This is a genomic window from Halorussus halophilus (assembly GCF_008831545.1).
In the GTDB taxonomy this organism is placed as follows: domain Archaea; phylum Halobacteriota; class Halobacteria; order Halobacteriales; family Haladaptataceae; genus Halorussus; species Halorussus halophilus.
The window spans coordinates 1847629-1961781 of the sequence record NZ_CP044523.1 but is presented as its reverse complement, the minus strand read 5'-3'; the positions used below and the strand labels follow the sequence as shown (position 1 = coordinate 1961781).

The window sequence follows — 114153 nt, the reverse complement described above, 5'->3', positions numbered from 1 at the left end:
CCGGCGACCCCACCGCCGAAGATGCCGCCCCACATCTTCCCGGAGTACAGCAGGGCGTAGTTCGCCGAGGAGTGTCGCTGGCCGTAGTAGTCGCCGACGACGCTCGGGAACAGCGTGTACTGGGGACTCCAGAAGAACGTCGCTATCACGACGGCCGCGAGGAAGCCGAGCGAGGAGTTGGATTCGCCGAACCAGACGACGGCGAACAGCCCGAGACCGCAGAGCGTGAACGCGACGGCCATCGCCCGTTCGCGGTCTACGCGGTCCGAGAGGTCGCCGACGACGAGGCGGCCGACGCCACCCGCAATAGGGAGGACCGTCGCAGACGCGGTGGCCGTCACCGCGTTCAGACCGACGTTCTGGGCGAACGAGACGACTTTCGCGGTCAACATCAGTCCGGCCCCGCTGACGCAGACGAACATCACGTACATCAGCCAGAACTGCCACGTTCGGGCCATCTCCTTCCACGTGTACTGCTTGCCGGAGACGGCAGCTCCGCCGTCGGTGGCTTCGCCCGCGCTTTCGTCGTTTGCTTCGCTTTGGCCCTCCGAATCTGCTTTCTGTGTCCCCGTGCTTCCGCCGGCCCATCCCGCTGGCGGGTCTCGAAGGACGACCGCACCGACGAGGATGCCGACACCGATGAGTAGACCCATGTTCCGAAGGACTTCGGGGTAGCCAGTTGCCGTCGCGTTCGCGCGCACGTACGGAACGAACAACGCACTCCCTGCGGCGAACGCCATGGTGCCGAAGCCGGTTGTCAGTCCTCGTCGGTCGGGGAACCACTTCAGCGCAGTGTTGACCGCGACGGTGTAGACGATGCCGACGCCGACCGCTCCGAGCGAGTAGAGGACGTACAGTTGCCACAGTTCCGTGGCGTACGCGAGGCCGACGTAGCCACCACCCGCCAGTACGCCAGCCAGCAGGGTCAGCCCTCGGGGTCCGTGGCGGTCCCGATACACGCCGACCGGGAACTGCGACCCGGCCTGAAAGATGACGAAGAGCGTGAAGACGAAGCCGAGCGCGGTGGGTTCGAGCGCGAGATTCTCGGCGAGCGGGTTCTCGATGGACGACCAGACGTACTGGTACGGACTGATGAGGCCCATCATCACCGCGGCGGCCGCGACCTGCCACCACCGCGAGAATCCGAGTACGTCCCGCGCCCGTGCGGCGTAGTCGGTCTCCGACTGCGACGACGCTGTCATTACTCGGAAGTCCCGTCGCGGTCCAATCAGCGTTGCGCTTGCGGAAGGCGGCGAGTAGTCGTCCGTAGGTTTATATTTCGAACGTGCCAATATTAGAATATGAGTCCCCGACGCTCCTCCACCGTGGGTCTCGTCCTCGTCGCCGCATCGGCGATAGCGAGCATTCTGGCGTATCCAGAACTGCCCGCTCGGATGGCGACCCACTGGAACGGTGCCGGTGAGCCAGACGGCTACATGGCCAAGAACGTCGCGCTCGCGCTGTTCCCCGCCCTCTCGCTCGGGATGCTCGCGCTGTTGACGAACCTCCCGCGACTCGACCCGCTCCGCGAGAACGTCGCGCAGTTCCGCGAGCAGTACGACCAGTTCGTCGTGTTGCTCGTGGCGTTCCTCGTCTACGTCCACCTACTCGTGCTGGCGTGGAACGTGGGCTATCGCTTCGAGATGTTGCAGGGCCTCGCGCCCGCGCTCGGCGCGCTGTTCTACTTCGTCGGCACACTGCTCGAACACGCTGAGCAGAACTGGTTCATCGGCATCCGAACGCCGTGGACACTCACGAACGAAGAAGTCTGGAACCACACGCACGAACGGGCCGCCCCGCTGTTCAAACTCGCGGGCGTGTTGGCCGTACTGGGCGTGTTCGTGCCCTCGTACGCCTTCCTGCTGGTCATCGGTCCGGTCGTGGCTATCTCGCTGTACACGACGGTCTACTCGTACGTCGAGTATCGGCGTGTCACTGCCTGAATCCTGAAAATCGGCTATCTTCCGAGTACGGAAACTGCGACGCGCCACCCGACGAACGCGACGAGTCCGGTTCCCGCAATGACCAACACGAAGGGCAACGGCGAGTCCCCGTGGAAGAAGGAGGTCGCACGTAGTGCGAGTCCGATAGCGGCAGCCACGAGCCACGTGCCACCTGCTCGAATCGCCGCCGTCTTCGGGCCCTTCGTCGCGCCGGGTGCGTACGCGCCGACCGCCAGCGCGGCGACGACCCAGCCGACGAAGAACGGTGCGATGGTGTCGGCGATTTGCAGAATTCCGGTCGTGTTGTGCCGGAGCGACCCGGCGACGAGGAGACCGACCAGCACCAGCAGGTCGCCGAGTGCGAGTCGGCCGGTTCCCGGCGAACTATCGATGCGAGACCCCAGTACCGAGTCGGCGTTGCTCATACCCGCGCGTTCGGGCCGGTTCGTTACGTGCCTTCCGGTGTTCGTGTGGGCGAACGTGTTCGGGACAATAGAATTGAAACTCGACCGGAAAGCGTTAGGGGATGACCGAGAAGGTACACCTTCCAGACCTCACTTCGACGCCGCACGCCGTAGTTTTCGACGCCGACCCCCGAGTCGTCCGTCTTCGACTCGGCACTGGCGACGAACTCCCCGCCCACCGCCATCCCGACGAGCGCATCGTCTTGCATCTCTTGAAGGGCGCTCTCGAACTTCGACTCGGCGAGACTACGCACTCGTTGACAACCGGTGACGTGATTCGATTCGACGGTGACCAAGACGTCTCACCGCACGCGGTCGAAGACGCCGAAGCACTACTCGTCCTGACCGAACGGGCAACGGCGTAGACCGGCGGCTTATCAGTACTCGCCACCGGTGTGTTCGGCGAGGAACCAGTCGATTATCTTCCCTTCTGCTCGTTGGAGGATGTCGCTGCACGTGGACTTCGAGATGCCCACCGTCGCCGCGACTTCGGTGAGCGTCGCCGTTCGCGGTCTCCCGTAGTACCCCTGTTCGGCGGCGGCGACCAGCACTTCTAGCTGTCTGTCGGTCAGTAGGCGGTCGGACTCGGTCGCATCGACGCTCTGGACGAACTCGATGTCGAAACCGATGCCGAGGTCCGCGAGTCGGTCGCCGAACTCCGACAGACGGTCGGCAGAGGTGGTCGTCTCCCAGGTCGTCTGCCCGTCGCGTATCTCGAAGGGCGTACGTAGCGGGACGCCCGCTTGCCAGACTGGGACGAGCAACAGCGGTTCGTCGGTCTCTATCTGGAGTAGTGCCTCCTCGTCGTGCTTCCAGAGAAGGTCGAGTTCCGTGACGGCCGATTGGCGCTCTACGTCCGCGAGTATCGAGACGGGGTCGTCGGTCACCAGTTCGACCAACGCGACGCCCGACGACTCGCCCATCAACGTGGTGACGACCCGAAACGTGGCGTCGGGATGGCTCGTCGACACGCCGTGAATCCACGTCCGTTCGGGGATTGACACCGTGAGTTTCGCCTTCGGCATGTGCTCTGTAGTCTACCGACGGACCACCGAACTGTAAGGGCGGGGTCGAACATGTTCGCGTTACACCGACTGCTTCGTGTGAACGCCTACCTGACGTGCGGTCTGACCGACGACCACGGAGATTCCACGATGCGAACTCGCACGAACCCGTTCGTCTTGATGGCGGGACTCTACTTGACCGTCGGACTGCTCGCACTGTTCGGAAAACTCGCCGTCGAAGTCGGCGCGATAGAGACGCTCCCCCGACTTCGGTGGTTGCTCGTCCACTTCGTCACCATCGGTGCGATGACCCAGGCGTTGTTCGGCGCGCTCCCGAACCTACTGGCGTCGGTGACCGATACCGAAACAACGTTCCCTTCGCGTGGACGCTGGCTACAGTGGTTGGCACTGAACGCAGGGTTCCCACTGCTCCTCGTCGGGATGGCCACTAGTTCGACGACGACTGCCGTCACCGGTGGAACGGCCATCCTGACCGCGTTGGTCCTCCTCCTCGCGTCTGCGACGAGGACGGTTCTCGGGGAGTCGTCCAGCGGACTCCTCGGCCGATACTACGTAGTCGCACCCTCGTTCCTCGTCGTCGGCATCTTCGCGGCGTTCGGGTTGTTGCTGAACGTCCACGGTCCCGGCGGATACTTCGGGACTATCGAGGCACACGTCCACGCGAACGTTTGGGGGTTCCTCGCGCTAGTCGTGGCGGGGACACTGCTGGCCATCACACCGGAAGTGGCGGGTGTCACGCTTCGGTATCCCCGACTCACGCGCGTCACGTTCTGGGGGTTGGTCGTAGGCGCCGCCGGACTCGTCGCCGGGCCGTGGCTAGCGGTTCACGCGCTCACGTTCACTGGTCTCGCAGTGTACGTCGTCGGCACCGTCGCGTTGCTCGTGAACGTCGTCGCCACCCGCCGTTCGAACGGTTGCGAACCGGACAGCAGATTCGCACACGTGCTCGGGGCGTACCTCTGGTTGGTCTTCCCCGTTCCGTGGGCACCGCTCGTCCTGCTGTTTCCGGACGTAGTTCCTGCGGTTGCCATCGAGACGGCCGCGATAGACGGACTGGTGTTCGGGTGGATGCTCCAGTTGGCGATGGGTTTGCTACCGAGCGTCGCCACAGCTTTCCACGACGACGGACCCGTGGCGATTCCGAAAGCCGTCGCGTCGAGTCCCCACCGACCGTCGTGGACCGGCGTCGTCACCGTGAACGTCGGGATGCTCGCTATCTGGCTCACCGCAGTCCCGACCCTCGCAGATGTCGCCGAACTGCTCACTCTCGGCGGGTTCACACTTGTTGCCGTGGCCTGGATTCGATTCCTTCCGGGCCTCTGGCGCGTCCTCGTGGGCGGTTCAGAGCGCGTTCGCCCCGAGGACGAAGACCCCGCTCGTCGCTCTCGGGAGACGCTTCTCGACTGAGCGCTACTCACTCGGCCTTACTTGACTCCGGCGACGGTGTACTCGTAGCCGTCGGTGCGGTAGCGGGCGTCGAGTCCCGTCGCCCTGACTTTTCGGGTGAGGTCGTCCGGCGCGAAGAACGTCGAGTCGAAACCGAACAGGTGCTCGCTGGCGACGACGAGTTTGCCGACGAGGACGGTCGGGTCGAACTCGCGCACGACGAGGACGCCGCCAGGACGAAGCACGCGGGCCATCTCCGAGACAGCGCCCTCGGGGTCGCCGAAGTGGTGGAGCGCGTCCACGACGAGGACGGCGTCCACGCTCTCGTCGGCGAACGGCAGGTTCGCGCCGTCGGCGCGAACCGCCTCCATGCCTTTCTTTCTCGCCTCGCGGAGCATGCCGGGAGCGGCGTCGGCGACGAGTCGCTCGCTCGCGCCGACGGCGCTCGCTCCGCGGCCGGTACCACCACCTACGTCCAGCACGCGTTCGACATCGCGCTCGGCGAACGCGAGGCCCGCTCGAATCTTCTCGGCCCCCGACTGAGGATTGAACCAGTCGAAGTAGCGCGCGAAGCGGTCGAAGAACGCCACGTCGCCAACGGAGTCGGTCATGGGAACAGGGACGACGCCCAGCGCCAAGAGGTCAGCGGTGGTTTCGTGAGACTGGACTTGTAACCGCGATAGCTAAGGACGTATTCACCATGGGTGGGATTGAAAGGGGCCGCCCGGTCGCGCATCGCGTGGTCGTCTCGGCGACCCCTATCCGCGTCGCGCGGTGTGGGAATGCGCGGATATGTCGGCGAGCGACCGCGACCGGGCAGGGGCTTTCGAAGTGGTCCCCGTTTCGGTGCTTTCAGTAGCTCGTGACGCACCTAGGAGCGAAGGTCAGTTGACCCTCCCACCCGAAACCCACCCATGGAGTACGCGGTACTCGGGTGGCCCGAGGACGAACCCCAGTTGCGCCTCGACTACCGGGAGTTCAGCTACGCCGGGAAGTTCGTGATGAGCAACACCGGGAAAGCAGTCGCGCGCGAGGTGACGGAGGGCAACGACGACGAGTTGGTCGCCGCAGTCGCGTTCAACGAGGACCGCACGGACCCAGCGACCGCGTGGCTTCGCTACGTGACCGTGCGTAAGTCTCGGCGCGGCGAGGGCGTCGGCGCGGAACTGACCAGATTTACCGCCGACCAATTGCTCTCGCGTGGCTACGACCGGGTGAAAATCGCCGTGAACAACCCATTCGCCTATCACGCCCTCTACAAGGCCGGATTCGGCTACACCGGCGACCAGACCGGAATCGCGGAATTGGTGCTGGCGCAGTCGGCAGACACCGAAGAAGGTTCCCGGTCACGCGAGCGCTATCAGTCGGGGTTGGACGTGTACCGAAAGCGTGACCTCTCTGCGGAGGAACGCAACTTTCTGGTCGCGAAAGACGGCGAGCGACCTCCCGAAATCGTCGCCTCCCCGTAGCGTCTCCCACGAAAACGAGCGTCCGCTGTTGTCCCATTCAGTTTTGTCGTTTCCTCGCGTAGCCCAGTCGCTATGGGGGAACAAGGAACCAGATCTGACGGGGACCCGGTCGTCGTCTCGTTCCGCGACGAGGACGCCAGGGACCTCGCGCTCGTCGGGGGAAAGGGGGCGAATATCGCACGACTGTTCGACGCCGGACTGCCGGTTCCCGGCGGGTTCTGCGTGACGACCGCAGCGTACCGAACACTGCTCGACGACGACCTCCGTCGCGCTATCGCGGAGTTGGACGATCTCGACGCGACCGACACCGAGACGCTCTCGGCGAACGCCAGCGAGATACGAGCAGAACTACGAGAGCGCAAGCTTCCGGACGCGGTTAGCGAAGCAGTCGAAGACGCGCTCGGTGCGCTCGACGCGGACGACCAGTCCTTCGCAGTCCGGTCGTCCGCGACTGCCGAGGACCTACCGGACGCCTCCTTCGCTGGGCAACACGAGACGTTCCTCGAAGTCTCTCCCGCCGAGGTCCCCGACCGACTGCTCGACTGCGTGGCGAGTCTGTTCACAGACCGCGCCGTCGCGTACCGGGCGCGCAACGGCATCTCCCACGCCGACGTTTCGATGGCCGTCGTGGTGCAACCGATGGTCGATGCGGTCGCTGCGGGCGTCCTCTTTACTGCCGACCCGGCAACCAACAGTCGGCGAGTGGCGACGGTCGATGCGACGTTCGGACTCGGGCAAGCACTCGTAGCGGGGGAGACGACGCCAGACCACGCTCGCATCGACCGCGAGACGGGCGAGGTGTTGGAGTACACGGTCAACGAGGCGGCCAGAACGCTCTCGGACGAACAACTTCGGACGCTCGTTCGGCTTGGTGACCGGGCCGAAGGGTTGCTGGGCAGTCCCCAAGACGTGGAGTGGGCGCTCGGCGACGATGGCTTCGTCCTCCTGCAGTCGCGGCCCATCACGTCGCTGTTTCCACTGCCGACGCCTGCGCCCGACGACGACCGGCTACACGTCTACGTCAGTCTCGGCCACCTGCAAGCGATTCCAGAGGCGTTTCCACCGCTGGCCTGCGACGTGTGGCGGGAACTCCTCGACAAGTATCCCGAGATGTTCGGCGTCGAATCGTTCTGGTCGAGTCCCGGCGCAGAAGCCGGTGGTCGCGTCTACCTCGACGTCACTGCCTTGCTCGGTCTCGGGGTCGCTCGACGCCACCTCCCGTGGCGATTAGCACTACTGAACGAACCGGCAGCACGCGGCCTGAACGACCTACTCGACCGACGTGGCGACGAATTCCCCGCGTGGCGGGTCAAACTGACCGACCTCCCGAAGGCCGCTAGCGCATCGTGGCGGTTCTCGAAACTCCTGCTCTCGGTGGTTCCGGCGATGCTCTGGAAGGCGATCGGTTCCATTTTCGGACGACCGCAAGACCCCGAGCGCGTCGAGGTATTCTTCGAGCGGTGGGGCGAGCGAACTGCTGCGAATGTCCGCTGCCACGATACGCCGGAAGCACGCGCCCGTGCCGTCTTCGACTCGCTCGACTTCCCGAGAGTCCTCAAGGACATCTATCCCGAAATAGGGCCGCTGGTCGCGGCGTTCGCCATCGGTGGCTGGCTCAAGCGCAGATTCCCGGAGGCTCCAGCGGAGGTCAACGCGGTCGGGCAAGGTTTCGAACGGGAACTCGTCACCCGAATCAATCTCGGACTGGGTGACCTCGCGGACGTCGCTCGGAAACACCCCGAAGTCGCCGACGCGATTCGAGATGGGAAGTCGCTCGCCGAAATCGAGTCGGTCGCGGGCGGCGAAGAGTTCGTCGGCGCGTTCGACGACTACCTCGCGGAGTTCGGCCACCGAGCGACCGGCGAACTCGACGTGAGTCGGCCGCGCTGGCGCGAGGACCCGTCCGGATTGTTGGCGACGATTCGCGCAAATTTGGCTCACGGCGCTCCGGGCGACCACCGCGAGCGACTTCGGCGCGTCACCGCAGACGCCGAGACGGCCGCCGAGCGACTGGAACGCCGCGCCGACGAGGGACTGCTCGGCCCGGTTCGGCGGCGCGTCGTTCGGAAGCTGATTCGGAGTTACCGCGCCCACGTCCAGATGCGCGAGTACCCGAAGCAGGGGTTCGCCCACGCGCTGGCGGCGTGGCACGACGCGCTCGAAGCGGCGGGCGAGGTGCTGGCCGAGAGAGGAACAATCGAAACTCCGGACGACGTGTGGTTCCTGCGCAAAGAAGAACTGTTCGCGGCGCTCGACGGCGAGGAGTCGGCGGTCGATATTCCGGCCCGACGCGCGGAGTTCGAGCGCCACGCGGAGATGGACGCGCCCCCACTCGTGACCAGCGAGGGCGAGATTCCGGAAGGGAAACCGGTCGCGGGGATTCCGGAAGGGACGCTCGTCGGAACCGGCGTCTCGGGTGGCGTCGTGGAAGCCACCGCACGCGTGGTTCGGAATCCCAACGAAGCGACCGTCGAGCGCGGCGAGATTCTGGTCGCGCCCTCCACGGACCCCGGGTGGACGCCCATGTTTCTGAACGCCGCCGGACTCGTCTCGGAGGTGGGTGGCCCGGTGAGCCACGGCGCGCTGGTCGCCCGCGAGTACGGCCTTCCGGCGGTGGTGTCGGTGCCCGAGGCGACTCGGAAAATCCAGACTGGCGACCGGGTTCGCATCGACGGCACGCAAGGGACAGTGGAGATTCTGGACGACGAGGGTGGTGAGGGTGTCGAGGAGGTGGAGACGCGAGAGGAGATGATTTGAGACGTTTCGAATCTTCGCGTTCAGTATCGGCGCGCGCTGGTCGCACCTTCGTGGTGCGACCCGTTCGCACGAGGTCTGCGTGAGCGAAGCGAGCGTAGGCTCGGGAGAGCTTGCTCTTCCGGTGGACGAGGACCGGAACGCGGAAAACGCGTTACTGCGCGTCGTTCGTACTGAGGACCGCAGTCGGTTGGGGAGGGTGTGGCAGTCGCGGTGCTGTGCGGAGCGGTCTTCTCGGTATCGGGAGTAGCCCGCTTCTTCTCAATTTCATTCTCACAGTCACCACAACCGACGTAACTTCCTCGAAAGCGCCCGGCCCCTTTCAGTCCCACCCGATAGTCCGTGTCACCGGCCGTTTTCGGTGGTTAGTGTCACCAGCTTTTTTTCAGTCGCTCGCGTCACCTGCCCTCACCAGATTCCCCTCCACCCGACCCACCTAGAAGCTTTCAAATCCACGTATTCCCAAAACACACGTTAATGGGAAACACCGACATGCGCCAACTCGCCGTCATCGAGGAGGTCCCCTTCGACGAACTCGACGGCGACACCGTGGCCGTGGACGCGCACAACTGGCTCTACAAGTACCTCACGACCACCGTCAAGTGGACGAGTAGCGGGAAGTACACCACCGAGGACGGCACCGAAGTCGCCAACCTCATCGGCGTCGTCCAAGGTCTGCCCAAGTTCTTCGAGAACGACCTAACGCCGGTGTTCGTCTTCGACGGGCCGGTCACGGAACACAAGGCCGCCGAAATCGAGAAGCGCCGCGAGGAGCGCGAGAAGCGCGAGGAGCAGTTGGAGCAAGCTCGCGAGGAGGGCGACGAAGTCGAAATCGCGCGACTCGACGCTCACACACAGCGACTGACCGACACGATTCAGGAGACCACCCGCGAGTTGTTCGACCTGCTGGACGTGCCCTACATCGAAGCGCCCGCCGAAGGCGAAGCGCAGGCCGCGCACATGAACCGCACCGATGCGGTTGACTACTGTGGCACCGAGGACTACGACGCGCTCCTGCTCGGCGCACCGCTGACTTTGCGGCAGTTGACCAGCAAGGGCGACCCGGAGTTGATGGACTTCGACGCCACCTTAGAGAAGCACGACATCACGTGGGAGCAGTTGGTGGACATCGGCATCCTCTGTGGCACGGACTTCAACGAGGGCATCTCCGGCGTCGGTCCCAAAACTGCGCTCAAGGAGGTCAAAGAACACGGCGACATCTGGGCCGTGCTGGAAGCCCGTGGCGAGCACATCGACAAAGACGTGGACATCATCCGCGAGTTGTTCCTCAATCCGAACGTCACCGACGACTACGAGTTCGACATCGAGATGGACCCCGACGTAGAGGCGGCCCGCGAGTACGTCGTCGAAGAGTGGAAGATTCACGAAGAAGAGGTCGAGCGAGGCTTCGAGCGCATCGAGGAGTCGGTCGTGCAGACCGGACTCGACCAGTGGACCTGACCAGTCCGGACCAGTCGGACCGACGTTTCACGACCGGTGGACCTGCGCTACGTTAGTCTTCGAACGTTACTTCTGCGATGCGAGTCGCGTAGGGGTCGCGCTCTTCTGCGCTCGGCGGAATCTCGACCGCCGGGGAGTACTGGCTGACCGTCCAGAAGGTCCCCGAGGAGGGGTCTACGGAGACGCCGTTGTAGTCGCCCCAGCGCATCACGTTGGAGCCTTCGCCGTAGTCGTAGCTCGATTCGCCGTCCTGCGCGACGAGCGAGTCTTCCAGGCTGTTCTGCGGGAAGTCTGCGGTGCGACCTGCCACGTCCATCCGCGGGAAGGTGTCCGGCCCGGAGACGTTGTGGGTGAGAATCGTCCGTCCGTCCTCTGCGCCGACGGTCGGAATGAAGTACGACGCGCCGGGGGCACCGTAGACGCCGCTCTGGGCGAGCGTACCCGTTTCGAGGTTGAGTTCGTACCAGCGAATCGCGGCGACCGGTCTGCCGTCGCCGTTCCAGTCGTAGGCCACCGTGTGGGCTGTCCAGAGCGCCCCGTCGTCGTAGTCGGCGTTCATCAGTCGCGTGCCGAGCGTATCGACGTACGCGTCGGTGTTCGGTTGCCGGGCAGCCGGGGGATAGCTGTACGGCCCGACTTCGACTGTCTGGCAGGAGAGAATCGGGTCGTTCACGGGGTCGGTCAATTCCCAGAGCGTCAACGCGTCCGAGTCGAAGCCAGCGTTGACCAGATAGTACGTTCCGTCACTCCCGCCCGTGAACGGCTGGAGCGCGGGTTGGACGGTGAAGGTGAACGGCGCGTCTGGATTGGGGTCGTTCAGGCCGGTGAAGTGGTTTGCCGTGACGGGTTGGCCCGAGTACATCGCGGCTTTGTCGAGGGTGGCCATCGTCACTTCGAACTGCTCGCCGAAGAAGTTCTGCGTCAGATAGATGGCGTCTCGGTCGAGACCGAGGCCGGGGTAGTCCACCAGACCCTCGTTGTCCAGCGGCGGGACGCGGTAGACGTACCAGTCGCCGTTGGGGTTGTTCGTCGCGGAGACGGCGACCATCCACCAGCCACGCGGCGGGCGACTGAACTCCGTCTCGGCGGCGGAGTCTGCGTCTTCCTCCTCTTCGCCCTCACCGGGTTCCGCGCCTTCCTCTAACTCCTCGCGGCCCACGATTTCGCCGTCGGTCGTGATGCCGGGTTCGTACTGCACGGCGGCGAGGACGAACCGGTCCGCCTCGCGGTCGTAGCGCGCTCGCGGGTCGAAGACGAACGGAATGCCGTACGCGAAGCCGCCTTCGGGTTCGGTGATAACGGGGTCCCAGATGCGTTCGAGCGGGACCTTCTGTTGGAGGGTGCCTCCCTGTTTGCTGTAGATGCCGACCTGCTGGTTGACGGCGTGGATCAGAGTACCGTCTCCGGCGGCGACCTGCGAGTCGGAAGGGACGCCCCCGCGAGTGTCGTCGGCCCCCAAGCCGTCGTACTCGGTGCGGAGGGTTAGCGGGCCGTCCTCGCCGACGTTCGACTCCTGTGCGGCTTTTCGCGGCGGTTGTCTGCCCGTGCCGTCCGTCTGCCCCCTCGGCGTGGCCGCGCCTACGTCGCCGGGGAGTTCGCCGCGTGCCTCTTCGGCGCGAATCTCGCCCATATTGATCGTGCCGCCCTCGTACGTTCGCTCGAACGGGCCGTCGGCGCAGTCGCTCTGGGCCGTTGCGACGCCGCTGCCGAGATTCACCAGTGGAAGGCTACCGAGTCCGACGCCAGCGGTCTGGAGGAGTCGGCGTCGTTCCATCGAGAGGAGGTCGTCGGTGCTTTCGGGACGGCGGTTCGAATCGTCTGGTCGTTCACTCATGAGTATCTCCGGCTCAGAATTAGGCCAATCGGAGTTAGTTAATCGGACGATACAGCGTAATATTGGTGTGAAAGAACGCCCAAACTTAACTAGGAGGACCGGAGGTAGCGGCAAGGTGTGAGAGACGAGGCCGGAAGTTCGGGAGACTGTTCCGCCGTGGCCACAGTTTTGACGGCCGTCGGCGTCGTCGCCCACTATCGTGAGCGACGAACTCCACCCGGACGACCTCGAAGAAGGCCTGCACGTCCGACTCGCGTGGTCCCCGAAAGGGGCGGTCGGAGCGGGCAACAGCGCCGACGGTGAAGTCACCCAGATTTGGCGCGACGACGGGTCGGTTAGGCAGTTCACAGTCGAGGCAGACGACGAGATACTTAACGTCTACACGGAGTACCGCGACCCACCGGTCGAGCGCGTCACCGGGTTCGGCGGCGAAGAGTCGAAAGAGGACGACCCAGAAACGGAGACGGTCGGCCGACTCGACGAGGTTTTGCGCGCCGGAGCGACGTAGTGAACGGAGCGCAAAACGAGCAAGCGAGCGCGACGAGTAGGCGAGCAACCGGCGAACCGAACGAAGCGCCATCCACACGCATTTCACTGCGGACCGTCTACTCCGGGCCATGAACGCAGACGACGTGAAGCGACTCATCGAGGAGAACGTCGAGGACGCAGAAGCGACGGTGACCCATCCACGGGGCGAACACGACGAAGACCACCTCGCGGCGACAGTGGTCTCGCCCGCCTTCGAGGGCGAGACGCTGGTCGCCCAGCACCAACTGGTGTACGACGCGCTCGGCGACCACATGACGACCGACATCCACGCGCTCGAACTGAAGACGTACACACCCGAGGAGTACGAGCAAGCAGAGTAGCCAGAATTAGAGGTTGGGGAGCGACTCTGCGGTCTCCAGTTTGCGGTTGTGGAGTGCTTCGCCCGTCTTGCGGTCGAAGAGGTGAATCGCGTCCTCGGGCATTCGCGCCGCGACGCCTCGGCCGGTTTCGACCATGCGCATGCCCGAAACGGTCGCCACGAACGTCCCGTTCGCTGCCTCCGCATCGAACGCTAAGTGAACCTGGTTCTCGTTGCCCATCGGTTCGACCACGTCCACGGTCGTTCTGAAGTCGTGGTCAGTTTCGGCCTCGGGTGCCAGTTGCACGTCCTCGGGACGGATTCCGAGAACGAGTGCTTCGTGGCCCTCCACGTCGGCGCGGACCTCCTCGGAGAGTGGGTACTCGAAGTACTCGCCGACCAGCGTCTCGTCCGTCAACGCCACCTCGAAGAAGTTCATCGCCGGGTCGCCGACGAACCCCGCGACGAACTGGTTCGCCGGTTCGTGGTAACACTCCAGTGGCGTCGCGACTTGCTGGAGTTCGCCGTCGTTCAAGATGGCGATGCGGTCGCCCATGGTCATCGCCTCGGTCTGGTCGTGGGTGACGTACACCGTCGTCGTTTCGAGGTCCTCCTGCAACCGCTGGAGTTCCGTGCGCATCTGGGAGCGCAGTTTCGCGTCCAAGTTGCTGAGTGGTTCGTCCAGCAGGAAGACCATGGGGTCTCTGACGATGGCCCGGCCGAGCGCGACCCGCTGTTGCTGGCCACCCGAGAGGTCGGCCGGTCGGCGGTCCAGCAGGTTGCCGATGCCCATCATCTCTGCTGTCTCCTCGACGCGCTGTCGAATCTCGCTGTTGGGCATGTCGGTCGATTCTTCGAGGCCGAAGCTCATGTTCTCTCGGACGGTCATGTGGGGGTAGAGCGCGTAGCTCTGGAACACCATCGCGATGTTTCGGTCCATCGCTGGCAGGTCGTTGATGACCTGTCCGTCAAGGCGTATCTCGCCTTCAGATATCGTTTCGAGACCCGCGATCATTCTGAGCGTGGTCGATTTGCCACAGCCAGAGGGACCGACGAGGACGAGAAACTCCCCGTTCTCGATGTCCAGCGAGAGGTCGTCTACCGCGATAACTTCGCCCCCGCCTTTCTCTGCGAATCGCTTCGTTACGTGGTCGAGTTCGGTTCGTGCCATACTACACTCTCACTCCTTCTGCGAACTGGTCGGCGAACAGGACGTAGACGATTAGGGTGGGGAGCGCCGCGAGGAACGCTCCGGCCATCCGGAGCGGGAAGTCGATGCCTTCGAGCGCCGTCCCGAGACCCGACAGAATTAGCGTGACCGAAGCCGCCGGGTCGCTCACGCTCCGGATGATAGTCAGCGAGAAGAGGAACTCGTTCCAGATTTGGGTGAACTGGAAGATGAAGACGACGGCGAACATCGGCTTCGAGAGCGGCAGGACTATTCGCCGGTACACCCGCCAGAGCGACGCGCCGTCGAGACGCGCGGACTCTATCATCTCCCACGACATGGTCTTGTACTGCGCCCGAAACAGGATGGTGCAGATGGGAATGCCGTAGGCAGTGTGCGTGATTATCAGTTCGAGAATCGTCGCGTAGTGCGGTTCCATCAACGGGAGCGCCCACAGAAACGCCAGTCGCTGGTCGAGTTGCACGTAGATGGACCAGAACTCCGACAGTGGGATGATGACCGCCTGGTACGGGATGAAGATGCCCGCGATGAACAGCGAGAGAATTGCCACTTGTCCCCGCCAATCGACTAGCGTCAGGCCGTAGGCCGCCATGCTCCCGAAGATGCCGCAGAGAATCGTCGAAGGAATCGTGAACAGGATGCTGTTGACCAGTCCGTGCGACAGCGCGTCGAAGGCGAAGCGCCACTTTTCGAACGTGAGTTCGCCGAGACTCGGCGGGAGAAACGGCAAGGTGTTGCGCACTGCTTCGCTCGTCTTGACCGAGGTCACGAGTCCCGTCTCGATTGGTGTGAGGTAGAACGCGACGAGTGCGACCAGTGTCGCGTACAGAGCGACTCGGGGGAGTCCCACACCGCCAATCGTCGCGCCGCTCGCCGTTCGTTCGTCCCCGGAGTCGCTCGTAATCGTTTCTTGGCTCATCGTTCAGTCCTCCGCTGTCTCATAGGTTCCCCTGTCTGTGTTGTTGGTAGAGATACGGCGCGATGACCGCAAGCGAGAGCGCGAACAGTAGGATTGCGATTGCCGCGGCGTACGCCCACTCGCCCTTGTTGAACGCCTCCCGGACCATCTTGGTCGAGAGGATGTCCGCGCCGCGTCGCGGCCGATACCCCCAAATCGCGTAGAGGAAGTCGAACGCCTTGAGTGCGAACAGCACGAGGACGACGGAGGCGCTCACCATCGCTGGCTTGAGTTGCGGCACGATGACGCGCCGATACATGCGATAGGTACTCGCTCCGTCTACTCTCGCGGCCTCGTACTGGTCGTCGGGAATCGCCCGGAGCGCCGCGAGATACACTATCATCGTGTAGCCGCTGAACTGCCAGACGAGCGCAAAGACGACAGACCCCAGAACCAACTGAGGGTCGCCGAGCCAACTGTACGGCCCGAGTCCGACGAGACCCACCAACTGGTTCACGATGCCGAAGTTGTAGTTGTACATCCACATCCAGAACTGCGCGGTGACGATGAACGAGAGGCTCATCGGGAGCAGGTAGATGGTCCGGAGCGTGCGCCCGAATCGGACCTCGCGGTCGAGCAAGATGGCGAGGACGAGTCCGACGACGAGACAGACGACGGTGAACGAGACCAGCAGGACGAACGTGTTCCGTGTCGCCGCCCACATGCCGGGGTCGTCGAACATCTGCCAGTAGTTGGCCAAATCGAGCGGCGAGTACTCGATGTCGCCGAACCCCTCGTAGTCGGTCAGCGAAATCACGAAGTTCCAGCCGATGGCCGCGTAGACGAAAAAGCCCATCAGCAGGAACGGCGGGAGCCAGAACGGCGCGGACTGGACGACGTCGTGGTCGAGCAGTCGCCGTAGTGCAGACCGTTCGGTAGCGACCGCTCGTTCCGTTTCGACGCCCTGTTCGCGTCGCCTGTCGGCGCCGGTCTCCAGTTTGTCACTCATGAGTGGTGGATAAACGAGTTGGAAAGTGAGACCGCGCTACACGATTTGCATGAACCGACTCGTGACTGAATCGACGTTGTACGGGTCGGCGAAGTTATTCGCAATCGCGTCCTCCAAGTCAGACTGCACGTCTTGGGTGACGGCCAACCCGTGTGCGATGGTCGGCGGTCGTTGCTCGACGCTGTTGAAGTCCTCGATGGTCTCGGTCAGATACGGGTTGAACTGGTCGGTCGGCACCTCTCTGGTCGGAATCGACCCCTTGTACTGGTTGAACGCCACGTGTGCGGCTTCCGAGCCAGCGAACCGCAGGAACGCCTTCGATTCGGGCGGACTCGGGTTGTCGAGGTCGCCGCCCGGATAGATGAACGAATCGAGGTGGAACCCGTACATGTTCTCGGTACCGGGGAACTGGATGCGTCCCCAATCCTCGTCGTAGGTCAACCCCTCGTTGACGTACGCGCCAGCCACCCAGTTGCCTTGGTGGATGAACGCCGCGTCGCCGGACATGATTCGCTGGTTCGCCTCGGTGAAGTCTATCTCCGGCGCGTCGTCGTTGAGGTACTGCGACAGCACGGTCTGGGCGTTCTGGAACGCCCCCCGAACCGCCGCCTCGTCGCCGTTGCCCTCGATGAAGTTCGTGTACGCGTCGAAGCCCTGCGAGCCGAGCATGTTGACCGCCCAGAACTGCAAGACTGTCCACGTCGAGAGCGAGTTGACGTACGGTTGGGCGTCGGTCTCGCTGGCGACGGCGTCGAGAGCATCGACCCACGCGTCGAAGCTATCGATGCCACTCGGGTCCACGCCCGCAGATTCGAGGACGCTCACGTTGTAGAAGAGGTCGTTCATGCGGTGGGAACCGATGGGCACTGCGGAGAATCCATCTCCGAAGCGGCACGCCTCGACCACTTCCTGTGCGTGAGCCTCCTTCAGTCCGGCTTGGTTCCACACGTCCTGTTCGATGTTGCCAAGCACGCCCTCGTACTGCTGGAGGTTCTTCCCCGGCCATCCGGCGAACGAACTCGGCGGGTCGCCCGCCCGCAGTCGCTGTGCGACTGCTTGGTCTAAGTTGACGTTTCCGGTGCCGCCGATGGCCCGGAAGTTCGTCTCCATGTTCGGTTGGGCCTCGCCGAACGCCGACGCGAGCGCGTCGATTGCCTCTGCGCCGTCCCCGCCGGTCCACCCGTGCATCACTTCCAGCGTATTCGACCACTGCTGGTCTTGCAGATAGCCCGTGAACGGTACTGTACTGGCACCCCCGACGAGCGCCGCGTATTTCATAAACTGACGTCTCTCGATGTCGTCCGCACTACCCCCGGTCATTTGGTTTCCCCCATCGCACACTCACCGAGGTGGTACTTAATGGTTTTCGAGGATAAATCCGGGGCTGACCGTTACCATTTCGACGGCAGTAACGACAGAAAAGTGCTATTCTTCGCCAGCCATCCGCTCGCTGTAGTCCCAGCTGTAGACGACTCGCGGTCGAATCCGGACGTGAATCTCCTCGCGTTCGTCCGCGAGCAACCACTCCGCCAGCGGGGAGTCCGTCGAGTCGAGATACCGCTCGATGAGGTGGCGAAGGACTTCCTTGTCCTCGTCGGGCGAGAGACTCGCGGTGCCGTTGCCTCGGACTCCGCGATACGGCGGGTCGTTGGTCGAAATTTCGAACGCGAGTTCCGAGTCGTTGCGGAGGTACCGCACTACGTCGGCGTTCGTCCACGTCGCACAGTCGAACCCGCCGTCGCGGTAGCGATACCAGAGCGCGACCATCCACAGGGATGCGTCTGGCCTGTGGCAAGCGAGACGAATCGGAATCGTCACGTCCTGTAGGAACGACTCGACTTCGTCGCCGGACCACGTGCCGGTGAATCTGGTCATCCAACGTCGTACACCGGGCAGTGAGAAAAGTGTCCCCCGGCGATAGGCGCTACTGGTCAAGCGCGTCCGCGACTGCCTCCACCGCCGATATCGGCACGCCGTGAGCGTCGGCGATTGCTTCCGCGTCGTGGGGCGAGAGTCGGCCGTTCTCTCGCTCGTTGTCGGTCCTACTCTCGCGCGCGTTCCAGTTCGTCCCTCTCGCGCCGTCGTGTCCGTGCGAGTGAACCGGGTCTAGGGTTTCGTCGTTCACTTCGAGATTGACCGCGTCCCAGCGCGCGTAGTGGCCCATCGCGTCGAAGTACGCCTTGGTCGCCCGACGCTCGTCGCGGTCGAACTCCGCGGTGAGGAGCGTCTCCTCACCGAGTACAGGACCGGCCTTCACGACGCCTGCCGGATTCACCAGCATGCTCCCTCCTGCGCCGAGGTCGTAGCCGAGTTCGTCCTCGTACTCCTCTGGCGGGTCGCCTATGTACGCCGAGCAGGAGACGACGAACGATTGGGTCTCGAAGGCGTACTCGCGCATCGCAGGGTAGATGTCACAGGTGTCGCGGTCTTCCACAGTTTCGGCCCGCGCCTTGTCGCCGGGATGGCCGTTCTGGGTCCAGAACCCCGGCCAGCAAGCAGTGTGAATCTCCTCACCCATGGTCGTCAGCGCGGCCTTCGAGAGAGTCATGTGATTCTCGTAGCAGACGAGACCACCCAGTGTTCCGATGTCCGTCTCGTGGGTCGCCAGACTCGACGGGTCGCCGCGCCCCCAAATCGACCGCTCGCCGTGGGTCGGCATCAGTTTTCGGTGGCGACGAACGAGTTCTCCCTCGCGGTCGAAGTAGAAGATGGAGTTGTAGACGGTCTCGCTTCCCTTCCTCTCGTCCAGTTCGTTCGTCCCCAACGCAACGTGGCAGTCGGCTTCCCGAATCGCGTTACCGAGAACGTCGAGCGCGTCGTCGCCAACCGAGAGGCTGTTCTTCTGCAACTCGACCATCAACTCGGTCCAGCGCGGAATCGACACCTTGCGCCGCCAGTAGGGGTAGCCGGGAAAGTACGTCTCGGGGAAGACGAGCAGGTCTACGTCCTGTTCTCCGGCGCGTTCTATCCACTCGCATGTCTTGTTGAGGGTCGCCTCCTTGTCGTGGAAAACTGGTTCGACCTGTGCGGCCGCGACGGTGAACGATTCGGCGGGCGCGTTGGGGTCGGAGTCGGTGGGCATCGGAACAGTGTGGCACGCGAAAACACATAGCTTGGACGGTCATCCACACGGACTGCCGGAAAACGAGAATGCGGCGAATCGAAGCGACCTCGAACTCAGACGTTCGGCAGTTCCTGTTCGGCGGTCTCCATATTCCGATTCTTGACTGCCTCGCCCGTGTCGGCGTCGAAGATGTGAACTGCGTCCTCGGGGATGTGCGCGACGACGTTCTGGCCCGCCTCGACGTTCCGCATTCCAGAGATAGTCACGGTCAGCGTGTCGTCTGCGGCGGCGTCCGTGCCGCCGAGGCCATCGGTCGCTTCGTCGGCTTGGTCGCCGAAGACGATGTAGACGTTGTTCTCGCTGCCCATCGGCTCGACCACGTCAACGGTCGCTGGGAAACTGTGGGCGTCTTCCGCCGCGACGAGTTCGATGTCCTCCGGGCGGATGCCGAGGGTGAGTCGGTCGTGGCCCGAAACCGCGTCGAGGGCGTCACCCGAAAGCGGGTACTCGATGTCGTCACCGACGAGCGTGTCACCCTGTAATTCCATCGGCAGGAAGTTCATCGACGGGTCGCCGATGAAGCCAGCGACGAACCGGTTCGTCGGTTCGTGGTAGGCTTCCAGCGGCGTGGCGACCTGCTGGAGTTCGCCGTCGTTCAGGATGGCGATGCGGTCGGACATCGTCATCGCTTCCGTCTGGTCGTGGGTGACGTACACCGTCGTCACGCCGAGGTCCTCCTGTAGACGTTGGAGTTCCGTGCGCATCTGGGAGCGCAACTTCGCGTCCAGATTCGCCAGCGGTTCGTCCATCAGGAACACCTCTGGCTCCCGGACGATAGCCCGGCCGAGCGCGACCCGCTGTTGCTGACCGCCCGACAGTTCGCCGGGTTTCCGGTCGAGCAGGTCGGGGATACCGAGCATATCGGCGGTGTCGTCCACCTGCGCCTGAATCTCGCTGTCGGGCATGTCGGTCGATTCTTCGAGGCCGAAGCTCATGTTCTCCCGCACGCTCATGTGGGGGTAGAGCGCGTAGCTCTGGAACACCATCGCGATGTCCCGCGTCGTCGGCGGTTCGTCCGCGATAGAGCGGTTCCCGAGGCGAATGTCGCCCTTCGAAATCGTTTCGAGGCCCGCAATCATTCGCAGGGTCGTGGATTTTCCACACCCCGAGGGGCCGACGAGGACGAGGAACTCCCCGTCTTCGATTTCGACGTGTGCGTCGTCTACCGCGACGATACGGTCGCCGTCGTCGTCGAACCACTTCGTTACGCCGTCGAGGGTCAGTTCTGCCATTGTTGTGTCCTCCGTTGAGACTGCATAGTTATCCTGCGACTCCTTTCGCGAACTGTTCGCCGAACAGCACGTAGACGACGAGCGTCGGCAGTGCCGCGACGAACGCACCCGCCATCTGCGTGTTGAACGAGGTGATGATGCCGCCAGAGAGACTGTTGAGCGCAATCGTGACCGGTGCGGCCGCCCCGCCGCCGGAGGGCAGGATGACCAGCGCGAACAGCAGGTCGTTCCAAATCTGGGTGAACTGGTAGATGAGCGTCACCGCGAACATCGGCTTCGACAGCGGCAACACGACGTTGCGGTAGATGCTGAACACGCTCGCGCCGTCCAGTCGCGCGGCCTCTATCATCTCGCCCGAAAGCGTCTGGTAGTAGCCTCGGAAGAGTAGGAACGTGATGGGAATCCCGTACGCGACGTGGGCCACGATGAGGTTGATAATCGAGGCGTAGTGTTCGTGCATCAGCGGTAGCCCCCACAGGAATCCCAGTAGCTCTTGGGTGTTCACGATAGCGAACAGCCGCGACAGCGGCACCAGAACTGCCTGGTACGGGATGAAGATGCCCGCAACGAACAGCGCGACGATTAGCGTCTGGTACTTCCAGTCGATGGTCGTCACACCGTAGGCCGCGATGCTCCCGAGTCCCGCCGACAGAATCGTCGCCGGAACCGCCAGTAACATGCTGTTGACCAGGCCGTTCCACAGCGTGTCGAAGGCGGTCTGCCACGGGCCGGTGGTGAAGCCGCCGGAAGCGAACGGCCAAATCGCGGGCAAGAACGGACTCGTCGTGTTGAACGCGTTGGTCGTCTTGAACGCGGTCATCAGCCCTGCTTCGAGCGGCGCGAGATAGAAGCCGACGAGCGCGACCAGCACCCCGTACAGCGCCACGCGACTACGGTCGGCGTTTCGGACGGCGTTCTCTACCTGCTCGCGCCGCGATTGGTTCTCCGGTGTCGGACTCGCTGGTGCGGAACTCATAGTTCACCTCGTCGGTACTCGGCGTAGAGATACGGCGCGACGACTGCCAGCGCCATCAGGAACAGCACGATGGCAATGGCGGAGCCGTACGCCCAGTTGTTCGACCCGAACGCCTCGCGGAACATCATCGTCGCCAGAATGTCCGCCGCCGGGCCGGGGTTGTTGCCGAACATGACGTAGAGGAAGTCGAACGCCTTCAGTGCGAACACCATCAGCACGACGGCCGCGCTCATGGTCGATGCTCGCAGTTGGGGGAGGATGACTCGCCAGTACATCTTCAGCGTACTCGCGCCGTCTACGCGGGCCGCCTCGTAGTGTGCGTCGGGAATTGCGCGCAGACCTGCCAGATAGACGACCATCGCGTAGCCGCTGAACTGCCAGATGAGCGCGAAGATGACCGCCGCCAACTTCGTGTCCGGGTTCGAAATCCACTGCATCGCCAGGAAGTCCAACCCGAACTGACGGAGCGTGACGTTTATCATCCCGATCTTGAAGTTGTACATCCACGCCCAGAACTTCGCCGTCACGACGAACGAGAGGCTCATCGGGAGCAGGTAGATGGTTCGGAACGTGTTCTCGAACCGAATCTCTTGGTCTACCAGAATCGCCAGCCCCATCCCGAACACCAGACAGAGGCCGGTGAACGCGACCAGTAGGACGAGCGTGTTTCGGGCCGCCGTCCAGAACGTCGGGTCGTTCAGGGCTTGGCGATACATCTCGAAGTCGAACGCCGAAATCTTGTACTCCGGCAGGAGTAGCCCGCTGAAGTCCGTCAGCGAGATGACGAAGTTCCAGCCGATGGCGCCGTAGACGAAAAAGCCCATCAGCAGGAACGGCGGGAGCCAGAACGGAATCGACTGGAGGAAGTCCCTCGACACGAGCGACTGTCCTCGTTCGGTCTCCGTCTCGCTCACGACGCCGCCGTCGGTTCTGACGGTCGATTGGCCTTCCACCTCGCTCTCTCCCGCTTCTTTGCCGGGGGTTAGCCGTTTCAGTGTATCTCGGATGCGTTGCATGTGAAAAAGAACCGTGTAGTGACTGCGTTCAGTTGAAGGCGCTCTCGATTTGGCTGTACGTCTTCTCGACGTTCCAGTTCGAGATGAAGGTGGACATCGCTTCACCGAAGCTACTGAGCTGTTCCGGCGGGAGCGCGAGTCCGTGCTGGATGGACTGGACCTGCGACTTCGAGTTGGCGAAGTCGTCCATCTGACTGCTGAGGAACGGTCCGAAGGCGTCCTTGGACACGTCGGTGCGCGGCGGAATCGACCCCTTCTTCGGGTTGAACCGCTTTTGGGCGTCCTTGCTGCCGACGTAGCGGAGGAACTTCTTCGCGGCCTCCGGCGACGGGTTGTTCTTCGGCATCGGGAACGAGTCCATGTTCAGCGCGTAGACGCCCTTCGAACCGGGGAACGGGACGTGGCCCCACTGCTTGTCGAACTCGAAGCTGTCGGCACCGCGGTACATGCCCGCGGCCCAGTCGCCTTGGTGGAAGAACGCCGCTTCGCCGTTGATGATCTTCTTGTTCGCTTCGGTCCAGCCGAGCGAACCGGCGTCGTCGTTGAAGTACTGCGTGTACTCCTTGACGATGCTGAGGGAGTTCTTGATGGCCTTCTTGTTCGCGCTGACCTTGCCCTTCGTGAACGCTTCGTACGTGCTCTTGCCGTGTTCGCCGAGCAGGACCTGCGCCCACATTTGGCCGGTGGACCACGCGGACTTCGTCTGGTGGGCCATCCCGACTGCGTCGGTGTTGTTCTCGACCTTCTTCATCGCGGCCGTGAGGTCGCTGGGTTTCTTGATAGACGCAGGGTCTACGCCAGCGTCTTCGACGACCTTCTTGTTGTAGAAGAGGTTGTTGAGTCGGTGGATGTTCAGCGGGACCGTGACGAACGTCCCGTTCGGTTTGGCGGCGTCTTTCGGACCCTGTTTGTAGGCGTCCTTCATGCCGTTCTTGCCCCAGACGGAGCTACTGATGTCTTTCAGCTTGTCCGCTTCGACGTACGGGGTGAGGTTCGCGCCCGGCCACGCCTGCCACGAACTCGGCGGGTTGTTGTTCAGGACGCGCTTCTTGATGACCGTCTTGAGGTTCTGGCCAGCGCCACCCGAGACGGGGTTCTGGTTGACTTTCACGTCCGGGTACTCCTTCTTGAAGCCCTCGAACAGTGCCTCGACTGCCGCCGCACCGTCACCACCAGTCCACCAGTGCTGGACTTCGAGCGTGTTCCCACTGCCGGAGTCGTCGCCAGACGAGGTGTCCTCGCCGTCCGAGGAGGTACCTTCGCCGCCCGACGTCGTCCCTTCGTCACTGCCGCCACTGTCGCCACCCATACAGCCAGCCAGGCCGGTGACGCCGAGTGTACTCGCTCCTGCTACTTTGAGATAGCCGCGTCGCGAAACGTCGGAACCTTCGTTGGCACCTGTCATACTATGAGACCTAGCAGAGACAATCTCGGACCAACCACTTAAGTATTGTTGATATTAACGCAGCTCCGAGTAAATTGTTGTCCATTACCACGGTGCGCCGATTATCGGCCGTACAGGTCCCCAGGTACGAATTTCGAATGCGGGTGGTCTGAGAAAATCTCTTGGACGAAGTGGTTAGTTTTTTGTCCGAACGTCTCCAAATAGGATGGATTCCGGAAACTTGTCAATCAGGCTGTGTCTCTCGCTATCGAACTCCCCGACGACGATTGAGCATGATATTTATCCGCGGGTCTACTCCCTCCACACATGAGCGACGAGGATTACCGAATCGAGGAGGACAGCCTCGGAGAGATGCGCGTCCCGTCCGACGCCTACTGGGGCGCACAGACCCAGCGCGCGCTCCAGAACTTCCCCATCAGTGGCATCACGTTCGGCCGGCGGTTCGTCCGCGCACTCGGCGTCGTCAAGAAGGCCGCCGCACAGGCGAACAAAGACCTCGGCATGATTCCCGGGGACAAGGCAGACGCCATCGTGGAGGCCGCTGACGAGGTCATCGAGGGCGACCACGACGACCAGTTCCCGGTGGACGTGTTCCAGACCGGTTCCGGCACGTCCTCGAACATGAACGCCAACGAGGTCATCTCGAACCGCGCGACCGAGATTTACGGCGGCGAAGTCGGCACGCGCGAGATTCACCCGAACGACCACGTCAACTTCGGCCAGTCTTCCAACGACGTGATACCGACTGCGATGCACGTCGCGTCGCTGGAAGCCGTCGAGAAGGACCTGATTCCGGCACTCGACACGCTCCGGGAGTCGCTGGAAGCCAAAGAGGCAGAGTTCGACGGCGTCGTCAAGACCGGCCGGACCCACTTACAGGACGCCACGCCGATTCGGCTCGGTCAGGAGTTCTCGGGCTACCGCTCGCAGGTCGAGAAAGGTCTCTCGCGCGTGGACCACGTCCGCGACCACCTCTCGGAGTTGGCGCTCGGCGGCACCGCAGTCGGGACGGGACTGAACACGCATCCAGAGTTCCCCGAGAAGGCCGCCGAGTACATCTCCGAAGAGACTGGCGTCGCGTTCCGCGAGGCCGACAACCACTTCGAAGCGCAGGCCGCCCACGACGCCATGTCGGAGGCCCACGGCGCGCTCCGCACCGTCGCTGGCTCGCTGAACAAGATCGCCAACGACCTGCGCCTGCTGGCCTCTGGTCCCCGGAACGGACTCGGCGAACTCGAACAGCCGGAGAACCAGCCCGGCAGTTCCATCATGCCCGGCAAAATCAATCCGGTCGTCGCCGAGGCGGTCAATCAGGTCCACAAACAAGTGGTCGGCAACGACGCCGCAGTCAGTGCTGGCGCGGCGGAGGGTCAAATCGACCTGAACCTCTACAAGCCCGTGCTGGCGCACAACTTCCTCGAATCCTCTGAGATGCTGTCGAACGCCAGCGAAGTGTTCGCTGAGAAGTTCGTCGCCAAACTCGAAGCCAACGAGGAACACTGCGAGGAGCAGGTCGAACAGAGCATGGCGCTCGCGACGGCGCTGAACCCACACATCGGCTACGACAAGGCAAGCAAGGCCGCGAAGACTGCGCTGAAAGAGGGCAAGACAGTCAAGCAAGTCGTCGTCGAGAAGGGCTACCTGAGCGAGGAAGAGGCAGACGAAGTCATCGACCCCGAGAAGATGACCCACCGCGGCATTCTGGGCGACGAATAAGGGCCCGACCGACGAATCGTCCGTTGATTTTTCGACCGTCTGTCCGAACCCAACAGCCATCGATTTCCGAGCGACTCCCGTAATTCTCGTGGCATGACCGACCGAGAGACTGCGACCATCGACGTGTCCAGAAGCGAAGCGAGAGTCCTCATCGCCGCACTGGCCGACGAGGAAGTGACTGCCTCCGGCCAGCGCGAACGCCGCGTCAGGGACCTACAGGAGTACCTCGCACGCGAGTTCGACTTCGACGAACACCGCGGGACGAGAGAGGGAGAGATGGCGGCCGAGGACGACGGAGGCTGGCTAGACAACGACGCCGTCTTCGAGGACGACGACCCGGACGACACCGAGGAGGTCGAACTGTCTCGCTCGGAGGCCGAGGCGGTGACCGACGCGCTCGACGACTTCGAATCGGAGACTGCCAAGGAGGACACGAAAGGGAGAGAAGAGAACGCAGACACTGCCGAAGACGTGCGCGAGCGCTTCGTGGGCGCGTTCGACTACTGATTTCGGTCCTGTTCGAGATAGAGGTGGCCGAGCGCGAGTCCGAACAGGGGGAGCAGTCCGGCCGCGAGTCCGGCGCTGAGGAGTGGGCCGACGAGACCGAGCGAGTACCACACCAGCACGAGCACGAGACAGGCACCCACGTAGCCGACGGTGACGAAGAACAGTTTCGTGACGTTCCCGCCGGAGGCGTTCCACCCCGCGCTCAGACCGGCGAACGGCCCTTTGCCGTCGATGACGATGGCGGGAAACGTGGGGAGAAACCGGTGGAAGAGGTAGATGCCCGGAAGCACGAGGACCACGAGACCGACGATGGAGAGACCCACCGCGACGAGACCCGCGAGGACGAGAGCAGGAATCCGCCGAAGTGCGGCCGAGAGTCGCGCTTTCAGCGGTCGGGGTCGTTCGCTCACCGCGTCGTCGGCAGTGAGGAAGAAGCTCCCGAAGAGGACGCCGACGGTGAGCGCGTACGCGAGATAGAACGGCCCGACCCACGGTGCGACCGACGGGTCGTCGGACGGCGTTGACGCAGGCGTGACCCCGAACAGCGGGACGATACTCAGGAGGCCGACGACGAACGCGAGACCGACTAACTCCCTGTGGTTTCGGACGACGTCCCACGACCAGCGAAGTGTGTCCCCCACTCCCAGTTGCCGGACGTGAACTTTTTCGGTCGGTGTCGCGCCGTCCCGACCGTACTCCCCAGTCATGCGGCGCTCTTCACAGACGCGTGATAAAAACTCTGGGATGCCGGTGTTCGACCGAGCGGGCGACGCGACGGGTGGCTGTGACAGATGGACTTTTCGGGTTCCGGATAGATTGGCTTCGCATGGAGACACTGCACCCACGGGTGCGACTGGTCTGGGGCGTCGGCACGCTCGTCACCGTGACCATCCTCGCCGTCGTGGTGGCCGTCGCCGACCGATTTACGCTCGGCGTCGGCCTCTGGGTCGGCCTCGCCGTCGCACTCCTCGGACTCCTCGTCGGCGTCGTCTACGTCGCGCTGAAGTATCGCGTCTGGCAGTTCGAGGTGCGCGAGGACGAACTCTACCTCGAACGCGGCGTCCTCACGCGGGTCAACACCGTCGTTCCGTTCGTCCGCGTCCAGCACGTCGATACCCAGCGCGGCCCCGTCGAGCGCGCGGTCGGTCTGGCGAGCATCGTCGTCTACACCGCTGGGTCCCGGGGTGCTGACGTGACGATTCCCGGACTCACTCCCGAACGTGCAGACGACCTGCAAGAGCAACTGCGGAGACTCGCAACCGAGAGCGAGGACGAGTACGACGCCGTATGAAACTGCATCCACTCTCCGTGCCCTATCGGATGCTCTCGCGCGGCGCGAGCGTCGGCGTCTCCTTCTTCTTCGTCGGGAGCGCGCTCTCGGGGTCCGGCGTCTTGCCCCCGCCGCTCGCCGGACTGGCGGTCCCGCTGGTGGTCGCCGTCGGCGTCCTCCTCACGGCGCTCTGGCAGGTGGCGTACTACCGACGGTTCGACTACGAACTCACGGACGACGGTCTCGAAATCGCCTCCGGCGTGGTCTCGCGCCGCCAGCGCGAAATTCCGCTCCACCGAGTTCAGAACGTGGACATCTCGCGCAACGTCCTCCAACGACTGCTCGGCATCGCCGCCCTCGACCTCGAAACAGCGGGGGGCGGCGACACGGAAGCGAGTCTGCGCTACGTCGGCTACGAGGAAGCGAAGCGACTCCAGCGGGAAATTCAGCGGCGAAAGCGCCAGCGGGAGGCCGGAGAAGAGACGGAAGCGCCGACCGAACCAATCGAAGAGCGCGAACAGGTCCTCTTCGAACTTGCGGAAGGAGAACTCGCACTACTGAGCGTCCTCTCGTTCGACCTGCGGTACTTCTCGTTGCTCGCGTTCGGTCCCGCCGTGTTGCCCTTCGTTCCCGGCCTCGCGGAACTCGCCGTCTTCGGCGGACTGTTGCTGTACGCCATCATCGGTGTCGGCCTGTGGGTCGTCAGCGCGTCCCTGACGTTCGCGCGCTACTACGGCTTCCGACTGACGCGCGTGGACGACGAACTCCGCTACGAGCGCGGCCTGTTCCAACGATTCGACGGGTCGATTCCGCTGGCGAAAGTCCAAACGGTCACGATGAGCGAGAACGTGCTGATGCGGCGGTTCGGCTACGCTACCCTCGCGGTGGAGACGGCGGGCTACGGTCCCGGTCAGTCGCCCTCCGGCGGGTCGGAAGCCGCGGTCCCGCTCGCGAGTCGAGAGCGCGTCTTCGAACTCGCAAACGAGGTCGAACCGTTCGAGACGCCAACGTTCCAGCGGCCACCGACGCGCGCGAGGACGCGGTACGCGATTCGGTATCTGCTCGGACTCGGTGCTATCGTCGCCCTGCTGTACGCAGTCTGGTCGCTTGCCGGGCGGCCGGTCGTCTGGTACGCGCCGTTCGTCCCGCTCGCGTTCGTCGTCCTCGTTCCGCTCGCGGCCCACCTGACGTGGGTCAATCGCGGCTACGACGCAGGCGAGACCCACGTCGTGACCCAGAACGGCTTCTGGCGGCGGACCACGAAGATAGTGCCGTACTACCGCGTGCAGACGGTCATCCAGAGCCGGACCATCTTCCAGCGGCGGCGACGGTGGCGGTTGGCGGACGTCGTTATCGACACGGCGAGTTCGGCGAGCTTCGGCGGTGGCGTCGCGAAAGCCGCAGATTTAGACGAAGCGGACGCGGCGGAGTTGCGAGAGTTCGTGGGGGAGAAGCTCCAAGAGAGTTTGCGAGCGCGCCGCGAGACGAAGCGTACGGAACCGTCGGACGAGACCCGAAACGCGAACAGTTAGACTTCCTCGACGCCAGCGATTTCGAACCGGGCACCGCCGCTCTGGCTGTGGGTGACTTCGATAGTCCAGCCGTGGGCTTCCACGATGGAGTGGACGATAGCCAGTCCGAAGCCAGTTCCGTCGGGGTCGGTCGTGAATCCGTGTTCGAACACCTTGCCGCGTTCGTCTTCGGGGACGCCGGGACCGTCGTCTGCGACGTAGAACCCGTCCCGGTCGGTCAGCGGGCCGACTCGAACGGAGGACCCTTCGCCCGCGTGTTCGCCAACGTTCGAAAGCAAGTTCTCGAACATCGTTCGGAGTCGTTCGGAGTCGGCCGTTATCGTCGGGAGGTCGTCTTCCACTCCGAGGTCAACGTCGGAGAGGTCGACCGTCGAAGCGGCCGCCGTGACTACGTGTTCGACTTGAACGGGCGTTCGCTCGTCTACGACCTCACCTTCTCTGGAGAGGGCCAACACGTCGTCGATGAGGTCGTCCATCCGGTCGAGTGCGCGCTCGGCCTCGCGGAGATGCTCGTCGTCCGCGTGCTCGGCGCGAGCGAGTTCGGTCCGCGTCTGGGCGATGTCGAGCGGATTCCGCAGGTCGTGGGAGATGACGCTGGCGAACTTCTCCAAGCGGTCGTTCTTCCGTTCGAGTTCGCGTTCTCGCTCTCGAACGTCGGTCACGTCCTCGATGGCGATGACGACTCGCTCCACCTCCGTCTCGCCGTAGATGGGCGCGCCGCTGACCGACAGAATCTTACGGTTCCCGTCGGGCGGCTCGTAGCCGATTCGCTCGCCGAGTATCTTCTCGCCGTCGTCCATCACCCGCGCGAACATCTTCTGGTCGTCCCGGAGCTGGTTGCCGTCGAGGTCGGTGACGGTGAACTCCGAGGAGTCGTAGCGTCGGCCAGTCAGTTCCGAACCGCTCAGTTCGAGCAGTTCTGCCGCCCGTTCGTTCGCTCGGGTGATGCCGCCCTCGGGGTCCATGACGAGGATACCGACGGGACTGGTTTCGAGCATCTGTTCGAGCAGTTCCTTCTCCCGGTCGAGTTCGCGACGGACCTCCCGTTGGTCGGTCACGTCGCGGAAGTAGACCGACAATCCCTCTTCGGAGGGGTACGCGTGGACCTCGAACAGCGTCGAGAGCGGGTCGAAGTACGACTCGAACGAGGTCGCTTCTTGGGTCTCCATCGCCCGGCGGTACTCCCGCTCGAACTTCGAATCGACCGCCTCGGGGAACTCCTCCCACACCGTGTTGCCGATGAGTTCCGATTCCTCGCGCTGTATCAACTGTTCGCCTTTGCCGTTGACGTACGTAAAGCGCCAGTCGGTGTCGAGCGCGAAGAACGCGTCCGTGACCCGCTCGTAGACGGTCTGCATTCGCTTGCGCGACCGTTCCGCTTCGCGTTCTGCGCGGTGTTGGGACACTACGTTCTCGACGCGATTGGCGAGGACTTCGTACTGTTCTGCGCCACCCTTCTTCTGGAGGTAGTCGGTGACGCCCGCCGAGATGGCCTCGCTCGCAATCTCCTCGCTCCCCTTGCCGGTGAAGAGGATGAACGGGAGGTCGGGGTACTCCTCACGCACCAGTTCGAGGAAGTCGAGACCGTTGACCGACCCCATGTCGTAGTCGCTGACGACGCAGTCGATTCGTCGTTCGGCATCGAGTCGCGTCAACCCGCCGTCGGGCTCCGTCTCGCTGAGCACTGTCGCGTCCGGCATCTTCTGTTCGAGGAGCGTCGCGGTGAGTTTCGTCCGCTGGGGGTCGTCGTCTACGTGGAGAACCGTAACCGGTGGTTCCGATTCCAAACTGGCATCCGACGCCGTAGCCATACCTCGACATTTAACCCCATCGCACTAAATTTTTGAGGTTCGTGACAGTCTCACATACTGCAAATTTCGCACGACAAGTCAGGGGTCGAAGAACGCCAGCCGTCACGAGTCACTCGACGCGACCGACGTTCTGGACGGCGTTGCCGAGCAGGTCCGCGAGCGTGAGGTCGTCTGCGAGGTCTGCGAGTTTGAGTTCGCCGAGCGGTTCGTCCAGCGTTCGCACGTTCGGATAGAGGCTGGTTCCGGGATTAATCCGTATTGGCCGAGGAGTCAGACCGAGTTGACGATGTCCGCGCGAGTTCGGGCAATCGTTGCCACGTCTGCGAACCCAGACTGAACGGTTTTTTACCCTTCCGCGTCACACCATCGAGCAATGACCGACCACGATTACGAGGAGTTGGGTCTCGTCGCTGGTCTCGAAATCCACCAGCAACTCGACACCGACACCAAACTGTTCTGTGGCTGTCCGACGGAACTTCGGGAACCCGAGGACGCAGAGCGCGAATTTACGCGCTACTTGCACCCGACCAAGAGCGAACTCGGCGAGATAGACGAAGCGGCCCTCGAAGAGAGTCAAGTCGATAGGGAGTTCGAGTATCTCGCCTACGACTCGACGTGTCTGGTCGAGGAGGACGACGAACCGCCCCACAGACTGGACGAGCAAGCACAGGAGGTCGTCCTCGAAATCGCGCAACTGCTGGACATGGACGTGATAGACCAAGCCCACGTCATGCGGAAACTCGTCGTGGACGGGTCGAACACCTCCGGGTTCCAGCGTTCGACGCTACTCGCTCACGACGGCGAGATTTCGACCAGCGAGGGACCGGTCGGCGTCGAAGACCTAATGCTCGAAGAGGAGAGCGCCCAGCGCGTCGAAGAGCGCGAGGACGGCGTCCTCTACAGTCTCGACCGACTCGGCATCCCGCTGGTCGAAATCGGCACCAAGCCCGACATCCGTTCGCCCGAACAGGCCCGAGAAGCGGCCGAACGAATCGGGATGCTGCTGCGCTCGACGGGCCACGTCAAGCGCGGCCTCGGTACGATTCGCCAGGACGTGAACATCTCCATCGAGGAAGGCGCTCGCGTCGAGATGAAGGGCGTCCAGAGTCTGGACGACATCGACGACCTCGTGCGCAACGAGGTCCATCGACAGGTTCGCCTACTCGAAATCAAAGACGAACTGCACGAGCGAGGCGCGGAAGTCGGCGCAGTGCAGGACGTGACGGACGTGTTCGCGGACACCGATAGTAGCGTCATTCGCGGCGCACTCGATTCGGGGGGTAAAGTCACTGCTGTCGCGCTACACGGCTTCGACGGCATCGTCGGCGCGGAACTTCAGCCAGACCGCCGCCTCGGCACAGAGCTTTCGGACCACGCCAAGCGCCACGGTGCTGGGGGCATCTTCCACACCGACGAACTCCCAGCGTACGGCGTGACCGAGGACGAGGTGGCCGACCTCCGCGAGACGGTGGGCGCAGGCGAGGACGACGCGGTCGCCATCGTCGCCGCCAGCGAGGAAGTCGCAGACGGCGCGATAAAGGCGGCAGTCGAACGCGCCGAAACCGCGCTCGAAGGCGTCCCAGAGGAGACCCGCGGTGCGAACGAGGACGGCACCTCGCGGTATCTCCGACCGCTCCCCGGCGCGGCCCGGATGTACCCCGAGACGGACGTGCCGCCCGTCGAACCGGACCCGAGCGAAGTCGAGACGCCCGAACTCCTCACGGAGAAGGTCGAGCGCTATCAGGACGAGTACGGACTCGACGCGGGTCTCGCCGAGCAGGTTGCGTACGGTCGTCGGATGACGCTGTTCGAGCGCGCCGTCGAGATGGGCGTGGACGCCACGCTCGCGGCCCAGACCGTCGAGAGTACGGTCACGGAACTGCGCCGCGACGACGTCCCGGTCGAGAACCTCGAAGCCGACCACTTCCTCCGGACGTTCGAACTCGTCGAGGACGGCGAAGTCGCGAAGGGGAACGTTGGAGACCTGCTGACTGCGCTCGCAGAGGACCCCGGACTGTCCGCCGAGGAGGCAGTCGAACAGGAGGACCTCGGCAGTGCTGGCGAGGACGAAGTTCGGGAGGCAATCGTGGAAGTCGTCGAGCGCAATTCGGAACAGGTTGAGGAAGAGGGCATGCAGGCGTTCTCCGGCCTAATGGGCGAAGCGATGGGCGCACTCGGCGGCAAGGCCGACGGCGACCAAGTGAGCGAACTGCTTCGCGAAGAGATTCAGAAGCGCGCGTAAACGAGAAACGAAAGAGCGCGTTAAAATCGGGCAGAACGACTTTATTTCTGGTCGGTGACGTATCGAGAGTGCGCAACGCAGGGGACCCAGAGTCATGAGTAGCGATGGCGACGAAGACGTGACACCCTCGGGCGCGTCGCTGTCGTACGGCAACATCCTGGAACGCGAGATGCAGAGCGCGCTCAAGGAGATTCGTCGGCCAAACCGCGGACTCTTCGTGTCGGGACTGGCCGCCGGACTGACTGTCAGTTTCGGCGCGTTGTTCATGGGGATGGCACTCACCTTCTCCGGTGGGTTCGAGTCGAAGTTGACACAGCAAATAGTACTCGCCAGCGTCTCTGCCGTCGGATTCCTCTTCGTCATCCTCGGTCAGACCGAACTGTTCACTGCCCACACGACGATGGCAGTGCTTCCGGTGTTAGACGGCCGGGCGTCCCTCTGGGAGATGCTCGAACTCTGGGGGGTCGTCTACGTCTCGAACCTGGTGGGTTGTGGGGCGTTCGCCGGACTGATAGCTGTCCTCGGCCCGCAGATGAACGTCGCAGAGCCATCTGCGTTCGGCACGCTCGCGGAGGCACTACTCCCGCTCCCGTGGTGGGTCGTACTGCTGAGCGGCGTCGTCGCCGGATGGTTGATGGGGTTGGTGACGTGGCTGGTCGCCGCGAGTCGAGACACGGTGAGTCGCGTCCTGCTCACGCTCGTCGTCACCGCTGGCATCGGGTTCGCGCCGTTTCATCACTCGCTGTTGGGAACGACCGAGGTACTGTCGGCAATGTTTCTGGGACAGGGCGTCACGCTCGCCGACTACGCCCACTTTCTCACGTGGACGACGCTCGGCAACGCCGTCGGCGGGTCGGTGTTCGTCGCGCTACTGAACTACGGCCACGCCGCACTTTCGGGCGAGGTGGAGGACACGGCGGTCGGCGAGGAGTGAAAACTCGGCGCGCGAATCTGTAGTTTTCTGCGCTTTCGCCCCGTTATACGGCCGTCGAACCCCTACGTTCGAGTGGCCATGGTACTCGAAACTGACTCCGCTTCCTCCGGTCGCTACTGGCAGTTCCTCGCGGGCTACGTCGTTTTGAGCGTCGGTGGCGGCTTGGGACTGGTACTGCTCGCCGGTCGCTCCTCGGCGGTGATGGCTGGCATCGAAATCCTCGTGACGCTGGTCGTCCTCGCGTTGGCGAGCGTGGCGACGGTGCCCGCGCTGTATCGGGACGCGAACGCGCTCGACCGCAGGGACGCCGAGTGGAACCCGGACTGGCGGAAGTACGTCGCGTTCGTCCTCGGCGGGCCGGTTCTGGCGTTTCTCGTGGTGAACCACGCCGGCGGGCCGAAAGTCGCGGTGTTCGTCGCGGCGATTTCGCTCGTCGTCGGCACCTTCGAGACGTGTGCGGTGTATCTGTACAATCGACACCGACACGTCGGCCTGCCGTCCTGAATCTACTTCTCCGGCTTTCCAAACGCGAACATGGTCATCGGCGTCTGGTTCGCGGCCCGCGGAGAGAACTGTTCGGTCACGAGGTCATCGTAGAACGTGAACCCGCGACCGCCGAGCGTCCGGTGGGCGTACGTGGCGAGGTACAGTCGCCCGAGTTGAACGCCGCCGAGCAACTGCGCAAGTCGGTAGCCGCGATTGCCGAGTCGGTCTACGAGCGCGTCCACGTCGGCCACGAGATAGACGTTCACCACGGTGTCACCGACGACCGACTGGTCGAGTGCGATATGTCCGGCCGTCTCCCGGTCGCTGTCGCCGAGGCGCTCCAAGGCATTCGATTCGGGGTGGTACTGGTAGGCTCCGCTCGGGATTCCTTCGACGGCGTTGACGAGACAGTAGTAGTCTAGCACGTTCGGAGCGATACCGGAACCAGATGCGCCTGCCGTCACCGGAACACCGCCGAGCGCCCGGTCGAGAATCGTGGCGAACTTCCGGGCGCTGATAGCCTCGTGGCTGAACTCCCGGAGCGACCCGCGTCGCTCGATGGTGTTGTCCACAGGTCTCCCCGAAGCCGTTTCCACGTCCACGGGGTCGAGGTCGATGAGTTTTCCGTCGCCGATTCCGTGCGTTCCGAACGCGTTGTCGCCTGCATTAGCGAGTTTCTCGCGCCACGCTCGCGCGTCGGCGCCGTCGTCCAGCGTACTCTGTCGCCACGCGTCCGGAACGAGGGGATACTCGACGCGACTATCCGAGACGGGGTCCTCTTCGGGGTCGATTGAATCGAGGGAGTCGAGAGACGAGGCGTCCGAAGCCGTGTCGCCACTGCCGACACTGAGGAGTTCCAGCGGTGCCTCGTCTTCGGGGTCGAGACCGAGCAATTTCGTGACGGGACTGTCGGCGAATCCAAGTTCGACCGCGGCCGAGTGGCCGCGTCCGTGGGCGGCGGCGAGCAGGTTGGCGAGAATCGTCCCGGAGTCCCAGAACGCGTGGCGGTAGGTTCGGTCCGCGTACTTCCAGGCATTGCGCCACCACTCGGAGGTCGCGACGAACGTCACGGGTGCGTCGGCGACTCGCTCCGAGTCGCCCGAGGCCTGTGCGAGAACGCCGCGGTAGTCCCCCTCTCGGAGTACGTCGAACGAGTCGGAACTGGGGTCGAAGTGGTAGACGCCCGGTCCGAACCCTCCGAGGTCGCCCGTGACGGCGTAGAGGTCGATGTGGTACAGTTTTCCGGTGCAAGAGGCGGCGCGATACTGCTGGAGTCGGCCTCCTTTCTTCAGTTCCTTCGTGACGCCCGTCGCGTAGTGACAGAGCGTGTGCAAGGTCTCGGCGTCGATTTCGGTGGCCGCGACTCCGAGGTCCGGCTCGGCATTCGACGCGGTGATGGCGGACAGCGCGGGTTCCGCGACCGCTCCGAGAGCGGAAATCGACTCTCGTGGGAGGTCTGCGTAGCGTTTGTACGGCCGCGGCTTGATGTCGGGATTCATTCGATTGCCGTCGCCACCGATGCTTCCCGGAGCGTGTTTCGTCTGCTCGTGGTACTCGCGGGCGTCCACCATCGTTCAGGTGCCCCCACTCCGACCCACGCGCACCTTCGAGGCGTTCTCCGCGAGCCAGCGGGCGTCGGCCAGTTGTCTGTTGAACTTCTGGAGGTGCGTCGAGACGTCGCCGCGGTGGTTCGGTCCGTGAGTCCCCGTCTCTTCGACGATTTCGCTGTAGCTCAGCCCCTGCTCGCGGAGGACGACGATTTCCGCGCGTCTTTCGGGGACTCCGTGGGCTTTCAACTCCATCGCGCGCTCCGCTGGTCGCTGTTCGTGGACCTCGACGGTGTGGGTGGATTCGCCGTCCATTTTCGTTCTGACGTGGACGACGGTGTAGCCTTCCACGAACCACATATCGACGTAGACGCCCGCGTCCGGGTCGTGGCGGTCGTGTTCCGCGCCGTAGTTCTCCATTACTGGCATCTCGAACGCGAGCCAGCCAGCGGGCGTCTCAACGCGTACCGCGTCGGAAGCTATCTCTGCGTCGGGCGGATTCACGTCTATCTCGAACTCCCCGCGGTCGGTGAGCGTGTCGAGTACTTCGGCGGTGTCTGTTGGGGAATCGGATTGAGATTTGGATTCGGAGAGGGAATCTGTCATCGTATGTTGGCGTACTCGGGCCAACACCATAGATGTTGGGCTAGTGTGGCCAACACTGACGAAGGTATCGAAACAGCGACGTAGTACGGAAAACCGCCGGAAAGCCGCGTTGCGTCCGGAAAAATTGTCGCAGTTATCGCTCGACGATGACGCCGCCCGCACCGACTGCGACGTCAGTCTCGCCGAGTGTCACGGAGTTGAGGTTGTCTTCGACGGGCGTCTCGCTCTCGACCCACCCGCGCTTGCCGCCCCGCTCGTAGACGTGCCCGCCTGCGCCGACGGTAGTGACGGTGCCGTCTGCGCCGTCGGTCCCCGCAATCGCGTGGAGCGCGACCTCTCCCGCGCTGACGGGCGTCCAGTTCTTGCAGACGCTGTCGTAGCGGTAGATTCTCCCGCCGCCGCCCGCGATGAGAACCGTCTTCTCGGTCGCGTACACGTCGAAGAAGTTCACCTGCGCGTTCCTGACGCCGATGTCTTTCCAACCCTTCTCTCGCTCCACGAAGGCGTTGCCGCTGGTGTCTACCGCGTAGAAGTTGCCGCCGCCGTAGTCCAGTGCCGGAACAGTCGAACCACTGCCGGGCTTGACGACCTCGCCCCACTGCGGACAGCCGTTTTCGTCGGTGGTGACGGTCAGCACCTCGCCCGACCCGTTGGCGACTCGGAGTTCTTCGGAGCCTCGCTTGCCGGTGACTGCGATGGCTTCCCACGTACTCGTCTTCTCCATGGGCGCGGAGTAGTCGTACTTCTTGCCGACGGTCACGTCGTACGCGCCGAGCGCGCCGCTGGACCCGGCGAACCAGATGCGTTTCCCGTCGTCGGTGACGGCCACGTCGGTCAGCGTGTTCTTGCGCGTGGCCGGACCATCCTGGATTGCGAAGTGCCACGCACCGTCGTTCCGAGTGAGGACGTTCCCGCCGGTTCCGACGGCGTACGGTCCGTTCGCGGTCTGGACGACGCCGAATAGGCTCTTGGTCGTCGGCGACTCCGCGGCCGACCACTCGCTCGTTGTCTGCACTTCACTCTCCGCTTGGTCCTCGCTGGAACTCGCCTCGCTACCGCTCGTCGTACCGTCTTCGGTCGCTTCGGGATCGTTCGTCGCTTCGGGGTCGCTCGTCGGTTCGGCGTCGTCTGTCGCACTGTCCCCGGCTGTCTGTGAGTCGTCGGGTTTTCCGTCTGTCATCCGATCTATCGTCGAAAAAATGTCTTTGAGTACCATCGTTCGAACAGTACCGCCACCGCTTACTCGTCTGCGCTCGTCTCTTCGGTCAAGCAGTCGTCGGCCCACTGTCTGTGTGCGAGCAGTCGCTCGCGGCCTTTGTCGGTCAGATAGTACGCGTTCGTCCGCCCGTCGAGCGGGAGCTTTTCGACGTCACCACTCGCCAGCAGCTCTCGGAGATTCTGGTAGAGTCGCCCTTCGTTGAGTTCTTCGTCGTAGTGTTGCTCCAACGTTCGCTTGACCTCGACGCCGTTCGGGTTCGTGCCTTCGAGCGACGCGATGGCGAGCAGCAGATTCCGCTGAAACCCGGTCATTTCTGTAAGCGGGCGCGCCGAGGCTGGCTGTTCAGTAGTCGATTCCGCGCCGTCGATTGGTTGTTCTCTCACACCCATCTCAAACACCGGCGGCGTCTGCCGCCGAGACCACGCGCGGGGGTCGAACCCGACTTCCGGCCTGTCTACCGGGCGTGGCGGTCGGAACCTGCGGTCAGGCACCGCCGCGCCCGTTCTCTCGCCACGTCTCGAACGCCGGTTGTCCGAACGTCCAGACGGCCGACCCTCCCGCGATGGTGAGGTAGGTCAACCGCATCTCCAGTGGAACTGCCGCGAGGTCGAGGAATCCTGCGCCGCCAGCGACGACGACGATGGCCAGCGAGACGTTCATCGCGAACGCCAGCAGGTCGTTGGTCAGCCAGAACCTGACTCGGGTCGATTGGGTGTCGCTCTCGGTTCCCTCGACCGACTCGTCTGGCCTGTGGTCGGTCTCGGGGTCGATGCACTGCTCGGAGTCTACGTCGGTGGATTCAGTTGCTGTCATGGGACGTTCACTCAGTACCGATGCTTCGTTCACTAGTGACGATTCGTTCAACCGTGACTGTTCTTTCACCGATGACCACCTCGGAATGTGTTCAACGAGGCGGCCGCCTAAAATTACGGGACTGTTTTCGACGGTATGGTCGTCACAACCGCTGCAAAGGTCGGCTCACTGTCGTTTAGGTTCCGGCGTTCGGGTCGATTGCTCGCCTCGTGTCAACGTGCCCACACCAGTGCCCCGTTCTGCGACCCCGCTGAGGGCCGCGAGTCGGCCTTCGTGGCGGAGCAACAGCGTACCGAAGACGCTCATCACGAGGACGTAGCCGACGCCGAACTCCGGAACGATGCGGCCGAGTCGCCCGGTTCCGGCGGTTCGAGCGAGCGCGGCCAGCACCAGCGAGAACTCGCCGCGCGCGACCATGCCGACGCCCACCCGCAACGACCCGCGGGCGTCGAGTCCGTAGAGGTGGCCACCGAGCGTCCCGCTGAGTAGCTTGCTGGCGGTCGTTGCGACGACTGCGACCGCGAGCAGTCCAGCCACGTCGAACACTGCGGAGAGTTCCGTCGTCAACCCGATGGAGAAGAAGAACACCGCGGCGAAGAGGTCGCGAACGGGGTCCAGTCGCTTCTCGACGCGCTCGACGAGGTCGGTACGGCCGACTGTCGCGCCGACGAAGAAGGCAGTCACGCCGACGCTGACGCCGACGAACGTCGCGGCACTGGCGACGAGCGTGGCGACGGCGAGGACGCGCAGGAGGAACTGCTCGTCGTCCGCGGTGTCGAGCAGTCGCTCGACGTAGCTCGAACCGTACCAACCGACGAGCGCGACGACGGCGAGGAACGCGATACCTTTCGACACAGAGGCGAGCGCGCCGACCACGGAGCCGTCGTGGACGACGACCGTCGAGAGGACTGCGATGTAGAGCGCGATGACCAGGTCTTCGAAGATGAGCGTCCCGAAGATGGCCTCGCTCTCGGCTTCGAGGACCCACCCGCGCTCGACCAGTGTCTTGCCGACGATTGCGCTGGAGGAGATGTACACCATCCCCGCGACGAACAGCGTCTCGACGAGACCGAAGCCAAATAGCAGACCGATGCCGACGCCGACAGCCACGTTGACGACGAAGTCGAGCAGGCCGTTCACGAGGATGAGTCGGTAGTTCGATAGCAATCGGTCGAGTTCGACGTGGACCCCGAGGAAGAAGAGTAGTGCGACGAGTCCCAGTTCCGCGAACGCGTGGACGAATCCCTCGCTCGTCACGACGACGCCGGGAACGAGCGACGGCGCGCTCGGCCCGAGGACGATTCCGGCGAGGATGTACGCGGGGATAACCGGCTGGCCGAGTTTGTCGGCGAGCGCGCCCGCCAGTGCCAGCGCGAACAACACGACGCCGAGGACGACGCTGATTGGAAGTGACACGCTACTCGCCCCGGACGAGTTCGCTCAGCGCCGCTTGTTCTTCCCGAGAGCCGACCGCGACTAGCACGTCGCCAGCGCGCAGGTCGAACTCCGGGTTCGGACTCGGATGCGTCTCCGACCCGCGCTGAACCGCGATGACGGTCGCGCCGGTCTCGCCCCACACGTCTGCTTCGGCGAGCGACGAGCCGACGAGAGTGGCGTCTTCGGGCAGTTCGTACCACTCGATGATGGCGTCGCCGAGCGGCACGTCCAGCGCGTCGAGTTCGACTGGCTGGAAGTACGCGCCCTCCAGAATCGACCCGAGTCGGCGCGCTTCCGCGCCAGAGAGACCGAACAGCTTCTCGTTTTCTCCGCGCTTCGAGCGCCGATACACGTCGCGTCTGCTGTCGTTGTGGACGACGACGGCGAGTCGCTCGTCGCCGCTGATTTCGAGTTCGTACTTCCGTCCGACACCGGGGATAGTGGTCTCGTACACAGTCATGGTCGGGAGTCGTAAAATCGGGAATCGAAGACGCAGTTCACTGTGGGCAGAGCGGTGCGCGACATCGCGCGCCGTCCTCACGTAGCCCGCAGGAGCGGTTCAGGCGAGCAGTGCCGCACTGTCGCCGAGTCGCCACGCGAAGTTCCAGAGCCAGTCGAGCGGCGTCCAGACGCCGAAGGCGTGGGAAATCGCGTCGTCCAGCGCGACGAGCGCGCTCCAGACGACGAACAACTGCCAGCGGCGGCCGTATTTGGTCGTGACGAGTCCGCCGACGACTGTGCCGAGCGTGCCGACGACGCACACTGTCGCCCCCGCCACTGGGTAGTACCGCCAGAGGTGCGCCCAACCGAACAGGGCGAACAGGGCGCTTCCGGCGACCACGAGCGGTTCCGTCCTGGGGTAATTGTCCCACTTCCGGGCGCATCTGAACAGGACCAGATACAGCCCGTACAGGAAGTGGTGTGGCGCGAACAGGGCACCGTCTGGTATCGACTCTGCGGGAAATGGCATTGTGAGTGAGTACGTTGGTCGGTCGTCGTGCGAGCGGTCAGCGGGTCGAGGGGCCGGGAGGTCCTGGTGGCGGTGGAATCCCGGTTTGTAGACGACGAATCATCGTTCTTCCTCCCATTCGGTCGTGAGCAGTCCGTCGCGCTCCAACTCCCACGGGTCCGTCGCTGCTTCGGGACCGACGAGCAGGCCCCAGACGACGTTGCCGACCCAGAAGACCTGCGCGAGTCCGATGAGGTACGCACCAATCGTCGCCACCTGCTGGAGCGGCACGAACTGTGAGGGATACGTCGCCATTCTCCGTGGAAGACCGTCCATCCCGAGCAACAGCATGACGAAAAAGGCGACCAGCAGGCCAACTTGCGTCAGCCAGAAGTGCAACTTCGCGAGTCCCTCGTCGTACATCCGGCCGGTCACCAGCGGGAACCAGTAGTAGACGCCCGCGAACAGGCCGTAGACGCTCATGCCGACGAGCATGAAGTGGAAGTGTCCGACCACGTAGTAGGTGTCGTGGAGCAGTACATCGACGGGAATCGCCGCCAGAAAGACGCCCGTGACGCCACCGACGACAAAGTTTGCGATGGCTCCCACGCAGAACAGCATCGGCGCGGTGAGTCGCACTCTGCCGTTCCACATCGTCGCAATCCAGTTAAACGTCTTGACGGCGCTCGGCACCGCGATGGCGAGCGTCACGGCCATGAAACTCGCCTGAATTCTGGGGTCGAGACCCGCAACGAACATGTGGTGTGCCCAGACACCGAACGCGAGGACGCCGATGCCGAGCGTCGAGTAGACCACGGCGGTCTTGCCGAACAGTTTCCGGCCCGAAAATCGCGGCAGAATCAGGCTCACCAGCCCCATCGGCGGTAGGACGAGGATGTACACCTCGGGGTGTCCGAAGAACCAGAACAGGTGTTGCCAGAGCAGTGGTCCGCCGCCTTCGACCGTGAAGAACGTCGTGCCGACGTTTCGGTCGAGCAGCAGCATGAGCAGGGCACTGCCGAGCATCGGGAACGCGAAGACGACCAGTCCGCCCGTGGTCAGCATCGTCCACGAGAAGATGTCGAGGTCCGCCCACGGGACTCGTTCGTCGTCGCGTTCTTCGACGATGGTCACGACGAAGTTGATTCCGCTCATGATGGTGCTGACCCCTGAAAGGTGCAGGCCGAGCAACAGCAAATCGACTTCCGGGTTCGGCATCTCGGCGGTCATCGGGGTGTACAGCGTCCACCCGACTGCGGGCGGCCGAATCGACTCGAAGCCGAGAACGTCCGTCACGATGCCCGCGCGGAGGAGCATCGCGGCGGGTGGGAGCATCCAGAAGGCGACGGCGTTCACGCGCGGAAACGCCATGTCGTCCGCCCCGACAAGCAGGGGGACGACGTAGTTACCCACGCCGAAGATGACCGGCCCCGCGAACAGGAACAGCATGGTGAGTCCGTGGGTCGTAAAGAGCGCGTCGTAGGTGCGCTGGCCCCAGAAGTCGGCGTGCGACGTGAGCAGGTCGGTCCTGAGCATCAGCGCGTCGAACCCGCCGAGGAACCCCGCGAGAAGGCCGAAAGCGACGTACAGCAGGCCGATGTCGCGGTGGTCGAGCGTCGTGAGCCACCGCGTGGGTCCGGCAGGTTTGTGCGCGTGAGTCATTGGGTCGAATGCCGCAGGAGTTCCCAGCAACCGAGCAGTGCAACCGACGTCGCCAGCCCGAGCGCCATCGTCGGCGAGTTCGCGTACAGCAGTCCGCCGACGATGGCGCTCGGCACGACGAGCAGGCGGCGAACGAGGCGGTACAACTCCGCCGCGTCTCTACCGACTTCGCGGGTCGCGCGAGCGACCAGCGAACGACGAACCGGGCGAGTCGCCACGCCGAGACCGAAACACGCGAACAGTACCGAGATACCGAGGAGAGTCGGCGGCACACTGGCCAGACCCAGCGGGACGAACGCGACGACGAGTACCCCACCGATTGCGACCGGCAGGGAGCCGAGTTCGTCTGCGAGTCTAGTCGCGGGCATCGAGGCGACGAGCGCGAGTAGCGTCTCGGCGACGAGTGCGACGGTGAAGATGGCGATCGGCGACAGCGAGAAGCCTGCGACCTGTGCCGGCACTGCTCTGTCTGCGACGACGAGAATCAGGAACGGGTAGAACATGCCGCGTGCGAACCGGAACAGCGTATCGCCGAGCAACAGCGACCGACGTTGTGTCGCCAACTCCGTCAAGTCCGAGCGAACTCGCTCGCTACTCGGCGGCGACCGGAGGGGCACTTCGAGGTCCGTCTCGCCGAGAACGATGCGTCCGACCGTGGCGGCCGCGCCGACGCATGCGACGACTGCGACGACGAGTTGGAACCCCGGCCTGAACTCGCCCACCATGGCGAACAGCACGACGAGCAGACTGAGGCCTAACAGAACGCCGACGCGGCGGAACGTCCGTGTCGTCGCAAGGCTCCGAGCGAAACGGTCGGTCGAGAGGTTCCGACCTTCGACGGTGAAGGTGACGCCGGGGCCGTGCGAGCGCCACGTCTCCAAGACGACCCCGCCCGCGAGAACCCAGAGCCACGGATCGAACGACTCGGCGTGCGGGGCCGCGAGCCAGACGAACAGGCCGAGCATCGCCAGCGTGCCGAAGCCAGCGAGCAGGGCGCGCGGGTGTAGGTCGGCGAGCGCCTCGTGGCCGACGTACGGGAGTGCGGCCCGCGCGAGCAACCAACCGCTCCAGACGACGCCGACGAGAATCGGTCCGACACCGAACGCCCGGAGATACGCCGGGACGTAGCGCGCGAGGACGCCGACGGAGAGGTTGACGCCGAGCGTGAGGACTGCGAGCGTGAACAACCCGGGTTCGCGTTCCAGCACGTCTCGAAAGCCAACGAGGCCGCGAGACTCTTCGAGGCTCATGCGTCGCGGAAATCCCGGTAGGCTTCGAGCAGTTGTACCACGGCCGTCGCGACTGCCGCACCGATTGCGCTCACGGCTCTGGCGAGCGCACGGAGCAGTTTCGCGGTGAGTTGGCTTGCTCGCCACAGGGCCTCCCCGAGTTCTTTCGCGCCGTGAGTGAGCGCGCGGCCTGCTGTAGCGAGGTGACCAGACGCCTTCTCCAGTCCGTAGAGATACGGGCCGACGACGCCCGGCAAGGCGACCAGCCACTCGCCGAGATCCTCGTGGCCGTAGGTCGCGACGACTTGCGCGAGGAAAATCGGCGTGAACAGCAGGTTGAGGACGAGCGTGTAGCCGTGTGGCGCGGTGCCGCCTGTAGTGCCTTGGGCGGGAATCAATCCAGTCAGGTCGAACGCGAAGTGGACGAACACACCAGCGACGACAGCGCCGAACGCCGTCACGGCGAAGATGACCGCGGCCATTCGCTTGCCGTAGTAGCGCCGGTAGGCGTTCACGATTGGCGGGATGATGAGGTCGGCGTAGATGAACGACAACACCGCGCCGAAGGGAATCCCGTTCGTCCACAGCACGAGCGCGAACGGGACGTTACCGACCGAGCAGATGAACGTGACGACACCCACGACGACCCCCAAAATCGCGCCGGCGAAGACCCACGTCAGGCTGCCCTGCGCGCCGAAGCCGAACAGCGAGGTCCACCACGCTCGCGGGACGAACGCGGCGATGAGACCGGCGAGCAGGAAGCCGATGGCGATGTCGTCCCAGAGCATGTCCCACTCGCGGACGCTGTTGGTCGCGGCTTTCTTCCATCCGGAGAGCGACGTGAGGTCGTCTGCCCAGTCGCCGTTCGCGCTCACGGACGACGCTTCGGCGTCGTCCGCGTCGGTGTCTGTTCGATTCCGATACGCCCGGAGACAGCCGCCACAGCAGAAGTACTCGGTGGTGCCGCCGACTTCGCTCTTGACGGTCTCCTCGTCCTCGGGGTCGGCCGCCATCTCGCAGGCCGGGCAGGTCACTTCGTCGAGCGCGAGCGCGTGTTCGCGGGCGGTCTCGAACCACTCGTCGGGCACGTACTCGCGGTAGACGTACGCCATGACGACGACGGCGACGACGCCCCCAACGAAGTCCGCGAGGACGAACTCCCACCCGAGCAGAATCCACATCACGAGTCCGAGTTCGGCCACGAGGTCCGTCGCGGCGAACATGAACGCCGCGAGCGCGGCGACGCCCGAGGCTCCTTTCTTGAACAGTGCTTTCGCGGTGGCGACGGCCGAGAACGAACAACTGGAGGAGACCGCCCCGAACAGCGTCCCGAGACCGACCTCTCGCCAGCCGTCGTCGCCGAGATAGCTCGTCATCTGCTCGTCGCTGACGAACTGTTCGACCGCGCCCGTGATGGTAAACCCGAGGACGAGCGCCCACCACGTCTCCCACGCCATCTCGGCCGCGAGACCGAGACCGTCGAATAGTGTTCCTATCATGTCTGTCTGGGTGTGCCGATTGCGCAACTCGTCGCTCGAACGCCCCGCGTTCGAGCGAGTGGTAGTGGTCGAAGCCGGTACAGGTCGAAAACGAGTGCCAGAGTCCCGGCTGGAAAGCCGAGCGTCATCCGCCCCGAAGGGGGCGTCGGCCGGGCCGGGTTCGTATAGAGATATGATTTCAACACATAAAAACCAGAAACTTACTGTAGTTGCTTACACAGTAGCGGTCGCTCATCGTGGATGTTCGAGAATCGTCCCACTCGCGCCGACGGCCACGTCCGGCACGTCGGTGGTCCCGAGAACGACCCCGTGGAGTCCGTTACCGTCGCCGACGCCGACGGCCTGCCAGCCACCGCGAGAGAGTTCGTAGACGACGCCTGTCGAGTCGGCGGCCAGTCCGATGTGCTTGTTGCGCTCGACGGTACGAATCGCGTTCTCGCCCGCCGAGAGCCGCGTCCACGTGAAGCCGTTGTACTGGAACATCCCGCCGGAATCGGCCGCGACCGACACGTCGTCTGCGCCTTGGGCGGCCACGTCGTGGAAGTTCGCGCCTGCGTGGTCGATGCCGATGCGTCGCCACTCGCTGCCAGCGTCGATGGTCTGGAAGACGTTACCTGAGGTGTCACAGACGTAGCCCGTGCCGCGATTGACGAAGGCCACTGCGGCCGCGCTCGACCCCGACCCCGGTTTGACGACCGACTCCCACGTCACGTCGTCGCCGTCGTGTTTGCCACGCAGGAGTTCGCCGGAGCCGTTCACGAGGTAGAGCCACTCCTGTCCGGCGAGACCGGCGACGGCGAGGTCCTCCCACGTCGAAGTCTTACCTTTCGGAGCCGAGAAGTCCGTCAGTTCGCCGTCGCCCACCGCGTACCGCCCGACGACGCCGCTGTCACCGCAGAACCAGAGGTGGCGACCGTTCGCGGTGGCGTCCGCGCCGTGGAGTCCGTTGTGTTCGCCCCGGGGGCCACTCTCCAGTTCGACCTGCCACTCGCCGTCGAGTCGCCCGAGGACGCGGCCGCCCTCGCCGACCGCGTAGGGTCCGGCACGGGTCCGCACCGCGTCGTAGAGCGTCATCTGGGTCGGCGAATCGGCGACGTGCCAGCGGTCGTCGTCCTCGTCGAGGTTCGGGAGGTTGGTGGTCTCGCCGGTCGGCGGCGACGATTCATCGCCGCCGAAACAGCCCGCGAGTGCGACGTTCGCGGCTCCTGCACCGAGTTCGAGGAACCTGCGACGGGTGGTTCGGGAGTGGTCGTCGTTCGTCATGGGTCACCTCGCGTGCGCAGGGCGCTCGCCCTTCGGCGTGAACGCGCCGGGCGCGGACGTTCGCTTGACGACGGTTGCGATGCGGATGACGAACGCAAAGAGGATGGCGAGTGGCGCGAACGCGACGCCCAGCGAGAGCGCCACGAGTACCAGCAACACGAACTCGCTGACCGCTGGCGGGTAGCCGCTCGCGTAAATCATGATGACCAGCGTCGAGGTCAGGAACGCGGTCGTCCCGCTGTAAGCCAGCAGGCGCGAGAGCGTCGCCAACTCCTGCTGGAGGTAGATGACCTTGAAGTACTGGCGCGCGACGTCCACCGAGAGGTACGTCTCCCGCATTTCTTCGAGCAACTCGATGGACTCGACGGAGAGGTCGTCGCCGTAGACAGTGAGGAGTCTTCGAATGCGAGTCGCTTGTCCCGAGTAGTCGTCGTCTATCGTCGGGAGTAGGGCGACGAACAACTCGGGGTCGCCAACGACCACGGCTTCTATCTGTTCGCTCTGCTCGGTGACTGCCTCGACCAGTTGCGTCAGTTCCGCGCGAACTTCCTCGTCGGCGACGTCGCTGGTCTCGTCCAACTTCTCGGCCCGGTCGCGCATCGTCTCGGCGACGATGGCGAGGAACGCCGCGGGGTCGGTCGGACTGACGACGGTGTCGGTCGCGAGCGACTCTACGCTGCGGCGGAACTCCTCGACGCCGTCGATTCGTTGGCGAAGTCTGTCGGGCGTGCCGAACAGCCGCGAAATCGTCAACTGGTTCACTGCGATGACCAGCGGGACGAACGAGAACAGGCCCGCGATGATGGTCGAGAACATCGTCGTCACGAAACTGCTCTCGCGGACACCGATGACGTTGCTCAAGCCGAGCGTCACCGAGCCGACGAATATCAGCACGACGAGCGCACCGATGATTATCCAGCGGTTGCCTTCGAGGAGGAACCAACGGCGCGCGCGCCGCTGGTTGTCGTCGTTCGTGACGACTGCGAGGACGAGTCGTATCGTGACCGCCGCGATGGACGCAACGAGCGAGACGAACTTCGCGAGGACGCCCAGCGCGTACACCAGGACTCGGACGAACGACTCGGTTCGTGCGTCGCCCGAATCTGTTTCGGAGCCGATACCGTCAGCGTCGGTCGTGTCTGAGCGTTCCGTGGTCATGGGAGATGAAGCACCGGCAGACTGTGTTCTACGTTCGAGAGGAACAGCGCCAACGCGCCGACGAGTGCAGCGAGGACGAGGATTCGTTTGAGGATGCGACTCCGCGTCTCCCGTAAGGTCGTCCAGTCTTCGGGATGGTAGCCGAAGTACCACAGGCCGACGATGGCCGCGAGGTTGATGGAGAACATGTTCACCAGAACCACCGCCCCAGAGCCGAGGACGACCGTCGGGCGAAACCACGCGATGCCGACGCCGACGACGCCGATAGGTGGCATGACCGCCGCGGCTATCATCACGCCGACGAGCGAGGTCATCCCGCTGGTCGAGAGGCTAATCGCTCCTGCGATGCCCGCACAGAGTGCGACGGACACGAGCAGGAACGTCGGCGACGTGTGATGGCTCAGTTGGAGACTGGTCTGGAGGTCCATCTCGGCGGACGGGACGGCTATCGTCTTCGCGAGGAGCGCGAAGCCCAACGCACTGACGAGTCCGACAACGCTTCCGAGCGCCTGATACTTCGCGCTCCGAACGAACAGTTCGTTGTCGGAGATGACCGTCGCCGCGCTGGTCGCCATCGACGGGCCAAGCAACGGGGCGATGACCATCGACCCGACCATCACCGGCATCGACCCCAGCAAGACGCCAGCAGTGGCGACCACTGCACTCAGCGCGGTCATCAGCAGGTAGGTCACCCGTTCGGGGAGCAAGTTCGCCGCTTTCGAGTGGAGTTCGTCGCGTGCGATACGCCGCCGGGTAATCGTCTCTTCGTCGTTTTCTGGCCACGAGTCCACGGACTCGTCTGAGACCACGGCTTCGGTGTTGACGACGACGGTGTACGCGTCGTGGTTCACGTCGAGTTCGTCCAGTTGCGATTGGACGGTTTCGACGGTGTGAGTCGGGAGCGGCAGCGTGACGATGGCCGAAGAGCCAGCCTTGTCCGCCGAATCTGTCACGGTGTAATCGAGTTGCTCGTCGTCGAGCAAGGACAGAATCCGCTCCTGTGCAGGTTCGGTCTGCACCATGATCTCCACTAGCCGCATGTCTTCTCTAACCATGCTTGAAAATCGGCGAGGTCGTTCGCGGCGCGATTCGAAACTGGCCGGGGCTACAGCAACGCGAACTCGTCGGGTCTGGTCGCGTCCTCGAACGCGCGGACGTAGAGGTCTGCGACCGTCTCCCGTATCTCTTCGAGTTTGTCACCGTCGTTACCCGTGCAGTCGGTCCCACACCGGGCTCTGAGTTGCTGCTCGACCGTTGCGTCGTACTTGAGTCGCCCCGCACAGTCGGGACACCGCGGTTCGACGTGACTGTTCATCCACTGCACCTCGTACCCGAGGTCATAGAGTCGTTGGCCGAGCGCGAACCAGACGTACATGTCCCACGACTGACGGCCTCGCGCCGCCCGCTTCAGGCGAGTGAACGCGAGCGCAGTCTGGGAGTACATCTTGCACGACGAATCGGCGTGTTGTTCGTGACACCGACGGAAGTGGTTGAACAAGGCGACGCGTGACGACCGAAGCGACCCGTTCGTCAGTTCTCCTTCCGGTTTCGTGCCGCCCGTATGGGCGTCTCTCACCGGCGTTCGCGACCCCCTTCCGAACTCGTCGTAGTGTATTTCCTCGGAGAGCCGTGCACCACTTTTCGGACAGAATGCATATTCCCCTTTCATAGTAGGTTGGACAACGAGAAGCGTCACGCTGTTCGGGCCAGGAGGTCATCCGCGCACCACACGAGCGCGTCGTCCGGACCAAGCGTTCACTCTAAATTACTCGTGGATAGATTATAAAATATCAAGATACTATAGAAGGTTAAGCGAAATTCTGGTAATTATCCAACTTTTCTATTTTAGTATCAAACTAGAAATAGATTCGATGGGAGCGGCCCATCTCCCGAAAGTAGCCGACTGAGACACCGTACCTGCTTTTCGTCTCAGTCAAAAAGTTCTGTGAAGTTGACTCATTTCTCATAACTACGTTGATGATAGACCACGCCCGAACGAGAAATTTACAACCAGTAGTGTGTTTATCTTTCAGTCTCTCCGAAATCAATCATTTGTCTGACGGAGGGCAGACGCGTCGGAATCGGTGAACGGACGCCCACCGCTCGGAGTACGACGCCGCTCTCCGGCGACCAGTCGGCCACCGTGTTATTGTATCCTGATTGCAAACTTCAGAAGGTGAACGTGCTGAGAGTGTGCAAGTCGGTTCTGGCCGTCTCCCGCGAGCGACATCTCTCCGTCACTGCGGCGGGTCTCGCCTACCACATGTTCAGTGCGGCGATTCCGCTCTTTCTGCTCGCGTTCCTCGGCCTCTCGCTGACCGGTTCGACCGACGCGCTCGTCCCGGGTCTCGAAGCGGTCGCAGGGTCGGGCGCGACTCGGTTCCTCCGTCGGAACGTCGGCAACGGCGCGGGCAGACGACGCGCGGCAGTCATCGCCGCGGTTCTCCTGCTGTGGAACGCAGTGCGAATGTTCGAGTCGCTCCACGGCAGTTTCGCCGAACTGTACGGCGAGCGCAAGGAGGCGTCGGCACTCGAACGACTCATCAACGTCGCACTCGGCCTGCTAGTCGTGGCCGCCGCGTTCGCGCTGCTCGCAGTCGTCGGCGTCGCGCTCTCGTTCGTCGTAACCCACGCCGCGTGGCCGTATCTCGGCCCAGTCGTCTTGTTCGTCGCGCTCGTCGTAGTGTTCTTTCCGCTGTACTACGTCTTCCCGCTCGACACCACCGTCCGGGAGTCGCTTCCGGGGACGGTGTTCACTGCCGCCACGTGGACGCTCTCCGGCGTCGGGTTTCGACTCTACGCGACGACTTCCCAGAGCGTGCAGTTGTACGGTGTCATCGGTGCTGTCTTGCTGGTGTTGGCGTGGTTCTACGTCGCGGCACTCGTGTTGTTGGTCGGCGTCGTGCTGAACGCAGTGCTGGCGAACGAGGTGTCGCCCGACTACGACTGGCTTCCGACGACGTTCGTCTCGAAGCCGAAGCGCGGAGATTGAGAAACGCTCTCAGCGGTTGGCGGCCCGGCGCACGCTGGACCGGACGCCTGCGAGTGCCTCTCTCGTGACGACCGACCAGCGAGGTTCGCTGACCCGCCGCGAGAGGTGGTACGCGAGCAGCACCAGCAGGACCGCGAACGCGGCGTCGGTTATCCAGTGGACGCCCAGATACAGTGTCGAGAACACGATGGAGACGGCCAAGACGCCGGTCGTGTAGGCGTACTGCTGGTCGGCCTTGCGGGCGTACAGCGCCGCCAGTACCGAGAGGCCGGTGTGGAGACTCGGGAACGCCTTGACGAGCGTGTCCGTCGAGTAGATGCCGTACTGGATGGCCGGGGAGAGTTCGTACATCAGCGCCTCTACGTCCGAGAGGTACAGCGACGACACCTTCACGGGGAACAGGAGGAAGAACGGCACTGCCGAGATGACGAGGACGACGTACGCCAGCGCGTACCGTTGGGCCTCCTCTTCGTCGTGGGCTTTCAGTTTGAAGTACGTGAACAAGACGATGAACGGGAACCCGACGAGGTAGACGCCCGTGGCGAGCACGGTCAGTGGCGTCGAGGTAATCGCCTGAAACGCGGCGACCGTTCCGCCTTCGACGGCGTAAATCGCGCCGGTGAACGTCCGGGAGACGTGGAAGTGAAACGCGAGGGTGTTGACGATTTCCGTGACGACCCACGCGACGCCGAGGTACTTCCAGTCGGTGCGCAGGAAGTCTCGAAGCAAGGTTCGGAACCGCTCGTCGGGGAGGAAGAGTCGCTTCCCGACGAGCAGGGCAGCGATGCTCGGGATAGCGACGATGAGGGTGAACTGGGTACCCAACTCCAGGGAGGGGAACATACTCGTACGTACTTTCTCCGTCTTTCTTTAAATGAGTTGACTATCTGTTCGAACGTGCGTTCGGAATCGGTCGCCGGGCAAAGCTTCTGAATCCGTCTTCGTTCGTCGTGAAACCCGTTCAGTCGTCGCTACTGTACTGCTCGACTAACAGTTCTCCGCCGCCGGGTATAACGGTTCTGGCGACTTGTCGAAGCGCCAGCAGTTCTGCGGACGCTACTCCCCACCGCGGCGCGACTCGTCGGCGGCGTGATAGCTCGCGCGCCGCAACACACCCCGAAGCGTCCGGACCTCTCGCACCGTCGGATGCGCGCGCCCGAGCAGTCTCCGCATCAATCTGGTCGTCTTCTCGCGCTTCTCGGCGGGGTGGTCGATGGTATCCAAGAACTCCGCGAAGTGCTCGTAGAAGCCTTCGATTTCGTTCTCCGGCGCTCGTTCGCGTTCTACGTCGGGATGTTGGGTCTCCGAAACGGTCAACTCCCGTAGTTCGTACAGCGTCACCGTCGCGGCCTGCCCGAGGTTGAGCGAGGAGTAGTCCTCGCTGGCCGGAATGGAACACACCTCGTCTACTTTGGCCATCTCGTCGTTGTTCAGGCCGTTGTCTTCACGGCCGAAAATCAGGCACGTCGGCGCGTCTACGTCGCGGAGACTGTCTGCCAACTCTGCGGGCGTCTTGAACGGGAACCGACGGTGTTTCCGCGCGTCTTCGTTCGTCGTCGCGGTACAGCCGACGGTGTGGTAGTTCTCCACGAGGTGGTCGAAGGTGACTTCGTCGTAGTTCGGCAGCACGTCTTCGCGGGCCTGTCCGGCGAAGCCGTAGGCGTCTGAGTCGCGGCCGAACTCCGGCGGGTTCACGAGTTTCAGGTCGTCCATCTCGAAGTTCTTCATCGCGCGGGCGATGGTGCCGATGTTGCCGGGCGTCTTCGGTTCGACGATGGCGACGGCGGGGTTCTCGCTCATTTCTTCGGGTAGTCCTGGCTCAAGTCGAGGTCGGAGTCGTCCAGTTCGGCGTCCTTCGATTCGGTCCCGTCGTCAGACTCCCTCCCCTCGCTCGATTCCATGTTCCGGAGGTCGATGCGCTTCTGTTCGTCCTCGGGAATCTCGACGTTCTGGGCTTCCATGTCCGGTTCGGGCGGTTCGGGGAGGTCGTCCGGGTCGGTGTCTACGTGTTCGACGCCGCCGTAGCCTTCGGGCGCGCGCCCACCGTCTGCGAACCACTCGTGGAACTCGTCCTGTAGCTCTTGTTGGCCCTTGTACTCGCTCCCGCCCGCTTCGGCGAACCAGTAGAGGAAGTCCGCCTCGTGTTCCGCACACAGGACCACCTCGCCGAGCGGTTCGCCGTAGACGACTTCCGCGACGTTGCACTTCGGGAGGTCGTCGTCGCCGTGAATCAACCAGCAAGCGTTGCACGGCGACCCGACCAGCGCGGAGAGGCGGACGACTCGCTTGCGCGTGTCGTCCGGCATCTCGTCCATCGGTCGGAAGTCACCGTCGTCGGTGAACACGTCGCCCTCCTCGAATCGCCAGCCACGAAGCCCGATGCTGACCTTGCCCATTTGACCGTGGGTAGTGGTTCGGTGGTGAAAAAGAGCGCGTTCTTCCCGCTCGGTGCGGCTACGATTAAGCCCTTTCTTATCAATTAGAACTAAGAATTTGAATTTGAGAAGGGACTACGGCATTGGCGACACTCCGCAGGGTCGATACGTTGTTCGCGGAGGACGTAGCAATCGCATGGCTGACCGCGGGCGCGCCGACCCCATCACGCTCGAATCGGACCTGCCCGGAGAAGACGGAGAGAAGCGAATCGAGATAGTGTATCAGACGACTCTTGGACGAGACGGGTCGGTGGTCTCGGAACCCACCGTGGACCACGACGAACTCCTCTCCGCGACTCCGGAATCCGTGACTGCCACTGTCTCTCTCGACGACCGAACCCACACCGAACTGATACCTGTTTGGTCCACCCACAAATCAGTTCAACTGGAGTGGGAGGCGCAGTACCTCCCGCTTGTCTATCGCCGCGAAGAGCCGAAGGGATGATATGTTTTCGTTTGTACGTTCCGGTCGAGAGAAATGGAGCTGACCACCGACGGGGACGATACGTCTAGTTCGGCCCAGAAGAGTACCATCGTCGGTGGGTCAGAGAGCGAGTCGGTCGTAGACGCCGGACTCGTCTCGCTACTCGCCATCGCGCTCTGTCTGGTCGCGGTGAATCTCTGGTTGGTCCTCGCCTACGGCGACCGATTGTTCGTAACACTCGCCAAACTCCTCGCACCGGGGTCGGTTGTCTTAATTACTGTATTCGCGGTCTGGTGGAGTCATCAGAGCGGCTACGAGCAGTCGCTTGGTCACGTCTCGTTGTGGGCCACGGCGGGAACCGTCGTCTTCGGACTCAGCGGCTTGGCCGAACAACTCCTCCAGCACGCTCAAGGCGTCCTACTTGAACTGACGCCCGCCCCAGTGTTCTCGTGGGCTTGCGGTGGATTCGTCGTGGGGGCGACCGTTGGACTGTACAGCGCGCGCCTCCGCACCCAACGAGCCCAGACCGAGCGTGCACGACGACAGGCCGAACAACTCGCTGAGGCTCAGACCGTCCTGAATCGCGTCCTCCGTCACGACATCCGGAACAACGTGAACATCGTCGAAGGGTACGTGGACTTAGTCGCCGCAGAGGACGCCGACCCCGAACACGTCGAAACGATCCACGAACACACGGCCAGAATCGTCAGCCTCGCGGAGTACGCCCGCGAAATAGAGCGACTCGTCTCCCAGCGAGGTGCGGGCGTCGAGTCGATAGACCTCGTGGAGCGACTCACCGCAATTCGTAGCGATATTTTGGAGGAGTATCCCGACGCTCGGGTCGTGACCGATTTCCCGGACCGGATGATGGTCTGTGCCCACGACCTCATCGACTCGGCGTTCGAGAATCTGCTCGAAAACGCGATAGAACACCACCCCGGCGAGCAACCTGAAGTTCGGATGTCGGTCGCTCGTGATGAGGGCGACGACGGCGACGAAGTCGTCGTCACGATTGCCGACGACGGCGCGGGCATCCCCGACGCGGAAGTGTCGGTGTTCGAGTCCGGCGACGAGTCGAGACTCGAACACAGCAGTGGAATGGGCCTGTGGCTCGTGAAGTGGATAGTCGCGTATTCGGACGGCGAGCTAGACTTCGTCAGAAACGACGTGTCGGGGAGCGAAATCGCCATCCGACTCCCGACGAAAGAGAGCGGGCGCGACGTCGCGACGTGACTCGCCGGAACGGACCCATTTTTACCCCTCCCGTCCCGCATCCCAGGTATGCAGAACGTCACCGCCGCGGGGTTGGGCATCGGCGACGATTACCCCCCGCGAATCATGGGGGTCCTGAACGTCAGCGAGGAGTCCCCCTACGACCCCAGCGTCTACGACGACCCGGACGAGGCCGCGCAGTACGTCGATGACGAACTCGTCGGCGAAGGCGCGGACATCGTGGACGTCGGTCTCGAATCTGCGAACAAGCGATTCGACGTCCTCTCGGCCGAACAAGAACTCGACCGTCTCGACACTGCCGTCGAAACTATCGAACGCGTCTCCGGCGACGCAGTCTTCTCCATCGAAACTCGCTACGCCGAAGTCGCCGACGCCGCGCTCTCGCGGGGCTTCGACATGGTCAACGACATCTGTGGCTTCGCCGACCCCGCGATGGCCGACGTGTGCCGCGACCACGACGCCGCCGTCGTGAAGATGGCGAGTCCGCCCGACCTGAAACGACCGGGAGCGGTCGAGAAACCCGACGACATCTACGACGCGCTGCAACGTGGTGGCTTGACCGACAAGACCATCGTGGACCCCGCGTTCGGCGGGTGGTCCGAGGAGAAGACTCTCGAAGACGACCGCGAGACGTTCCGCCGTCTGCGCGAGTTCCGCGGATTGGGACAGCCAATTTTGGTGTCTATCAACCGCAAGAACTTCCTCCGCGACCTCGCGGGACGGAGTACAGACGAAGCATTGCCGGTGTCGCTGGCCGCCACCTCGATGGCCGTCGAGCGTGGGGCGCACGTGATTCGGACCCACGACGTAGCCGAGACGAAGGACGCCGCGGCGATTGGCGCGGCGTTCGCCCGCGAGCGGGTGCGAGGTACGTGTACCACGCCCGATTCCACCATCCGCGTCGAAGAACTCGACGCGACCACGCCGGAAGAAGTCGGTCGCCACCTCGAACGCATCGGTGCCGACGAATCGGTCGCCCAAGCGACGACCGGTCGGGTGTTCGAACTCTCGGGACTCTCGCCCGAGGAGCGCGAGACACTCTCCCACGCGGTCGAGTCAGAGCGAGCCGTCTTCGCAGTCGGTGACGACGCGTCGCTACTCGCTGGGTCGCCGAAGTCAGTTTCGGAGATTCGGAGGCGAATTTCTGGAAATAGCGACCGTCTCAGCCAGATATTCGCGGATATTACTGGTTCAAAATGCTAAGAGAAAGCTTATGCCGGGTGAGAAACAACTCGGGATTGAGAAGCCGGAAGGGCACCTCGCCGGGTAGGGGTACTTGGTGGTGTACTTCCGGTCTCAAGCGATTCTGGCCATGAACTACGAGACGTGGAGTCCCGTCTATAGCGAGATTCTGGCGGACTTCGGCTTTCCCCGCGAGGGCGACGAGCGCGCCCGCGACGTACTTGCCGAGGTGACCGAGCCGTTCAACCTCCAGCGACTCGACTGTTCGGGCGAGACTGTCGCAGTCGCGGGTGCTGGCCCGTCGCTCAAGGGAGAGGTGGAAACCGCTCGACATGCGGATACCGTCTTCGCGGCTTCGACGGCCGCCGACGTGCTGGAAGACGCCGACGTGGAAATCGACTGCATGGTGACGGATATCGACAAGAACCCCGAGACAGCCCGCCAACTGACAGAGCAGGGAACGCCCGTCGCGGCCCACGCCCACGGCGACAACGTCGAACTGGTCGAAGAGTGGGTGCCGAAATTCGACACAGCGAACGTCCTCGCGACGACACAGGCCGAACCGGTCGCGCACGTTCGCAACTTCGGCGGGTTCACCGACGGCGACAGGGCGGCGTTCCTCGCGGACCATCTCGGCGCGAACGAACTGGTGTTCTTGGGCTGGGACTTCGACGACTCGGCCGTAGACGAGATGAAAGCGAAGAAACTGCGGTGGGCCGAGCGCCTCCTTCGCTGGCTCGAAATCCGACGCTGCGAGCAGTTCTCGATTCTGGATGGGCGCCGGGAGGGAATCGACGTGAGCGAGTTCCCGACCTGAAACCGTGTGGCGTGCTACCACGACTGAACAACGTTCAAGTTGTTCCCGCCGCTAATTGATTTCCCAACAGGGGTACCACGATGTGGGGAACGCACAAACTCTCCGAGTTCGGAGTGCTGTCCGGCCGCGCAGGCGTGACTATCGCCTCGCAACCCGACCCGACCGGGAGTCGGACGCTCTTCGGGCACGGACTACTGTTGCTGTCGAGTGTGAGTCTGGCGCTCGAATCGTCGCTGAGCGGCGATAGCGACTAACCGGTCGTTTCCGTCTCGGAGTCGTCTGACTGCACGACGTAGACGCCTTCGACAGTGACATCGACGTCGTGGGCGTGAAAGTAACTCGTTTCCTCGGGGAACGCGTGGTCGTAGCTCCCGTGGCGACCACGGAAGGCGTCAAACTCGTCGCCGGGTTCGACCTGCACGGACCGTTCTTCCCCGAAGGCGCGCCTGCCGTAGTGGTCGTAGCATTACGAGTCGAGTTGCGGGCACGCGCGAACACTCTGACGCCGAATAGATAACCGTTTCTCAGGGCGTCAACACGACTTTGCCGGTCGTCTCGCGGTTCTCGATTGCCGCGTGGGCCTCGGCGGCGTCTTCCAGTGCGAACGTCTCGCCGACCACGATTTCTAACTCGCCGCTCAGCAGCATCTCTTGGAGTTCCGGCACTGCCGCGAGAACGCGCTGGGGGTCACGGCCGAGCGCATCACCGAGGTGGAAGCCGATGACGGACTTGTTCTCGAAGAGCAGTCGAGACGTATCGACTTCGCCGGGTTCGCCGCTGGCAGCCCCGTAGGCCACGACGCGGCCGAAGTGCGACAGTGCGTCGAGACTCTTCGTGAAGGTGTCGCCACCGATGCCGTCGAGAACGAGGTTTACACCTTCTCCGTCGGTCTCTTGCTCGACGACCTCCCGGAAGTCCGTCTCCTCGTAGTTGATGGGATGGTCACAGCCGAGTCGTTCGGCGAGCGACAGTTTCTCCGCGGTGCTGGCCGTGCCGAAGACTTCCGCGTCTGCGGCGTCGGCGAGTTGCACAGCCGCGGTCCCTACGCCGCCCGCCGCGGCGTGGACGAGGACGCGCTCGCCCGCTTCGAGTTCGCCCCACTCGTGGAGGACGCAGTGAGCGGTCAGGAACTGGACGGGGAACCCGGCCGCCTCCTCGAACGACATCGGTTCGGGCACGTCGAACAGTGAGTCCGCGTCCGCGAGCGCGTACTCGGCGTAGGCTCCGGTTCCGGTCATGGCGACGACGCGCTCGCCCACCTCGCGATCTACGCCCTCGCCCACTGCGTCGATGGTCCCCGCGGCTTCCATACCGGGGACGTAGGACGGCTCTGGGCCGCCCTGATAGTGGCCGCGGCGTTGCATGATGTCTGCGAAGTTGATGCCCGCGGCCTCCACGGCGATTCGAACCTCGCCCGCACCGGGGTCCGGTTTCTCCGTCTCGACTACTTCCAAGGCGTCGCTGTCGCCGAACGCTTGGACCTCGATTGCTCGCATACCTGCCGGTACGCCTGGCGTGCGGATAAGGGCCAGTTCCCCGGCAGAGCGCGCCGACTCGCTCGCGGTTCAGCCTGAGCCTCGAAGACGTGTGACGCGGTAACGTCTTCCCGAGAAGATTCAAGAACATCGCGTTATTACGAATCTCATACGAGAATTACGCAGATATGTTGTACTCATCTACCCTATCGGAGTATCGAGAATTTGGGTTGTTCGTCGCTCTCGCCGCGGTCTGGGGAACGTCGTTCCTCGCCATCGAAGTCGGCTTAGAGACGATTCCGCCGGTCACGTTCGCTGCGTTGCGGTACGATATCGCCGGAATTCTGCTGTTGGGCTATGCCGGAGTCGTGGCGTTCAGGAGCGACAAGCGATGGCGACCACGGGGTCGAGACGAGTGGCAACTGGTCGGTGTCGGCGGCTTCCTTCTCATCGGGGTTCACTTCGCACTCCTGTTCGCTGGCCAGCGGTACGTCACGGGTGGCATCGCGTCGGTCATCATGAGCCTCACGCCCGTGCTGACGCCGCTGTTCGCGCTCGTTCTCCTTCCCGACGAACGACTCGACAAGACGGGCGTCGTCGGCGTCGTTCTCGGCCTACTCGGCGTGGTCGTCGTCGCGCAACCCGACGGCTCCGGTGGTCAGGCACTCCTCGGTATCCTCCTGCTCCTACTCTCTGCGGCGAGTTTCGCGCTCGGTTCGGTGCTGACCCGCAAGTTCGACACCGACCTCTCGGTGGTTCCGATGCAGGCGTGGATGATGCTCGTCGGCGCGGGCGTCCTCCACGCGATGGTCGCCGTACTCCCCGGCGAGTCGGTCGCGGCCGCGACGTTCACGCCCGAGGCAGTCGTGTCGATGCTGTATCTCGCCATCGCCGCGAGCATCGGGGGTCTGCTGGCGTACTTCCACCTACTGGAGCAAGTCGGCCCGAACGAGGTCACGCTGGTCAACTACGCAGTGCCGATGTTCGCCGCCGGGAGCGAACTGGTCGCGTTCGGCTACGGCATCTCGACGGCGACGGCAATCGGCTTTCTGGTCATCCTCGCGGGATTCGTCGCTGTCAAGTGGCGGACCGTTCACCGGACTGCGGTACCGAGGCCAGAACGGAGGGGGTCGGAGTCACAAGCCTCGAACGGCGGTGCGGTGATGGTCGAAGGAAACGCGTACTACAAGGACGTGGAGTAACTTCGACGTCGCCTGTACTACTCTCTTGCTTCGCTCAACCGTTGGCCGCCGAGGTACAACGTTTTAGGCTCCAGTCGCTCGGGACCGGGACGCTCTCCAGCGAACGGTTCGTGGTACTCCATCAGTTGAAAGAGAACGCCGGTCGGATTTCCCGGCGAGACGAACGCTTCCGACCAACCGTCGTAGTCGGTACGGTCCACGACGCGCACGCCCTCGACTTCCAGCACCTCGATTGTCGCGTCGATGTCAGCGACTTCGAGCGTGACATGGTGCAATCCCGGTCCGTTCGCGTCGAGGAACTTCGTGAGAAAAGAGGACTCGTCGTTCCCTTCAATCGGCTCTATAAGTTCGACCCGCGAGGCGTCCCCGAGCAGGTAGTACGCCCACCGAAATGCTCCGGTAGGGTCAGTCTCGTGGACCAGTTTCTCCGCGCCGAGCAGTTCGAGCAAGGGTTCGGCGTCCGCGACGGACTGCACGGCGATGCCGACGTGGTCTACCCGGACTTCGGGCATCTGGGTCATGGTACCTGTCGAACGTCGAGTGAGAAAGGTGTTTGCCGACTTAGTTCGGCGCGAGCGCGTCGATAGTCGCCTCGATTTCGTCCTGCTCCGCGCCGCGCGGGAACGAGACGGCGACTCTATCCACGCCGTCGATTTCCTCGAATTTCCGAATCTCTTCACGGGCTTTCGCTGGAGTGCCGACTGCGCCGAGGTCGTCCAGCAGGTCGTCGCCGATAGCCGCGAGTGCCCCTTCTTTGTCGCCATTGCCCCACGCCGAGGCGATTTCGAGCGCGGTGTCTTCGTACCCCTGTCGGGAGAGGCAGTCTCGGTAGAAGGTGCCCATCGCGCCGACGTAGAACGCCAGATGACCGCGAGCAAGTTCGCGGGCGCGCTCGCCGTCGTCGAGCGCACAGCAGTTCAGCGAGAGCGTGGTCCGCACGTCTGCGGGGTCCCGGTCGCCCAGTTCCATCCCGCGCCGGAGGTCTTCGAGTCGGTCTTGGAGGCCCTCTGGCGTGAGCATGAGCGCGTGCCAGCCGTCGGCGAATCTTCCCGCCAACTCGACCGATTTCGGACCCATCCCTGCGGCGTCGATAGGCACTTCTTTCTCCGGCGGGTCACAGCGCAGTCGGAACCCACCGAGGGTGAAGATGTCGCCGTCGTAGTTGACAGTCTCGCCGGAGCAGACTGCTCGAACGATGTCGAGGTACTCCCGTGTTCGGCGGAGCGGCCGGTCGAAGTCCACTCCGTGCCAGCCCTGAACGACTGCGGGACCGGACGGCCCCAGCGCGACGCGCATGCGACCCTCCGAGAGTTCCTGTAGCGTGGCGGCGGTCTGGCCGACCAGCGCGGGCGAGCGCGAGTAGACGTTGAGAACGGAGGGACCGAGACCAATGGTCTCGGTGCGCTCGGCCATAATCGAGAGCGCAGTCACGGCGTCTCTGCCCCACGTCTCGGGGAGCCACGCACGTTCGTAGCCACGGTCCTCCGCGCGCTGGGTCAACGAGACGAGCGAGTCGATGCTAGGTTGAGCGGCCACCGGTAGGTGGACGGTTCGGTCGGGCATGAGCGAGTCGAGGTGCCCGGCAACCATAGTTCCCATGTCAACGCGTGGCACCGGGAACGAGGTTTAAACGGTAGATTACACGTTCGGCGATTCGAGCACGTCGGGCACGCCCGCCGCCGTGACGGTTTCGCCGACGACGAACGAGGCGGCTGGACTGGCGAGGAATCGCGCCACGTCCGCGATTTCCTCGCTGATGCCGACGCGTCGCTCGACTTCCTCACGTTCTACGTCGTCGGCGCTGATGCCCATCTGGCTCGCCAAGCCCGGCGTCGCGACGAACCCCGGCGCGATGCAGTTGACCCGCACGCCGTCGCCCGCCCACTCGTAGGCCAGCGAGCGCGTGAAGTTGACGACTGCGGCTTTGGCCGCGCCGTAGTGGCTCATGTAGGGCGCGCCCTGTTGGCCCGCGACGCTGGCGATATTGACGATACTACCGCTGTTCTCTCCGTTCCCGCCGCTTTCTTTCAGATGCTCGCCAGCCGCCTGCGTGCAGTTGTAGGTGCCACCGAGGTTGATGTCGAGAATCTTCCGCCAGCCGTTCGGGGTGATGTCTTCGAAGTTCGCCATGAAGCTCGCTCCTGCGTTGTTGACCAGCACGTCGAGTCCACCGAACTCCTCGACAGTTGCTTCGACCAAAGACTCGACCGCTTGCCGGTCGGTCACGTCACATTCGACGGCGAGGGCGTCGCCGCTCGCGTCGCTCGCTTCGATGCCCTCCGCAACGGGGTCTACGTTTGCCTGCTCGCGCGAGCAGACGACCACGTCTGCACCGTCGTCCGCGAACAGTTCGGCGATGGCGCGGCCGATGCCAGAACTCGCACCCGTGACGATGGCGGTCTGGCCTGCGACGGAGAAGCGGTCTGCTGGGACCGAAATATCTGTCATAGCCGGAGTTCGGGGCGAAGCCGATAAATAGTTGCGTCCGTGGGAATCCTCTCGGCGAAGCTATAAGTCGGTCGCGGGCGCGTCCCGAACCATGACCGACGATTCTTCGAACACCCCCACTGACGACCCCTCGGAGGCGTTCGGCCCGAATCGCCAGCGCGAGGTGTACGCCAGCGGCATGCTGGCAGACCTGCAACCGGACCTCCCGATTTCACCCGACGAACTGCGCGAAGAAGCGATGCAGTCGCTCTCGGAGGAAGCCTACGCCTACGTCGCCGGGAGCGCGGGCGGTGAAGACACCAAAGCTCGCAACCGCGAGGCGTTCGCACGCTGGCGAATCGTCCCGCGGATGTTGCAGGACGTAGCCGAGCGAGACCTCTCGGTGGAACTGCTCGACCAAGAGCTTTCGGTGCCCGTTCTGCTCGCACCCATCGGCGTCCAGTCCATCATCCACGAGGACGGCGAGATGGCAACGGCACGAGCGGCGCAGGACCTCGGCGTTCCGTTCGTCTCCAGTTCCGCCGCTTCGACGCGAATGGAGGACGTAGCCGACGAGTTGGGCGACACGACTGGCTGGTTTCAACTGTATCCCAGTGCCGACCGCGACGTGACCGCGAGCTTTCTGCACCGCGCCGAGGAGGCAGGCTACGAGGCCGTCGTCGTCACGCTCGACACGCCCACGATGGGCTGGCGCGAACGCGACGTGGAGAACGCTTACCTGCCGTTTTTGGATGGGGAAGGCGTGGCGAACTACCTCTCTGACCCGGCGTTCCGCGAGTCGCTCGACGCGCCACCGGAGGAAGATGAGCGCGCCGCCCTCTGGCAGTTTATCGAACAGTTCGGCGACCTCTCGATGGACTGGGACACTATCGAGTTCGTGCGCGAGCAGACCGACCTCCCCGTGATTCTGAAGGGCATCTTGCACCCAGCGGACGCCCGCGAGGCCGTCGAGCGGGGCGTCGATGGCGTGGTCGTCTCGAACCACGGCGGCAGACAGGTCGATGGCGCGATTTCGGCCGTCGAGGCACTGCCGAGGATAGTGGACGTAGTGGACGATGTAGGCGAATCTGGTGGCACAGCGGCCGACGGGTTCGCGGTGCTGTTCGACAGCGGGATACGCCGCGGTGCCGACGCGATAAAGGCGCTCGCGTTGGGTGCCGACGCAGTACTACTTGGGAGGCCCTACGTCTATGGACTCGCGATAGATGGCGAGCAAGGCGTTCGAGAGGTCTGTGAGAACTTCCTCGCGGACTTGGACCTGACGCTGGCGCTGAGTGGGCAGGATTCGGTCACGGAGTTGGACGAATCGGTGGTGATAGATACCGAAGCGACGAACTGAGCCTGAGATTACAATGAACGAAGCGGTTTCGTGGCGACCGTACGACTTGAGCGACGACCCTACCGTCGTGGGCGACGTGCGCGTCTCTGACCGACTCTCAGACGAGCGACTCGAATCGCCGCGACGACTGCTCGCCTCCCTCCCGCCGTCGTACGGCAGTTCCGACGAGTGCTATCCCGTCCTCTACATGCACGACGGCTTGAACCTCTTCGACGAGCGGACCAGCTACTCCGGCGAGTGGCAGGTGGACGAGACGATGGAGCGACTGAGCGACGAGGGCATCGAAGCAATCGTCGTCGGCGTTCCGAACGCCGACGACTCGCGGGCGACGGAGTACGTTCCATACCAACACGACGAGCGCGAGGGCGGGAACGCGGACAGTTACCTCTCGTTTCTGGTCGAGCGCGTGAAACCGCTCGTGGACGAGCGGTTTCGGACCCGGGAGGGACGTGACTCGACCGGCATCGCCGGGTCGTCGCTCGGCGGGTTGGTCAGTCTCTACGGCTTCTTCGAGTACCCCGAGACGTTCGGCTTCGCGGGGGTGATGAGTCCGGCGTTCTGGTGGACGGACGGAGAGATATTCGACTACGTTCGGGCGCAGGAGCGCGTTTCGGGCAAACTCTACGTCGATGTCGGCGGCGACGAGAGACCCGACGACCCCGAGCGGTCGCGGGAGTACCGTGCAGACGCAGAACGGATGGTCGAACTGCTACGGGAGAAAGGGTACGGCGAATCGGCACTTCGGTTCGTTCTCGAAGAAGGGGCGAACCATCACGAGTCGGCGTGGGCACGGCGCTTCCCCGAGATGGTTCGGTTTCTCCTGTAGTCTACTTCCTGGTAACTGTGTACTCTACTTCCAGGTATCGGTGTACTCGCCGGTGCCACTGGACGGCGTCGTGTACGTGCGGTTCGACCCGGACTCCCACGTCACGTTGCCACTGCCGTCTTTCTTGATGAACTTGAACTCGATGTCCCGTCCGGCGGGGAGGTTCACGTCGTAGTACCAGTTGGGGTACTCGTGGACGACCTGATTGAAGAACGGCCCCACGGCGCGAGCGGTGTCCCAGTTGCCCAGTTCGTGGACGTTGCCGACGACGTAGACGTTCTCGCCAGTCTCGGTCGTCGCGTCGTTGACGACGAACCGGACCGACACTTGGTCGCCGGAGAGAATCTCGAAGTCAGTGTAGGCACTGCTCGACGTGCCCCCGGCGTCGGTGACCGTCACGTCGTAGTAGCCGCCAGCGACCGCGGGCACTTCGGCTTGGACCTGCGTGTCGGACCACGAGACGACGGTCGCGTCCGTCGAACCGAACTGCACCGACCCGGTCGAACTGCCGAAGCCTTCGCCATCGATGGTGACGGTGTGGCCGGGGGTGCCCATCGTCGGGCCGACGTGACCGAGCGCGGGACTGGTCGTGTCGCCGGTGTACTCCCAGACGCAGACCGTGCGCGGACCCATCGAGAACGTGTCGATGGAGCCGTCGCTGTTGACCGAGGTGCTGAATCCGTCGAGTATCCCGTCGAGTTGGTCACTGTAGCTTCCCTGCGGGAGTGCCGTGAACAGACCATCCACATCGTACCACGTCTGACTCCGGTTGATGCCGACCAGCACGACGTTGTCGCCGAACTCGCGCTCGTAGAAGAACACGTCGCTGTTTATCCAGCGTTGCTCGGTGTCACCGTAGGCGAGCGCGGCGTTCGACTGGCGAAGCGGCGCGAGTTTCTTGATGACGTTGTACGCCGTCGTCGTCCGGTCGAAGCCCGGCATCGGCTTGCGGTTGTCCGGGTCGTTGCCGCCTTGGAGGTACTGTTCGGTGCCGTAGTAGATGGTCGGCGCACCGCGCGAGGTCAACAGGACTGCCAGCGCCATGTCGGTGTTGACCTCGCCACCGCTATCGACGGTGAACCGCGGCATGTCGTGGTTGTCGATGAACGGCACTTGGTCGATGACCTGGTCGTGTTGGTTCTGGGTCTCCTGCAACACGTCCCAGAAGCCGTGCCAGTCGTCCGAGAAGTCCCGAAGCACTTGCCGAATTTCCTGCCCGAAGCGGAAGTCGAGCAGACTCATCCCGCTGTCGTTCGAGAAGTCGTAGTACTTCTGGCTGTACTGGTCCGCGCCGAGGAACCACTCGCCGAAGGTGAACACCGGTTGGTGGTCGTAGATGGTGTCCATCAGCGTCTTCTGCCAAAGCGGCGGCATGTGTGCGACGGCGTCCACGCGGATACCGTCGATGCCCTTGTCGAGCCACTGCTTGATGGCGTCTTTCAGGTACTGGTCGATGTACGTCTCGTGGTGGTCGAAGTCCGCGAGATTGTACAGGTTGCGGTAGATTTGCCCCTCGTAACTGGAGTAGTCGGTGCCGCCGTTGTGGTGGAAGTAGCTGTTCGGGTCGTCGCTGTAGGACGTGACGTAGCTCCCGTCGTCGTACAGCGCGCCATCCTCCAGTTGGCCGTCGGAGGTCGAGGGCGAGGTGTGGTTCGGCACGAAGTCGATGACGACTTTGATGTCGTTGTTGTGCGCGACCGAAATCAGCTCCTCGAACTTCGCCATGTCGCCGAAGAACGGGTTGGGGTCTTTGAAGTCCCGCGCCCAGTAGCCGTGGTAGGACGCGCCGCTGTCGGAGTCTACTTCGGTGATGTTCTCGAACGGCGGAGAGACCCAGACGGCCGTGATGCCCATCTCGGTGAGGTAGCCGTCCTGAATCTTGTCGATGACGCCCTGCCAGTCGCCCCCGCAGTACTTGCGGAGGTTCGAACAGTCGCTACTGTACAGTTCGCCGCTCGGGTTGTTCCCCGAGTTCCCGTCGTGGAACCGGTCGGTGACGATTTGGTATATGACGTCGTCCGCGAAATTGACTTTGCTACCAGTCCCAGTAGCCGCCGAGGCTTGGGTGACGAACGACAAATCGTACTCGCCAGCGGCGTGACTACCGGCCAATCCGACGGAACCGAAGCCCAGTGCTTTGAGCAAATCCCTGCGATTAGTTCTCATGGACGATCCATGAAAAACAATTACATCACGGATAATAAATCTTGACAGCTGTAGATAAATTGAATATTTTGCAAGCTAGATTTTTCTACTGAGGGCGTGTATACCAGAGCCGTTCAAAAGAAAACGAATCGGTCGAGGGTCGATTATCCTTCCATGCCGCTGAACGACAGGCCGCCCTCGATGTACCGCTGTGCGAACAGATACACGAGGACGATTGGCGACGCGAACGTCAGTGCGAACGCCGAGAACCGCGCCCACGGCACGGAGTACTCGCTGACGAGCGAGAACAACCCGACCGGGAGCGTGTAGTTCTCGGTGCCGAGCAGTGTCTGAGCGACGACGAACTCCGTCCAACCGGTGAGGAAGGTGAAGATGAACACCGTCGCAAGCCCGGCCGCAGACAGCGGCAGGATGACCTCGGTCACGACCCGCCACGGCGGCGCGCCGTCCACTATCGCGGCCTCCTCGTAGGAGACCGGGATGCCGTCCATGTACGTCTTCAACAGCCACGTGTTGAACGGCACGGCCGTCGCGGCGTAGTACACCGAGAGCGCGAGTTTGTTGTTGTTGAGTCCGACTTGCACGTACGCGGCGTACAGCGCGATGAGCAGTGCGATGCCGAGGCCGCTACCGACCTGCGTCATCAGGACGTAGCCGAACAGAATCTTCTCGCGACCGATGAACTCCCGGCGCGAGAGTGCGTACGACGCCGGGACGATGAGACACATCGAGAGGATGACCGTCGGGACGGCGACCCACATGCTGTTCCAGAGGAAGTGCTTGAACTCCGATGGGTCGGTCACGCCGTAGTTCGACACGTCGAGGAACACCAACTCCGGCGTGTTGAACACGAGTGCGGAGTTGCTGAACGGAATCCCGAGCCCGATGCGATACGACGGCACGATGAGGTCGCCGACGACCCAGAGGAACGGCTGGAGCGATGGCTCTTGGGGAAGCAGTCGAAGCCCGTTCGACGAGTAAATCGACCCACCGGTTCCCGATAGCGCGGAGATGAGTATCCAGTAAATCGGGAACAACAGCGCGAGGACGACGACGAGCGCGCCGAGCGTCAGCCCGAGCGTCTTCAACGGTTCGAGTGGCGAGACCCGTCCCGCTCGAACCTCTCGCAACGTGTGTCGTGCGTCTCGGTAGGACTCGACCGGCGTCGTGGCGACGTTTCGAGCGTCCTCTTTCAGACTCTCGGCGATGGAGCGAAGCAGACTCACTGTTCGTTCACCCCGTCAGCGAGTCGTCCCTTCTTGACGTTTATCCACATGAACGCGCCGATGAAGACGAGCGCGACGAGGCTAATCGCCGCTCCCTCTCCGTACTGGCCGAAACTGAACGCCTCCTTGTAGCCGTAGACGACCATGAGTTCGTTCTGCCTCGCCGGGCCGCCCTCGTTGATGACGTACGGGACGAGGAACGACTGGAACGACGCGGCCGCCGTGAGGATGGACGCGAACAGTACCGGTCGCTTTATCGAGGGGAGTGTGACGTGCAGGAATCGCGCGAAGTAGCCTGCGCCGTCTACCTTTGCCGCCTCGTGAAGTTCCTCGGGCACGTCCTGCAACGCACTCACAGTGATGATAACCATGAACGGGTAAGCCAACCACGCTTCGGTGACGTTGTAGGCCAGAAACGCCATCCAGCGTTCGCTGAGCCACGACACGGATTCGAAGCCGAGCATGCCGAGCAGTTGGTTCGCCAGTCCGAACTCCGCCGAACTGAAGATGCCGCGCCACACCGTGACGGTGAAGATAGCGGGCAGGCCCATCGGCACGATGATGAGCGAGCGCATCACGCGCTTGCCGCGCACTCGGTCGCCCGTGACGACGAGTGCGACGCCGATGCTGAGTCCGACCTTCAGGACGACGCTCGTGGCGACGTACAGCCACGTAGTTGTGAACGAGGTCCAGAACTGCGGGTCCGTCAGCACCGCGACGTAGTTCTTGATGCCGACGAACGCCGCCTCGCCGAACGTCAGTATCGACACGACCCCTTCGCCTGCGAACAGCGTCGCGGGTCGAGCGTCCGTGAACGAGATGCCGACGAGGTACAGCACCGGGAAGAACATGAACGCCGAGAAGACGAACAGTCCCGGTAGCACTAGCAGTAACGAGGCGTCGTCCTTCTCCAAAAACGGAACTTCTTCGAACCGCTGTGCGACGCGCGAAGCGGTACTCATGATCAGTCCCAGTTGCTACGAATCGATTTTTCTGCCTGTTGCATCGCTTTCTTCACGCTCGCGTCGCCGTTGAACGCCTTCGTCAGGGCGGTGCCGAGCGGCCCCCAGACCTTGTTCATCTTGGGGTGAGTCGGCATCGGCGTCCCCATCTGGACGGATTCCGAGAAGCCCTTGACCTTCGGCGGGAGTTCGTCGCTACCGGCGAGACTCTTCAGCACCGGGATGGAGCCTTGCTGTTTCGCGCCCTTCAGCGCAATGTCCTCGTTCGTCGTGTACCACTCGATGAACGAACGCGCGGCGGCGGCGTCCGCGCCGCCCTCGCTCATCGGCTTGGTGAAGTACCACATCGTGATGCCGGTGTACGGGTTGGGTTCGCCACCTTCGGGTTTCGGGAGCGTGGTGACACCCACGTCCACGCCCTTCTTGTTGAGCGTAGCGAGGTACCACGGCCCGTTGACGGCGAACGCGGCGTTGCCTTCCGCGAACGCGGCGGCTTGGGCCTCGTACCCGGGGTCTTTCGGCATGTACTGTTTGAAGTTATCGATGAAGAACTCGAACCCTTTGACCGTCTCGGACTTCGAGAGGCCGAGCATCGGGTCCTTCTTCGGGTCGAAGTAGTAGCCGCCGAATGCTTGTGCCCAACCGCTACAGAAGTACGGGTCCACGGGGGAACTCATCCCGTACTTTCCGTTGTCGGGGTCGTGGTGGTCCTCCATCACCGACTTCATCTCGCTGACCGTCTCCGGCGGTTCGTCCACGACGTCCTTGTTGTAGACGAGTGCCACCGTCTCGGCGTCGTGGGGGAGTCCGACGACGTTGCCTTCGAACTGGACCGCTTGGGCGGCGGCCTCGGTGAACTTGTCGAGGCTGACCGAGAGGTTGTCGCTCTGGTCCACGACGAAGCCCCGCTGGTAGTAGTCGCCGACCCAGTCGTGTGCCCACTCGAACGTCTGGGGACCCTGACCGGCCGGGATTGCGCTCGTCGTCTTCTTGCGCATGTCCGAGATGTCCGACCCCTTGATGGTGTGTTTGGACGACCCGTTGAAGTTCTCGACGGCCTTCTTCCGGGCGTCGACCTCGCTCTCGGGGAGCGAGTACCAGATTTTCGCCTCTCCGGCAGGACCGGACGATTCGGTCGTTCCGGTGGAATCGCCGCTCGTCTCGTCGCCTGCACTGCCGCCGTCGCTACTAGTCGTTCCGCTCTGCTCCTGAACGCTGGCGCAACCCGCCGACGCGACGAGCGCTCCAGTGCCGAAGTACTTCAGTGCTGTTCTGCGATTCATTGACATGGGGGAATAAAGGATGAATAACTTGTTCACGCCTTAAATCTTCGGATTCTCCCGGTCGTTCGAATCCAAAACAGCAATAGATAGCCTGTATGGTCTATTCCTCTCTTGTCGGTCAGTTGGTGTCTGCCCCGATTTCGACCGGACCACTGCGTACCCCCGGTTTCAATCAGCGCGAAATACCTCGCACGTAACTGGCGAAACGAAACAAATGACGAAATACTACATCATAGATTAGGCTGAGAGGGGAAGAGTTATACAGTGTCACTCCCACCCATGCAGATAATGGCGACTGTCACGCTCGACGACCTCAGAAAAGAGTTCGACAACAGCAGAATCGTCGCCGTAGACGACGTCTCGGTCGAAATCGACGACGGCGAGTTCGTCACCGTCGTCGGCCCATCGGGATGCGGGAAGTCCACGACGCTCCGCATGTTGGCCGGACTCGAAACGCCGACCTCGGGACGCGTCTACATCGACGGGCAGGACGTTACGGACGTTCACGCCCGCAAGCGCGACGTAGCGATGGTGTTCCAGAACTACGCACTCTACCCCCACAAGACGGTCGAACAGAACATGGCGTTCGGCCTCCGGATGAGTACCGACCTCACGAAGGACGAACGAGCGGAGAAAGTGTTAGATGCCGCGGAGATGATGGGCATCGAAGACTTGCTCGACGACAAGCCCGACGAACTGTCCGGCGGGCAGAAACAGCGCGTGGCGCTCGGCCGCGCCATCGTCCGCGAACCCGACGTGTTCCTCTTCGACGAACCACTGAGCAACCTCGACGCGAAGCTCAGGACGACGATGCGGACCGAGATTCAGCGCATCCAGAACGAACTCGGCATCACGGCTATCTACGTCACCCACGACCAAGAGGAGGCGATGACGATGGGCGACCGCATCGTCATCCTCAACGACGGGCAACTCCAGCAGGTCGGCGACCCGACCGACGTGTACGACGAACCGGTCAACGAGTTCGTCGGTGGCTTCGTGGGGTCGCCCAGCATGAACTTCATCGACGCCGAAGTCGTCGAGTTGGGAAGCGAGGTGACGCTGGTGAACGACGACGGATTCGAGTACAGCCTCACGGGTGCGCTCGGAGACGACCTGCGCCAAGCGGAACCCGACCGCGTCAGATTCGGCATCCGGCCGGAAGACGTGACTGTCGCCCAGAACGGCGACCTGCGCGCGAACGTGGAAGTCGTCGAGCCAATCGGGAGCGACAACTACCTCTATCTCGACCTCGGCCCGGACTTCGTGGCACGGGTGGACTCCGACACCGAACCCGCTCCCGGCGACTCGGTGGTCGTAGACTTCGCCGAATCGGACGTGCATCTGTTCGACGCGGAGACCGGCGACTCGCTGTCCGAGCGGGAAAAACAAGCGGCGGCGTTGAACTGAGATTTCGAACGACCGTTCGAACTACTGCTTCTCGGTGACGGGCGTCTGCAACATCTCGTACTCCTCCAGCAGCGCGACGGTCGCCAATCGAAGCGCGTGGGGCCACCCGAGCGGCGTCGCGCTGTCCGGCGTGCCGTCGTCGAAGAACTGCTCTGGCAGATAGCTACTCGATTCACAGAGGTCGCCACCGGGAAGAACCAGCGAGAGCAGGTCTCGGGCGAGCGTCTCGAACTCTGCGGCGTCGTCGTCGCGGTCGGCGAGAATCACTGCCACGTTCGCCGCCGCGTTCGCACCCCACGCGGTCGAGACGGTCCAGATTTTCTCGCCGTCCTGTCCGTTCTGTCGCCAGTCGTCGCCCTCGTAGCGGACCAGTCCCCGCACGGTGCCGACGTTGCGGTCGAGTGCGTTGGCGACTGTGCGGACGTGCGAACAGAGGCGTTCGACTCGCTGGTCGTCGAGTTCGCCGTACTCGGCGTACGCACGGTGAGCGCTGGCGAGTGCGAACGTCGCAGAGTCGCATCTGTCGTCGAGTTCGCCGTCGGTTTCTCGGAGTGCGTAGATGCCGCGTTCGGGTACCCAGAGGTCATCGAGTGCGTCGTAGACGCGCTCTGCTCGCTCTCCCGCGCGTTCGCGGACGGCGGCACTCGGTCCGTGCTGTGCCAGCGTCGCGTAGGCTTCGAGGAACGTCGCGGCGGTGTGCGTGAACCGACCGTTCATGTCCTCCCACGCGTTCTGGCAGGCGATTGGACGCCCGTCGTCGGCGAGCGTGTCGTCGAGTCCGTCCATCGCCCGGTCGAGTGCGCGCCTGATTCGTGAACCGAGATTCTCGTCCTCGACGGCGGGGAAGTACGTGCCGAGGAACGTGACGACGCTGGCGGTCTGGTCCGCCTGATAGTCGAGGTCGTCGCCCGCTTCGAGGCGGCCGTTCGCCCAACCGGGGGCGAGCGTCCCGTCTCGGGGCCAGACGCGGTGGGGCCACGTGCCGTCCGACCGCTGAATCTCGCAGTACATCTTCGCGACCTTCGCGTGGCGGTCGTCGAGTTCGAGGTCGAATCGCTGGTCGGCCTCGAAGCAGAACGCCGAGATTTCGGCGTCGTCTCGGAACCACGTGTAGCCGTACCCGCCGGAGTACGCGTAGAATGGGTCGAAGTCGGGCGCGGCCATGCGGAGACCAGTCTCCGCCGAGAGCAGGTCGAGCACTCGGAGGTCGGCCGTCGCGGCCGCTTCGTACGGTACCGACGCGTCGATTACGTCGGGTGTCTGGGCCTCGGCAGTACGTTCGAGGTCGGAAACCGTCGAGTGAGTCTCCGTCAGTTCGGCGACGCGAGTCAGTGCCTCGCTCCGAGACCGGTCGTCGCGGTCGGTCAAGAGCGTGACGAGCGTCGTCGTTCCGTCTGCCGCGGGAAGGTTGCAGACGAGATTCCCACTGAGTTGACTCTCCTCGTACCGGCCGCCCGTCGCGTTCCGGGGGAACTCGACCGGTTCCTCGGAGAGGAGTTCTTCGAAGCTCGCGGGGACTTCGCCGCAGAACTCCGCCCCGTCTGCGTCACTGCCGACGAAGTCGTGTTCGTCGGCGTGGAACAGTTCGACTGCGCCCTCGTGGCTGAGTTGCCCGATTCGCGTCTCGCGCGCTTCGGGCGCGAACCCGAGGAACGCGACGAGTTCGGCGTCGTCACCGACTTCGAAGTGGGTCACGTGGCCGTCGCCGACCGTGAGGTCGTACTGGGTCACGACGCGCTGGTCGCCAGTGGCGAGGGTGTCGGCGCAATCTGTCGGAACCGTGTGTTCGGTCACGACGAGCGCAGTGTCGTCGTGATAGCGTTGCGAGCGAGTCGGACAGTCGTCGAACCACGTAACGTCGTCGCCGAGTCGGACCCCGAACCGAGAACGGACGAGTCCGTTCAGGCCGGTGAGCGGGTAGCCGTAGTCTCTGAGCGACCCGTCCCGGGCGACGTGGACGAGTCGGCCGTCGCGCCCGGAGAAGCAGCCAGACGTAGAACGCCGCTCGCCGGGAAAAATCGGCGACTCGGCGTCATCGAGCTTGTAGTCGTCGAGGGCATCGCGGAGCGTCATTCGAATCAGTAATGAGAATCGGCCGTAATAATATTTGGTGAAATTGTAGTTCACACATTTTCCGATAGCGCAACAGTGAAGCAACTCGATTAACTTGCCACGAATATGCCAACGCACCATCCCGGCCCGCCGCGGTTCACGCACGTCGGGGAGACGGTCGAACTCGCCCCCCGTAATCCGACGACGGACGCGACGTTCCGATGGTCGGTCGGCGACCGCCCGACAGACAGCACCGCATCGGTCGGTGACGGTCCGGTCGTCCAGTTCGCCCCCGACGAACCGGGCGTCTATCGACTCGAACTCGACGCACCCGACGGGACGCACTCCCAGACCGTGCGCGCCTTTCCTGACCCGCGGACGACCGTTCGGTTCGAACTCTCCGACTCGGAGTTACCGATTCCCCAAGACGAGGTCGAGAAGATTTCGGTCGCCGCGCCGTTCAACGACTACACGCTCGGGCGTGACCGACCCGCGCGCCAAGACGGCGGTTACGTCGCGGAGTTCGACCTCCCGCCGGGCGACCACGAAGCCATCTTCGTCGTCAACGACGACTTCGAACTCTCGACCACTGTCGATGCGACCGTCGAGGGGCCCGGTCGTCCCCGCGTGGAGTTGGATGCCACAGTCGAAGGCGACGAGGTAGTCGTGACCGCGACGGAAGCGGCCGCACCGAGCGGTGACGCGCCGAACGTCGAATTTTATCTGGACGACCGCGACGACCTCTCGGCAGACGCCGTCAGCATTGAGGCCAATAAACTGCGCGCGCCTATCGACTCGCTCCCCTCGCTCGCGCGGGTTCACGCGGTTTCGTTCGCTGAGCGACACAGTGTCGGTGACACGGTACTGCTCGAAACGTCTGGGAGCGACGTGGCCGTCACGCGACCGAACGACCCGCCGGAGTGGGCCGAAGACGCGACGATGTACGAAATCTTCGTTCGTTCGTTCGCGGGTGAGACGGTCGAGACGACCTTCGAAGAGATAGAGCGGCGCGTCGAGTACCTCGAATCGCTCGGCGTGGACGTGGTCTGGCTGACGCCGGTTCTCGAAAGTCCGACCAAGCACGGCTATCACATCACTGACTTCTTCGACACCGCGACGGACCTCGGCACGCGCGAGGAGTTCCTGTCGCTGGTCGAACGGTGCCACGACGCCGACATCCGGGTGGTCTTCGACCTCGTCATCAACCACACCTCCCGCGACCATCCAGCCTTCCAGATGCACAGAGCGGGCGTCGAGTCGTACGCCGACCACTACGAGCAGAAACCCGCCGAGAAGGAGACCTCGGACGTGGACTGGGCGGGCGAGAACGCGCCGGGCTACTACTTCAACTGGACGCGCATTCCGAACGTGAACTACGACTCGCTGGCGGTTCGTCAGTGGATGCTAAACGTAGTCGAGGAGTGGGCTTCGGTCGTGGACGGGTTCCGCTGTGACGTGGCGTGGGGCGTCCCGCACGGCTTCTGGAAGGAAGTTCGGGAGCGAGTTAGCGACGACGAAGGCGACGACTTCTTGCTGATGGACGAGACCATCCCGCGCGACCCCGACTTCCACGAGAACGAGTTCGACGTACACTACGACACGACGCTGTACGGTACGCTCCGGGAAATCGGACAGGGCGAGCGACCCGCCGACGCCGTCTTCGACGCGCTCGAAGACGCCAAGCGACACGGGTTCCCCGACTCGGCGCTCCACCTGCGATACGTCGAGAACCACGACGAAGACCGCTACGTCGGCGAGTGTGGCGAGGACGCGCTCCGCGCGGCCGCCGCCGCGACCCTGACGATGCCCGGCGTTCCGATGATTTACTACGGACAGGAGCGCGGCATGAAGGAGTACCGCGGCACGATGCGCTGGCACGACGGCGACGCCGACCTCACCGAGTTCCACCGCCGACTCGTCCACGCCCGCAACGAGCATCCCGCGCTCCGTGCGGAGGGCGTCGAACCGGTCGCGTACGACGCCGACAGCGACGGCGTGACGGCGTACGCCCGCGAGGACGAGGACGAACGACTCGTGGTCGTGTTGAACTTCGACGCGGAACCGCGAGCAGTAGACGTTGACGTGGCCGACACGACGGACCTGCTGACCGGCGAGGACGTGAACGACGGCGAAGAAGTGCTCGTGGAGGACGTTGTCGTTTTGGAGGGGTAGCGAGTAGCGAGGTTCTCGGAACGAAGCGGAGAGAAATTCGGATACTCTTCCTTGCACCGACCGAGTAAGGTAAGTGGATTCCTCTAGAAGAAGGCAGTATGAGCGACTCCCCACTGGCCGACGAACTCCGCCAGTTCGGGCTTTCGGACAAGGAGACCGACACCTACCTGACGATACTCGAACACGGAGAGGCGAAGGCGAGTACCATCGCCGACGACGCAGGTGTGTCGAAACGCTACGTCTACAGCATCAGCGAGAAGCTCGAAGAACGAGGCTTCGTCTCGGTGAACGACCACGCGGTGCCGACGACTATCCGGGCGAACCCACCAGCGGAGGTCATCGACACGCTCTCTCGGAACCTCGAAGCGATGCGGCCCGAGTTGGAGTCTCGCTACTCCCAGACCGCGCCCCAGTCCGAGGGCTTCGAGATAATCAAGTCCTACGTCACCGTCGAGAAGCGGGTCAGGGACCTCGTGAGCGAGGCCGACGAGGAGATAATCGCCTCGATTCCGCACGCCCTCCTCGCCGACGTGGCCGACGAACTCCGGGCCGCCATCGACCGCGGCGTCCTCGTGGTGCTGATACTCCCCGGCAGCGACCCGGCGGACCACCCCGACCTCGACGGGTTGGCCAGCGTCGCTCGCATGTGGCGTGAACCAATGCCGACGATGGTTGTCGCAGACCGCGTGTCGAGTCTCCTCGCGCCGACAGAGATGAGTTCTCGGTCGGGGTCGGGCGAGCGGGCCATCGCGTTCACCCAAGAGTACCTCGCTCCCGTCATCATCGGGTCGTTCTTCGGCAACTACTGGCCGAGCGCCGAGGAGGTCTACGTCACGACCCCCAGCGACTCACTCGGGTCGTACACCGACTTCCGCCACGCCGTGCTACAGGCGACGCTCCACTTGCGATCCGGCACCGAACTTCGTGCGACCGTCCGCGGGCAGAAAATCACCCCCGGAGAGGAGTCGGGTGAACTCGACGGACGTGTCGTCGAGGTTCGTCAGGGACTGGTCAGACCTATCAACAACTCGTTCCCCGTCGAGAACGCGCTCGTCGTCGAGACGCGGTCTGGGACGTACACTATCGGCGGACAGAACGCCTTCGTCGAGGATTTTGAGGCGACCGAAGTCGTCCTCGAACTGCCAGAGTAAGCCGGTCGTTTGACGTTCGTCTACGCCGAAGATTCTTCCGTGCATCTTCACTGGCATCGTCGGGACCTCCGAGTCGCCGACAACCGTGCGCTGGCCGCCGGAGACGACCAGATTCTTCCGGTGTTCGTCTTCGACCCCGAAATTTTGAGGCACGGGTCGCCGTCCCGAGTCGCGTTCATGCTCGACGCGCTCGAAGCTCTCCGGGAGTCGTACCGCGAACTCGGCGGCGACTTGGTTGTCGCGCACGGTGACCCACGCGAGGAACTGCCGCGACTCGCCGACAAGTACGACGCAGACGCTATCTACTGGAACCGGGACTACTCCGGTATCGCCCGCCAACGCGACTCTGAGGTGAGACTTTCGCTCGACGAAGCCGCGGTTTCGCGGGCCGCCTACCACGACGAACTGCTCCACGAACCTGGCACGATTCGGACGAACGAGGGCGAACACTACTCCGTCTACACCTACTTCTGGAAGAAGTGGCGCGACCGGGGAAAAGACGACGCCCTTGACGTGCCAGACGCCGGACGAATCGCCGAAGTGTCGGGAGCGGTCGGGAAACTCCCGACGCTCTCAGAACTCGGCTTCGAAGAGCCAGACGCAGACGTGCCTCCTGCTGGAACCGACGAGGCGCGCGAACTACTTGCCGAGTTCTGCGACGACGCCGTCTTCCGCTACGAGGAAGACCGCGACTATCCGACGCGGAACGCGACTTCTCGGCTCTCGGCCCATCTCAAGTGGGGCACCATCGGTATTCGAGAGGTCTGGGAAGCGACTGAGAGCGCGATGTCGAAGGCCGACGGCGACCCGGACGACGAGGAGAGCGAAGCCGCCTCCGTTCGGGAGTTCCAGTCGCAACTCGCGTGGCGAGAGTTCTACGCGCACGTGCTGTCGGCCCGGCCGGACGTAGTGTCGAACAACTACAAGGGCTACGAGAATCCCATCGAATGGCGTGACGATTCTGAGGCGCTTCAGGCGTGGAAAGACGGCGAGACTGGGTATCCAATCGTCGATGCCGGAATGCGCCAACTCAGACAGGAAGCGTACATGCACAACCGCCTACGGATGATAGTTGCCTCCTTCCTCACGAAGGACCTGATGCTCGACTGGCGCGCGGGCTACGATTGGTTCCGCGAGAAACTGGCCGACCACGACACCGGCAACGACAACGGTGGCTGGCAGTGGGCCGCCTCGACGGGAACCGACGCCCAACCGTACTTCCGCATCTTCAATCCCACGACGCAGGGCGAACGCTACGACGAAGACGCCGAGTACATCCGGAAGTTCGTTCCCGAACTAGAGAGCGTTCCGGCCGACGAGATTCACGAATGGACCGAACTGAGCGACGACCGACGCGAGGAACTCGCGCCGGAGTATTCCGCACCAATCGTAGACCACAGCGAGCGCCGCGAGCAAGCCATCGAGATGTTCAAGAAAGCGCGCGGCGAGGAGGACTGAGTGGAAGTCGGAGCAGTCACGTAGGTTCGCTACCCGTACAGTGAGTAGAGGACGAACCCCATGCCGGTGGCGACGAGACCGGTCTGGACGACGCCGAGCGTTCCCGGTGCCATCCCCGAGGCTCGGATGAACGAACAGCCCATGATACCGCCGAAGGTGAGGAAGACGAACCCGACGCCGACGAACAGCATCGGTTCGCTCTCGTTGCGGCGATACCCCTGAAAGCCCCGTAGCGCGATGAGGAGGCCGAGTCCCATGGTCAAGAGTTTACCGACGAAGAGCATGCCTTCCATCACTCCTCACCCCGAATTCCGTGCCACACGTCCGTGAAGCGGTCGGCGGCGTGGCCCTCGTCGTCGCCGAGTTCGACCTCGATGCCGTTCTCTTCGACGAACACTTCGATTCGTTCGACGGTCGCCGCGTAGCGGGCGTAGTGGTTGCCGTCGGGTGCTGGTTCGGTACGTTTCTCCACGAGGTCGCAATCGAGTAGGTCGTTGAGTCGGCGGTAGATGGTTGGCCGGGAGGCCTCACACTCCGCGTCGAGTGTCTGTGCAGACATCGGTTCACGGCTCGTTTTGGTGAGGATAGTCCGCGCACACTCGTCGTCGAGTAGGCCCAACAGGTCCGCGGAAGTGCAGTCCTCACTCACGTTCCCTGTTTCCCGTCGCGGATTTTAAAACCTACCGGGCTACTTCACGCGCTGAGACTGCCCATCCGGGGTTAAGTGGCCGTGTCGATTCACTCCCGGTTGTGGCCGTATCCGGGCCGCCCGACAACCATGACCGGACAGACGACTAGACGGACGATGCTGAGTGGAACCGCCGCCGCCCTCGCTGGACTCGCTGGCTGTTCGAGCCTCACGGGGTCACCCAGTCAGGAAACGACGAACTCCGAGGCCGGACCCGCGACCACGACGGTCGCGAGGACGCAAGCAAGTGGGACCGCGACGACCGGTGGTGCGGGCAACGCTGGAGACTCCCTGCTGTACGCGACGGACGGCACGACGAACTACGGTGTTCAGATGCAGGCCAACCCCGTGATGGGGGCGAAAGACGCGCCCGTCGACATCTACTACTGGAGCGACTTCCAGTGTCCGTTCTGCGAGAAATTCGAACAGAACGCCCTCCCGAAGTTGACGGAGAACGAAGTTCGCAGTGGAGAGGTCCGCCTCGTCTTCCTCGAATTCCCGAACATCGGCGACGCGTCTACGACCGCCGCGCGGATGTCCAAGTGCGTCTGGCGACAGGTTCGAGAGTCGAACCCCGCCGCGTACAAACGGTGGCACGCCGCCGTCTTCGACGCCCAGAAGAAGCCGAACTCTGGGTGGGCCTCCAAGGAAAATCTTTACGCTATCACGCGGAAGGTAAACGGCGTGAAACTCGACCGGCTTCGAAAGTGCCTGCGAGAGAACAGACAGTGGGCGAGTTCGGAAATCGACGCCGACGTACAGACCGCACGAAAGAGCGGGATTTCCGCGACCCCAGGGTTCGTCCTCTACAATCCGAAGTCGGACAAGGCCGGGAAGATAGTCGGCGCACAGCCCTACGAGCGATTCCAGAGTGCCATCGAGAAAGTTCGAAACGCATGACCACGACCGACACAGCTTCGCGGTTAGGACGCCAACTGCGAGACGCGCTGTCCTATCCGTTCGAGACTGGACGGCGAGTCGCCGCAGTCGCAGTCGTCACCGTCCTCACGTACGTCTTGCTCGTACTGAGTACGTTCCCCGGAATGTCGATGCAGATGCTGGGTGCGGGCGTCCACTGGTTCGACGAGACGCTTGTGTTGCTGACTCAGAACACCTACGCCACGAACGGCGCGACTGGCCTTGGCATGATAGTGCTGTACGCGCTGTTGACCGGTATCGCTGTCGTCCACACCGCTGGGCAGATCAGGACGACGGGTGTCTCCAGCGGGTCGGACCTGTTCGGCGTCCTTCCCGGCATGGTGGCCTCTGGCTGTGCGAGTTGTGGCGCGGGCCTGCTCGGGTTCCTCGGGTTCGCTGGCGCGCTGGCGGCGCTCCCGTTCCACGGCGACTTACTACGAGTGGGTGGTATCGTCCTACTCCTGGGATTCCTTGCGCGTGCTGGCGACCCCCGAGAGTGTTCGCTCTGATGGCGCTCCGAGCGTCCGATTTGGACGCGAAGTCGAGTGTCCGAAAAGCCGCATATCGGGGTTTCGAGGGCTTGCACATCGTTTAACAACGCCCCCGTCGTGCGAGCATCGGGGGAGACCAATGGCGACCTACACACTACCGGACCTACCGTACGACAATGACGCGCTCGAACCGGTCATCGACGAGCGCATCATGGAACTGCACCACGACAAGCACCATCAGGGCTACGTAGACGGCGCGAACGCCGCTCTCGACAAGTTAGAGAGCATGCGAGACTCCGACGAGTGGGGCGACACGCGCGCGGTCAAGCGAAGCCTCGCGTTCAACCTCTCGGGCCACGTCAACCACACCGTCTTCTGGCAGAACATGGACCCGAACGGCGGTGGACAACCGGATGGCCCGCTGTCGGACGCTATCGACGACCACTTCGGGAGTTTCGACCAGTTCAAAGCCGACTTCTCGGCGGCCGCGAAGAACGTCGAAGGCTCCGGATGGGGGATGCTGGTCTACGACCACATCAGCGACGAACCACTCGTCGTCGCGGCGGAGAACCACCAGAACCAGCATCCGCAGGGTGCGACGCCACTGCTCGTCCTCGACGTGTGGGAGCACGCGTACTACTTACAGTACGAGAACAACCGCGGCGACTACGTGGACAACTTCTGGGACATCGTCAACTGGGACGACGTGAGCGACCGGTACGACAACGCACGGAAGGCCGACACGATTCCGGCACACACTCGGTAGCGACGCGACGAACGATTCGATTTCTTCGTCTTTCGGCCGACGCGCCCAGGCACTCGATTCGGGTCCTGCCGTCTTCTTCGCGGAGAAAATTCCCGACCTAGATACGTGCTACCAAACGACTTCTCAAGGTTTAACACCGATAAGTGACAAAATTACGCCGGAGGAGATACACATGTCCGAGCAATCCAACCCCGAACTGCCACCGCTTCCGTACGACTACGACGCGCTCGAACCGCACATCAGCGAACAGGTGCTCACGTGGCATCACGACACCCACCATCAGGGCTACGTCAACGGCCTTGCCGGTGCGGAAGAGACGCTGGCCGAGAACCGCGAGAGCGGCGACTTCGGTAGCACCGGGGGCGCGCTCGGTGGCGTGACCCACAACGGCTGTGGTCACTACCTGCACACGCTGTTCTGGGAGAACATGGACCCGAACGGCGGCGGCGAACCCGAAGGCGACCTGCTCGCCCGCATCGAAGAGGACTTCGGTTCCTACGAAGGCTGGAAGGGCGAGTTCGAGGCCGCTGCGAGCGCCGCAGGTGGCTGGGCACTGCTCGTTTACGACTCGGTCGCAGGCCAACTCCGCAACGTCAAGGTAGACAAGCACGACCAGGGCGCACTCTGGGGCAGTCACCCCATCCTCGCGCTCGACGTCTGGGAGCACTCCTACTACTACGACTACGGCCCGGACCGTGGTGACTTCGTGAGCAACTTCTTCGAGGTCATCGACTGGGACGACGTCGCGGAGAACTACGACGAAGTCGTCGGCACCTTCGAGTAAGTCGGCAGACTCACCTCGTTTTTTGCGGCGGTCGAAGTAGTCCGTGAGTGGACCACTCGGAAAACTGGGAAGCGGCACAAAGCGGTTGTGTATTGCTAGCGCAGAGGATCTATGGCCGTTCCGTTTCGGAGAGAATCAGAGGAGACGGACAGACTCCCGGCGTTGAGTGACGGGGTCATCGCCATCGCAATCACGCTGTTGGTGCTGGACATCACGGTTCCAGCTATTCCAGAAGGGGTTCCGGTGTCGTCCCTCCCGAACCACGTGTTCGAGCAGTGGCACGAGTTCCTCGGTTTCGTCCTGAGTTTTCTGGTCATCGGTATGTACTGGATACTCCACCGGCGAATCTTCGTTCACTTCGAAAAACACGATAGAGGAGTGTTGTGGCTCAATCTGCTCTTCTTGCTTATGGTCGCGTTCGTTCCCTTCGCTACTAGCATGTTCACGACCTATCCGAACCAGTTCGGTGTCATGGTGTATTCCGGCGTGCTGGCACTCACCGGGTTCACACTCTTCGTACTGTGGCTGTACGCGTCGTGGAAGAACCTCGTCGAGGAGGGTCTCGCTTCCCGGACCGTCAGGATTCAATCGGCACGTTTTCTCAGTTCGCCACTGGTGTTTGTCCTCTCGATAGTCGTCGCGGTGTTCGACTTCGAACTAGCGATTCTCACGTGGTTGCTTCTGATTCCGGTGAACGCCCTCTTGCAGTCACGACTCGTCCGAAGCGTCGAAGAATCGCTGCAAGACTCGGAGTCGGGCGCTCGGTAACTGACTCTCCACTCCGTCCTAATTTCGAATGCTGATATATCTACGTACGGAGTAGTATCCCTGCCACAAATTCACAAACTATAGGTTACCCATGTGAATCACTTCCAATAGAGAGAAATAATTAGATATGGATAAAATATATATTTTCTTCGGAGGGTTTAAGCAGTAGACGCGGCTCGATTCGGGTGATGACAGACCAAACGTCACGACGGACGTTCCTACAGGCTGCTGGTGCTGGAAGCACGCTCGCACTCGCTGGTTGCGTGGGAAGCTACGCGAACAGTGGTCAACCGGAAGGAAAAGGCGGCGACTCCGGAACGGAAAGTGGCAGTGGAACCTCGGACGGAAACAGTTCGGGGACGCTGAAGGCGGGCGGTTCCTCGACGGTGTTCCCCATCGCCAACACGGCGGGGTCGGTCTGGTCGTCGAACCCGCCAGCAGACGACAAGGAGTACTGGGGCCCGAGCCAGTACGGCATCGACACAGACGAGAGTCTCGCCGACTACTGGGCGGGTCTCTACGGTTTCGAGGGCGGCGACAGCGGCAACCCGCCGTTCCGCGTCTCGGTCGGGCTTAGTCACTCTGGGACCGGACTGGAGAAACTGAAGAAGGGACTCGTGGACATCGGCAACGCGAGTGCGCCGGTCGATGCGGAACTCCCCGACGCCAGTGAAGAAGAGTTGAACAAGTTCAAGAATCACGTCGTCGGCGTGGACGCCCAGCCTATCGTCGTCAGTAGCGAAATAAAAGAAGCAGGCGTCACGAAACTCACTGCGGAAGAAGTCAAGCAAATCTACACGGGCGAAATCGAGAACTGGAGCGAGATTTCGTCGTACAGTGGCGAAGAGAAGGAGATTCAGGCCGTCGGTCGTTCGGTCGGGTCTGGGACCGACACTGCGTTCCGCGCGAACATGCTCGGCTCTCCGGACGCGAAGATGCCGGGCGTAGACGTACGCAAGGGCCAAAATCAGCAGGTCAAGACGCTGGTCCAGAAGTCCAACAACGCCATCGCCTACATGGCGCTCGCGTTCGTCACCCCCGACGTGCCCGCCGTGAAACTCTCCTTCGACGGTAAGGTGTACGAACCGGGCAAGAACCTCGCCGAGAAGAGTTACCCGCTCTCGCGTGACCTCCATTGCTACACCTACGATGGCACCTCGAAGAAGGAAGCCGCCTTCCTGCGCATGATAGTCAGTGAGTTCGGTCAGCAGAAGTACGTCGAGACGCAGGGCTACGCGAAACTGACTGCCGAGCGCCGCAAAGAAGAGAAACAGAAGTTGCCCGAGACGACGAAGTAAGTCTGCTCACTCGGGGTCGAACGCCTCCGGCGGATACGCTTCGACGAGTTGCTGCACGCTCTCGCTGAGGTCGCCGAAGTTGTACCCCTCCGAGCGACGGTCGAAACTGGCGAAGAGACCGATTTTCCGCTCGTCTTCGGCGAGGAACGTTCGGAACTGTTCGTACTCGTCGAATCCTCTGACGGTGTACTCGTAGGACGTGTAGTGGAGGTCGGAGTACGTCTCGCGCGTGACGTAGCCGTACCGCTCGTTGTCCACGAACGTAGCGACGTCGAGGTCCGCTATCTTCTCGGCCACGTCGTCGCGGAGGAACAACGACTCGTGGCCGGATTGGTCGAACAACCAAACGTCGCGGAGTGCATCGCCCCCGAACGAAGAGAACGCATCGACCAGTTCAGTTTTGCCGTCCGGAAACTGCTCCTCGATACCATCGCCCATATACTGCCCAACGTCCGAGGGACGTAGTATAAATATTCGGTTTGACGTTTCAGACGTATTTGTGGTTCGATGCCTACGGCGTCACGGTTCCGGGTGGTGGCCCGCTCCGCGGCCTCGCCTCCTGTTTCGCGGTTTCACCGCTTCACTTCGAGACCTTCACTCGCTTCGCTCGTTCACGTCTCGCTCTCCTCCACGGCTTCGCCGTTCCGGTACGAGGCCCGCTCCGCGCGCCTCGCTTCCTGTTTCGCGGTTTCACCGCTCCACTTCGAGACCTTCACTCGCTTCGCTCGTTCACGTCTCGCTTCGAACGTTTTACGCACCACACCCCCGTAGCCCGACACATGCCGAAATCCAAGGACGAGTTCGACCAACTCCACCCCTGTGACTTCTACGAGGCCGACGAACTACTGGAACCCGAGAAGATGTACACCGTCTACGAAATCGCCCGACTCATGCAGGGTCTCGACCCGAACGCCGAAATCGACGTGGAGACCGAGGAGATACTACTGGACTGGGCGATTCCGTGGGTCATCGTCAACGCGGAGGACCTCGTCGTCGGCGAACCCGAGAGCGACGACGAACCGGGCTACTACGGACTGAAGACCGACACATGACGATACTGGTCGTCGGCAGTGCGCGAGTAGACGCCGGGAAGACGACGTTCACGACCGGCCTGCTCGCCCGCATCGACGGCGTCGGGTTCAAACCGCGTGCGGGCAACGACTACTGGTTCGACCACGACGACTACCGCCGCGCGGTCGAGGCAGGCCGACTCTACGGTAAGGACGCCAAGCGACTCGCGGCCGCGAGTCGCGGCGATTGGAAACCGGAATCGCTCAACCCCGTCCATCGACTCTGGCGACCCTCACCAGGTCCCGACACCGGACTCGTCGGGACGGCTCGCCGCGAGTTCGTCTGCGACCGCGTCGGCGACTCGTTCGTCGTGAACGCCAACGCCGACGTGCCCGAGTCTGCGCGGGCGAACCTCTCGCTCGCCGACGCCGACCGCGTCACGACCGTAGACGAGTTAGACGCCGTGACTCGAAGCCGTCACCTCCCGGCGTTCGAGCGACTGGCCGAACAGATTCGAGAGACGAAGCGTGCGGTCGTCGAGTCTTACGGCGACATCGCGGTTCCTACCAGCGACGTGGAGTTCGACGCCGTCGCAGTCGTGGAACCCGGTCGGATGACCGCCTATCGCGGTGACCGGTTTTTGCGAGCGCGGAGCGTCGCCTCCGGGAGCGCCCGCGACGGCCGACTCGAAGCGCACGTCTCCGACGTGACAGACCCCATCGACCCCGAAGCGGTCGTCTCGCTTCCGGCACTCGGTGGCGAAGAACGAACAGCCCCAGAACGAGTGGACGAGGCGTACGCCGAGGCTTACGACGCGTTGCTCGACCTGACCTAATCCTGCTCGACTCGGCCTAGTTCATCCGAGCGGCGCGCGCCGCCAACTCGATGTCTTGGCTCGGATTCATCTCGACGCTCGGCCCGTGACCGGTGTGCATCGCGCCGAGGTCGTCCACCGCCGCACGCATGCGGTCGATGCTCTCGATTAATTGTTCGCGGTCGCCCTCCTCCAAGTCGGTGCGGCCGAAACTCCCGTTCTGGAAGACGAGGTCGCCCGCGAACAACACGCCCGCGGCCGTCGAGTAGAAACAGAGATGGTCGTTCTTGTGTCCCGGCGTGTGGTAAGCTACGTACTCGTCGTCGCCGAGAGTGACCGACTCCTCGTCTGCGATGGCGTGGTCCACACCTGGTTGGTCGGTGTCGTAGCCCCACGCGTCCACGCCGAAGGCGTCCTTGACCGCTTGGAGGTTGCCGACATGGTCCGGGTGAGTGTGGGTCAGCACGACTGCGTCGAGGTCGATGTCGCGTTCTTCGAGTTTTGCCACGATGTCGAAGTTCGCTCCCGTATCGACCAGTACCGTCCGCTCGCCCTCCACGAGGAAGGCGTTGCTCGTGAACGCCTGCGCACCGCGCGCAAGATTCGTTATCATGTTCGCCGGTAGGGACGCGGGGGGTTTGTGCCTATCGTTGAGGGGTGGACGAGGTGACGACAGAACGTTTTTGATGGCACCGACGAGAGAACCGACCAGAGACACATGGAGGTTACACTGCTGGAAGCCACCGACGACCCCGAGGAGGTCATCTGTACCGGCGCGCGCAACGACTACATGAGCGACTTCGTCGGCGACCAGACGTTCGAGGAGCGGATGGCGTCCATCGAAGGCGACGACATCGAGGAGAAGAAGCGAACGCTCATCGGCCACCTCCTCAGCCACGGTCACTATGGCCCGTTCGAACACGTCCAAGCGACGTTCGCAGTGAAAGGCATCAGTCGGTCCTGCATGGCACAGATAACACGCCACCGCCACGTCAGTTTCGACGTCCAGAGTATGAGGTACGTCGCGTTCGACGACGTAGACCCCGAGGCTGTGGGCGAGGGCGAGATGGTCGTCACGCCGCCCTCCGCGAGCGACCCGGACTGGATCGGACGTAACCAGAAAGGCGGTGCAGTGGACGACGAAACCATCGAGAAGCGCGAGGAGATATTCCAAGAATCGGTCAAGCGGTCCGTCGAGGAGTACCAGGAACTCCTCGACTTGGGAATGCCCCCCGAGGACGCCCGATTCGTCCTCCCTATCGGGACAGAGGTGAACATGGTCATGTCGATGAACGCCCGGATGTTGATGCACGTCGCAGACATGCGCGCGGCGGCAGACAGTCAATGGGAAATTCGTGAAATGACTGAGAGAGTTCTTGATTTGGCGAAGGAATGGTGTCCCATCACGTTCGCGTACTACGAGGAGAACATGAAAAACCGAAAGAACAGACTAGCACCATAGCATGCCGATAACTATTTAGTCAATATAGACTAAATTTAGGTTGTGGCAGATACTTGTCCATCCTGCAGGCGTAATTTCAAGCGACTTGGAACTCACTGGGCTAGGTCTGAGTGTGAAAGGCCGTCGTTTTCAGAACACCAAATTGAAATTCTTGTTGGCCTACTTATGGGGGATGGAGATATACATGGTCGAAGCGACCCTAACCCTCATTTTCGTATTCGAATGACGAATCCTGCATTTCTCTCCTACTTGGACGACTGCTTTGGCGTTCTTTCTACGGGTGTCTTTTTAGATCGTGATGCAGATTACCAGTACAGACAGGCCGCAGAATCGGAGCATGAGAAATTTACAGTAACGAACAGGGAAGAATACAATGACCTACACGGATTACGGACACGATCACATCCACAACTTCACGAACTTAAGCAGTGGTACAGATCTGGGGAGAAAAGGTTTCCTAGCGATCTTACGATTACGCCGACGATAGCGAAAATGTGGTATGTCTGTGACGGTTGGCTTGCACAGGAGAAAGATCACCGACCGTGTGTGATGATAAAGGCAACAAACGAAGCTGACCGAGCAGAATATCTGAAAAATTTATTTTCGGAACAAGGGTTGGAACCGCATTTCACCCGAACAGAACTCCAGTTTACAACCAACCAAACTGAGGGATTTCTGGACTGGATAGGGTCACCACTACCCGGATTCGAATACAAATGGCCGTCGCTACGAAACCAAGAGTAGAACTCTATTCTTCCGCCAATTCCGAAATCAGCGTCTCCAGACTGTAGCTCTGGAACGGTCGCTCTGTGTCCCGAAGCGTCGAGATGACGAACGTCGAGTTCGTGCGCTCGACTTCCGGAATCGCCTCGAAATCACTGATGAGGCGCTCGACCGCGTCGCTATCTGGCAAGCGAGCGATGACGATGAAGTCGGTCTCGCCCATCGTGAAGAACGCCTGCGTGACCCCCTCGACCTCACGAATCTTGTCGCCGACGGTCTCGTACGGACCGGTGTAGTCCGCCAGCACCTCCGCGACGACGGTGACGCCCAGTCCGGCCTTTTCGAGGTCGATGTCGTAGAGGTCGTTCTCGATGACGCCAGCCTCGCGGAGATTCTTCAGTCGGTAGTGTATCGTCGAGACGGGGATGTCCGTCTCCTCGCTCAACTTCTCGGGACTGCCGGTCCCCAAGTCCGAGATAGCTTTCAGGATAGTCACGTCGCGTTCGTCCATCTCCCGGGAGTGTAAGTCCTCGCGCTAATTAAGTGTCGGGCTGTCGTGACGAGCCCTGCCCGAAGCCAACCACTTTTCGGCAACCCCGCCCTACGGCGACCTATGGCCACACGTGACGCTAGCGACACAAGCGACGCTGGCGACCCACCGGACAACAGCAACCCCGCAGACGACGAACGGGCCGACTACGACTACCAGTCGGCCGACGTACAGCGCCCCGGACTCGTCGCGGACCTCCAGTCGCTTGTGGACGGCGAGGTGCGATTCGACAGCTACTCTCGACAACTCTACGCGACGGATGCCAGTGCGTACGAGGTGACGCCAATCGGCGTCGTCTTCCCGACGAAGACGGCGGACGTGGCGGCGGTGATGGAGTACTGCGCCGACCGAGAGGTTCCGGTCCTCCCGAGAGGAGGGGGAACGAGCCTCGCCGGGCAGTCCGTCAACGAAGCAGTCGTACTGGACTTCACGCGGCACATGGGGACCGTGCTGGACGTGGACCCGGAGAAACAGACCGCTCGCGCGCAACCCGGCGCGATACTGGGGGAACTGAATCAGGAACTCGCGCCACACGACCTCAAGTTCGCGCCGGACCCCGCGTGGGGCGATAAGTCGGCGCTCGGCGGAGCCATCGGCAACAACTCGACTGGCTCGCACTCGCTGAAGTACGGCAAGACCGACGCTTACATCGAGGAATGTGAAGTCGTCCTCGCAGACGGGACCGTGACGACCTTCGGCGAGGTGACGCTAGCCGAACTCCGTGCGGAGGGCGACCCCGAAGGCGACATCGAGGCGCGAATCTACGCCGAAGTTGCGCGCGTCGTGGACGAAGAGAGCGAAGCCATCGAGGAGGCGTACCCCGATTTGAAGCGCAACGTCTCGGGGTACAATCTGGATAGACTCGTCGAAGAGTCGAACTCAGAATCGGGCACCGTAAACCTCGCGCGCTTGCTCGCCGGAAGTGAGGGCACGCTGGCAATCGTCACGGAGGCGAAAGTCGGTCTCGAACCAGTGCCTGAAACGAAGTCGATGGCGTTGCTGGCGTACGACGACCTGCTCACCGCGATGGCGGACGTGGCTCCGATTGTGGACCACGACCCCTCCGCCGTCGAGGTGCTGGACGACGTGCTCATCGACCTCGCGCGCGAGACAGAGGAGTTTCGCGACGTGGTCGAGATGCTCCCCGAGGGGACGAACTCGGTCCTGCTCGTGGAGTTCTACGCCGAGGACGACGCGGACGGCAAGGAGAAGGTCGAGGAACTGAGGAAAGACAGAGGCCAGAGCGAGGACGCGAACGCCTTCGGCTTCCTCGAAGCTCACGACGAAGCCGAACGCGCGCGATTCTGGAAGCTCCGGAAGTCCGGACTGCCGATTCTGCTCTCGCGGACTTCCGACGCCAAACACATCTCGTTCATCGAAGACGCCGCGGTGCCGCCGGAGAACCTCCCGGAATACGTTGCGGACTTCCAGCAGGTCTTGGAGGACAACGACACCTTCGCCAGTTTCTACGCCCACGCCGGGCCGGGGTGTCTGCACATCCGGCCGCTCGTGAACACGAAGAGTCCGGCCGGAGTCAACCAGATGGAAGCCATCGCCGACGCCGCGACGGACCTCGTGGTCGAGTACGACGGCTCCGTCTCTGGCGAACACGGCGACGGCCGGGCCCGAACGCAGTGGAACCACAAGCTGTACGGCGACCACGTCTGGGGCGTGTTTCGGGACCTCAAATCGGCGTTCGACCCCAACTGGTTGCTGAATCCCGGCCAAGTTTGCGGTGACGTGGACATGACCGAGAACCTGCGGTTCGACCCCGATTACGAGTTCAGCGCGGGCTTCGCGCCCGAGTTGAACTGGGACAACGAGAACGGCTTTCAGGGGATGGTCGAACTCTGTCACGGCTGTGGTGGCTGTCGCGGCGGCCAAGAGACGACCGGTGGCGTAATGTGTCCGACCTACCGCGCGGCGGACGAGGAGGTCACCGCGACGCGAGGGCGCGCGAACATGCTCCGACAGGCGATGAGTGGTGACTTGCCTGAAGACGAGCAGTTCGACGTGGAGTTCATGGCCGAGGTGATGGACCTCTGTATCGGCTGTAAGGGCTGTGCCCGCGACTGTCCGAGCGAGGTCGATATGGCGAAACTCAAAGCCGAAGTCGAACACGAGTACCACGAGCGCCACGGCGTGGAACTACGGGAACGCATCTTCGCCAACATCGACCGCCTCTCGGAGTTGGGGAGTAAATTGGCTCCGCTCTCGAATCTGGCCAGCAAGATGCCGGGCGCAAGAGCACTGCTCGAAGAGACAGTCGGCATCGCCAGCGAACGGAGTCTCCCTCAATTCCACCGGGAGAGCCTCACCGACTGGTTCGAGAATCGTGGCGGGCCACGGATTCGGACCGACGACGCGACTCGGAAGGTCCTGCTGTTCCCCGACACCTACACGAACTACAACCATCCCGACGCGGGCAAAGCCGCGGTGAGTGTCCTCGAAGGCGCGGGCGTCCGCGTCGAAATTCCCGATGACGTGACGGCGAGCGGTCGTCCGGCACACTCGAAGGGGTTCCTCGACAAGTCCCGCGAGCAAGCTGAACAGAACGTCGCTGCGCTCGCACCCCGCGTCAGGGACGGCTGGGACGTAGTGGTAGTCGAACCATCCGACGCAGTGATGCTACAGTCGGACTATCTGGACTTGCTCTCGGACGAGTCCGTCGAACGAGTCGCCGCGAACACCTACGGCGTCTGTGAGTACCTCGACTCGTTCGACTTCGACCTCGACTTCGACGCCCCCGCCGAAACGCTGACCTATCACGGCCACTGCCACCAGAAGGCGACGAAGAAGGACGGCCACGCCGCGAGCGTCCTGCGAGCGGCGGGCTACGAGGTTGACGACCTCGACTCGGGATGCTGTGGAATGGCCGGAAGCTTCGGCTACGAGGCCGAACACTACTCGATGAGTCAGGCAATCGGTGAGATTCTGTTCGAGCAAGTCGAACAGAGCGAGAGCGACACCGTCGTCGCGCCGGGAGCCTCGTGTCGGACTCAGTTGGGCGATTGGGAGGGCAAGGAGATGGGGGACGAACCACCGCACCCAATCGAGAAAGTGGCGCAGGCGCTCGATTGAATCCTAGAACCCACTGAACTTGTCGCGCCGGTAGATGTCGAGTTCGCTGACCGTCGAGCCCTCCTGTTTCGCGGCGAAGAGAATCGCCTCCGCGACTTCCTCCGGTTCGGTCACCTCGCCTTCTTCGAACCGCTCGGCGAACGACTGGCCGTAGCTGTCGCCGAACTCCGAGCGGACCTCCGTGGGGTTGACGACGGTGACCGCGACGCCATCCGAACCGACGTTACCTTCGACGCTGTGGGCGAAGCCTCGGACCCACCACTTGCTCGCGGCGTACACCGGGTTGAACGGCCGCGGGTACTGTCCGGCGAAACTTCCCACGAAAATCAGGTTGCCTCGTTGTTCTCGGAGATGCGGTAACGCCGCCCGCGTCGCGTAGAAGACGCCATCGACGTTCGTCTCCATCATCGTCTCGTAGTCGTCGGTGGACAGTTTCTCTACGGACTCTCCGCGAGCGAGTCCGGCGTTACAGACCAGTACGTCGAGTTGGCCGAACTGCTCGACTGTCGTCTCGACCATCTCCTCGACGTTGCCTTCGTCCCGTACGTTCGTCGGGACGGTGAGGGTCTCCGCGCCGTGTTCGCTCTCGATTTTCTCGCCGATGTCTTCCAGCACCTTCTCGCGGCGGGCGGCGAGTGCCACGCTCGCGCCTTCGCGGGCCAGTGCGTGCGCGGTCGCCTCGCCGATTCCCGAACTCGCGCCGGTGACGAGCGCGGTCTTGCCGTCGAGTGGTGCCTCGCGGTCGAGAGATGTGTCTGCCATACCAATCGTGCGGCACCCGGTCTGTTGGCTCTTTCGCCGGTACCTAGTAATTTAGGGGCCAGCGCGCGAATAGAGGGGACGATGCTGGTACTCCGTGGTGGAACGGTCGTAGACGCAGATGGTGCGCGGGCCGCCGACGTGGTCGTCGAAGATGGAATGGTTACCAAGGTGACCGCACGCGGTGACTCGACGGCTCCCGAGTCGGCCGATGTCGTGGATGCAGACGGACAGTACGTCGTCCCCGGACTGATAGACGCACACGTTCACCTGATGGCAGACGGGCGGGCCGACCTGAGTTCGACAAAAGACGACAGCGAAGCGACGCTGGCGTACCGTGCCGCGGCGAACCTCGAAGCCGCACTCGACGCAGGCGTGACGACTGTTCGTGACCTCGGCGCACCCGGTTCGCTCGCACTCGACGCCCGCAAGGCGGTCGAGGCAGGCGTTCTCGACGGCCCGCGAGTGCTGGCGTGCGGACAGAACGTCATCATGACCGGCGGTCACGGCCACTGGTTCGGCAGGGAGGCCGACGGCGTCCCGGAGGTCAAGAAAGCAGCCCGAGAGCAACTCAAGCGCGGCGCTGACGTGGTCAAGTGCATGGCGACTGGGGGTGTCCTGACGGAAGGCGCGATGGTCGGCGCGCCCGAACTCGACGAAGCGGAGTTGACCGCGCTGATAGAAGTGGCCGCCGCGAAGCGTGTTCCGACCGCGGCCCACGCCCACGGCACGGCGGGCATCAAGAACGCCGTCCGCGCGGGCGTCTCCAGCGTCGAACACGCGACGTTCATGGACCGCGAGGCGGCCGAATTGATGGCCGACCGAGGGACGTACTGGGTGCCGACAGCCAAAGCCCTCCACGGCATCGAGGAGGCCGGAACAACGGCAGGAATCCCAGAGTACGCAGTTCGTAAAGCCGAGGAAGCGTCCGACGCGTTCGAAGACGCGTTCGACCACGCGCTCGACGCCGGCGTCCCCATCGCCATGGGAACCGACGCCGGGACGCCGTTCAACTTCCACGGCGACAGTCCCGAAGAACTGGAACTACTGGTCGAGTACGGACTCTCCGAACGGCACGCGTTGGAGGCCGCGACGGTCAACGCCGCCAACTTGCTGGGACTCTCCGACTCCGGAAAAGTGTCTGAAGGCTACAGAGCAGACCTCTTGGTGTTAGATTCGAACCCACTGGAGGACGTGACAGCGTGGCAATCGACGGCACGAGTCATGTCATCTGGTACCATGGTTCGGTGACAGTCCTACGTCAAAAGGTCTTTTATACCGGGCAATGGAGCAATAACGTACATGAGACGGCTGGTGGTTGTCGGCCTCGTGGCCGCCTTACTCGTCGGGGCAATCCCTGTAGGGGCGATTACAGAGGCCCAGCCTACGCGAGACGTGTCCGCGACTCCGAAGAGCTTGGGTGCTGCGGACGACTTCGACAGCGTCGAGTTTCACATTACGGTCTACGACAACGGAAGCGCGAAGTGGACGTTCGTCTACCAGCGAACGCTGAACAACGAGTCCGAACGCCAACAGTTCAGACAGTTCGCTAAGGAGTTCAACAACAACTCCACGAAACTCTACTCCAACTTCAAACAGCAGGCGCGCCAACTAGCGAGCGCCGGACAGAACGCGACTGGACGGACGATGAAAGCCGAAGAATTCTCCAAGCAGGCAAAACTCGACGGCCTCGCCAGCAAAAACCGTGGGGTCGTGACCATGTCGTTCCAGTGGTCTGCGTTCGTGGGCGCGACGGAAGACAGCGGACAACCATTCATTGGTGACGTATTCGAAGGTGGACTCTACATCGGACCGAACCAATCGTTAGTCGTTCACACTGGGTCGGGACTCAAATTCGCGTCTGCTTCGCCAGATGGCTGGTCACCGTCCGGAGATAACTTGGCGAGCAGTGAGTCGATAACGTGGAAGGGTGAACGAGACTTCACCGACCGTCGGCCACGCGTGACGTTCAAGGAAGTCAAACAAGAGACCACGACGACGACGGGCGACAACGGGTCGGGCCCGTCGAACAACACGACCCAAGACGGGAACGCGAGCCAACCACCGGGAGGTGACGGCAACGGAGACGGTGGGTCGCCACTCATGCTGTTCGTCGCAGCAGTCGTCCTCCTGTTGGGACTCGCCGCCGCGTTCGCGTGGCGACAGGGCGACTTCGGGTCACTAACCGGTGGCAACGACAACAACCCCGGAAGCGGTGGTAGTCCCGGTGGCGCTACCGCCACGACTCGTCGTCGCGACGAGTCGGCGTCCTCGGAACCGTCGGTCAGTGACGAAGAACTACTCACCGACGAAGCCCGCGTCCGAAAGCTCTTGGACGAGAACGGCGGACGCATGAAGCAGGTCAACATCGTAGACGAGACTGGCTGGTCGAAGTCGAAAGTGAGCATGCTCCTCTCCGAAATGGAAGAGGAAGGCGACATCAGCAAACTCCGCGTCGGCCGCGAGAACATCATCAGCCTCGAAGGCCACGAACCCGACGCCGCAGGGTCACCGCTGGAAGACAGCGGCTGAACGATTTCGCGTGCCGATAAACAGTCGGATGGGTTACTTCTATTCGTAGCTGTCACCCTGAACGAGTGAGAAATTCTGGATTGTCCATCCGTGAACCGTTCGTAACCGTCGCTCGTTCGGCGTCTGTGTCATGAGAATTCCCGCCACGCAACGGCCGAAACGCAACTCTTAAACCTATTCTGGCACTACCGTGAATTGCGAAGAAACGCCGACGTGCTCTGTTGGTGTAGTCCGGCCAATCATCTTGCCCTCTCACGGCAAGGACCAGGGTTCGAATCCCTGACGGAGCACTCCAATTTTCCTTAGATTCTAAGTGGAAGAATGGGTTTTCTATGTGTTTCTTAGTTTTTGGTGGGGTTCGTGTATGGGTTAGTTATTTGTCTTTATGTATGGTTTCTCTCGGTTGCAGTTGTGCTTGAGCGTCGCATCAGTTTGTTCAACGGCAAGATGACATGTTCGGCAGAGGCAGATGAGGTTGTCGAGCGTGTGCGCGTTACGCGGATCGTCGAATGTTCTCACGGGGTGGATGTGGTGGACGTCTGGGTTTTGGCCGAGTTCGTTGTTGGTGTCTCCACAGCGCTGGCAGGTATGGTCGTCACGTTCGAGGGTTCGTTGACGTGCTTGCGGCCAGCCCTCGCCGTACGGTTCATCTAGAGCTATGCCGCCGTTCCAGTTGGGATTATCTGCCTTACTCCACTTTCCTTCGGCTTGTTGCGTCGTGGATAGCCACTCGCGATAACAGGCACGGTCGCAGAAGTGATTAGTTTGTTCGATGGCTTCTGAGGGAAACACCGACTGTGGTTCGTCACAGTTCGCACAGGAGACCGACACCTGCGCTGTGGTTTGGACGTGAACGGTGCAATCGATATTGTCGTCAGCGACACATTCTGGACAGTAGTGGCCTTCTTTCTCTGAGGAGTAGTACGTGAACGTCGAATCACAGGTAAGGCAGATTCCGGTGGTGTCGCCGCGTGTCGTATCGCGTGGTCCTGTTTGGTGTGGCCGGTTGCAGTCCTCACACCGGACTCGATCAGTGTATGGCGCGTAGAATGCGGTGTCACAGTCCGAGCAGTGTTGGTTGGGGAGTTGTTCGTCGTGGACGGTGGTGTGGTGGACGCGCATCCCTCTTTCAGTATTGAATTCGCGGTTGCAGGTTGGACACGTGGTGCTCTCGGGGAGTGGCTCTGGTGTTGACATGGCCCTCGCCTGTCAGGGCCAGATAGAATCCCCCGAGCGCGAGCAGAGCGTTCGTGGTCATAATCGTGGTTGTTGTCGTCGTGTGGTCGGACGGGTGCAATCGAGAGGGGGCGCTACGAATTGTCCACCCCGTTGAAGTGAGTGTTCTCTTTCGAGGATTGCGCTACGCCGGACTGAGAGCAGAGTACAAACCGGGGGATTCCCGGGAGTAGACTTGCGTTAGGGGGTGTACACCCTCAAATTCAGTAGCCAACGAGCACTGAGTTCTAGTTGACTGCTATCGAACCCCTGTTTGGTGATTTCGACGTAGACATAGCTTCTATCCGGTGATGAGAGAAGCAAGATGGAATCCAGGATAGTGCTGGGGTAACGGTCTAGGGAAGCGTTCGACGCCCGAATATCGAATTTCACGGTACATCCCCGGTTTTGAACTTGCATTCGGCGGTTTCAGATTCTTGTCCTCCCCAAGAGAGTTGGCTAGACGAAGGACGTGTATCCTTGTGAGATGGCTGCTATCCAGAGAAATCACTGGATTCGATACTCTGGGTGCGAAGCGTATGATCTGGAAGTCAGGCGTCGAGATATGGAAAAACAGGCGTGTACACCCGGTTTTGAACTTCAAATCCACGGAATTGAATTGGGGGCCAGAATGCGCTCATTCTGGAAACACCCCATAGGACCACTCTACTGCCTGTATAGAATCGTGGCTCTCAGCTACTACTGGAATCAGCTACAGCGTATGATATAAATATCGAACAGACGCCCTTCAGAAGTGTTCTCCCGGATGAATAGAGGGATGTACGTGATTGCTGCTGGCGGTAGCGGGCGTCTCGATGAATCTTAGAAGTTGAGATCGATGTTGAGGGGGTGTACGTTTGGCGATACACTAGACGCAATGTTGGGCATGGCACCATCCCTGTCGTTTCGAAAGCCAAGATGGAGATGCGGACTTCGACTGCTCTCACTAGTGAGTGGATGACGGATTCACGGGTACTGCGGGCAGGAGCGGGGCGTTCGAGTGCAGAGTCGGGTTCGATACGTCTGCGTAGTCCCCGAAAGTACTTCGATGGGGTCGTGCTGAGGAGGGGTATCGAGGGTGAGAGGGTAGTGGAGACTAGCTGCGTGGGGATGATCGAATGGTAGAAACCACGGGACTGCGGTGGTGTAGAGAGAATTCCCAACGAGGGGTGCCTCGCATCATATGCGTCTTTCTGGGGAGGAACTCCCCGAGAAGTTCGATACCCAGATGCTATCTGGTGATTCGGAATGGGTATCGGGCTGTCAGAATAGTTTGAGGTAGGGGGTGCGCTGAGAACGTACACCCAGAATACAGCGTGTTCACGCTGCTATCTACCAGTTTTACGTTCGCCGAAGCGAAAACCCAGAAACCATTTTTCCACTCCTTCACTACCCACTACTCGCCCCTTATTGGTGTGTCTCTTTCGGGAGGGGTGACTCCCTATCGGGCCGTGTTCTTCACGCTAGAATCTCGCTTGTGGGTTCTAATCGTGTAAGGATTGGCTTCGTCGGGTATCCTTCCGAAATGGAGTTGTCTTGTGAAGTGTGGTCCCTGTACGTGCACGTCTGCTTCGTGACAGTATTCCACGCTGAGGCACGTAACGAGCGGTGGTTCTTGCACGCCGCGGAGTAGAGGGACAATGTGATTTCCACGCCGTCGTCTACCCAGTGTTGGTGTAGCCACCATCCACGAGTAGCGATTCGCCGTTGACGTACGACGAGCGGTCGCTCGCCAGGAAGAGGGCGGCGTCGGCGATGTCGTTCGGTTCGCCCATCCGACGGGACGGAATGGCTTGCACGAACGCGTCACGGGCTTGGTCGTCGAGGTGGGCGTCCCCCAGCATCGCGGTTTCGACGCCACCGGGGTGAATCGCGTTCACTCGCACGCCGTCGGGGCCGAGTCGATGCGCGAGTGCGTAGGTCAGTAGTCGGAGGGCACCTTTCGAGGTGCAGTAACTGACGTAGCCGCCGTTGCCGAGGATACCGGCGACACTGGAGACGTTGATGATGCTTCCGCCGCAGCGTTCGACCATCGCTTCGGCGGCGTACTGTGCGCCGAAGAACGCGCCTTTGACGTTGACGTTCAGCAATTGGTCGTACTCCTCGGGTGTCACGTCGAAAAACTCCTCGGTCCGGAAGATGCCGGCGTTGTTCACCCACACGGTGACGCCGCCGAACTCGTCGGCGGTCGCGACTGTGGCTTCGAGGTCGTCAGTGTCGGAGACGTCGCACTCAACGAACGCAGCTCGATTGTCTGTTTCGTCCTCGATGAGTTCGTGCGTCGGCGTCCCGCCTTCGCGTGGGGTGTCTCGAACGTCGGCGACCACCACGTCGGCACCGTTTTCGGCGAAGATTCGTGCGATTGCTCGGCCGATTCCGCTCGCGCCACCCGTTACGACGGCGACTTGGTCGCTGAGTTGGTCACTCATGCCACCCTCGAACGGCGTCGAGCAGCATAACTGTGAATCTGTGTTTCTAGACGGTGTTGCTTCCTCCGAGCGGTAATTTGAACGCGTTTTTCTGACGGGCATCGACTGCCAATCGACGACTAATGGGAACCAGAGCCCAACTAAGGTCGTTTGACTAAAGATAGCCGTTCGGACCGAGAAAGCCGGTCGCCAGACGGCCACACGTTTTTTCAGTCTACGACCGTCTAGCTAGAAAGACACAGTAACTGGGCGGGTGATGGGACAGGTCCAAAATGAGTACCGCTACAATTCACATCCTCTACGTCGAACCGAACGAAGCGGTCAGCACGTCGCGTTCCAATGCCCTGGAAGCAACTGCCTCGGAGTTTCTCGTCGATACTGTCCAGACTACGGAGCGTGCCGTCCAGCGGTGCGAACGGACTGCGTACGACGCTATCGTCAGTCGCTACGACCTCGATTCGACGGACGGCATTTCGTTTCTCACGTCCGTGTTGGCCGACCGACCGTCTATGACCACAATTCTCCTCACCGACGACGTCACGGCGAGTCTTCTCCGAGACGCGTACTCGTCGGGCATCGACGAAATCGTGCCCATTGACGACGATTCGGCGGATGTTTCGGCGCTCACTAACCGACTGCACAATCAGTTCGATACCGCACGTCAGGCCAAAGCAGACGGGCCGGAGGAGTCCTCGGGTTCGGAGGGGTTTGCGGTCGAGCGCCCCGGATTGGAGAAACCAGCACGCCAACTCGAATCGCTCGCTCGAACCACGCCGGACTCGATCGTCACCATCGACACGGAGAGCGTGATTCACTTCGCGAACCCGGCCATCGAAGACATCTTGGGGTACGAACCGGAGGAAATAATCGGTGAACCGCTGACGCAACTCATGAGCGACCCTCTCGCCGAGAGACACGAGTCGGCGTTCCAGCGGTATCTGGATACCGGTGAGCAGCAACTCGATTGGGAGAACATCGAACTTCCGGCCCAGCACAAAGACGGGAGCGAAGTCCCGCTGAGCATCTCCTTTAGCGAACTCACGTACGACGGGGAACACTTCTTCACCGGCATCCTCCGGGACGTCAGCGAGAAGAAAGAACTGCGGGCCGAACGCGAACTCCTCCACGAGGTCACCCGCGAAATCGCGGAGGCGAGCACGTTCGAAGAGGGCGTAGAAATCGCGTTGAGCGACGTGGGTGAGGCGATGAACTGGGCGTACGGTGAAGCGTGGGTGCCTGACGAAGAAGGGACGCACCTCGCGCGTCACACCTCGAAGTACGTCGAATCGAACGACTACCTGCGCTTCTACGAGGCGTCCGAGTCGATGACGTTCAAGCGTAACGAAGGCCTCCCTGGACGCGTCTGGGAGTCGGCCGAACCGGAGTGGATGTCCGACGTGTCCAGCGAACCCGAAGCGCAGTTCGTTCGGGCCGACGAGGCAGCGCGAGTCGGACTACAGGCCGCACTCGGGGTTCCGATTACGGCCGGTGGCAAGGTCGTCGCGGTAGTCGTCTTCGCGATGCCCGAGCATCGTGAGTCCGACGACGGTATGATACAGGCGACCGCGGGAGTTGCGGCGAGTCTCGGACGCCTCATGCTCCGCAAACAGGCGGAACAGGCACTCCGCGAGGAGCGTAATCTCAAGACTCGTATCCTCGAAACCAGTCCGCTCGGTATCGTCATCATAGACGCACAGGGGCAGTTCGAGTACGTGAACGACGCCGCGGAGTCGATACTCGACGTGTCGCTAGACGACGATTCTGACTTGACCTACGACGACCTCGAACTCCAGACAATGGACGAGCGCGGCGACCCAATCGAGGACCCGCAACGACCGTATCGGAAAGTCTTGGAGACCGGCGAATCTCTCCAGCAGGAAGTGCAAGTTCGGCGTCCGGGAGGGGAACCCCGTTGGCTGTCCGTCAACGGTGCGCCACTCGAAGACGAGACTGGGGCGGTCACGAAGACGGTCTTCGCGTTCGAGGACGTCACCGAGCGCAAAGAACGAGAGCGAGAACTCGAACAGGCCAACGCGATGCTGGAGACCGCCCGCGACGGCGTCTACGCACTCGACGAGGAGGGCCGATTCATCGGCGTGAATCAGGCCTACGCGGACATGGTCGGCTACCCTCGCGAAGAGATTCTCGGCCAGCCAGCGACGATGATTACGTCCGAACAAATCAGTGCCGACGTCGAGGAGATTCAGGCCGAACTCGCCGAAACGGACCAAGACGTGATGACGTACGAAGCGGTCCTCCAGACTGCGGGCGGGAATCCGTTACCTATCGAGGCTCGAATCTCGCTGCTCCCACTCGGGGACGGGCGCAACGGCAGGGTGGGCGTCGTTCGAGACATCAGTGCCCGCAAGCGCCGAGAGGAGCAACTGAAACAACTCAACGAACTCGCGCAAGCCCTCACGACTGCCGAGACCGCACAGGAAGTGTGTGAGATGGCCGTCGAGACGGCTCACGAGGCGCTCGAACTGCCTATGACGGCCATCGAACGCTACGACGACCAGACCGGCCGGTTGGCACCGATTGCGAGGACGTCCGAGGTGACCGAACTCGTGGGCGACGAATTGCTGTTCGAAGCCGAGCGCGACCTTCCGTGGCGCGTGTACACCGAACAACGAGAGCGAGTCGTCAACGACATCGAATCGGACGCAGAACTAGCCGATGCCGAAACGCCCCTAGAGAGCGTCATCGTCCTCCCTATCGGGAGCTACGGCGTGTTCATCAGTGGTGCGACGACTCCCGATGCGTTCAGTGAACAGGACGCCACGCTTGCGAACATCTTCGTGGCGAACGTCGAAGCCGCCCTCGACCGCGTCGAGCGTGAAGCACAACTCAGAGAGCGCACTGAGGAGTTGGAAGACCGGACGACGACGCTCGAACGAGTCAACCGAATCAATTCGGTGATTCGAGACCTCACACAGTTGTTGACCCAGGCTTCCAGTCGAGAGGAAATCGAGCAGTCCGTCTGTACGCTGCTGGCGAACTCCGACCCGTACCGGTTCGTCTGGATCGGCGAACAGAACGCTATCGGGGGAGAGATAGTCTCCCGAGAGTCCGCTGGCGTCGAACAGGGGTATCTGGACGCTATCACGATCACGGCAGACGAATCGCCGACCGGAAACGGCCCGGCTGGGCGCGCTGTCGAAACCCACGAACCTCAAGTCCAGAACAACCTACATCGCGACCCGCCGTTCGACCCGTGGCGAGCCGAAGCGCTCCAGCGAGGATACCGGTCGAGTATCTCCGTGCCGCTGGTCTACATGGGGACGCTGTACGGCGTCTTGAACTTGTACGCAGCGACGCCGGGCGTCTTCGACGAGTTAGAGATGACGGTGTTGGAAGAGTTAGGGCAGATGATCGGCTACGCCATCAACGCGCTGGAGCGCAAGAAGGCGTTGGTGAGCGACAGAGCAGTCGAACTGCAGTTCCAGATTTCGAACGCCGACATCGCAGCCGTGCAGTTCGCCAGAGACGAAGACAGTCTGTTCGAGTTCGAGGCGTTGGTCGAACAGGCCGACAGTTCGCTGCGGGCGTTCTTCACCGTCTCGGGAAGCCCGCCCGAACGAGTCGAGGAGTACAGCCGTCGGTCCACCGTCATCAACGACCTCAACCTCATCGCTGAGCGCGAAGAAGGATACCTCTACGAGGCGACCGTGAGTGAGTCGAGTTTCCTCGCGTCCTGTCTGCAAGCGGGTGCCCACCCGACCGAACTCACGGCCACCGGGGACGGCGCGCAACTGACGGTCGAACTCCCGAGTACCGGCGACATCAAAGCGTTTCTGGAGATGTTCCTCCAGACGTACGACGGTGCAGAACTCACCGCACGCCGCGAACTCGACCGGCCGATTCGGACCGAACAGGAGTTCCAAGCGCTCTACGAAGAGCGACTGACCGAACGCGAGGAAGAAGTGTTGCGGACGGCCTACTACGCGGGCTTCTTCAACTTCCCGCGGGACAGTTCCGGGAGTGAAGTGGCCGAAATCCTCGATGTGTCCCAACCAACGGTAAATCGGCATCTCCGCAAAGGTGAGCGCAAACTGTTCGACCTCATCTTCGAGGGAGATCCGGAGACAAACGGAGAGCAGTGACGGAGAGCGGTCATGACCACTTACTGGCGTTTGATTCGCCAGAACACGTACTGCGTGACGAGCGGGTTGAGGTGGTCGTGGTCACAGTTTGGGCAGACAAATGCCGAGTTAGCGACTCTCGATACGTCATCGGGGAACGTGTAGCCACACTCGTTACCGCATCGTCTGCCAGCGTACTTCTCCGCGAACAGTTCTGCGAAGCTCTCGTGGTGGTTACTCGCGAGATGTTCCTTTCCACGTTGCTTGATTTCAGGGAGGGAGTCCGCTTTGAGTGTCGTCTGACAAAACTCGCAGTTTTGCACGAACATACAACAGTCTAGACTGCTGTCCCCCAATAGGGGTTCCTCGTATGTGTATTCCCCCGTGGTCACCCGCGCCCGAATACACAAACACCTGCGCTCACGAGGATTGGTTCAGTAGTCTCGACCGGGTAGCTCGGTTCGGTAGTCCCGGTTCGTCAGTTTCGGTCCGCCAATCCTGGTTCGGCGGTCCCGATTCAGGCGTCGCAAGTCGGCGAGTCAGTGGCGGACACGTCCGGTGCGAGAGACGGACGCGAGTAGTCGGACGTCGGCCGACCGAATACGTATACTAGCGGGGGGTGCTGTGTGCCTACACATATACGATTCAAATCTATCCCACTCTGTCCGAAACAACTGGACTGGAGTAAGCCAATGCAAGAGATGGTCCAGTTTTCGGACACCGAATCAGTGCACACACCGGCCGTGACCGCCACCGACCTTCGAATACCCCGAACGCAGTCAGATGTGGTCCCGGTGTGTCCGTCTGCCGCCGAGGTGTGGGTGTAATGGCGCGACAGTTCGTCCCCCGGTGGGACGCGCTCGACCGATACGAAATGACGAAGTACGAGACCGACCGAAACGAGAAGCCGCGAGTCGTGTTACAGGACAGCGAGAACGACCACGCCTGGATCGACTCGTCGGTCACGTATCCAGTTACCGAGTAGTCGTTTCGAAATCCGTAGCCTTCGTTCTTCGAACTCTCGACGACTTCCGCGAGCGTCGTCTCTCGTCGGGTTACACGGTTCCTATATCTATACCGGGGCGTTTCCCGTGACGGCTACACATATACGACGTAGGACTATGGCCGCGCCGAGAGATAGTCTAAATAATTAGATAATGAGCGAGAGAGCACGACAGACGCTTCGAGACGGTGAATCGGCCAGTACCGCTATCGTAGACGCCGTTTCGGAGGTCACCGGAACACCAGCGACGGAACTCCCGCCGCTCGACGAGAGTATCGACGCGGGGGCACTCGACCAGTTGTTCGACCGACCGACGGTGCCACAGAAACGGCGGGGAGTCGTCGTCTTCGAGATGGCCGACTGTCTGGTGGCAGTCACCAGTCAGAACACGATTACAGTCACGAAGGTAGACGGCGACGGGACGCTCGCGGAGACCCTCTCGCTCGCCGAGGAAGCAGACACCGCCTAATCGAAGGCTCGACCGACGACAGACACCGTAGACCGAAACCAGACGATGCTAGCTAAACAGCACGACATTCGGACGCCCGTCACGACAGACTCACCCAATCGCCCCTCGGACTGTACGAGACCGCACCGGATGGAGGAGGGATAGTGACCGACCGAGAGAGCGACGAGACGATTGCAGACGCCTCTCGCAGAGAGAGTAAAGAGAGCGAGTCAGTCGAGAAAGTGTGTGCCGACTGTGGCACCCTTCTCGATAGCACGGAGTGGCTTCCGACGCGAACGTCCTTCGACGACGAGAACGTCGTTGTGTACCTGTTCTGTGACGAAGACTGCCGGGACGCGTGGCAATCCGAGTAGCGCCCAGTACGGCGTCCCCCGAAACAACCTGGTGACGTTCGAGAAGAAGTAGCGCTGGAATCAGTCCGCTCAGCGCAGTTCTTCGTACAACTCTTCGGCCGCTCGGCGAATCGCTTCCTCGCTACTGTGCGCTGGCGACCACCCCGTCTGGCCGATTTTCGAGGTGGAGAGTTTCATCCGCGGTACGTCGCCCGTCCAACCGCGCTCGCCGCCTTCGTAGACGAACTCGGGGTCGAGTCCCATCACGTCGGAGACGACTTCTGCGATTTGGGTCACCGTCGTCGTGGTCGCCGTGCCGATGTTGAACGTCGTGAGCGGTGACGGGTCGGTGTGCTGGACGACGTGGAGCATCGCGTCTACGCAGTCGTCTACGTGGACGTAGGACTTCTCCTGTCGGCCGTTGCCGAGGATGTGGAGTTGTGACCCGTCGTCCAGTAGCTTCTCGACGAAGTCGGGGACGACGTTGCCGCGCTGGTGGAGGCCGATGACGTTCGCGAATCGGAACTGCCAGACGTTCAGGCCGTACGAGTGGGCGTACGTCGAGAGGACGCCTTCGCAAGCCAGTTTGCTCGCGCCGTACTCGCTGGTCGGTTCAAGCGGTGCGTAGTCCTCGGGCGTCGGTCGCGGTGCCTCGCCGTAGACCGCAGACGAGGAGGCGAACGCGAAGTTATCGACGTCGATTTCGTCGAGTCGTTCGAGGAGGTTGTACACCATCGCCACGTTGTCCTCGTACTGGCCGCGCGGGTCCGCGTCGTTGGCGTCCGAGCGCGCGGCGAGGTGGACGACGAGGTCGATGTCGTCGGTGATGACCGCTTCCACGTCTTCGGGGTCGGTGAGGTCGGCCTCTCGTACCTCGGGACCGTCCGGAATCCACTCCCGTCTCCCCTTCGAGAAGTTGTCGATGGCGACGATGTCGGGGGCGGAGAGTCGGCGACACATAGCCGAGCCGATTAGTCCGCCTGCTCCGGTGATAGCGACCGTAGCGTCCTCGATTTCCATGTCGAACTGTTCACCAGATTCCGCAATGTATCTTTCCATGAAGTGCCGGACTTCGCGGTTTCCGACGAGGCCCGTCGATTGGCGGTTCGGTTTCGAGGGGTGCGTGCTACCACGATTCAGACACTTTCTTGTCTCAGCAACCGCTCGAATCGAGTAGTAGCGATGCCTATCGAGATGACTGGGGCGCACACCGACGCCCGCGTGATGGTCGAGGACGAGAGCCTCGTGGAGGAGCAGTGTCGAGCGCAGATTCAAGAACTCATCGACCACCCCGCGTTCACCGAACCGGTTCGCGTGATGGCCGACACCCACTGGGGTGCCGGTGCGCCAATCGGGTTCACGATGCCGCTGGGCGACCGCATCGTTCCGAACGTCGTCGGCGTGGACGTCGGCTGTGGCATGTGCACGACCAACCTCGGCGACGAACTACCCCTCGAAGACGACGAGCGCGAACGACGCGTCCGACAGGCAGTCCCGATGGGCAGAAACGTCCACGAGTACGACGACGCGCCCCATCTCGTCGAGGAGTTCCCCTTCGAGCGAGCGAACGAGGTGTTCGAACAGTTCGACGCGGCGTACCGCGAGCAGTTCGGCCGCGAAATCGACCCGCTGACGTTCGACTTCGACGGCTACGACGGCGAGTACTTCAAGTCGCTCTGTCGGCGCGTGCTAGCCAGCCAGAATCAAGGCATGGGCCACGTCATCCAGAGTGCAGGAACGCTCGGCGGTGGGAACCACTTCGTGGAGTTCGCTCGCGGCCGCGAGTCCGGCGAGTATTGGCTCGTCGTCCACAGCGGGTCGCGCTATCTCGGCATGTCGGTGGCCCAGCACTGGCAAGAGAAAGCGACCGACTACCGCGGCGCGGATGAAATTCGAGACGCGATCCCGGAGGGATACGGCGACTATCTCAAGTTCGACCCGGAGACGGTCGAAGGTGGCGACCTCTTCGAGTGGGTCACGGGCGGCAAAGGCGAGTCCCACATCCGCAAGGACCGAGTCCGGCAAGACTTCGACGGCGGCGACATCGAGGACGCCTTCGACCTACTGGCGAGTCTTCGTCCCGCCCACGACGCAGAATCGAGTCGAAACGAAGACCTCGACTGGCTGGAGGGCCGCGAAGCCCACGGTTACTACGTGGACATGCTGTTCGCCCAGCAGTACGCCCGCTGGAACCGCGAACTGATGAGCGAGGCAATCTGCGACGCGCTCGGCGTCGAACCAGCAGAGCAGTTCCAATCGACGCACAACTTCATCGACTTCGAAGACATGACCATCCGGAAGGGGGCGACGCCCGCCCGCGAAGGCCAACGACTCGTCGTCCCGTTCAACATGGCCGAGGGGTCGATTTTGGCCCGCGGAAAGGGGAACGAGGCGTACCACCAGACCGCGCCGCACGGCGCGGGCCGCGTGATGAGTCGCCGCGCCGCCCACGAGACCATCTCGCTGACGGAGTTCAGCGAAGCCATGGAGGGCGTCTACTCGGAGTCCGTCGTCGAGTCGGTCGTAGACGAAGCGCCGATGGCGTACAAGTCTGCTGAGGCTATCGCCGACGCCATCGAACCGACCGCCGAGATAATCGAGTGGCTCGACGCGGTTCACAATCTGAAAGCGAAGTAGTAACAGTCATTCTGCTTTCGCCGAGCGATACGCCAGTCCGTGCGCGACGAGCGCTACGACGAGCAACCCGAAATTCACGAAGACGCCGTCGTAGTAGACCACGTCGATGCCCAACGTCGCGTAGGAGAACGGCATCAGGGGCTTGATGGGCGGCGCGATGTCCGGTGCCGAAAGGATATCCGCGAAGAGGTGGCTCACCCCGCCGACGAGAAACGCCGCCGTCGTGAACTTGAACGCCGAGAGCGGTTCGACCGACTTCACTGCACGCGGTGTCGTTCGTCGGGGGTACCAGACGACCAGTCCCGTCGCAATCGCCCCGAAGACGATGCTCGCGGGGACGACGAACGTCAACGAGTGAGTGATACCGTGGTGGTTGATGTTGAGGAACAAGAGTTGTCCCAAGAAGAGGTCGCTGTCGGGCAGCATCGCAGTCACCATGGCGAGTCCGACGAACCGGCTAGCGGTCCCGGTGTCGTCGGCCAGATACCACGCCGGTAGCACGAACAACAACGCCATCGCGAAGTGACCTGCCACGTCTACCATGCGTGAGAGTAGTACAACCCGCCGCTAAACGCTTGTGCCCGGCCGGAGCGCGTGAGTTCTCGGACAGACCTGTCAACGTAGATGAAAAGAAGTGTTACCGTATCCGTGCGTAGCGAGTCGCATGTCATCTTCGGCAGACGCCGTTCTGTCCCACACCAGTCTCGCTGCCCTCTCCGTCGCGCTCCTGCTCGTCTTCGCCGGGTGTCTCGGTGCGTCCGGGCCAACGGAGACGACCGGAGGAGACACAGGGACGGGAGACGCCACTGTCGGGTCGCTCGCCGACGACGGGACGCTTTCGGTTCACTTCATCCACGTCGGGCAGGGAACGAGCATCCTCGTCGTCGGCCCGTCGGGTGAGACGCTGTTGTACGACACCGGCAACTGGGACGACGACGGCGAGTACGTCCTCGACTACCTCCGGGAGCACGACATCTCTCGCATCGACTATCTCGTGACCTCCCACGCCGACGCAGACCACATCGGCGGCCACGCCGCGGTCATCGACTACTACGAGACTCAAGCAGACGGTGTCGGCGCAATCTACGACCCCGGAATCGCCGCTTCGACAGATACCTACGACCGCTACCTCGACGCCGTGGAGGAACACAACGTCACGCTCTATCAGTCCCGAGCGGGCGACGTGATTCCGATGGAAGGCGCGTCAGTGCGAGTTCTCAGTCCACCGAAGGGCTACCTCGACAGGAAGGACCGCAACGAGAACAGCCTCGTGCTTCGGGTCGGCTACGAGAACGCCAGCGTCCTACTCCCCGGCGACGTCGAGCGCGACGGTGAAGGGTATCTGCAAGACAGCCAGCAGAAGCGACTCGATTCGACCCTCCTCTCGGCAGGGCACCACGGTAGTAATTCGAGCAGTTCGCCCGGATTCCTCGCGGCGACGACGCCCCGCGTCGTCGCTATCCAGAGCGCGTACGACTCACCGTACGGGCACCCACACGACGAAGTTCTCGAACGACTCGCCGAGCGCCAAATTCCGACCTACTGGACCGGCGTCCACGGCGACGTCGTCTTCGAGACGGACGGCGACCGAGTGGTCGTGAAAACTCAGCGTGCGGCCCCGACAGACCCCGCGAAAATTCGGTCTGTGTCCGGCGTCTCGCCGGGTGCGGACGACCCGCTCGAAGAACGCGGGCGCTTCCGAATCGGTGGCGGGCAGTCGCTGTCGGGGACGGCCAGTGGCGAAACCGTTGCAACAGATGGTGGTACGACTGGGGCCAAAGCAGACGCAACCCTCTCGCTCGCAGAGGCACACCCCGACGCGGCGGGCGAAGAACAGTCGAATTTGAACGACGAGTACGTCGTCCTTCGAAACGACGGCCAAGAGTCGCTCGACCTCTCGGGATGGACAGTCTCCGACGAGGCGGACCACGAGTACACCTTCCCCCAAGGAACGACGCTGAAACCGGGCGAAACGCTCACACTCCACACCGGCACCGGCGAAGACGCACCGCCGGACTACTACTGGAACGCCGACAGTCCAGTCTGGAACAACGACGGCGACACGGTTTTCGTCCACACTGCCGAAGGGACACTCGTGTTGGAGGAACAGTATGATGGCTAATGGAGCGTCCCAACATGGTCGCTGACGGCACCTACACCGCAGTACTCGACCGGTTCGAGGACACGCAGGAAGACGACGGAGACGACAACAGGGTCGCCGTCTTCCTGTTGGAGGGCGACGACGGAGTAGTCGCCGAGAAGCTACTGTCGGCGTCGGAACTCCCCGAAGAGGCACGTCGGCAGGACGCGGTCTGCGAGTTGCGAGTGGGGGACGGCACCGTCGTCGAAATCGAGTACGACGCCGAGGAGACCGAGCGGCGCGTTTCCGATGCTCAGTCGCGGTTCGACCGACTCGCGCGACGACCGAACGAGGGCGACGGAACGCGCGCGGACCAGCACGAGGAAAGTTTGGACCAACGCGACGAGAACGACGACGAAGACGAGACCGACACAGACCCGTCGTCGGACTGACCGTAGAAGTCGGCGGGCGGTTCGTCGGAACTTCTTGCCAGCAAAACGAGAAGTTAATATGACCTGTTTCAGTAGTCGTTCTCGATACAGGGAGATATGAATTCTAGACCGCTACCGAACGGGACGAGCGTTCTGGCCCTCGTCTCGGACGAGACGCAGGAACTCTGTCTCGAACGAGTTCCCGAGTCACCACGCCTACTCGTCGTTAGCTATGCCGACACCGACGCTGACGCAGACACCGACGCCGACACCAACACCGACGCTATTCGAGACCGATTCCGGGCGGTAGACCCCAGCGAAGTACGTGTCGTCGAAGCGACGAAGGACACCCCGGCGACCGAACACTCCCGTGGACAAGTCCGGCGAGAAGCACCGGACGACCTGTCGGGCATCGGCCTCCAGATAAACGAAGCGCTGACGCGGTGGCACGGCGGCGACGAGTCGATAGTGGTCGTCTTCGATTCTCTCACCGCGCTCCTCGACCACGTGACCGTCGAGGACGCGTTCTCTTTCCTGCATCTCGTGAGCGGTCGCGTCGAGCACAGCAACGGCATCGGATGGTATCGCTTAGACCCTGCCGCTCACGACCAGACGACCGTCGCCACGTTCGAGCATCTGTTCGACGCAGTCGTGACCACCGGTCCGAGAGGTACGTCGGTCGAAGTTCGAAATCGGTGAGAAAGTCACAGTTCAGTCGAGTGTGTGGAACGCGAGCTGGAAGTCTTCGGTGTCGAAGGTGTCGAGAAGTTGGTCGAGTTCTTTTTGGATGGCTGCGAACTGACTCGCCCCGGAAGAGTCGTCTGCGGCCGTCGAACGCTCCTCGTCGGTCGCTAACGCGGCTGACGTCTCCAGTCGCTTGTCGAACTCGACGAGGCTGGCGATTCGGTCCACGAGGTCCGTCGTCCAGTGGAAGCCACCGTGGAAGTGAACCGGGGCGTCTGCGTGGGTGAAACTCTCGGTCAGTTGCCGACTATCGACGTGCGCTTCGACCGTCGTTCCCGAGAGGAACCAGCCCTCGATGTCGTCGATGGCGGGCGTCTGAATCGCACCCAAGCGGAACTGTGGTGAGACGAACGAGCGGAACTCGTAGGCCACTTCGTCGGTGCCCGTTAGCGCCGTGTCCACGGTGTACGAGATGCTCTTGGCCTGTGCGATTTGGAGACTGCCGTCGCCGATGACCGTGTACTTCTCGGAGGCGTCGTGTTCGTCGCAGGTCAGTCGGAGCGACGTGTTGAGTGGGAAGCCGTTGTTCAACAGTCGAGCCATCGATTCGCCGGTTCGTCCGGCGTTGTCGTTCAACACGTCCGTCAGCGTGACGACGCCAGCGAGGGCACCTGCATCGACCAGCGCCCGTCCCTGTTCGTAGGACTGGCAGGCGTTCAAGAAGAACGCGTCCACGTTGACGGTGTCTATCGTTGCCACGTCGAGCGACCCGTCGGCACAGACGAATCCATTCTCGTCGATGTGGCCGATGTAGTGGAGGTACTCGCCACCGCGTTCGAGCAACGTGCGAAGCTCCTCGGTCGTGAGGTTTCGGTACGGTCGAATGTGGACGTCGAACGGCGTGTCCGCACTGAGGAGGTTCCGAACTGCGTCGTCCTCTGCGGCCATCCGGTCGTCGTTGCAGACGACGAGTATCTCGATGTCGCCCTCGACGGGGTCTCTGTCGAGTTCGTTCCGGTACGACTCCAACAGTGGCTTGTCCGCACCGAGAGGGACGCCATCGCTCATCCACTGTTGCTCCTGGGTCTCCAGCGGTTCGGGAACGACCACGGACGGCGTTTCGGACGCCCAAGAGAGATGCGAGAGCGAATCTGGTGACTCCGTCTCTCCGTCGGTCGGACCACCGGATACGGACGGCGTCTCGGGACCGAACGCGTCGCCCGCGTCGTCGGAGACTGCCGCCGCACTCCGGTTGAATTCACCGTCGGCGGGCGTCGCTTCGGCTCCCGTGACCGCGTCTACGGACGGCCACTGCTTGCGAGTAGAAGGCGACCGAACGACGGCGAGGTCCCGCGCGAGGAACGGGAGGTACTCGACGTTCTCGGGTACCGGTTCGAGGTGTGCGCCGAGGCCCCAGTGGGGACGGAACGGTTCGACTGCCTCGAACGGGACCGAGAGGTAGGTCTCGACTTGGCGAGCGAGCGGTTGCCCGAACACCTCCTCGGGGTCGAGTCCGGTTTCGCGCTCGAAGTCGGCTTGTCTTCCCAAGCCGAACGAGTACGGGCCTGCCGTTCGGACGAAGCAGTCGCAGACGAACACGTGCTGAAGCACGTCGTTGACCGTCTGCTCGAATCCGTCTGCGCCGTCGAGCGGGAACTCGAACTCCCCGGCCCGAAGCGTGGGTCTGTCGCCCGGAACGACTTCGGCACCGAGGTAGTACGCGAGCGGTGCGACCGCGAACACGTGGTCGTACGTCGGCGGGAGTTCTACGACGACTCCCGTGTCGGGTTTCGAAAGTGACTCGGGAACGTGGAGTTCGTCGCCGAGTTCGACCTCCGGTGGGTGGCCTCTCAGCGAGGGGAACGACCGCATCGCCCCGAAGTCTTTGAGTGCGGACCCGAGGTACGACACCGCCGTCATCACGTCTTCCGGTGCGGCAGTCGTCGTGATAGTCTCCGTCGGTCGGTCGTGGACCGAACGCGCGCCGACGGAGATTTCGACCGGTTCGTGAAAATCGACCTCGACAGTCGAGGCTTTCGGGTCGGCTTCGATTTCGATGCCTTCGGGTGCGGTTACGCGGAGGTAGGTCTTGATGTGGTTGGCGACCTGTAGGTAGTACGTCCCGGGCGGAACGTCGTTGGTCCACGACTCGGTTCCGACTTTCGCCCAAACCTCGCCGTCGGCGTCTAACACGGTGGCAGATGCACCGTCCTCGACGACGACGTTACGGGCCTCGACCGAAAAAGCATCGTCTACCGGATAGATGAACTCGTCTACGGATTCCGCAGTCGGCGACACCGTACTGGGGAACAATAGCGAGAGCTGTCGTCGTTCGGCCGTGTCCGTAATCGTCCACCGCTTTCGGTCGTCCGTCGTGATGTCGAGGGTCATCTGCTATGTGGTGTACTGAAATGGTGTTTTCGAGGGGTCTTGCTTATGGGCCGCCGTCGATGTACGCGCCGTTCGGGTCCATTCCGCCGACCAAGTCCAACCTGATTAGTGGTTCGAACCTGCCATGAGACATGGCCGAAGCGGGGTCTGCTGCGAGCAGTACCAGCACGGCGAACAGCGTCACCGTGAGTACGAGTCTCGGATGCGTTACAGCCAGTCGTGACACCTTCGTTACTGGCATGCCACCCGATTTCGCTACGTCGCTCTAATACATTTCTCGAATTACCAAATTTGATATTCAAATCCTCATTGACACTACAATCGCCGTACTGAAACAGGATACGAATCCGAACATCCTTAATCTAACGATATATATTCGAATTTTCATTAGCGAGAGTATCGAACGTGATAATCAGTGACGTACGAGACGTCTACACTTGACGCGGGGAGCCGAGGCGGTTTGCGCAGGCTTAAGTATTCTCCAAATAATCTCCAGATATGACTAGTGGCGCGCTCTGGGATGACGAAGACACCGACAGATTGCGCACCCTCTACGTGGGACGGGACCGGCCGATTCGCATCAGTGCCGGGCATCGACTGCTCCACCACGACGGGAAATGTAGCCGCCCGCACGGGCACAACTACGAGATAACCGTGAAAGTCGTCGGCGAACTCACCGAGGAAGGGTGGGTCGTAGACAAGGGTGATATTACCACGGTAATCGACCAGTGGGACCACAGGTTCATCTTGGAAGCAGGAGACCCGCTCGTGGAAGCCTTCGAAGCGAGTGGTGACGAGGATGCGACAGTCGTGCTAGACGCCCCGCCGACCGCCGAAGTGATGAGCGTGGTGTTAGAACGGCGACTGCTCGCCGCACTGCCCGACAACGTCGAGTCGGTCGCGGTGCAAGTTCGCGAGACGACCGAACTCTGTGCTGGCGGGTTCTGACCATGCCAGTCACGAGCGACGTAGACGATGGGGAAACCGATGCGACGGACGACGAGGCGACCACCGCAGGGGACTCTCCCTCGCTCCCTATCAACGAACTGTTCGAGTCGCTACAGGGCGAGGGCCGACTCGCAGGCGTCCCGAGCGTCTTCGTTCGGACCTCCGGGTGCAACCTCCGCTGTTGGTTCTGTGACTCCTATCACACATCGTGGGAACCGACCCACGCGTCGATGCGCGTCGAAGAGATTCTGACGAAAATCGACGGCTACGACGCCGACCACGTCGTCGTCACGGGTGGCGAACCGCTGGTCCACGACGGCGTGGTGGACCTGCTCGAACGGCTGGCCGACCGCGGGTACCACACTACCGTCGAGACCAACGGGACCATCTACCGCGATGCGCCCATTGACCTCGCTAGTGTCAGTCCCAAGTTGGCGTCCAGCACGCCCACACCAGAAAAGGACCCCAAAGGCGACGGCGAGTGGGCCGACCGTCACGAGGAGCGACGCATCGACCTCGACTCGCTCGTTCGACTGGTCGAAGAGTACGACTCGCAACTGAAGTTTGTCGTCAGCGATTCCGACGACATGCCAGAGATAACGGACCTCCTCGCACAGATTCGAGACGCTACGAGCGTCTCGATTC

General features: G+C 62.5%; 109 protein-coding genes and 1 tRNA gene (2 of these 110 cut by a window edge). 52 read left to right on the top strand and 58 right to left on the bottom strand.

Features of this window, described 5'->3' with window-relative positions:
• Window positions 1-1202, bottom strand: partial view of an OFA family MFS transporter gene (locus F7R90_RS09620; protein ID WP_158057238.1) — the 5' portion only. 115 nt of this gene lie to the left of the window's left edge; only the first 1202 of its 1317 coding nucleotides appear in the window; its start codon is at window positions 1200-1202; its stop codon lies off the left edge, out of view.
• A gap of 99 nt (window positions 1203-1301) precedes the next feature.
• Between F7R90_RS09620 and F7R90_RS09615 the strand changes: the two genes are divergently transcribed.
• Entirely contained in the window at window positions 1302-1943 is a 642-nt protein-coding gene (locus F7R90_RS09615; protein WP_158057237.1) for an SdpI family protein, read from the top strand.
• Between the two features lie 14 nt (window positions 1944-1957).
• Here F7R90_RS09615 and F7R90_RS09610 read toward each other — a convergent pair whose 3' ends face one another.
• A complete protein-coding gene (locus F7R90_RS09610; RefSeq protein ID WP_158057236.1) occupies window positions 1958-2368 on the bottom strand; it encodes a DUF3054 domain-containing protein in 411 nt (136 codons plus the stop codon).
• Window positions 2369-2469: 101 nt separating this feature from the next.
• Here F7R90_RS09610 and F7R90_RS09605 point away from each other — a divergent pair, with 101 nt between their 5' ends.
• Entirely contained in the window at window positions 2470-2772 is a 303-nt protein-coding gene (locus F7R90_RS09605) for a cupin domain-containing protein (protein WP_158057235.1), read from the top strand.
• Between the two features lie 12 nt (window positions 2773-2784).
• Here F7R90_RS09605 and F7R90_RS09600 read toward each other — a convergent pair whose 3' ends face one another.
• Window positions 2785-3411: a helix-turn-helix domain-containing protein gene (locus tag F7R90_RS09600; protein ID WP_225741135.1), complete on the bottom strand. Its 627-nt coding sequence runs from the start codon at window positions 3409-3411 to the stop codon at window positions 2785-2787.
• 72 nt (window positions 3412-3483) lie between these two features.
• Here F7R90_RS09600 and F7R90_RS09595 point away from each other — a divergent pair, with 72 nt between their 5' ends.
• Window positions 3484-4839, top strand: coding sequence for a heme-copper oxidase family protein (locus F7R90_RS09595; RefSeq protein ID WP_192498271.1), 1356 nt, complete (start codon window positions 3484-3486; stop codon window positions 4837-4839).
• 17 nt (window positions 4840-4856) lie between these two features.
• Here F7R90_RS09595 and F7R90_RS09590 read toward each other — a convergent pair whose 3' ends face one another.
• Window positions 4857-5429, bottom strand: a complete 573-nt coding sequence (locus F7R90_RS09590) for a class I SAM-dependent methyltransferase (RefSeq protein WP_158057233.1) — start codon at window positions 5427-5429, stop codon at window positions 4857-4859.
• A 303-nt stretch (window positions 5430-5732) separates the two neighbouring features.
• Here F7R90_RS09590 and F7R90_RS09585 point away from each other — a divergent pair, with 303 nt between their 5' ends.
• From F7R90_RS09585 to fen, 3 genes are all read left to right on the top strand, one after another.
• Window positions 5733-6287: a GNAT family N-acetyltransferase gene (locus tag F7R90_RS09585; RefSeq protein WP_158057232.1), complete on the top strand. Its 555-nt coding sequence runs from the start codon at window positions 5733-5735 to the stop codon at window positions 6285-6287.
• A 72-nt stretch (window positions 6288-6359) separates the two neighbouring features.
• Window positions 6360-9044, top strand: a complete 2685-nt coding sequence (locus tag F7R90_RS09580; RefSeq protein WP_158057231.1) for a PEP/pyruvate-binding domain-containing protein — start codon at window positions 6360-6362, stop codon at window positions 9042-9044.
• Window positions 9045-9518: 474 nt separating this feature from the next.
• Window positions 9519-10502, top strand: coding sequence for a flap endonuclease-1 (gene fen / locus F7R90_RS09575; RefSeq protein ID WP_158057230.1), 984 nt, complete (start codon window positions 9519-9521; stop codon window positions 10500-10502).
• 52 nt (window positions 10503-10554) lie between these two features.
• On the opposite strand, the gene F7R90_RS09570 is transcribed toward fen, so the two are convergent.
• The gene (locus F7R90_RS09570; RefSeq protein ID WP_158057229.1) at window positions 10555-12336 is read right to left on the bottom strand and encodes a hypothetical protein; all 1782 of its coding nucleotides are present in this window, start codon (window positions 12334-12336) and stop codon (window positions 10555-10557) included.
• Window positions 12337-12535: 199 nt separating this feature from the next.
• Between F7R90_RS09570 and F7R90_RS09565 the strand changes: the two genes are divergently transcribed.
• Together F7R90_RS09565 and F7R90_RS09560 are read left to right on the top strand one after the other, a co-directional pair.
• Window positions 12536-12844 carry a hypothetical protein gene (locus F7R90_RS09565; protein ID WP_225741134.1) on the top strand — a complete coding sequence of 103 codons (309 nt, stop codon included), beginning with the start codon at window positions 12536-12538 and terminating at the stop codon, window positions 12842-12844.
• Between the two features lie 109 nt (window positions 12845-12953).
• On the top strand, window positions 12954-13205 hold the full coding sequence (locus tag F7R90_RS09560) for a BolA family protein (RefSeq protein ID WP_158057227.1): 252 nt from the start codon (window positions 12954-12956) through the stop codon (window positions 13203-13205).
• Window positions 13206-13211: 6 nt separating this feature from the next.
• On the opposite strand, the gene F7R90_RS09555 is transcribed toward F7R90_RS09560, so the two are convergent.
• From F7R90_RS09555 to F7R90_RS09510, 10 genes are all read right to left on the bottom strand, one after another.
• Window positions 13212-14354 (bottom strand): ABC transporter ATP-binding protein, encoded by a 1143-nt coding sequence (locus F7R90_RS09555; RefSeq protein WP_158057226.1) that lies wholly within the window; start codon window positions 14352-14354, stop codon window positions 13212-13214.
• Between the two features lies 1 nt (window position 14355).
• Window positions 14356-15291, bottom strand: coding sequence for a carbohydrate ABC transporter permease (locus F7R90_RS09550; protein ID WP_158057225.1), 936 nt, complete (start codon window positions 15289-15291; stop codon window positions 14356-14358).
• Between the two features lie 19 nt (window positions 15292-15310).
• Complete coding sequence (locus F7R90_RS09545; protein ID WP_158057224.1) at window positions 15311-16279, bottom strand: carbohydrate ABC transporter permease; 969 nt, start codon at window positions 16277-16279, stop codon at window positions 15311-15313.
• Window positions 16280-16315: 36 nt separating this feature from the next.
• Window positions 16316-17599, bottom strand: a complete 1284-nt coding sequence (locus F7R90_RS09540; RefSeq protein WP_158057223.1) for an ABC transporter substrate-binding protein — start codon at window positions 17597-17599, stop codon at window positions 16316-16318.
• 105 nt (window positions 17600-17704) lie between these two features.
• Entirely contained in the window at window positions 17705-18154 is a 450-nt protein-coding gene (locus F7R90_RS09535; protein WP_158057222.1) for a pyridoxamine 5'-phosphate oxidase family protein, read from the bottom strand.
• Window positions 18155-18203: 49 nt separating this feature from the next.
• Window positions 18204-19361, bottom strand: a complete 1158-nt coding sequence (locus F7R90_RS09530) for a carbon-nitrogen hydrolase family protein (RefSeq protein WP_158057221.1) — start codon at window positions 19359-19361, stop codon at window positions 18204-18206.
• 95 nt (window positions 19362-19456) lie between these two features.
• Window positions 19457-20635 carry an ABC transporter ATP-binding protein gene (locus tag F7R90_RS09525; protein WP_158057220.1) on the bottom strand — a complete coding sequence of 393 codons (1179 nt, stop codon included), beginning with the start codon at window positions 20633-20635 and terminating at the stop codon, window positions 19457-19459.
• 28 nt (window positions 20636-20663) lie between these two features.
• The gene (locus tag F7R90_RS09520) at window positions 20664-21611 is read right to left on the bottom strand and encodes a carbohydrate ABC transporter permease (RefSeq protein ID WP_158057219.1); all 948 of its coding nucleotides are present in this window, start codon (window positions 21609-21611) and stop codon (window positions 20664-20666) included.
• Window positions 21608-22627, bottom strand: coding sequence for a carbohydrate ABC transporter permease (locus F7R90_RS09515; protein ID WP_158057218.1), 1020 nt, complete (start codon window positions 22625-22627; stop codon window positions 21608-21610). Before F7R90_RS09515 ends, F7R90_RS09520 begins: the two co-directional genes overlap by 4 nt.
• Window positions 22628-22655: 28 nt before the next feature.
• Window positions 22656-24032, bottom strand: a complete 1377-nt coding sequence (locus tag F7R90_RS09510) for an ABC transporter substrate-binding protein (RefSeq protein ID WP_158057217.1) — start codon at window positions 24030-24032, stop codon at window positions 22656-22658.
• 306 nt (window positions 24033-24338) lie between these two features.
• Between F7R90_RS09510 and F7R90_RS09505 the strand changes: the two genes are divergently transcribed.
• Together F7R90_RS09505 and F7R90_RS09500 are read left to right on the top strand one after the other, a co-directional pair.
• A complete protein-coding gene (locus tag F7R90_RS09505) occupies window positions 24339-25748 on the top strand; it encodes a class II fumarate hydratase (protein ID WP_158057216.1) in 1410 nt (469 codons plus the stop codon).
• Window positions 25749-25841: 93 nt separating this feature from the next.
• Window positions 25842-26255, top strand: coding sequence for a hypothetical protein (locus F7R90_RS09500; RefSeq protein WP_158057215.1), 414 nt, complete (start codon window positions 25842-25844; stop codon window positions 26253-26255).
• On the opposite strand, the gene F7R90_RS09495 is transcribed toward F7R90_RS09500, so the two are convergent.
• Window positions 26249-26962 (bottom strand): hypothetical protein, encoded by a 714-nt coding sequence (locus F7R90_RS09495; RefSeq protein ID WP_158057214.1) that lies wholly within the window; start codon window positions 26960-26962, stop codon window positions 26249-26251. The genes F7R90_RS09500 and F7R90_RS09495 overlap by 7 nt on opposite strands.
• Before the next feature lie 119 nt (window positions 26963-27081).
• Between F7R90_RS09495 and F7R90_RS09490 the strand changes: the two genes are divergently transcribed.
• Both F7R90_RS09490 and F7R90_RS09485 read left to right on the top strand, forming a co-directional pair.
• Window positions 27082-27546, top strand: coding sequence for a PH domain-containing protein (locus F7R90_RS09490; protein ID WP_158057213.1), 465 nt, complete (start codon window positions 27082-27084; stop codon window positions 27544-27546).
• Window positions 27543-29057: a PH domain-containing protein gene (locus tag F7R90_RS09485; RefSeq protein ID WP_158057212.1), complete on the top strand. Its 1515-nt coding sequence runs from the start codon at window positions 27543-27545 to the stop codon at window positions 29055-29057. The genes F7R90_RS09490 and F7R90_RS09485 overlap by 4 nt, the downstream gene beginning before the upstream one ends.
• Here the strand turns inward: F7R90_RS09485 and F7R90_RS09480 are convergent.
• A complete protein-coding gene (locus tag F7R90_RS09480) occupies window positions 29054-30868 on the bottom strand; it encodes a hybrid sensor histidine kinase/response regulator (protein ID WP_158057211.1) in 1815 nt (604 codons plus the stop codon). The genes F7R90_RS09485 and F7R90_RS09480 overlap by 4 nt on opposite strands.
• A gap of 373 nt (window positions 30869-31241) precedes the next feature.
• Between F7R90_RS09480 and gatE the strand changes: the two genes are divergently transcribed.
• The 3 genes from gatE to F7R90_RS09465 all read left to right on the top strand — a co-directional run bounded on the left by gatE (window position 31242) and on the right by F7R90_RS09465 (window position 34548).
• Window positions 31242-33110 (top strand): Glu-tRNA(Gln) amidotransferase subunit GatE, encoded by a 1869-nt coding sequence (gatE, locus tag F7R90_RS09475; RefSeq protein ID WP_158057210.1) that lies wholly within the window; start codon window positions 31242-31244, stop codon window positions 33108-33110.
• 94 nt (window positions 33111-33204) lie between these two features.
• A complete protein-coding gene (locus F7R90_RS09470) occupies window positions 33205-34044 on the top strand; it encodes a formate/nitrite transporter family protein (protein ID WP_158057209.1) in 840 nt (279 codons plus the stop codon).
• A 78-nt stretch (window positions 34045-34122) separates the two neighbouring features.
• The gene (locus F7R90_RS09465; RefSeq protein ID WP_158057208.1) at window positions 34123-34548 is read left to right on the top strand and encodes a hypothetical protein; all 426 of its coding nucleotides are present in this window, start codon (window positions 34123-34125) and stop codon (window positions 34546-34548) included.
• Window positions 34549-34550: 2 nt separating this feature from the next.
• Here the strand turns inward: F7R90_RS09465 and F7R90_RS09460 are convergent, their stop codons facing one another.
• The 15 genes from F7R90_RS09460 to F7R90_RS09390 form a co-directional block, all read right to left on the bottom strand.
• Window positions 34551-36101: a SagB family peptide dehydrogenase gene (locus F7R90_RS09460; RefSeq protein ID WP_158057207.1), complete on the bottom strand. Its 1551-nt coding sequence runs from the start codon at window positions 36099-36101 to the stop codon at window positions 34551-34553.
• Between the two features lie 3 nt (window positions 36102-36104).
• Window positions 36105-36683: a hypothetical protein gene (locus F7R90_RS09455; protein ID WP_158057206.1), complete on the bottom strand. Its 579-nt coding sequence runs from the start codon at window positions 36681-36683 to the stop codon at window positions 36105-36107.
• Window positions 36684-36816: 133 nt separating this feature from the next.
• Window positions 36817-37863: a hypothetical protein gene (locus tag F7R90_RS09450; protein ID WP_225741133.1), complete on the bottom strand. Its 1047-nt coding sequence runs from the start codon at window positions 37861-37863 to the stop codon at window positions 36817-36819.
• 59 nt (window positions 37864-37922) lie between these two features.
• Complete coding sequence (locus F7R90_RS09445) at window positions 37923-38291, bottom strand: helix-turn-helix transcriptional regulator (protein WP_158057205.1); 369 nt, start codon at window positions 38289-38291, stop codon at window positions 37923-37925.
• Between the two features lie 94 nt (window positions 38292-38385).
• Entirely contained in the window at window positions 38386-38715 is a 330-nt protein-coding gene (locus F7R90_RS09440) for a hypothetical protein (protein ID WP_158057204.1), read from the bottom strand.
• Window positions 38716-38880: 165 nt separating this feature from the next.
• Complete coding sequence (locus F7R90_RS09435; RefSeq protein WP_225741131.1) at window positions 38881-40131, bottom strand: cation:proton antiporter; 1251 nt, start codon at window positions 40129-40131, stop codon at window positions 38881-38883.
• Between the two features lies 1 nt (window position 40132).
• Window positions 40133-40612: a cation:proton antiporter regulatory subunit gene (locus tag F7R90_RS09430; protein ID WP_158057203.1), complete on the bottom strand. Its 480-nt coding sequence runs from the start codon at window positions 40610-40612 to the stop codon at window positions 40133-40135.
• 99 nt (window positions 40613-40711) lie between these two features.
• Window positions 40712-41122 (bottom strand): hypothetical protein, encoded by a 411-nt coding sequence (locus F7R90_RS09425; RefSeq protein WP_158057202.1) that lies wholly within the window; start codon window positions 41120-41122, stop codon window positions 40712-40714.
• A 99-nt stretch (window positions 41123-41221) separates the two neighbouring features.
• On the bottom strand, window positions 41222-42763 hold the full coding sequence (locus F7R90_RS09420; protein ID WP_158057201.1) for a cbb3-type cytochrome c oxidase subunit I: 1542 nt from the start codon (window positions 42761-42763) through the stop codon (window positions 41222-41224).
• Window positions 42760-44013, bottom strand: coding sequence for an MFS transporter (locus tag F7R90_RS09415; RefSeq protein WP_158057200.1), 1254 nt, complete (start codon window positions 44011-44013; stop codon window positions 42760-42762). The genes F7R90_RS09420 and F7R90_RS09415 overlap by 4 nt, the downstream gene beginning before the upstream one ends.
• Window positions 44010-45491 carry a permease gene (locus tag F7R90_RS09410; RefSeq protein WP_158057199.1) on the bottom strand — a complete coding sequence of 494 codons (1482 nt, stop codon included), beginning with the start codon at window positions 45489-45491 and terminating at the stop codon, window positions 44010-44012. The genes F7R90_RS09415 and F7R90_RS09410 overlap by 4 nt, the downstream gene beginning before the upstream one ends.
• Before the next feature lie 231 nt (window positions 45492-45722).
• Complete coding sequence (locus F7R90_RS09405) at window positions 45723-46754, bottom strand: NHL repeat-containing protein (RefSeq protein ID WP_158057198.1); 1032 nt, start codon at window positions 46752-46754, stop codon at window positions 45723-45725.
• Between the two features lie 3 nt (window positions 46755-46757).
• Window positions 46758-47912, bottom strand: a complete 1155-nt coding sequence (locus tag F7R90_RS09400; protein ID WP_158057197.1) for a hypothetical protein — start codon at window positions 47910-47912, stop codon at window positions 46758-46760.
• Window positions 47909-48967 carry a TIGR00341 family protein gene (locus tag F7R90_RS09395; RefSeq protein WP_192498270.1) on the bottom strand — a complete coding sequence of 353 codons (1059 nt, stop codon included), beginning with the start codon at window positions 48965-48967 and terminating at the stop codon, window positions 47909-47911. Before F7R90_RS09395 ends, F7R90_RS09400 begins: the two co-directional genes overlap by 4 nt.
• A 50-nt stretch (window positions 48968-49017) precedes the next feature.
• The gene (locus F7R90_RS09390) at window positions 49018-49488 is read right to left on the bottom strand and encodes a hypothetical protein (RefSeq protein ID WP_225741130.1); all 471 of its coding nucleotides are present in this window, start codon (window positions 49486-49488) and stop codon (window positions 49018-49020) included.
• 600 nt (window positions 49489-50088) lie between these two features.
• Between F7R90_RS09390 and F7R90_RS09385 the strand changes: the two genes are divergently transcribed.
• A complete protein-coding gene (locus F7R90_RS09385) occupies window positions 50089-50904 on the top strand; it encodes a YihY/virulence factor BrkB family protein (protein ID WP_158057195.1) in 816 nt (271 codons plus the stop codon).
• Between the two features lie 9 nt (window positions 50905-50913).
• Here F7R90_RS09385 and F7R90_RS09380 read toward each other — a convergent pair whose 3' ends face one another.
• From F7R90_RS09380 to F7R90_RS09370, 3 genes are all read right to left on the bottom strand, one after another.
• Window positions 50914-51747, bottom strand: a complete 834-nt coding sequence (locus tag F7R90_RS09380; RefSeq protein ID WP_158057194.1) for a phosphatase PAP2 family protein — start codon at window positions 51745-51747, stop codon at window positions 50914-50916.
• Window positions 51748-51960: 213 nt separating this feature from the next.
• Window positions 51961-52704: an RNA methyltransferase gene (locus tag F7R90_RS09375; protein WP_158057193.1), complete on the bottom strand. Its 744-nt coding sequence runs from the start codon at window positions 52702-52704 to the stop codon at window positions 51961-51963.
• Window positions 52701-53300, bottom strand: a complete 600-nt coding sequence (locus tag F7R90_RS09370) for a hypothetical protein (RefSeq protein ID WP_158057192.1) — start codon at window positions 53298-53300, stop codon at window positions 52701-52703. The genes F7R90_RS09375 and F7R90_RS09370 overlap by 4 nt, the downstream gene beginning before the upstream one ends.
• A gap of 175 nt (window positions 53301-53475) precedes the next feature.
• Between F7R90_RS09370 and F7R90_RS09365 the strand changes: the two genes are divergently transcribed.
• From F7R90_RS09365 to F7R90_RS22160, 5 genes are all read left to right on the top strand, one after another.
• Window positions 53476-53784, top strand: a complete 309-nt coding sequence (locus F7R90_RS09365) for a hypothetical protein (RefSeq protein WP_158057191.1) — start codon at window positions 53476-53478, stop codon at window positions 53782-53784.
• 33 nt (window positions 53785-53817) lie between these two features.
• Window positions 53818-54996, top strand: a complete 1179-nt coding sequence (locus F7R90_RS09360) for a sensor histidine kinase (RefSeq protein WP_158057190.1) — start codon at window positions 53818-53820, stop codon at window positions 54994-54996.
• A 48-nt stretch (window positions 54997-55044) separates the two neighbouring features.
• Window positions 55045-56199 carry a dihydropteroate synthase gene (gene folP / locus F7R90_RS09355; protein ID WP_158057189.1) on the top strand — a complete coding sequence of 385 codons (1155 nt, stop codon included), beginning with the start codon at window positions 55045-55047 and terminating at the stop codon, window positions 56197-56199.
• Window positions 56200-56308: 109 nt separating this feature from the next.
• Window positions 56309-56995 carry a 6-hydroxymethylpterin diphosphokinase MptE-like protein gene (locus F7R90_RS09350; protein WP_158057188.1) on the top strand — a complete coding sequence of 229 codons (687 nt, stop codon included), beginning with the start codon at window positions 56309-56311 and terminating at the stop codon, window positions 56993-56995.
• A gap of 80 nt (window positions 56996-57075) precedes the next feature.
• Window positions 57076-57249, top strand: coding sequence for a hypothetical protein (locus F7R90_RS22160; protein WP_192498269.1), 174 nt, complete (start codon window positions 57076-57078; stop codon window positions 57247-57249).
• Here F7R90_RS22160 and F7R90_RS22155 read toward each other — a convergent pair.
• Together F7R90_RS22155 and F7R90_RS09345 are read right to left on the bottom strand one after the other, a co-directional pair.
• Window positions 57246-57416 (bottom strand): hypothetical protein, encoded by a 171-nt coding sequence (locus F7R90_RS22155; protein WP_192498268.1) that lies wholly within the window; start codon window positions 57414-57416, stop codon window positions 57246-57248. The two genes, F7R90_RS22160 and F7R90_RS22155, sit on opposite strands and share 4 nt — an antisense overlap.
• Window positions 57417-57519: 103 nt before the next feature.
• Window positions 57520-58491, bottom strand: a complete 972-nt coding sequence (locus F7R90_RS09345) for a quinone oxidoreductase family protein (protein ID WP_158057187.1) — start codon at window positions 58489-58491, stop codon at window positions 57520-57522.
• A 167-nt stretch (window positions 58492-58658) separates the two neighbouring features.
• On the opposite strand from F7R90_RS09345, the gene F7R90_RS09340 reads away from it, so the two are divergent.
• On the top strand, window positions 58659-59672 hold the full coding sequence (locus F7R90_RS09340) for a DMT family transporter (protein WP_158057186.1): 1014 nt from the start codon (window positions 58659-58661) through the stop codon (window positions 59670-59672).
• Window positions 59673-59689: 17 nt separating this feature from the next.
• Here F7R90_RS09340 and F7R90_RS09335 read toward each other — a convergent pair whose 3' ends face one another.
• The 3 genes from F7R90_RS09335 to F7R90_RS09325 all read right to left on the bottom strand — a co-directional run bounded on the left by F7R90_RS09335 (window position 59690) and on the right by F7R90_RS09325 (window position 62120).
• A complete protein-coding gene (locus tag F7R90_RS09335; protein ID WP_225741129.1) occupies window positions 59690-60193 on the bottom strand; it encodes a VOC family protein in 504 nt (167 codons plus the stop codon).
• A 40-nt stretch (window positions 60194-60233) separates the two neighbouring features.
• The gene (locus F7R90_RS09330; RefSeq protein WP_158058880.1) at window positions 60234-61235 is read right to left on the bottom strand and encodes a TIGR04024 family LLM class F420-dependent oxidoreductase; all 1002 of its coding nucleotides are present in this window, start codon (window positions 61233-61235) and stop codon (window positions 60234-60236) included.
• 75 nt (window positions 61236-61310) lie between these two features.
• Window positions 61311-62120: an SDR family NAD(P)-dependent oxidoreductase gene (locus F7R90_RS09325; protein WP_158057185.1), complete on the bottom strand. Its 810-nt coding sequence runs from the start codon at window positions 62118-62120 to the stop codon at window positions 61311-61313.
• Between the two features lie 91 nt (window positions 62121-62211).
• Between F7R90_RS09325 and F7R90_RS09320 the strand changes: the two genes are divergently transcribed.
• Together F7R90_RS09320 and F7R90_RS09315 are read left to right on the top strand one after the other, a co-directional pair.
• Window positions 62212-63459, top strand: coding sequence for an alpha-hydroxy-acid oxidizing protein (locus F7R90_RS09320; protein ID WP_158057184.1), 1248 nt, complete (start codon window positions 62212-62214; stop codon window positions 63457-63459).
• Between the two features lie 13 nt (window positions 63460-63472).
• Window positions 63473-64285 carry an alpha/beta hydrolase gene (locus tag F7R90_RS09315; RefSeq protein ID WP_158057183.1) on the top strand — a complete coding sequence of 271 codons (813 nt, stop codon included), beginning with the start codon at window positions 63473-63475 and terminating at the stop codon, window positions 64283-64285.
• A 24-nt stretch (window positions 64286-64309) separates the two neighbouring features.
• Here the strand turns inward: F7R90_RS09315 and F7R90_RS09310 are convergent, their stop codons facing one another.
• The 4 genes from F7R90_RS09310 to F7R90_RS09295 all read right to left on the bottom strand — a co-directional run bounded on the left by F7R90_RS09310 (window position 64310) and on the right by F7R90_RS09295 (window position 69928).
• Entirely contained in the window at window positions 64310-66451 is a 2142-nt protein-coding gene (locus F7R90_RS09310; RefSeq protein ID WP_158057182.1) for an alpha-amylase family glycosyl hydrolase, read from the bottom strand.
• Window positions 66452-66594: 143 nt separating this feature from the next.
• Entirely contained in the window at window positions 66595-67677 is a 1083-nt protein-coding gene (locus F7R90_RS09305) for a sugar ABC transporter permease (protein ID WP_158057181.1), read from the bottom strand.
• Window positions 67674-68639, bottom strand: a complete 966-nt coding sequence (locus F7R90_RS09300) for a carbohydrate ABC transporter permease (RefSeq protein WP_158057180.1) — start codon at window positions 68637-68639, stop codon at window positions 67674-67676. The genes F7R90_RS09305 and F7R90_RS09300 overlap by 4 nt, the downstream gene beginning before the upstream one ends.
• A 2-nt stretch (window positions 68640-68641) precedes the next feature.
• Window positions 68642-69928, bottom strand: a complete 1287-nt coding sequence (locus F7R90_RS09295; RefSeq protein WP_158057179.1) for an extracellular solute-binding protein — start codon at window positions 69926-69928, stop codon at window positions 68642-68644.
• Between the two features lie 282 nt (window positions 69929-70210).
• On the opposite strand from F7R90_RS09295, the gene F7R90_RS09290 reads away from it, so the two are divergent.
• Complete coding sequence (locus tag F7R90_RS09290; RefSeq protein WP_158057178.1) at window positions 70211-71329, top strand: ABC transporter ATP-binding protein; 1119 nt, start codon at window positions 70211-70213, stop codon at window positions 71327-71329.
• A 21-nt stretch (window positions 71330-71350) separates the two neighbouring features.
• Here the strand turns inward: F7R90_RS09290 and F7R90_RS09285 are convergent, their stop codons facing one another.
• Window positions 71351-73402: a glycoside hydrolase family 15 protein gene (locus F7R90_RS09285; protein ID WP_158057177.1), complete on the bottom strand. Its 2052-nt coding sequence runs from the start codon at window positions 73400-73402 to the stop codon at window positions 71351-71353.
• 105 nt (window positions 73403-73507) lie between these two features.
• Here F7R90_RS09285 and F7R90_RS09280 point away from each other — a divergent pair, with 105 nt between their 5' ends.
• From F7R90_RS09280 to F7R90_RS09270, 3 genes are all read left to right on the top strand, one after another.
• Entirely contained in the window at window positions 73508-75553 is a 2046-nt protein-coding gene (locus F7R90_RS09280; RefSeq protein WP_158057176.1) for an alpha-amylase family glycosyl hydrolase, read from the top strand.
• Between the two features lie 98 nt (window positions 75554-75651).
• Window positions 75652-76704: a TrmB family transcriptional regulator gene (locus F7R90_RS09275; RefSeq protein WP_158057175.1), complete on the top strand. Its 1053-nt coding sequence runs from the start codon at window positions 75652-75654 to the stop codon at window positions 76702-76704.
• A gap of 39 nt (window positions 76705-76743) precedes the next feature.
• Entirely contained in the window at window positions 76744-78162 is a 1419-nt protein-coding gene (locus F7R90_RS09270) for a cryptochrome/photolyase family protein (RefSeq protein ID WP_158057174.1), read from the top strand.
• Window positions 78163-78191: 29 nt separating this feature from the next.
• Here F7R90_RS09270 and F7R90_RS09265 read toward each other — a convergent pair whose 3' ends face one another.
• Window positions 78192-78455, bottom strand: coding sequence for a DUF7521 family protein (locus F7R90_RS09265; RefSeq protein ID WP_158057173.1), 264 nt, complete (start codon window positions 78453-78455; stop codon window positions 78192-78194).
• On the bottom strand, window positions 78455-78811 hold the full coding sequence (locus F7R90_RS09260; RefSeq protein WP_158057172.1) for an ArsR/SmtB family transcription factor: 357 nt from the start codon (window positions 78809-78811) through the stop codon (window positions 78455-78457). The genes F7R90_RS09265 and F7R90_RS09260 overlap by 1 nt, the downstream gene beginning before the upstream one ends.
• Before the next feature lie 156 nt (window positions 78812-78967).
• Between F7R90_RS09260 and F7R90_RS09255 the strand changes: the two genes are divergently transcribed.
• From F7R90_RS09255 to F7R90_RS09230, 6 genes are all read left to right on the top strand, one after another.
• Complete coding sequence (locus F7R90_RS09255; RefSeq protein ID WP_158057171.1) at window positions 78968-79750, top strand: DsbA family protein; 783 nt, start codon at window positions 78968-78970, stop codon at window positions 79748-79750.
• Entirely contained in the window at window positions 79747-80277 is a 531-nt protein-coding gene (locus F7R90_RS09250; RefSeq protein ID WP_158057170.1) for a hypothetical protein, read from the top strand. The genes F7R90_RS09255 and F7R90_RS09250 overlap by 4 nt, the downstream gene beginning before the upstream one ends.
• 121 nt (window positions 80278-80398) lie before the next feature.
• A complete protein-coding gene (locus tag F7R90_RS09245; RefSeq protein WP_158057169.1) occupies window positions 80399-81025 on the top strand; it encodes a superoxide dismutase in 627 nt (208 codons plus the stop codon).
• A 172-nt stretch (window positions 81026-81197) separates the two neighbouring features.
• Entirely contained in the window at window positions 81198-81809 is a 612-nt protein-coding gene (gene sod / locus F7R90_RS09240) for a superoxide dismutase (RefSeq protein ID WP_158057168.1), read from the top strand.
• 111 nt (window positions 81810-81920) lie between these two features.
• The gene (locus F7R90_RS09235; protein ID WP_158057166.1) at window positions 81921-82577 is read left to right on the top strand and encodes a TMEM175 family protein; all 657 of its coding nucleotides are present in this window, start codon (window positions 81921-81923) and stop codon (window positions 82575-82577) included.
• 188 nt (window positions 82578-82765) lie between these two features.
• Entirely contained in the window at window positions 82766-83875 is a 1110-nt protein-coding gene (locus F7R90_RS09230; protein ID WP_158057165.1) for a PstS family phosphate ABC transporter substrate-binding protein, read from the top strand.
• A 6-nt stretch (window positions 83876-83881) separates the two neighbouring features.
• On the opposite strand, the gene F7R90_RS09225 is transcribed toward F7R90_RS09230, so the two are convergent.
• Window positions 83882-84313 carry a DUF7522 family protein gene (locus tag F7R90_RS09225; RefSeq protein ID WP_158057163.1) on the bottom strand — a complete coding sequence of 144 codons (432 nt, stop codon included), beginning with the start codon at window positions 84311-84313 and terminating at the stop codon, window positions 83882-83884.
• A gap of 341 nt (window positions 84314-84654) precedes the next feature.
• Here F7R90_RS09225 and F7R90_RS09220 point away from each other — a divergent pair, with 341 nt between their 5' ends.
• Together F7R90_RS09220 and F7R90_RS09215 are read left to right on the top strand one after the other, a co-directional pair.
• Window positions 84655-84927, top strand: a complete 273-nt coding sequence (locus F7R90_RS09220) for a DUF5827 family protein (protein ID WP_158057161.1) — start codon at window positions 84655-84657, stop codon at window positions 84925-84927.
• Window positions 84924-85721, top strand: a complete 798-nt coding sequence (locus F7R90_RS09215) for an ATPase (protein WP_158057159.1) — start codon at window positions 84924-84926, stop codon at window positions 85719-85721. Before F7R90_RS09220 ends, F7R90_RS09215 begins: the two co-directional genes overlap by 4 nt.
• Window positions 85722-85737: 16 nt before the next feature.
• On the opposite strand, the gene F7R90_RS09210 is transcribed toward F7R90_RS09215, so the two are convergent.
• Window positions 85738-86313: an MBL fold metallo-hydrolase gene (locus tag F7R90_RS09210; RefSeq protein ID WP_158057158.1), complete on the bottom strand. Its 576-nt coding sequence runs from the start codon at window positions 86311-86313 to the stop codon at window positions 85738-85740.
• Between the two features lie 105 nt (window positions 86314-86418).
• Here F7R90_RS09210 and thyX point away from each other — a divergent pair, with 105 nt between their 5' ends.
• The gene (gene thyX, locus F7R90_RS09205) at window positions 86419-87162 is read left to right on the top strand and encodes an FAD-dependent thymidylate synthase (protein WP_158057156.1); all 744 of its coding nucleotides are present in this window, start codon (window positions 86419-86421) and stop codon (window positions 87160-87162) included.
• 42 nt (window positions 87163-87204) lie between these two features.
• A complete protein-coding gene (locus F7R90_RS22825) occupies window positions 87205-87906 on the top strand; it encodes a hypothetical protein (RefSeq protein ID WP_158057154.1) in 702 nt (233 codons plus the stop codon).
• 4 nt (window positions 87907-87910) lie between these two features.
• Here the strand turns inward: F7R90_RS22825 and F7R90_RS09195 are convergent, their stop codons facing one another.
• Complete coding sequence (locus tag F7R90_RS09195) at window positions 87911-88396, bottom strand: Lrp/AsnC family transcriptional regulator (RefSeq protein ID WP_158057152.1); 486 nt, start codon at window positions 88394-88396, stop codon at window positions 87911-87913.
• A gap of 102 nt (window positions 88397-88498) precedes the next feature.
• Between F7R90_RS09195 and F7R90_RS09190 the strand changes: the two genes are divergently transcribed.
• Window positions 88499-91516, top strand: coding sequence for an FAD-binding and (Fe-S)-binding domain-containing protein (locus F7R90_RS09190; RefSeq protein ID WP_158057150.1), 3018 nt, complete (start codon window positions 88499-88501; stop codon window positions 91514-91516).
• A gap of 3 nt (window positions 91517-91519) precedes the next feature.
• On the opposite strand, the gene F7R90_RS09185 is transcribed toward F7R90_RS09190, so the two are convergent.
• On the bottom strand, window positions 91520-92278 hold the full coding sequence (locus F7R90_RS09185) for an SDR family oxidoreductase (RefSeq protein WP_158057148.1): 759 nt from the start codon (window positions 92276-92278) through the stop codon (window positions 91520-91522).
• An 81-nt stretch (window positions 92279-92359) separates the two neighbouring features.
• Between F7R90_RS09185 and F7R90_RS09180 the strand changes: the two genes are divergently transcribed.
• From F7R90_RS09180 to F7R90_RS09170, 3 genes are all read left to right on the top strand, one after another.
• On the top strand, window positions 92360-93526 hold the full coding sequence (locus tag F7R90_RS09180) for a metal-dependent hydrolase family protein (RefSeq protein WP_158057146.1): 1167 nt from the start codon (window positions 92360-92362) through the stop codon (window positions 93524-93526).
• A 51-nt stretch (window positions 93527-93577) separates the two neighbouring features.
• Complete coding sequence (locus tag F7R90_RS09175; RefSeq protein ID WP_158057144.1) at window positions 93578-94807, top strand: helix-turn-helix transcriptional regulator; 1230 nt, start codon at window positions 93578-93580, stop codon at window positions 94805-94807.
• Between the two features lie 215 nt (window positions 94808-95022).
• Window positions 95023-95097: transfer RNA gene (locus F7R90_RS09170), tRNA-Glu, on the top strand.
• 79 nt (window positions 95098-95176) lie between these two features.
• Here F7R90_RS09170 and F7R90_RS22820 read toward each other — a convergent pair.
• On the bottom strand, window positions 95177-95929 hold the full coding sequence (locus tag F7R90_RS22820) for an HNH endonuclease (protein ID WP_225741317.1): 753 nt from the start codon (window positions 95927-95929) through the stop codon (window positions 95177-95179).
• Window positions 95930-97683: 1754 nt separating this feature from the next.
• On the bottom strand, window positions 97684-98451 hold the full coding sequence (locus F7R90_RS09160) for an SDR family oxidoreductase (RefSeq protein ID WP_158057140.1): 768 nt from the start codon (window positions 98449-98451) through the stop codon (window positions 97684-97686).
• 272 nt (window positions 98452-98723) lie between these two features.
• Here F7R90_RS09160 and F7R90_RS09155 point away from each other — a divergent pair, with 272 nt between their 5' ends.
• The gene (locus tag F7R90_RS09155; protein ID WP_158057138.1) at window positions 98724-102554 is read left to right on the top strand and encodes a PAS domain S-box protein; all 3831 of its coding nucleotides are present in this window, start codon (window positions 98724-98726) and stop codon (window positions 102552-102554) included.
• Between the two features lie 20 nt (window positions 102555-102574).
• Here F7R90_RS09155 and F7R90_RS09150 read toward each other — a convergent pair whose 3' ends face one another.
• Window positions 102575-102862: a hypothetical protein gene (locus F7R90_RS09150; protein ID WP_158057136.1), complete on the bottom strand. Its 288-nt coding sequence runs from the start codon at window positions 102860-102862 to the stop codon at window positions 102575-102577.
• Window positions 102863-103359: 497 nt separating this feature from the next.
• Between F7R90_RS09150 and F7R90_RS22150 the strand changes: the two genes are divergently transcribed.
• The 3 genes from F7R90_RS22150 (at window position 103360) to F7R90_RS09140 (ending at window position 104358) form a co-directional block, all read left to right on the top strand.
• Entirely contained in the window at window positions 103360-103518 is a 159-nt protein-coding gene (locus F7R90_RS22150) for a hypothetical protein (RefSeq protein ID WP_192498267.1), read from the top strand.
• Between the two features lie 172 nt (window positions 103519-103690).
• Entirely contained in the window at window positions 103691-104005 is a 315-nt protein-coding gene (locus F7R90_RS09145) for a HalOD1 output domain-containing protein (protein ID WP_158057134.1), read from the top strand.
• A gap of 143 nt (window positions 104006-104148) precedes the next feature.
• A complete protein-coding gene (locus tag F7R90_RS09140) occupies window positions 104149-104358 on the top strand; it encodes a DUF7576 family protein (protein ID WP_158057132.1) in 210 nt (69 codons plus the stop codon).
• A 69-nt stretch (window positions 104359-104427) separates the two neighbouring features.
• On the opposite strand, the gene F7R90_RS09135 is transcribed toward F7R90_RS09140, so the two are convergent.
• Window positions 104428-105357, bottom strand: coding sequence for an NAD-dependent epimerase/dehydratase family protein (locus tag F7R90_RS09135; RefSeq protein ID WP_158058879.1), 930 nt, complete (start codon window positions 105355-105357; stop codon window positions 104428-104430).
• A 162-nt stretch (window positions 105358-105519) separates the two neighbouring features.
• Here F7R90_RS09135 and F7R90_RS09130 point away from each other — a divergent pair, with 162 nt between their 5' ends.
• Entirely contained in the window at window positions 105520-106974 is a 1455-nt protein-coding gene (locus F7R90_RS09130; RefSeq protein ID WP_158057130.1) for an RtcB family protein, read from the top strand.
• Window positions 106975-106980: 6 nt separating this feature from the next.
• Here the strand turns inward: F7R90_RS09130 and F7R90_RS09125 are convergent, their stop codons facing one another.
• Complete coding sequence (locus F7R90_RS09125) at window positions 106981-107517, bottom strand: metal-dependent hydrolase (protein WP_158057128.1); 537 nt, start codon at window positions 107515-107517, stop codon at window positions 106981-106983.
• A gap of 121 nt (window positions 107518-107638) precedes the next feature.
• Between F7R90_RS09125 and F7R90_RS09120 the strand changes: the two genes are divergently transcribed.
• The 3 genes from F7R90_RS09120 to F7R90_RS09110 all read left to right on the top strand — a co-directional run bounded on the left by F7R90_RS09120 (window position 107639) and on the right by F7R90_RS09110 (window position 110184).
• Entirely contained in the window at window positions 107639-109096 is a 1458-nt protein-coding gene (locus tag F7R90_RS09120) for a lamin tail domain-containing protein (RefSeq protein WP_158057126.1), read from the top strand.
• A complete protein-coding gene (locus F7R90_RS09115) occupies window positions 109096-109506 on the top strand; it encodes a DUF3006 family protein (RefSeq protein ID WP_225741128.1) in 411 nt (136 codons plus the stop codon). Before F7R90_RS09120 ends, F7R90_RS09115 begins: the two co-directional genes overlap by 1 nt.
• 96 nt (window positions 109507-109602) lie before the next feature.
• Window positions 109603-110184 (top strand): DUF7504 family protein, encoded by a 582-nt coding sequence (locus tag F7R90_RS09110; RefSeq protein WP_158057124.1) that lies wholly within the window; start codon window positions 109603-109605, stop codon window positions 110182-110184.
• Between the two features lie 12 nt (window positions 110185-110196).
• Here the strand turns inward: F7R90_RS09110 and F7R90_RS09105 are convergent, their stop codons facing one another.
• Both F7R90_RS09105 and F7R90_RS09100 read right to left on the bottom strand, forming a co-directional pair.
• On the bottom strand, window positions 110197-112560 hold the full coding sequence (locus F7R90_RS09105) for a hypothetical protein (RefSeq protein ID WP_158057122.1): 2364 nt from the start codon (window positions 112558-112560) through the stop codon (window positions 110197-110199).
• Window positions 112561-112603: 43 nt separating this feature from the next.
• On the bottom strand, window positions 112604-112801 hold the full coding sequence (locus F7R90_RS09100) for a hypothetical protein (protein ID WP_158057120.1): 198 nt from the start codon (window positions 112799-112801) through the stop codon (window positions 112604-112606).
• 257 nt (window positions 112802-113058) lie between these two features.
• On the opposite strand from F7R90_RS09100, the gene F7R90_RS09095 reads away from it, so the two are divergent.
• Both F7R90_RS09095 and F7R90_RS09090 read left to right on the top strand, forming a co-directional pair.
• Window positions 113059-113508, top strand: coding sequence for a 6-pyruvoyl trahydropterin synthase family protein (locus F7R90_RS09095; protein WP_158057118.1), 450 nt, complete (start codon window positions 113059-113061; stop codon window positions 113506-113508).
• 2 nt (window positions 113509-113510) lie between these two features.
• On the top strand, window positions 113511-114153 hold the 5' portion of the coding sequence (locus tag F7R90_RS09090) for a 7-carboxy-7-deazaguanine synthase QueE (RefSeq protein ID WP_158057116.1). Its footprint extends 152 nt past the window's final position; 643 of the gene's 795 nt are visible here — the first part of the coding sequence; the start codon lies at window positions 113511-113513; its stop codon lies off the right edge, out of view.

Coding starts and splice junctions, on each gene's coding strand:
- F7R90_RS09605 (WP_158057235.1), top strand. CDS start 2,470: ATGACCGAGAAGGTACACCTTCCAGACCTCACTTCGACGCCGCACGCC.
- F7R90_RS09585 (WP_158057232.1), top strand. CDS start 5,733: ATGGAGTACGCGGTACTCGGGTGGCCCGAGGACGAACCCCAGTTGCGC.
- F7R90_RS09440 (WP_158057204.1), bottom strand. CDS start 38,715: ATGACAGCAACTGAATCCACCGACGTAGACTCCGAGCAGTGCATCGAC.
- F7R90_RS09210 (WP_158057158.1), bottom strand. CDS start 86,313: ATGATAACGAATCTTGCGCGCGGTGCGCAGGCGTTCACGAGCAACGCC.
- gatE (WP_158057210.1), top strand. CDS start 31,242: ATGACCGACCACGATTACGAGGAGTTGGGTCTCGTCGCTGGTCTCGAA.
- folP (WP_158057189.1), top strand. CDS start 55,045: ATGCAGAACGTCACCGCCGCGGGGTTGGGCATCGGCGACGATTACCCC.
- F7R90_RS09530 (WP_158057221.1), bottom strand. CDS start 19,361: ATGCCCACCGACTCCGACCCCAACGCGCCCGCCGAATCGTTCACCGTC.
- F7R90_RS09230 (WP_158057165.1), top strand. CDS start 82,766: ATGACAGACCAAACGTCACGACGGACGTTCCTACAGGCTGCTGGTGCT.
- F7R90_RS09595 (WP_192498271.1), top strand. CDS start 3,484: ATGTTCGCGTTACACCGACTGCTTCGTGTGAACGCCTACCTGACGTGC.
- F7R90_RS09120 (WP_158057126.1), top strand. CDS start 107,639: ATGTCATCTTCGGCAGACGCCGTTCTGTCCCACACCAGTCTCGCTGCC.
- F7R90_RS09280 (WP_158057176.1), top strand. CDS start 73,508: ATGCCAACGCACCATCCCGGCCCGCCGCGGTTCACGCACGTCGGGGAG.
- F7R90_RS09505 (WP_158057216.1), top strand. CDS start 24,339: ATGAGCGACGAGGATTACCGAATCGAGGAGGACAGCCTCGGAGAGATG.
- F7R90_RS09150 (WP_158057136.1), bottom strand. CDS start 102,862: ATGTTCGTGCAAAACTGCGAGTTTTGTCAGACGACACTCAAAGCGGAC.
- F7R90_RS09520 (WP_158057219.1), bottom strand. CDS start 21,611: ATGAGTTCCGCACCAGCGAGTCCGACACCGGAGAACCAATCGCGGCGC.
- F7R90_RS09570 (WP_158057229.1), bottom strand. CDS start 12,336: ATGAGTGAACGACCAGACGATTCGAACCGCCGTCCCGAAAGCACCGAC.
- F7R90_RS09485 (WP_158057212.1), top strand. CDS start 27,543: ATGAAACTGCATCCACTCTCCGTGCCCTATCGGATGCTCTCGCGCGGC.
- F7R90_RS09255 (WP_158057171.1), top strand. CDS start 78,968: ATGCTGAGTGGAACCGCCGCCGCCCTCGCTGGACTCGCTGGCTGTTCG.
- F7R90_RS09455 (WP_158057206.1), bottom strand. CDS start 36,683: ATGACAGATTCCCTCTCCGAATCCAAATCTCAATCCGATTCCCCAACA.
- F7R90_RS09545 (WP_158057224.1), bottom strand. CDS start 16,279: ATGAGTGACAAACTGGAGACCGGCGCCGACAGGCGACGCGAACAGGGC.
- F7R90_RS22820 (WP_225741317.1), bottom strand. CDS start 95,929: ATGCGCGTCCACCACACCACCGTCCACGACGAACAACTCCCCAACCAA.
- F7R90_RS09320 (WP_158057184.1), top strand. CDS start 62,212: ATGACCGACGATTCTTCGAACACCCCCACTGACGACCCCTCGGAGGCG.
- F7R90_RS09190 (WP_158057150.1), top strand. CDS start 88,499: ATGGCCACACGTGACGCTAGCGACACAAGCGACGCTGGCGACCCACCG.
- F7R90_RS09550 (WP_158057225.1), bottom strand. CDS start 15,291: ATGAGCCAAGAAACGATTACGAGCGACTCCGGGGACGAACGAACGGCG.
- F7R90_RS22150 (WP_192498267.1), top strand. CDS start 103,360: ATGGCGCGACAGTTCGTCCCCCGGTGGGACGCGCTCGACCGATACGAA.
- F7R90_RS09135 (WP_158058879.1), bottom strand. CDS start 105,357: ATGGAAATCGAGGACGCTACGGTCGCTATCACCGGAGCAGGCGGACTA.
- F7R90_RS09290 (WP_158057178.1), top strand. CDS start 70,211: ATGGCGACTGTCACGCTCGACGACCTCAGAAAAGAGTTCGACAACAGC.
- F7R90_RS09130 (WP_158057130.1), top strand. CDS start 105,520: ATGCCTATCGAGATGACTGGGGCGCACACCGACGCCCGCGTGATGGTC.
- F7R90_RS09360 (WP_158057190.1), top strand. CDS start 53,818: ATGGAGCTGACCACCGACGGGGACGATACGTCTAGTTCGGCCCAGAAG.
- F7R90_RS09465 (WP_158057208.1), top strand. CDS start 34,123: ATGGTACTCGAAACTGACTCCGCTTCCTCCGGTCGCTACTGGCAGTTC.
- F7R90_RS09340 (WP_158057186.1), top strand. CDS start 58,659: ATGTTGTACTCATCTACCCTATCGGAGTATCGAGAATTTGGGTTGTTC.
- F7R90_RS09410 (WP_158057199.1), bottom strand. CDS start 45,491: ATGATAGGAACACTATTCGACGGTCTCGGTCTCGCGGCCGAGATGGCG.
- thyX (WP_158057156.1), top strand. CDS start 86,419: ATGGAGGTTACACTGCTGGAAGCCACCGACGACCCCGAGGAGGTCATC.
- F7R90_RS09295 (WP_158057179.1), bottom strand. CDS start 69,928: ATGTCAATGAATCGCAGAACAGCACTGAAGTACTTCGGCACTGGAGCG.
- F7R90_RS09540 (WP_158057223.1), bottom strand. CDS start 17,599: ATGACCGGGGGTAGTGCGGACGACATCGAGAGACGTCAGTTTATGAAA.
- F7R90_RS09590 (WP_158057233.1), bottom strand. CDS start 5,429: ATGACCGACTCCGTTGGCGACGTGGCGTTCTTCGACCGCTTCGCGCGC.
- F7R90_RS09315 (WP_158057183.1), top strand. CDS start 63,473: ATGAACGAAGCGGTTTCGTGGCGACCGTACGACTTGAGCGACGACCCT.
- F7R90_RS09405 (WP_158057198.1), bottom strand. CDS start 46,754: ATGACGAACGACGACCACTCCCGAACCACCCGTCGCAGGTTCCTCGAA.
- F7R90_RS09555 (WP_158057226.1), bottom strand. CDS start 14,354: ATGGCACGAACCGAACTCGACCACGTAACGAAGCGATTCGCAGAGAAA.
- sod (WP_158057168.1), top strand. CDS start 81,198: ATGTCCGAGCAATCCAACCCCGAACTGCCACCGCTTCCGTACGACTAC.
- F7R90_RS09285 (WP_158057177.1), bottom strand. CDS start 73,402: ATGACGCTCCGCGATGCCCTCGACGACTACAAGCTCGATGACGCCGAG.
- F7R90_RS09300 (WP_158057180.1), bottom strand. CDS start 68,639: ATGAGTACCGCTTCGCGCGTCGCACAGCGGTTCGAAGAAGTTCCGTTT.
- F7R90_RS09560 (WP_158057227.1), top strand. CDS start 12,954: ATGAACGCAGACGACGTGAAGCGACTCATCGAGGAGAACGTCGAGGAC.
- F7R90_RS09400 (WP_158057197.1), bottom strand. CDS start 47,912: ATGACCACGGAACGCTCAGACACGACCGACGCTGACGGTATCGGCTCC.
- F7R90_RS09175 (WP_158057144.1), top strand. CDS start 93,578: ATGAGACGGCTGGTGGTTGTCGGCCTCGTGGCCGCCTTACTCGTCGGG.
- F7R90_RS09115 (WP_225741128.1), top strand. CDS start 109,096: ATGGAGCGTCCCAACATGGTCGCTGACGGCACCTACACCGCAGTACTC.
- F7R90_RS09275 (WP_158057175.1), top strand. CDS start 75,652: ATGAGCGACTCCCCACTGGCCGACGAACTCCGCCAGTTCGGGCTTTCG.
- F7R90_RS09145 (WP_158057134.1), top strand. CDS start 103,691: ATGAGCGAGAGAGCACGACAGACGCTTCGAGACGGTGAATCGGCCAGT.
- F7R90_RS09610 (WP_158057236.1), bottom strand. CDS start 2,368: ATGAGCAACGCCGACTCGGTACTGGGGTCTCGCATCGATAGTTCGCCG.
- F7R90_RS09105 (WP_158057122.1), bottom strand. CDS start 112,560: ATGACCCTCGACATCACGACGGACGACCGAAAGCGGTGGACGATTACG.
- F7R90_RS09395 (WP_192498270.1), bottom strand. CDS start 48,967: ATGGTTAGAGAAGACATGCGGCTAGTGGAGATCATGGTGCAGACCGAA.
- F7R90_RS09425 (WP_158057202.1), bottom strand. CDS start 41,122: ATGCCATTTCCCGCAGAGTCGATACCAGACGGTGCCCTGTTCGCGCCA.
- F7R90_RS09500 (WP_158057215.1), top strand. CDS start 25,842: ATGACCGACCGAGAGACTGCGACCATCGACGTGTCCAGAAGCGAAGCG.
- F7R90_RS09235 (WP_158057166.1), top strand. CDS start 81,921: ATGGCCGTTCCGTTTCGGAGAGAATCAGAGGAGACGGACAGACTCCCG.
- F7R90_RS09265 (WP_158057173.1), bottom strand. CDS start 78,455: ATGGAAGGCATGCTCTTCGTCGGTAAACTCTTGACCATGGGACTCGGC.
- F7R90_RS09490 (WP_158057213.1), top strand. CDS start 27,082: ATGGAGACACTGCACCCACGGGTGCGACTGGTCTGGGGCGTCGGCACG.
- F7R90_RS09420 (WP_158057201.1), bottom strand. CDS start 42,763: ATGACTCACGCGCACAAACCTGCCGGACCCACGCGGTGGCTCACGACG.
- F7R90_RS09615 (WP_158057237.1), top strand. CDS start 1,302: ATGAGTCCCCGACGCTCCTCCACCGTGGGTCTCGTCCTCGTCGCCGCA.
- F7R90_RS09430 (WP_158057203.1), bottom strand. CDS start 40,612: ATGACTGTGTACGAGACCACTATCCCCGGTGTCGGACGGAAGTACGAA.
- F7R90_RS09220 (WP_158057161.1), top strand. CDS start 84,655: ATGCCGAAATCCAAGGACGAGTTCGACCAACTCCACCCCTGTGACTTC.
- F7R90_RS09330 (WP_158058880.1), bottom strand. CDS start 61,235: ATGCCCGACCGAACCGTCCACCTACCGGTGGCCGCTCAACCTAGCATC.
- F7R90_RS09515 (WP_158057218.1), bottom strand. CDS start 22,627: ATGCAACGCATCCGAGATACACTGAAACGGCTAACCCCCGGCAAAGAA.
- F7R90_RS09580 (WP_158057231.1), top strand. CDS start 6,360: ATGGGGGAACAAGGAACCAGATCTGACGGGGACCCGGTCGTCGTCTCG.
- F7R90_RS09370 (WP_158057192.1), bottom strand. CDS start 53,300: ATGGGCAAGGTCAGCATCGGGCTTCGTGGCTGGCGATTCGAGGAGGGC.
- F7R90_RS09110 (WP_158057124.1), top strand. CDS start 109,603: ATGAATTCTAGACCGCTACCGAACGGGACGAGCGTTCTGGCCCTCGTC.
- F7R90_RS09415 (WP_158057200.1), bottom strand. CDS start 44,013: ATGAGCCTCGAAGAGTCTCGCGGCCTCGTTGGCTTTCGAGACGTGCTG.
- fen (WP_158057230.1), top strand. CDS start 9,519: ATGGGAAACACCGACATGCGCCAACTCGCCGTCATCGAGGAGGTCCCC.
- F7R90_RS09365 (WP_158057191.1), top strand. CDS start 53,476: ATGGCTGACCGCGGGCGCGCCGACCCCATCACGCTCGAATCGGACCTG.
- F7R90_RS09325 (WP_158057185.1), bottom strand. CDS start 62,120: ATGACAGATATTTCGGTCCCAGCAGACCGCTTCTCCGTCGCAGGCCAG.
- F7R90_RS09345 (WP_158057187.1), bottom strand. CDS start 58,491: ATGCGAGCAATCGAGGTCCAAGCGTTCGGCGACAGCGACGCCTTGGAA.
- F7R90_RS22160 (WP_192498269.1), top strand. CDS start 57,076: ATGTGGGGAACGCACAAACTCTCCGAGTTCGGAGTGCTGTCCGGCCGC.
- F7R90_RS09195 (WP_158057152.1), bottom strand. CDS start 88,396: ATGGACGAACGCGACGTGACTATCCTGAAAGCTATCTCGGACTTGGGG.
- F7R90_RS09495 (WP_158057214.1), bottom strand. CDS start 26,962: ATGACTGGGGAGTACGGTCGGGACGGCGCGACACCGACCGAAAAAGTT.
- F7R90_RS09155 (WP_158057138.1), top strand. CDS start 98,724: ATGAGTACCGCTACAATTCACATCCTCTACGTCGAACCGAACGAAGCG.
- F7R90_RS09180 (WP_158057146.1), top strand. CDS start 92,360: ATGCTGGTACTCCGTGGTGGAACGGTCGTAGACGCAGATGGTGCGCGG.
- F7R90_RS09525 (WP_158057220.1), bottom strand. CDS start 20,635: ATGGCAGAACTGACCCTCGACGGCGTAACGAAGTGGTTCGACGACGAC.
- F7R90_RS09185 (WP_158057148.1), bottom strand. CDS start 92,278: ATGGCAGACACATCTCTCGACCGCGAGGCACCACTCGACGGCAAGACC.
- F7R90_RS09460 (WP_158057207.1), bottom strand. CDS start 36,101: ATGGTGGACGCCCGCGAGTACCACGAGCAGACGAAACACGCTCCGGGA.
- F7R90_RS09445 (WP_158057205.1), bottom strand. CDS start 38,291: ATGGGTGTGAGAGAACAACCAATCGACGGCGCGGAATCGACTACTGAA.
- F7R90_RS09450 (WP_225741133.1), bottom strand. CDS start 37,863: ATGACAGACGGAAAACCCGACGACTCACAGACAGCCGGGGACAGTGCG.
- F7R90_RS09215 (WP_158057159.1), top strand. CDS start 84,924: ATGACGATACTGGTCGTCGGCAGTGCGCGAGTAGACGCCGGGAAGACG.
- F7R90_RS09510 (WP_158057217.1), bottom strand. CDS start 24,032: ATGACAGGTGCCAACGAAGGTTCCGACGTTTCGCGACGCGGCTATCTC.
- F7R90_RS09310 (WP_158057182.1), bottom strand. CDS start 66,451: ATGAGAACTAATCGCAGGGATTTGCTCAAAGCACTGGGCTTCGGTTCC.
- F7R90_RS09470 (WP_158057209.1), top strand. CDS start 33,205: ATGAGTAGCGATGGCGACGAAGACGTGACACCCTCGGGCGCGTCGCTG.
- F7R90_RS09350 (WP_158057188.1), top strand. CDS start 56,309: ATGAACTACGAGACGTGGAGTCCCGTCTATAGCGAGATTCTGGCGGAC.
- F7R90_RS09125 (WP_158057128.1), bottom strand. CDS start 107,517: ATGGTAGACGTGGCAGGTCACTTCGCGATGGCGTTGTTGTTCGTGCTA.
- F7R90_RS09535 (WP_158057222.1), bottom strand. CDS start 18,154: ATGACCAGATTCACCGGCACGTGGTCCGGCGACGAAGTCGAGTCGTTC.
- F7R90_RS09245 (WP_158057169.1), top strand. CDS start 80,399: ATGGCGACCTACACACTACCGGACCTACCGTACGACAATGACGCGCTC.
- F7R90_RS09160 (WP_158057140.1), bottom strand. CDS start 98,451: ATGAGTGACCAACTCAGCGACCAAGTCGCCGTCGTAACGGGTGGCGCG.
- F7R90_RS09335 (WP_225741129.1), bottom strand. CDS start 60,193: ATGACCCAGATGCCCGAAGTCCGGGTAGACCACGTCGGCATCGCCGTG.
- F7R90_RS09380 (WP_158057194.1), bottom strand. CDS start 51,747: ATGTTCCCCTCCCTGGAGTTGGGTACCCAGTTCACCCTCATCGTCGCT.
- F7R90_RS09375 (WP_158057193.1), bottom strand. CDS start 52,704: ATGAGCGAGAACCCCGCCGTCGCCATCGTCGAACCGAAGACGCCCGGC.
- F7R90_RS09250 (WP_158057170.1), top strand. CDS start 79,747: ATGACCACGACCGACACAGCTTCGCGGTTAGGACGCCAACTGCGAGAC.
- F7R90_RS09480 (WP_158057211.1), bottom strand. CDS start 30,868: ATGGCTACGGCGTCGGATGCCAGTTTGGAATCGGAACCACCGGTTACG.
- F7R90_RS09095 (WP_158057118.1), top strand. CDS start 113,059: ATGACTAGTGGCGCGCTCTGGGATGACGAAGACACCGACAGATTGCGC.
- F7R90_RS09100 (WP_158057120.1), bottom strand. CDS start 112,801: ATGCCAGTAACGAAGGTGTCACGACTGGCTGTAACGCATCCGAGACTC.
- F7R90_RS09225 (WP_158057163.1), bottom strand. CDS start 84,313: ATGGGCGATGGTATCGAGGAGCAGTTTCCGGACGGCAAAACTGAACTG.